This window comes from Sphingobacterium arenae (assembly GCF_014692505.1).
GTDB lineage: Bacteria > Bacteroidota > Bacteroidia > Sphingobacteriales > Sphingobacteriaceae > Sphingobacterium > Sphingobacterium arenae.
In genome coordinates, this window is record NZ_JACNYK010000001.1 from 1140307 (window position 1) to 1255649 (window position 115343).

The window sequence follows — 115343 nt, forward strand, 5'->3', positions numbered from 1 at the left end:
CACATTAGTGGCCGCGGGACAAATCGGTAATTCTCTGTTTGGAGCACAAGTGGAAAATATTTTAGCGGGAGAAAAAGATGGCTTTTTTAATTTTAGAGGTGTAGCAGAAGTGTTGGATGAAGATATGACATTAAGCGCTTTCCGTGCAGCAGTAGGACAAGCTGTGGGTGCAGCGGCAGCATATTTGGCCTTTTTCAAGACTGCTGCCGACGAGCTGGATGTCCGGAAATTGCAAACAGAGTTAATGACTTATAAAGCCCGTATTTTGCCCTATCAAGATATCTCGATCAACGATGTACACTTTTATGCTTTACAGCGATTTGGGTTGACGGGCTTACTGTCAAGTCTACATAAAGATGATAATTTCCATTTCCAAAAGGATGAACGCGTAAGCTTCGAAGAAGTGGAGCCCATTTTTGATAGGCTATACTCCCGGAGCCAACTGTGGTTTTTGGATAATAAAGGTGATTATTTCCGGTGGAAAGATTTTCTGTCCTTAATAAAATTTGTCGGGCTTCGTGGAAACGAAATAGACAGACAGATAGCAGATGCATGGTCGACGAAGTTAAAATTTGAAGGTAACTTTGATAAAGAAGCGTTTGTTAGCCGCTATCAATTTGCTGTTATTTTGGATATATATGCCAATCCATATGTCAAAGCGATCAACCAACAAGGAGATTTTATCAATTAACCTGTTCTTTTTCTCCGCGAAAAAGAACCAAAAAGCTCGTCGCTTCAATCTTTGAGGAAAGGGATAGTACTAAGGATGGGTTTCTGCAACCTCAAAAATTTGGATGCGACCTTTTGAGGTTAATGCGGGACATTACACTACCTGTATACTGTGTCAAAACCTATATAGCAGCTTCTAAGTAAAATTTCAGATTAGCGAAGACCATGCGTAAATGAAAGCGATCAATAATAGGCAGCTTTTATGCGGACTAAATCGGCCTCGCCTTGTTCCGCGACTAGCTTTACGCAGGATATTCCGTTAAAAACAGAATGCTGTTCGACCGAAGGGAGTTTCATTCTGTTTAGGAATAGACCAGTAAAGATAGCGGAACCTTGCAAGCCTTGACTTTTTGTTTCTTTTTCGTCAAGGAAAAAGAAATTAAAGAAAGATTTAGGAATAGACAAGTAAAGTTAGCGGAACCTTGCAAGTCTTGATTTATGGACTCGTGTTTATTATGGCATCCATGAGCTCGCAAGCTCGGTTTTGTTTCTTTTTTTGTTAAGAAAAAAAGAAAAACTAAACCTCTTCTTTTTTCGGAAACATCAGTGAAGCTACGATACTAATCGCCAGAATAGATATAATGATAATTAACGAATGAACCGTTTGAAACCCTAATCCTTCTAACCAACTGTGTAATAGCATTTTTGCACCAATGAAAATTAATAGAAATGCCAAGCCGACTTTCAGGTAATGGAATTTGTCTATGATGTTCACTAAAAGAAAAAACATAGACCGTAACCCCAGAACAGCAAAGATATTGGAGAAAAATACAATGTAAGGGTCTTTTGTTACAGAAAAGATAGCGGGGATAGAGTCTACGGCGAAAATCAAATCGGTAAATTCGATCACCAATAATACTAGAAATAAAGGAGTCATGTACCTTACTCCGTTTTCTATGTGGAAAAAGCGACCACCGTCCATACGTGGCGTTACTTTAAAGTATTTGGACATGAATTTTACCACAGGGTGGTTCTGTGGATCAACTTCCTCCTCTTTGTTGCGATTGATGTACATCATAATCCCCGTATATACCAAAAACGCACCAAAAACGTAGAGTATCCAGCCAAACTTAGCAATAAGGGCCGCCCCAATGAAAATGAAGATACAGCGTAGTATAATCGCACCAATAATTCCCCAAACTAATACCTTATGGTAGTATTTCTCGGGTATACCAAAGGAGCTAAATAGAAGCACCATGACGAATATGTTATCTACAGATAAGGCATATTCCACGACGTAGCCTGTAAGGTATTCTAGACTTAACGTCTTGTTGTATAATTGAATACTGGCAGCCAAATCACTTTCATTGACACGAATATTATGGTAGTGTTTGGCAATAATTTCTTCTAGCCTTGCAAAATCATGTACGTTATGAAGTTCATGTCCCCAGATATATAACACTAAGCCGAATGCGAGTGCGAAGAAAACCCAGACCGCACTCATAATGGCTGCAGCTTTAAATGATACGGGTTTGTCGCTCTTGGAGAATAAACCTAAATCAATAGCAAGCATGAGGATAATGAATATAATAAAACCTCCAAAAAATAACAGTTCGTGACTCATGTGATATAATGTGTTTTTTATTTATTTCTTTCTGTTGTAAACCTGACTAATTGTTCCAGTGCAGCTCGATAAGGATTATCCGGAAACGTGGTTAATATATCAAACGCTTCCTGTTGGTATTGCAGCATTTTTTCCCGTGCATAGTCCATACCTCCACTGCTGCGTACAAAAGTAATAACCTCGGTAACCTTATCTTTGTTTTCACTATGGTTTTTTACCAAGTTGATAATACGTCTCTTTTCCGCAGAAGTCGTATTTTTAAGCGCATAGATGAGTGGAAGGGTCATCTTTTTTTCTTTGATATCATTTCCGACAGGTTTTCCAACGTCGTCCAAGCCAAAATCAAAAAGATCATCTTTTATTTGGAAGGCTATACCCACCTTCTCGCCAAACAGACCTAGACGGTCGACGGTTTCTTTTGGGGCTTGTGTGGATGATGCACCACAAGCGCAACACGCTGCAATGAGCGAGGCCGTTTTCTTACGGATAATTTCAAAATATACTTCTTCCTGAATATCCAGTTTGCGCGCTTTTTCTATTTGCAGCAATTCTCCCTCACTCATTTCTTCTACAGCGTCAGACATAACCTTTAACAGGTTTAGTTCGTTATGTTTGACGGAAAGAGACATCCCCTTCGATAGTAGGAAATCACCTAATAATACCGCTATTTTGTTTTTCCACAAAGCGTTGACCGAGAAAAACCCCCGACGTTCATTTGCGTTATCCACGACGTCGTCGTGGATTAAGGAAGCCGTATGTAATAGCTCAACCAACGAAGCGGCCCGATAGGTAGAATCATTGATGTTTCCACACAATCCGGCGGAAAGAAAAACAAACATCGGACGCATCTGTTTTCCCTTTTGTTTCAAGACGTATTGTGTAATGCGGTTTAATAAAGGTACAGCACTGTGCATCGATTCTTTAAATCGATTTTCAAATTCTTTTAGCTCTTGTGCTATCGGGGTTTGTATATCTTTTAATTTCAGCATGAAAAATGGCTAAATCACCATGGCTTTAAAGCAGTCAAAATCGCCATAAATATAAGAAATATCCACGTAGCATGAACACAGATACGAACGAAATAATAAAGAGCTCTTATAGCGCTAAAAGAAACTGGAAGTGAAGTATTCATAAAGGTAATTGGAAACTAGCGAATAAATAATAGAATGCATATATACTAGCTTATAAGGCTTCGATAGCTAATTCTAATTCTTTGTACCACTCCTCTCCATATTCACGGATAAGAGGTTCTTTGACAAATTTGTATACTGGAATACCCAGTTCTTTGCCAAATGTGCAAGCGTCGCTACAAATATGCCAACGATCGTAATGTAAAACGTCAAACGCGGGATAACGAGTCGTCCGGATAGGATAGAGGTGACAGGAAATAGGCTTTTTCCAATCAACTTCGCCGAGTTCATACGCTTTTTCAATGGCACATTTGGTAATTCCGTTATCCCATGTTACATAAGCACATTCTTTATTGCCATCCACACAAGTGGTTGTAAGATCTCCATCCATATCGATGACGTGTGTGCCTTGTTCTTCGATAGCCCGAATACCCTTCTCGGTCATATAAGGTTTTACTTTAGGATAAATCTCACGGAGAATCTCCGTTTCTTTTTCATTTAGAGGGGCTCCTGAATCGCCTTCCACACAGCAAATGCCCTTACATTTGTTTAAATTACAAACGAAGTCATTCTTAATAATGTCCTCATGCACTAATACGTTGCCTACTTCGATCATGTTGTTTATTTTGAATAACTGACGCGCTTTCCAAGCGTGTGCTTTAAACCATTTGCATTGATTAATTCCATGGTTACCGTACCCACCAAAATCTCTACTTGCGCTTTTACGGGGATACGATTGCCATCGTTGGTTACCCATAGAAAAAGCTGGCTGTCTTTTCTGAATATCCTACCTGGTGTAATCTCCGGACTGAATTTAATACATTCCAACTCCCCCAACGACGTTTTGATCTTTTCAATGCCAATATATTTAATGCCTAATTGGGCGACTTCATCGTTTAAGAAATACGTGAGTTTAAACGAATCTCCCTTTTTGAGAGACGAAAGGTCCAGATTACGCGAAAAATAATAAGCAGATAGTAAATCGAAAAATTGTGATGTAGGACTGGTAAATGTACCTTTCTTGCCTGAAACTTTTTTATTTCGATGGTCAAAAGTAGCATACTCCTCGCGCGTATAACTTCCTTCGTGTATATCTTCTATATAAAGATAAGGCAGATACGTATCACCATCGATATAGGAGTCATATTTGTTTCTTACTTTATAGACGGCAAATATTCCCGACGTCTGACCGAACGCGGATAGGTGAAAAGCATTTGGATTGCTAAAGCGTAATTTCGATTTTTCAACTTTTAATGTGCCTGTTGCAACAGATAAAATTCCATATTTTAGCTTATAGGTCAAGTTTTCGCCGGGCTGATATGTAGGTTGTGGTAGATAGGGTAAAGTTTGTCCCATGGTCAGACCGATACTACAAATGAAAAAAGCGATAAACGTGTATATTTTTCTCATATGATAATGGACAAAGATGGCCGCCGATAGTTTAACTTTTACGCTTATACACAGGTACTGTAGAGCAGGGTTCGCCGTACATTATGCTCTTGACAACTTTACTTAAACCGAGCGTGAATTTAATAAAGGCGGATTCAGGTACATAAATTTCCCCGCACCCCTTCACGACTACACGTTCGTCCTGATAAGTACTAAAATCCATCCCATCTAAGGCTTGATTGAACAAATTGCTCCAGACGGAGTCCTTATCTCCGAAATGAACGGAAAGTACATAAGGCTCGAGCTTGTTTGCGAGGAGCATATAGGCCCAAGTAGGCACAATCGCATCGGTAGAGCATATTATACCTATATGCTTGTTTTGGTATTGGCTCCACTCGTGTTCCTTAATAAACGTCCTAAAGTCTTTTTCTTTCAAGATTAGTCCGTGAAATAAGTTGTCTTTGATGTCATAGATGACAATCTCTTCCTTTGGGGCATAATCTGCTAAATCGACAGTTACTAAGCCACTTTGCGCAACTTTATTAATGATATTTTCTTGAATGTCCATACGATACAAAACAAAAAGCCGGACAACAATTGTCCGGCTATAAAGTTAATTATTATATTCTAATAGAATCTAATGCGATTGTCATGAATATCCGCTTTATATTGAAGTGCTTGGTAAATTGCATTCCAGGAACGCTGGGCTTTTGCCGTTTGCATTTGTTGTCTTTGATTGTTCATATCACTGGAGACCAGTTCGGCCGGATTAACAAAACCAGCTACCTGTACCGCATAGACACCCTGCTCACCTTTAATCGCTTTCGATAATTTATTGGGTTGCAAGCCAAATGCTGTTCCTACGACGGCGGGTTCCATTGCAATACCCGGAAGCACCGGATTGGCCATGACGATATTTTCAATGTCTACCGCTGATTTTTCTAACTTTTGGGCGACCTGATCTATGGACGAGGAACCATTTAAAGCATTGTTTAACTTTTCGATCAGCATTTTTGCTTTTACTTCATTACGTACACGTGCTTCTATTTGTGGTTTCGCGGACTCCAAAGAGAGCGGGCCCTTTGGTTGTATATCGGTTAACCGCGCGACAATAAAATTGTCTTCGGTGTCAAATACCCGTTCGGAAACATCCCCTTTTTTGGCTTCAAAAGCCCAGCGTATGATATCTCTTGGAACCTCCACGCCATTAAAAGTATTGTCCATTGGTAAGACGCGTTCTGCTTTATGTAACGTCGTACTTTGTTTATTGGCAACCTCTTCAAAATTTTTGCTGTTTGCGTCACCAAAGAAATTATTAGCTTTTGCATACGCGGCGTCCGTGGTCGCTTTACCGCTGTTGATCACTTTGTCGACAATTGCTGCTTTAACAATTTTTGAATTTCCAATTTGTTTTTCGATCCGGATAATGTGCGTGCCGAAACGGCTGTTGACAATAACGACTTCGCCCGTTTTTCCGGAAAACACAGCTTCATCGAATTCCGGAACCATTTGTCCGCGTGGGAAAGTACCGAGATCACCCCCATTTATTTTACTACCCTCATCTAAGCTAAATTGTATAGCAAGAGCCGAGAAGCTTTCTCCTTGTTGAATTAATCTTTTGATAGAATCCGCTTTCGCTTGTGCCTTGTCTACCCCGCCTTCTGCGGTTGTATTCAATAAGATATGTGAGGCTTTGACAGAATCTGGACTGAATTTCGCATCCACAACCTTTGCTACCTCAAATCTATCTTGAGACAAGAACGGTCCTACTGTCGTACCAACAGCTGCATTGAAAATGACCGAATCCAACGCTGGACTTACCTGTCCTTTGCGGAGATAAGTATAAGGATATTTTGTATCGGAATTTACCGCGGCAAATAATGAATCCGTCGTAGAATTTACCAATTCTGATTTCAATTGTTCAATAACCGACTTTGTCGCTGCGGTATCGTTAGCAGTAGGTCTCGCATCAAACAGTACATATTCTATCGTTCTTGTTTCCTCTTGATTTTCCAATGTATTTTTGTGCGCATCATAGTACGTCTGGTAATCCGCATCGGTCAATTTAATCTCAGCGTCTTTCACCGAGGAATAATCGAGCATCACATACTTGAAGTTTGCCAATTTATTGCGCTGGTTATATTCTTCTTGGGCTTCCAATGAAGTAACATATACACTATTGGTGAGTAGGTTCGAATACTTTTCGTTTAAACGTTCGTTGCGGATATTTTCTAAAAGCATTTCCCATTGTTGGCGCATTTCTGGTGTTCCTTGGCTATTGATTTGTGAAAGGAACGTGTTCAGTTGGTTCTTATCGAATACGCCTGTTTCGGGATTCGTAAATGCTTGAACAATTTGTGGTGACGGATTAACACCCGATACCAAACTGTTCAGTTCATCTCTGCCGACAGAAAGACCTATTTTCTCAATTTCCTGTTTTAGAAGCTCTTGTGAGATAAATTGATTCCAGACTTGTTGTACCGCATAGTTTCGCATTTGCGGAGACGTCGTGCCTCCCATTTGCTGTTGGTACATCGCAGTCGTTTGGTCAACTTGGGCGTTAAACACTTGATAATCGATGGATTCTCCATTAACACTACCGACTTGATTTTGATTCTTCATCCAAAAAGGAGTCCCATAGCTGATGATATCTCCTAATAAAAACGCAATAATTGCTAAACCAATAACGGTTACTACAAGCCCCGCTCGGTTCCGCAAATAGCTCATTAATCCCATAGTCTATATACTCTGTTTATTCAGTTACTTAATTGACCTCTATTAAAAACAAGGCGCAAGATACAACTTTTATGAAAAAAAACTTGCAAAAATTTATTTTTATATGGAAACTAAATGTGGCCTACATAAAATAAATTTATGCCGGAAGATAAAAAAATCACGAGACATTTTAATTGCCGAAAGTGGGAAATTGCTGATCGCCTGAGGGAATATAGAAACCCGTCATATTTTGCCCATCAATTTTTTTGAAATCTGCATCGGAAATGAATGAGGTGGCTTGAAAACTACCTCGGCTATCCTTCATATCAAAGGTGATAGGAACGGAGTTATAATATATCTGTTTTTTTTCATCAAATAGTAGTTCCTCTGTTCTGATGACAGAGCCGTTTGCCATCGTAAGCACTACATTTTTTCGAAACTCTGTTAATCCTTCCTCTATTTTTTGTACGGCATAATCTGAACGGATGCGTTGTGATTCTTGGTTATTCTCGTCAAAGAAACGGACCAGTACCCCCTTTTGAAACTCGTACATCGCGATGCTGTCCGGGTATTCACGCAGTTCGGGAGCTGTTAACTCCGCTTTTACGGTAGCTGAATCGCTATAGATTACGGTAACATCTTTAGAAATGTTCACATTCTCTTCCTGCTGTATATTGGCGATCTTCTCCACATCCCGAAGATCGTTCTCACAGGCCATCAATAACATCGCTCCTAGACATACCAATGGGAGTCTGAATAGCTTCTTATCGATATAGCGCAGAAGAAAGTACATGATTAATCTAAACTTCGACGGATAAACCAGGAATCATTAATGGTGAAACCAAAATTAATATTGATATATCGTTCTCGTACAAGATTGTGATTGAGTGATCCCTGTTGTCCGAACTCGGCGGAAATATTAATTTGGGAAAATGTACGCCCGAAGTTTGTTTCAGGTAGCGGTAAGCCTATTCCCACGCTGACAGCCATGTCATTAATTCGTTGGTTTCTATATACGATAGGCGTTTGATTATAACGGAATCCTAGACGGTAATCTACTTGGTTCCAGTATCGTACAGAAGTGGGGTCAGGTTTAATTTGTCCGCCAATGGCAAACCCGTAGCTTTTTTCCAGTTTGTTTTGACCTTCCTGCACTTCAAATTTGGACCAGTCTGCGTAATTAAAATCTGCACCGATTAACCAGTTATATCCTTTTGATAATGTGAAACCTACATTATGCTTCAGCGGAAGCTGAATTTTTCTGGTAGCGAAGGTTCCGGTACTCACGGTATCCAACGGCGGAGCAATATAGTCATCGTCAAAATTGTTTTCTGAAATGGTAATAATCCGACTTGGTTTCGCGTTGATATGATTATTTAGCGTTCCAGTATACCCCACTGTTAAATTATATTTTCTATTAATAGATTTGCTGTATTGAAGGCCGTAGTCTACAGTTACGCCTCTTATGTTCCGAGTTTCCTTTAGCTCTGCAGGGTATGAAGTAAGATCATCTACAAACTTGACCTGCGTAATATCGTATAGATTTCCGAAAAGAAAACCGGCATTTGCTCCGATGCTTAAACCCTTAATAGGCGATACACCATAACCTAAATAGGCTTTGTTGATTCCACCTTCTCCAAATATTTGCTTTTCATAAACCAGATCGTCTATGGACTCCACATTTTTTGATGAATATCCTACATCGGAAAAAGGAATTAATCCAAAGGAAAAGCCACCGTATTTTTGCAACGGAATACCAATGGCGACGTGGCCAAAGGCAAAATCGGCTGTATGGTCGCTGGCATTATCTCTTGATAGCTGGGTGAAATTACCATACATACCGGCTTCCAAAACCGTACGATTTAATCCCGAGTACGAGGCCGGATTAGCAATGTTTAAGGTTGGAAGACCCGTAAGATATCTTACACCGGTAGAAATCCCGCCCATAGCACGAGTTTGTGGTAATAAATCGTTCCGCATTTGCCCCAGACCAAATTGCGAATAAGGAGAATGGGAGGTGGATCGCTGTGCGTATCCTTGCTGGATGCCAAATAAACCTAATCCTAACAACAATTGCAGCGCTATTTTGGTGAAACTTCCTATCGAGTATCTGTACATGGTCAAAATTTGCTACAAAACTATCTAATTTTTAACTATTCCGTTAGTTCTATTTGTTAAAAAAGGTTAATCGGTTGATATTTAGTTGATTGCGTAGAGATATTCGCTCGCTAAACAAATTGGAAATAAATAATTGACGCTATGATAATGAGATACAGCGTTTCGTATATCCATTTTGATTTCGAGTTCGTAAAATAAAATCCCAGATAGATGGCAATGGGGGGGGCGCAAAGTAGGAAATGATTTATAGTTATATGATTATTAAGATAAAAGGATCCCAACGTCAACAATATCATGAAAAACAAAAGTTGAAATGATTTGCGCAGATGCACGACACTCTTGAAGAAATGTTCTTTCAATACGAAAAGAAAAAATAGTAGGGCGATAACCACTGGAATGATAACAAGGTAATCATACATGTTCAGGGACAGCTCGGTAGGAAAAGCGTAGCCCAAAGGTTTGAAAATAGCAAAAAATTCTTTCAGACGCCCTATCCAATAATAGATGACACCTAAAAGGAAGTATATGGTCAAAAAGCCTAATAAAGGCGTTATCCATTCTCTCCAATTAAAGGGACGAAAGATCAATAAACTTATCCACAAAAGCAGCATCATGATCATAAAGGGAAAGTAAATCAAACTCCCGACGGCGACAATCATCCCCAAATCAAGCATTAATCCTTTTATATCATGTTGCTTGTAAATATTAAATAGTTTGCCCAACATCCATATGGTTATGAAATTACAGATAAGGGGCGGGGAAAGTACGAGGAACGGCGTAAATAAACTGACTAAAGTCATATACATTAATGCCGGGGTGAAATTGGGTTTGCCCAGAAGATTATAATTGTTAACGATCCGGTTCAGGAAAAATCCTTGTAGGAGGGTAAGGGTCAACGTAATCATGACATTCGCTCCAGGGGACAAGCGGGAGCCAATGCGTATCCCAATAAGATTATTAATCGCAGGCTCAAAGAGGATAGGTGTGATGTGCTCCGGAAGGCTAAGAAAGATCCCTAGACACAGAACCAAACCGATAGCCGAGACGAAAATAAAATTGACTGGCGAAAATTTTCGATGTTGGTTTATGATCATCGTCCGGCTACTTCTCTAATTTTTTGATACGTCTATCTAGCATAAATAAGAATACGCCCAAAACGATAAAGATAGTTAACAAGACGAGTACCACGACGTATATCTTACCAGAGCTACGAAGGTCTGTGGCCATTTCTATCTGATTTTGAGCGAACGTATAACTAGTTGTTAGAAAAAGCAGTAAAATTGTAATGATTTTCTTCATGATGATATCTGATTAATCGATGAGGTTTCTTTTTCTTTCCAGAAGGCGTACACGATAACGTAAAGTGCATATCCAAACACCTATGAGCATCCACCCGATAATCGCAGTGTAAAACACAGGCCGCATTTGGTTGTCCATATCGAGGTCGCCAAACGTTCCATTTCCGCCGCTTCCAGGATGCAACGAGTCGGTCATTTTGGGCATGATGTACATCAATACGATCATAACGGGAAACGCAAAGATATTGTAGATGGCCGCTATTTTGCCTCTTTTCTGCTCTTCTTCTAAAGCATTCCGCAAAACGAGATAGGCGAGATACATGAGTGTAGCGATTGCTGAACCATTTGTTTTAGCATCGTTAGGCCACGCCATTCCCCACGTGATATTAGCCCATTGCATACCGGTTAGCAGACCTATGATGCAAAAAACAATACCGGTATTGACAGCCTCGACGGCGATTAAATCATCGTTGATTCGTCCGTTGCTCAGGTAACGTATGCTATAGATAACGGAAATAAGGTAAAGAGCAAACATAGCGAACCACATGGGTACATGGAAATACACATTGCGGATGGTTTCGTGTAACAGGAATAAAGCGGGAACCGGACCAAGGAGACCCACCACAATACTAGCAGCAACCATCACCAGTCCTAAAATTTTCCACCAAGATTGTCTCATGATTCGAAAGAATTAATCTCGCCAAAGATAAGGAAATAACAATAAAGAAATGGTAATCGTAATTACATTAATTGCCAGCAAGACGAGTATGTCATTGGTGCTGTCGACTCTTGGAGCCCCTGCTAATGCATTTTGGGACAAGGAGATTAAAACGATGAGTAGGGGAATGATGACAGGAAAACTTAATATCGCCATTAGGGTACTGTTATTGCCCGCTTTTGCGCTAATGCCAGACACCATCGTAAAGACCGAGGAAAAACTCATACTTCCTAAAACAACTGCCGTCGTATACAAGATCGGATCACCCACGGGATTGCTAAAGGTAATGCTATACGCTGTATAGGCTATCAGTGATAAGAGGATCATGATCAGCGTATTATATATTATTTTGGATAATATAATCGCCTGGGGACTAATCAGTGTGTAATAATAAAGTTGTCTGCTTTGGCTCTCTTGAACAAAGCTTCGGCTAATGGCATTCACACTGGCAAACAGCATAATAATCCAGAACAAAGCGTTCCAAACAAATGTATCTACAGATTGGAATGCTTGGTAACAAACAAATACTGTAGATACAACGTATAATAAGATACCGTTTATAGCATATTTTGAACGCCATTCAAGAACGATATCTTTATAAACTAAAGTCTTTACCTGCTGGAGTGTATTCATGGGCGTTGCAAAGATACGAATACTTGCGTTTGAAATGACGCACCCACTCCAAAAATAAGGGTTAGGCTTTGTCCAGTTCTGATTTTGCTTTGGAAACTATCTTTTCGGCTTTGTCTTCCGCGTGGTGTACAGCTTGGGAAGCTTTATCCGCCAATTTATGCGCTTTTTCTGCAGCCGCATCTACCGCACGTACACCGGCGTCTTTTGCTTTTGCTTTTAAGTTGTCCAATTCAGCTTTCGTAGACTTTGCAATTTTAGCCGCACGCTTTGCCTCTTTTTTAGAAAGTTCTTTGATTGATTTCGTCAGGTCTTTCACACCCTCATTTGCACGCTCTAATTGACGTTTCCCATCATCTGTACCAAGTAGATAATAAGCAGCAGCTCCAGCAGCTAAACCAAGAAGTGCGAATGCGATAAATCCATTTTTATTTTCCATAATACCTTGTTTTTGTCTTTTCTAAAAATTAATCACCCTTTTCTTAAATCTAACAAAAAAAGTCGAAAAAAGTTTTTTGCGTATACGTTTTTTGTGGGTAAAGGAAGTTGTCGTTAATCTCGCTGTATGACATGCTGTATCGACTGTAAGGAATAAAGGTGATGATAAAGACCACTGCCTTTTGACATCAACTCCACATGGTTACCTATATCACATACCTCACCGTTTTCAATAACCACAATTTGATCCGCGTCTTTAATTGTGCTTAACCGATGGGCGATGATGACAGACGTACGATTACGCATAAGTTCTTCCAAAGCCAACTGTACCAGTCTTTCTGATTCCGAATCTAATGAAGAGGTTGCTTCATCCAGGATGAGAATGGCAGGATCTTTCAGCAACGCGCGCGCAATGGCAACACGCTGGCGCTGCCCGCCCGACAATTTCACACCACGCTCTCCGACAAGGGTATCGTATCCCTGCGGGAAAGCCATAATAAACTCGTGTGCATTTGCCCGTTTTGCTGCTTCGATAATATCTTCTGCATTGGCATCTAAACGTCCGTATCCAATGTTTTCACGTATAGTGCCTCCGAATAATAATACATCCTGCGGAACAATAGCCACTTGGTTACGAATGTCTGTTAGGGAATATGCTGTACTATCCTTGCCGTCGTATGCAATGGTTCCTGACGTAGGCGTATAAAATTGTAAAATAAGGGAAGCAATAGTTGATTTCCCTGTGCCACTTGGCCCTACTAACGCCAATTTTTTTCCAGCATCCACATGAAACGAAATATCTTTTAGGATCGGTATATCTGGACGGGAAGGATAAGTGAATCCAATATGATTAAAGGTGAGTGCCCCTTGCATAGTCTGTTGGATATCATTGTTCTCTGGAGAAATCGAAATCGCTTCCGGTTCTTCATCCAATATGTCCAAAACCCGTTCACTGGCGCCAATGGAACGTTGTATATTAGCATACAGCTCGGGGAAGCTACCCATCGATCCAGCGACAAACATGGAATACAGAATGTAGGTTGTGAGATCCCCCACGGAAATCTCTCCTTGCGAAACAAGTGAGGCTCCATACCAAATGACGACAAGAACAGCTCCGAAAATACAGAAAATGATAAAAGAAGCGAAGATGCCTCGATACGTTGCCCCTTTGACGGCGAGGCTTACTACAGCATTCAATTTATGGGCGTAGCGGTTGGATTCGTAGTATTCGTTTACAAAGGCCTTGACATTGCTAATACCGGACAGGGTTTCCTGTACGATCGTATTGGAATCTGCTAGCTGATCTTGCGCCTGACGAGACAAGTTACGGATAAAGCGTCCGAAAATAATGGCGATGATGATAATGATCGGTAGAATGGAGAGATTCATCAATGCTAGTTTCGGAGAAACAAATACTAGAAGACATACCCCTAAAGCCAGGCTAATAGTCTGACGTAATATTTCCGCTAACGTTGTTGTTAATGTGTCCTGAATCTGAGCCAAATCGGTAGAAAGACGACTGTTTAATTCTCCTACGCGCCGATTGGCAAAAAACTCGATCGGAAGTGTGATGAGTTTATGATACGTGTCTTTGCGGATACTCGCTAACGCCTTTTCTGCTATCTCTACAAAGAAGCGTATCCTACAGAATGATACCAACGATAGGAATAAAAGCAAGACCATCGAAACCGCACCGATACCAAATACACCTGCCGGTAGCCAAGAATATTTCTGTCCTCCTTGGGCTGCGTCAATCATGGCCCCAAGTAAGGCCGGGAAAGTCAGCATCGTCAAGCTGGATAAAATAAGGAAAAACATGCCCAATATAAACTTCCCCCTATAAGGTTTTAAATAGGTGAAAATTTTTAACGCCTTCTTAAGTAATTCCTTACTAAGCTTAGGTTTGGGTAAGTCTTCCGACTGTGTGTTGCTACTATTCAAACGCGATCTCGCCATTCTCTAACTCGAATTATTAGAAAGCAAAAATACAGTATTATTTGTGTGACCTTATCACTCTTACGTCAAATTTTAAGCCGTAGACCGCTTAAAATAGCGGTATAAGCCGAAACCTAGTGCTAAACTGACGATGATAAGCAAAAGAATGGCCAGGTGCCCGCCTCGTTGTTTGCTTTCCAAATCGTTGATTTCTAGTCGCAATTTTTCGTTTTCTGTCTGAAGCTTGGTAATCGTGTGCATATAGCCCGTGACCTGTCTATCATACACTGTCGCCAAATTTTCATTTCGATCACTTTCGTGTCCCTTGATGTCGAGCAGCTTTTTTGTTTCCAAAAAAATATGGTTATCTGTCAATACAATTTCGCGGAGGATATCGATTGATTTCTGCATATCTTTTTTTCTTTTGAAGATACCGAATACCCCCGTCTTTTGCCGTAGACTGTTGTCAAATTCGCCGAAACGCCTGCTACGCTCCTCCAACAAATTGTTTATACGTTCTCGTTGCTGTTCGAAACTGATGGAATCTGAATCAATATTGGTTTGAGACTTGCCTGCAAACAGCATACCCATAAGAAAGACAAGAAATAGGGACAATCTTTTCATATTAGCTGTCTAAAAATTCTACCATAACCACCTCATCTTGCTGTAATCCCAATAAGCGACTGGCATGTCCCTTATTGATGGCTATTTCCAGAAAGTTGCTAATCCCGAACAAACAGAGTTTTTCTCCTTCCGGCACCTCATTATAGTGCCAGCTTAGCTTATTTATTGTTTCATTCCTTTTGAAATGTAATTTGAAACTCCGTCCCTTTTGTATTTCGTTGAAAAGTTCTTTGCTGATATTGCTAATGACGTTTCCAAACGCATCAATATAGGAAACATGCCCCTTTATACTATTGGCACTAACCAATGGCTGTACTAATACTTTTTTAAGTGGTTTTTCCATAGGTTGCCCGATGGCGGATAAAGGTTCTCCTTTGGCAATATGACAAGCTGCCTTCGATAGTATGTCGGCGAGTGGAAAGTGCAAGTAGCGTAAATCTTGCATGATATCGATTTCATAGAGTTCCTGCGGATCATTATCTCCAAGGATAATGCTAAAAATACCATTGTCAGCGCCCACGAAAAAGTGGTCATCAAATTTCATCATCGCATAATGGGAATCCTCTTGAAAAACGGTGTCGATACCAATGAGATGAACTGTTCCGTCAGGAAAGTAACGGAAAGCGTTGCGAAGCACCACGGCTGCGCGCTGTATATCAAAAGAAGGAATTTCATGCGTAATATCCACCAAACGGACATCCGGTAATTGCGATATAATACTGCCTTTTAATGCCGCCTGATAAAAATCACGATGTCCCAAATCTGTTGTAAGCGTTATTACTCCCATACACTTGTGTACCCCTTTTAAAGATACTAAAAAACATTAAAATGCGATGATGCCCTCTTGTGAGAACTACAAAAGTAATAAAAGAAAGTGCAATAATGGTTGCTATAAAGCTAAATTTCCATTTTTTATCGTGTGGATGCAAATAGATGATTATAGTTCGTATTTTTGATTTATCTTTATTACGTAAAAATTAAAACGAACAATTTGAACGAAGTACTTATACCATTAGACGACGTTAATTTAGTAACGTTATGGGGTGCCCAAAACGAGCATTTTGAGTTCATAAAAAAAGGCTATCCAAAGCTCCGCCTAGTTGCTCGGGGCAATGAATTGAAGGTGTTGGGAGAAGAGTCGGAACAACGGAGATTTAAACAGGCTTTTGAAAAAATATTGCAACATATCGAACGGTTTCAAGTTTTGGATTCCAACGCTTTGGAGAATTTGGTTGGTGTAAATGGTACGTTCGAAAAGGCGGTAGAAAAGAAAGTGGACGAGCCTGTTGCTTTAAGGGGAGAGCCAATTGTATATGGGCCTAATGGCTTGATTGTTCGAGCTCGCACAGCGAATCAACTTAAAATGGTAGAGAGTATTGCCAAAAATGATATTCTGTTTGCCATTGGGCCGGCGGGTACGGGCAAAACCTATACGGCCGTCGCTTTAGCCGTTCGAGCATTGCGAAATAAAGAAATAAAACGTATTATATTAACCCGGCCGGCCGTGGAAGCTGGAGAGAATCTAGGTTTCCTGCCAGGCGATCTTAAAGAGAAAGTGGATCCGTACTTACGCCCACTTTACGATGCGTTGGACGATATGATTCCTGCAGATAAACTGAAAGATTATTTGGAGCGGCGAGTTATAGAAGTAGCCCCATTAGCCTTTATGCGCGGACGGACATTGGATAATTGTTTTGTTATTCTGGATGAAGCGCAGAACGCGACGGATATGCAATTAAAAATGTTCCTTACGCGAATGGGGCCAACGGCGAAATTTATCGTTACGGGTGATTTGACGCAAATCGACTTGCCGAAGAAGACACAGTCCGGATTAGCAACAGCCGTAAAACTCTTAGAGAAGATCCATGGAATTGATATTATTCACTTAAGTGGATCGGATGTGGTTCGACATAAACTAGTGCGACGTATATTGGAAGCATACGGTGATATATAAACGTGTTTTTTATCAACGATTACGGACTACACAAACGAAAACATATGGACGCGATAAAAGAGACAACATTTAATTTTAACAAGCAGATCGGCTTTTATAAAGGGAAGGTGCGTGATGTATATACTTTGACAGATGATTATCTGGTGATGGTGGCTTCGGATAGAATTTCCGCTTTCGATGTGATCTTGCCACGGCCAATTCCTTATAAAGGGCAAGTACTCAATCAGATTGCAGCGAAATTCCTTTCATCCACAAAAGATATTATTCCAAACTGGGTTATTGCCGTGCCGGATCCCAATGCGACGATAGGGTATAGGTGTGAACCATTTAAGGTGGAGATGGTGATCAGAGGATACTTGGCAGGACATTTGTGGCGTACTTATCGCGATGGGAAGAGAGTCCTTTGTGGCGTGTCATTACCAAACGGGCTGAAAGAAAACGATAAACTTCCCGAACCTATTATAACGCCCACGACGAAAGCCGACGTTGGACATGACGAAGATATTTCGCGAGAAGATATTATAGCGAAGGGTATTGTGCCGGAAGAAGACTATATACAGTTGGAGAAATTTGCTCGTGCATTATATAGACGCGGTGTAGAAATGGCGCAGGAAAGAGGATTGATATTGGTGGATACGAAATACGAATTTGGCAAAAGGGACGGGAGAATATATTTGATGGATGAGATCCATACGCCCGACTCGTCGCGCTATTTTTATGCGGAAGGTTATGAGCAACGACAGGTAAGTGGGGAACCACAGCGACAACTGTCTAAAGAATTTGTGCGCGAGTGGCTCATGAATAATGGCTTTCAAGGAAAAGACGGACAGACGGTCCCGGAGATGACAGACGATATTGTTCAAACAATATCGGAGCGTTATATCGAGCTATATGAGCATATTACGGGAGAGAAATTCCAATATCCAGCAAATGAAGACATGGTGTCCCGGGTAGAAAGAAATGTAACAGAAGCTTTAAATAAATTGCTATGATATCCTATTGACTTTTAAAAGACAAGTCGAGTATGACGGGTTCATTTACAATTGAAATCTAATGCTGATAAATAATTAAATAGATATGAAATTTACGGTTGACAAGCATGAACGCTATGTGGTTATTGAGCCATTGACAGATTTTCTGAATGGAAAAGCGGCAGCGAAATTGAAAGGTGAGTTTATGTTGCGTCATACAGGCGGCCAACGTAATATTGTATTGAATCTCTGTCATGTCGCTGATGCGGATGAGGATGGTCTGCGAATGGGGTTGTTGGCACGCAGGTTATGTAAAGCCTCTGGTGGACTCTTTATTCTTACTGGACTAAATGATAGACTCTTAAACCTGCTGAAAGTGGCTAATATGGAAAGGTATTTCAAAACGGCCTCTACGGTTTCTGCTGCAGAAGACATGATTTTTGGTAATGAGATTCGATTGGACCTAAGAACAGGCCAACATGACAAGGTTTGAGGTTTTGATATTGGGAAATAGTTCGGCGACACCCATGTACGGTCGTCATCCAACATCCCAAGTTCTTAACTTTAATGAACAGTTCTTTCTGATCGATTGTGGTGAAGGTACGCAGATGCAATTATTCCGCCACGGAATTAAGGGAAGTCGAATAAGCCATATTTTCATCAGCCACTTACACGGGGATCATTATTTGGGACTGGTTGGTTTGCTTTCGTCGCAACATCTGGTCGGACGTAAGAGCGAATTGCATCTGTATGGTCCCGCCGCCCTGAAAGAGATATTAGATTTGCAATTTAAACACTCCGATACGCGGCTGCGCTACCCATTGATTTTTCATCCTACAAATGCATGCCACCAAGAAGTGCTATTTGAAAACACACGGCTTAGCGTGCGCAGTTTCCCTTTGCAGCATCGTATTGCTTGTACCGGATTTCGGTTTGACGAAAAGGTACAATCCGCATCGTTGAAAAAAGAAGAGGTAGAACGACTAAACATCCCTATTCCCTACTTGCGTTTATTGAAAAAAGGCATAGACTATGTAGCGGATGATGGTACGGTGCATCGAGCAAAAGATTTAACTTATCCGCTACCGCGCCCACGAAGTTATGGTTATTGCTCTGACACGGTGATGAATGAAGACTATTTTGAAGCCATTAAAGACGTGGATCTATTATACCACGAGGCGACATTTCTTCATGATCGTGTAGAACGTGCCAAGGAAACCTTTCACACAACCAGCTTGGAGGCGGCAGAAGTAGCACAGACAGTCAACGCCAAAAAACTTTTACTTGGACATTTTTCCGCCCGTTATAAAGATTTACAACCACTTTTGGAAGAATCTCGGACAATTTTTGCGCAAACAGAGCTGTCTGAAGAAGGGAAGTGGTTTTTAGTATAGGGTTTTTGTAGATTTTTCCCCATCTTTACACGCTTAATTAAAGAAATATGAAAATGTCTTTTAGCCTAGACCTGTTGCTGAGGGATAACATAAAAAGATTAGTGCCCTATTCGTCGGCAAGAGATGAATTTAAAGGTGAGGCTTCTGTTTTATTGGACGCCAATGAAAACGCCTTTGGCTCCCCTTATTCGAAGAATTATAACCGATATCCAGACCCTTTGCAACGTAGGATAAAGGAAAAATTATATCGTATTAAAGGTGTTCCAAGCGAGAATATATTTTTGGGAAATGGAAGCGACGAGGCTATTGATATCCTTTTTCGTGCCTTTTGTGAACCTGGAAGGGATAACGTTATTTTGGTGCCTCCGACATATGGTATGTATGAAGTTTCGGCAAATATTAATAACGTTCTCTATAAGAAGGTGAACTTAACGCATGATTATCAGCTGGATTTAGATGGTATCGCAGAAGCAATCGATACTTATACAAAGCTGATATTTATCTGTTCACCCAATAACCCTACGGGAAACAGTATCCGTCGTCAAGATATAGAGACAATCTTGGTTAATTTTGATGGGATTGTGGTGATAGACGAAGCGTATATCAATTTTTCGAAACAACCATCCTTTACCAAAGATTTGGAAGAGTTTCCGAATTTAGTAATATTACAAACACTTTCCAAAGCGTGGGGATTAGCTGCTTTGCGGTTGGGTATGGCTTTTGCCGGAAAGGAAATTATAACGGTGTTCAACAAGATTAAACCACCCTACAATATTAATCAAGCCACCCAGGATGTTGTCCTGGAAGCGCTGGAAGGTGTGGATATAGTCAACGAATGGATTAAGGAGGTCGTCGAAGAACGGGAGAAGTTATCCGTATCTTTACAGATGTTGTCTCAGGTTGCTCATGTGACGCCATCGGATGCCAATTTTATATTGGTTAAGTTGGAGGAGCCTCGGGAGCTTTACAATTTTTTAGTAAGCAACGGGATCATCGTACGCGATCGCTCCAAAGTGGAGTTATGTGAAGGGTGTTTACGTTTGACTGTTGGTACACCTAAAGAAAATAGAATGCTATTAGAAAATATTCGGGCGTTTTATGCTGTTGTTTAATGATTTTAGATTGTATGAAAAGAGTATTGTTTATAGACCGTGACGGTACATTGATATTAGAGCCGGAAGACGAACAGATTGATTCGTTTGCCAAGCTTAAATTTTATCCTGGAGCGTTGCAGTATTTACCACGTATCGCAAACGAACTGGATTTTGAGTTGATTTTGGTCTCTAACCAAGATGGACTGGGTACCGCCTCTCATCCTGAAGAGAACTTTTGGCCGGTACATCATTTTATTGTCGATACATTTGTTGGGGAAGGTGTCCGTTTTGTAAAAGAGCATATTGATCGCACATTTCCACACGAAAATGCACCGACACGTAAGCCTGGTATTGGTATGTTAAACGAATACTTTGATGGGACGCAATATAATTTAGCGGAATCCTTTGTGATTGGCGATCGTATTAACGACGTTAAACTGGCTGAAAATTTAGGAGCTAAAGCAATTTGGTTAAGGAATAACGATGAATTGGGGCAGGCAGAAAATCTAAATATACAAAGTGGGTCTGTCGCATTGGAAACGACTGATTGGAAGTCGATATACGAATTTTTGAAACTGGGGACGCGCACAGGTGAACATCACCGTAAGACGAATGAGACCGATATCTTTATCCAATTGAATCTTGATGGTTCAGGAAAATCAGATATTGACACGGGCTTACCGTTCTTTGACCACATGCTCGACCAAATCGCCAGACACGGAGCAATCGACCTTACGGTGAAGACCAAAGGAGATCTGCATATTGACGAACATCACACGATTGAGGATACGGGGATTGCATTAGGCGAGATTTTTCTAAAGGTGTTGGGCGATAAGCGTGGCATTGAACGTTACGCGTATACGTTGCCTATGGACGATTGCTTAGCCCAGGTAGCTATTGATTTTGGTGGGCGAAATTGGATCGTATGGGATGCGATTTTCAAGCGAGAGAAAATAGGCGATATGCCTACGGAGATGTTTTTCCATTTCTTTAAATCGTTCTCTGATGCGTCGAAGTCCAACTTGAATATCAAAGCGGAAGGTGAAAATGAACATCATAAAATAGAGGCTATCTTTAAAGCTTTTGCGAAGTCAATAAAAAAGGCGGTACGACGGGATGCGGAGAATATGCAATTACCGAGTACGAAGGGTGTATTATAGATTGTAAAAATGATCGGAATCGTTAACTACGGCGCAGGGAATATTTTTTCATTAACAGCTGCATTGCAGCGTGTGGGTATCCCTTATGGCATGATCGATAAACTGGATGACTTCGAGCATTACGACCGTGTTATCATTCCGGGGGTAGGACACGCTGGCGCTGCGATGCAAAAGCTCGAAGAAACAGGTTTTGTACAGCGTATTGTATCCTTAAAGAAACCGGTATTAGGAATTTGTGTGGGGATGCAGTTATTGACTTCTTTTTCGGAAGAAGGGAATGCCGAACTTTTGAATATTGTACCGTTGAAAACGTTACATTTTGATAAACACATGGGTAAAAAAATTCCGCATATGGGTTGGAATAGTATATCGCCAAAAAGGGATTGTCCTCTTTTTGAGCATATTGCGGATAATAGCTATTTTTATTTTGTTCACTCCTATTTTATTGAGGCTGATGAGGAATATACCAGTGCGTCTTGCACCTACGATGTTGTCTTTTCTGCCGCAATACAAAAGGAAAACTTTTACGGTGTACAATTTCACCCGGAAAAATCCGGAAAAGTCGGTGAGCAGATATTACTTAATTTTTCCCGATTATAGGGGATATTGCTTATAATTGTTGGTTATTATTGACAAATTTATAGTTTTTGACATTAAATTATTACTTTAAAATATGTATATCATTCCTGCTATTGATGTTTTGGATAAAAAGGTTGTCCGTCTGAGAGAGGGCAATTACGATGACGTCACGACGTATGACATATCCTTGGAAGAACAGATAAAAATGTATCATGCGAACGGTACCGAACTCGTGCATATCATTGATTTAAATGGTGCAAAAGGCGATTTCAGTAACCAGGACTATCTGTTTGACATTATCCGTAAAACGGACATGAAAGTACAGTATGGAGGGGGCGTAAGAAGTATTGAAAAAGTAAAGGAATTGGTTGACGCGGGAATCTATCGGGTGATCGTGGGAACACAGGCAATCACCAATCCAACTTTTTTGGAAGAATTAGCTAAATTAAACGAAGGACGAGTGAAATATGCAAAACATATCGTTATTGCGATCGATGTGTTGGACGAAGTCATTAAATATTCCGGCTGGCTCGAGAGTTCGCCCATTAAGTTGATTTCATACATAGATAAATGCCTCTCGTTAGGTTTCTTTCGTTTTCTCTGCACCGATATTAGCAAAGATGGTAAACTAGGAGGAGCCGGTGTTGAGCTATATCAGAAGCTTTTAGATCATTCGCCTATCATTAAGTTGATTGGTTCAGGAGGGATTAGCTCTATGGACGATATCCGTGCCTTGAGTGCGTTAGACAGAATGGAGTCCTGCGTGGTGGGTAAAGCCATTTACGAAAACAAAATTTCCATCGATGAGATTAAGGATTGGAACTTAAAAACGCTTATCAGTCTTTGATATGTTGGCGAAGCGTATCATTCCTTGTTTAGATGTAAAGGACGGCCGTACGGTTAAAGGCGTTAATTTTGTCGACCTCCGGGACGCGGGCGATCCGGTCGAACTCGCTTGGCAATATTCGCAACAGGGAGCCGATGAGCTGGTGTTTTTAGATATTACGGCGACCCATGAAAAGCGAAAAACGACAATCGAGCTGGTCAAAGCGGTCGCACGTCAGGTCAATATTCCTTTTACCATAGGTGGAGGAATTAATGAGCTGAAGGACGCGGAAGTGTTGCTCCATGCAGGTGCAGACAAGATTTCGATTAATTCTGCGGCGGTACGCAATCCGAAATTGATTGACGAGCTTGCCCGTTCATTTGGGCGGCAGTTTGTCGTCGTAGCGGTAGATACCCGTGCCGTTGACGGAAAGAACTTTGTTTACCTACGTGGCGGACGGGATAAGACGGAAATACAAACGGAAGATTGGGTCAAAGAAGCGGAGCAACGTGGCGCGGGAGAGATTTTGTTGACGTCGATGGACCATGACGGAACAAAGAACGGTTTCGATAACATGTTTTTGAAGAAGATTAACGAAAGTATACATATTCCCTTGATCGCTTCCGGTGGAGCAGGCCAGCAACAGCATTTTGTGGACGTGTTTCAACAGACGAATGTAGATGCAGCTTTAGCCGCTTCGGTATTTCATTATGGAGAGATTTTGATTCCGGAGCTAAAAGAAACATTGCGCACGAACGGGATTGTGGTAAGGTAAATACTAAATAGATTAAGATGTTAGATTTCGCAAAAGGAGACGGTTTAATTCCCGTTGTTATACAGGATAACCAGACACTGGAAGTACTGATGTTGGGTTACATGAATGAGGAAGCATGGACCAAAACCCAACAGGAGAAGCGTGTAACCTTTTACTCGCGAAGTAAAAATAGATTGTGGACAAAAGGAGAGGAAAGTGGTCATTTTTTGGAGATGATTTCATTCCATATAGATTGTGATCAAGATACCTTGTTAATAAAAGTCCAGCCGGCAGGACCAACTTGTCATACAGGTGCCCGTAGCTGCTTCCAGACAGAATATAATCAGAATTTTCTGTTGCAGTTGGAGCGTATCGTTCAACAACGTTACGAGGTACCAACGGAAGAATCCTATGTCAATAAATTACGGCAGCGCGGATTGAATAAAATTGCACAAAAAGTAGGGGAGGAGGCTGTAGAGACCGTTATCGCCGCATTGGCCGAGTCAGAGCACGATTTCATTAACGAATCCTCCGATTTGCTTTTTCATCTTTTGGTGTTGCTTCGCGAAAAAGAATTAAATTTACAAACGATTGCCAAAAACTTGGAGAGTAGGCATCAATAAAAGGGGAGACGACATTATGCTTACGATTGATGTTTCTTTATCTACTACACTTGCAGGCCATCAAAATCCTATTTTTGCGATATCCCGCGGGATGGATTCGACAACTATTTTTACAGGAGGAAATGATAAAGGTGTCGTCGAATGGGATTTGACGGATGGAAAATTCAAACGTATTTTGTGCGCTGTTCCAGCATCTGTGTATGTACTCTATCCATTGGAAGAGGAGGGGATTCTCATTGTTGGTTTGCGTAACGGTGAAGTATGGTTTGTAGACGTAGAAAAGCAGGCGCTCATCCGTAAAACACAGACGGATAAAGGCGCTGTTTTTGCAATCAATGTGTTTCCAGAAAAAAGAGAAGTCATTGCTACCGGAGAAGAGGGTTTTGCCTACGTATGGTCGTTGGACACTTATGCCTTGTTGTATAGGTTTCCGATAGCGGATACGACGGTGCGCGTTATTGAACCGTATTCGAATATGAAGCAGGTAGCTTTTGGTGATAAAAATGGGTTTGTACATTTATATGATATAACGGATTTTCGGGAGATAGCCAAACAACAGATACATAGTTTGCCGGTTACGGCATTGGCCGCTACGGATACAAGTCTACTTACTGGGGGAAGAGATGCAAAGCTGGTTCGCGTGGCTCAAAGTGATTTATCGATCCTTCAATCTATAACGCCACATATGTTTACCGTATACGCTATACTTCCACACCCTAATTTACCCATTATAGCCACTATCAGTCGGGACAAGTCTATTAAAATATGGGATGCCCTATCGTTATCTTTACTTAAAAATATAAGTATAGAGCGTGGTTATGATGCTCATCGCTTGTCTATCAATACCGCCACCTGGGTAGGTAACCAGTTGATTACCGCAGGTGACGATAAACTGATCAAAATATGGGATGTCTCCGCTGAAGAGAATTAATCTTCTTACAAACGCTTTAATGCCGCTTTAATAAGTTGCTCCACCGTTTGCTCCGGATCGCTCGTCACCAAACTGTTTAATACTTTTTCCGCCTGTGGTTTACCAAAACCGAGCATGAGTAAAGCGCTAAGTGCCTCTTCGGGTACCGACTGTTTGGTAATCGGAAGTGGGATGAGGGCATCCGGACCTTGTTTTTTTAGCTTATCTTGTAGTTCCAAAATGACGCGTTGTGCCGATTTGGGACCTATTCCCTTTATTTTCTGCATTACTTGTACTTGCCCATTAATAATAGCATGCTGGATTTCCTCCGGTGTAATCGAAGAAAGCATCATACGTCCCGTGTTCGGGCCAATTCCGGATACCGAAATCAAGTGGTTGAATAGTTGGCGTTCTCCCTCTGTTGCAAAACCGTATAACGTCTGCGAATCCTCGCGAACCTGGAATGAAATGTAAAGTTTACTTTGCTCCTGATCTTTAATCTGGCTATAAGTAGTCAGCGAAATATGAATGTAATAGCCAATCCCGCCCACATCAAGGATGACGTGGGTAGGGGCTTTGAATACCAATTTTCCGTTAAAATAATCGTACATAATTATCCTCTTTTTTCATGTTCCTGCACATCGACTACGGCAATAGTGACCATATTGACAATCTCCCGGACGGAACTATCTAACTGCAATACATGCACGGGTTTGTTCATCCCCAGTAAAATTGGCCCTAAAGCTTCTGCATCTCCGGCTTCCTGTAAAAGTTTGTAGGCAATATTACCCGACTCTAAATTAGGGAATACCAACGTATTTGCGGCTCCGCCGTTTAAGGTGCTAAAAGGAAAATTTGACTGTAATAGATTACTATTTAAGGCGAAGTTAGCTTGAATATCACCATCGGCGATAATATGTGGTGCTTTCTCTCTCAATATTTTTGCAGCTTCCCGGACTTTCACGGCAGTTCGACCGTCGTTGGAGCCAAAGTTGGAATAGGACAGCAAAGCGGTACGGGGAGTGATATTAAATCGTCTGACTGCCTCATCCAATAAGATCGTAATATCTGCTAGTTCATCTGCTGTTGGGTCTGCATTTACCGTGGTGTCTCCAAAGAAAAGTGGCCCCTTAGAGGTCAACATAATGTACATTCCGGCAACACGGCTATTGGGTTTCGCGCCGATAACTTGCAACGCCGGACGTATCGTGGTTGCGTAATTTCGGGTTAATCCCGAAATAAGCGTATCTGCTTCACCAAACTGCACCATACTCGCGGCAAAGTAATTGCGATTGGTGGATATTAATTTGATAGCCTCGTTCTCGGTCATACCGCGGCGTTGCCTTTTGCTGTAGAGATGTTGGGTAAACTTGTTAAAGCGTTCGGAGTCTTTTTCTTCGACGGGATTAATGATTTCTACATCCCCCAGTTCAAAGTCATATTCCTGTATCAAGCGTTGAATTTTCTCTTTATCACCCAGTAGGATCGGAAATGCAATCCCTTCTTCTTTAACAATTTGTGCTGCACGAAGCGTTTTGTAATTATCTGCTTCAGCAAAGACGACACGTTTTGGATTTTTCTTAGCCCTACTGGTTAAATTACGGATAATCCGGTCGTCTTTGCCCAAACGCTTACGCAAATCATCTTTATACTGTTCCCAATCTGAGATTTCTATTCTGGATACCCCCGAGGCAATTGCCGCTTTTGCCACCGCTACCGACACCTCTGTAATTAGACGCGGATCCGTTGGCTTGGGAATAATGTACTCTGGACCAAACCTTAAATTGTTCGTGTCGTAAGCTTGATTAACCTCTTCCGGCACAGGTTGCTTTGCCAATGCAGCTATGGCTTGAACTGCAGCGATTTTCATTTCTTCGTTAATGCTTGTCGCGCGGACATCCAGTGCACCTCTAAAGATGTACGGAAATCCCAACACATTGTTGACTTGATTCGGGTAATCCGAACGACCAGTACCCATAATGACATCGTCGCGTGTTTCTACCGCTAGATCATAGGCGATTTCTGGATTAGGATTTGCCATGGCCAATACGATTGGTCGTGGGGCCATAGAAAGCAGCATTTCTGGCGTTAATACGTCTGCCGCAGAAAGTCCAATGAAAACATCGGCACCCTTGACAGCGTCCGCTAACGTGTGAATATCCTGATTGGTCGCCCATTCGGCTTTCGTCGTACTTAGGTTTTCTCTGTCTTTACGTATCACGCCTTGACTATCCAACATGACAATATTTTCCTTGGATGCTCCGACTGCAACATACATCGCTGTACAGGAAATAGCGGCTGCTCCGGCCCCGTTTACAACGATTTTGACTCGACTGATATCTTTATCTATTAGTTCACAAGCGTTGATTAACGCTGCGCCCGAAATAATAGCTGTCCCGTGTTGATCATCATGCATAACCGGGATGTTCATTTCCTTTTTTAGACGCTGCTCAATTTCAAAACATTCGGGCGCTTTGATATCTTCGAGGTTTACACCTCCGAAAGTTGGTTCGAGTGCTTTCACGATCTGGACAAATTCATCGACATTCTTGGTGTCCAGCTCAATGTCAAATACGTCGATATCTGCGAATATTTTGAATAACAATCCTTTTCCTTCCATAACGGGTTTGCCTGCCTGTGCACCAATATCCCCTAATCCCAATACGGCGGTACCGTTACTGATAACGGCCACTAAATTTCCTTTAGATGTATATTTATACGCATCTTCACTGTTTTCAGCAATTGCCAAGCAGGGTTCTGCTACGCCCGGCGAATATGCTAATGATAAATCGCGTTGGGAATTATGCGGTTTTGTTGGAACGACTTCGATTTTTCCGGGTCTTCCCTTGGAATGGTAGTCTAAAGCGTCTTTTTTTCTGTTGATACTCATTTGTGTTAAGTAAATTATCGACATTTCTGTAGTTACAAATCTAAAACTTCAAAAGAAGATTAGCTAATTTTTGATCTTATTTAAGACTGTTCAAGAGCTTAAACATTTCTTGCCGCATAGCCGAAGTACTTCCTGTATAGTTATTTACCAAGAGCGAAAAAGTAACCGGCGTACCTGTTTTATGACGATGGAAACCTGTGTATCCTAGGACGCCGCCGATAGTACCACTTTTCATGGTCATGCCATTGATCTCGGGCAGGCTTTTTTGAAAATCGGTAAACCAAGGCCGACTTTGTGCATAATGCATGATTTTCGCCATGGCCAACGTGGTGACCCGGTTTTGAGGTGAAAGGCCGGAACCATCTTGAATGTTCAGCTCGCTATTCGGTATACGCAGTTTTTGTTCCCAATACTTGCCTAGCAACGAGACTGCCTTCTGGGTCGTAGATTCGTTATGGCTTATGATACCAAAACTTTTGAGCATGGCTTCTCCATAGAGATTGACACTTTTTTGATTGAACCAATATATGATATCCTTCAATAAAGGCGACCGGTGGACGTCCAGTTCCTGTCTTTGACTTTGCAGTCTCTTCCCTTTATTCAATAGTCGTTTCCCTGTAGTTGGTATGCTATCTACGAGAATACCCGCTTCGGATAATGAGGTTGTTAATTGTTGCGCTAATTCCAACGCTGGATCCGGCACCGCTATTTCGATAACCTTCTTAAGATCCCTCCCGTAAGTGCCACGTAAATATATTATATCGGAGTACGGTGCGGAATAGGCATAGACATTGTCTCCAGAGCCGTTTCCTCCTGTGATAACCTCGTTGATTAACGTGATTCCGGTCAGTGGCGTCGTTGTGGAGGAAAGTGTGACAGGTTGTCCTATGACGCTGGGAGAGAACGTGATGCCCGTTTTGTTCTCGCGCCAATTCAATCCCGAAATACCGGCACCGTAATAGTTTCCTATATCGACCCAGTTCCACGTGGGTGGAACATCGTTGCCATTCAGATACAGATCGTCGCCTATCACACTTCCATTGATATGGTTGATGCCGGCATTTTGAATCGTATATACCCACTTGTTTAGTATAGTTTCCGCTTTGGTGTCGGTATAGCGATCACTTCCTAGTGTAGGATCGCCAGAACCGATGACGAGGATGTCACCATGAAGCACACCCAAACTGTCGATTTCACCTACATAGGCTAACTTGGTTTGATAGGTATAATTGGGGCCTAATATATCCAAAGCCGTGATGGATGTGATAACCTTCATCGTTGATGCAGTAGGCAGGCCGATAGACGCATTGTTTGTAAAAATGGGCTGGCCGGTTTTACCGTCCAGCACCGTTAGGGATGCAATACCATTGACAAGTTTTCCGCTATTTAAGAATTGTTGATAAGCATGATCAATATTATTCTTCAATGACTGCGCATAGCTTGCACGCATGGATAGCAACAATACTGTCACTAGACAAGTTATGGAGTAAATTGTTTTTTTTGCCATATTCTTTATATGTAGTTGTACAAACTTTTTTTATGTTTTTTTTCCGAAAAAAGAACCAAAAACCTAGCCACTTTAAAATTTGATGCGTCCCACTACCCCGCACTTTTCCTGCATAGAGAATAGTTTACATGTGGCATTTACGGGTTAAAGAGGGTTCATACAATTGCACCATCCTTCCTTAACCGCTAAGGTCGCCTCAAATATTTAAAGAAAACCTTCCTTTTCTATTATCTTTTTGCAAAGAAAAAAGAATAAATTAACTTGCGCGAATACTAGAATTGATTTAATATGACGCATATAGAACGTTTAGACGCTATTAGGAGAGAGATGAAATCACAGGGGATTGATGCCTATATCATTCCGTCGTCAGACCCCCATATCAGTGAATATCTGCCAGAGCGTTACAAGTGTATTGCATGGGCTTCGGGTTTTACCGGGTCGGCTGGCACATTAGCCATTACTGCCGATTTTGCGGGCTTATGGACAGATGCAAGATATTTTGTGCAAGCGAAAGAACAGTTGGAGGGAACGGGCTTCGAACTCGTGAAGTTGAAAACGCAAGGTGCGGCGGAATATGCAGCTTGGCTGGCAGAACAACTTCCCACCGGCAGCAAAGTGGCATTCGACGGTAATTTAGCATCCTTAGCCGTGGCGCAGACAGTTAAAGATATCCTCTTGCCGTTAGATATAGTAGTGGACGGGCATGTGGATATTTTGGATACGATCTGGAGCAATAGGCCGACGCTACCTACATCTCCCGCATTTCTGTTGGACGAGTCTACTACAGGAGAAGATACAGTTAGCAAATTAAACCGCGTTCGTGAAAAAATGAAAGCAAAACGTGTTTCTGCACATTTGATTTCATCGTTAGATGATTTAGCGTGGTTATTAAATATTCGGGGGAACGATGTACCGTGCAATCCGGTGGTTTTGGGATTCGTGCTGCTGGCAGGAAATGAAATCACCCTGTTTATCGATCCTAATAAATTAGCTGATGCGGATAAAGCGAGCTTGGAGCAGGCGGCTGTACAGATAAGGCCCTATGCGGAAGCTTATTCTGTGGTTTCATCGTTGGAAGCTGATACGATCTTGCTAGACCCCAAACGAACCTGCTTTGCGATGTATGACGCCGTTCCTACATCAACTAAAATAATAGAGGATCTTAATCCGTCTACAATGATGAAAGCGGTAAAGAATCAGGTCGAAGCAGCACATACACGAAATGTGATGATTAAAGATGGTGTGGCGATGACCCGTTTTTTTAGGTGGTTAGAGCAACAGGTGCAACACGGGACGCTGACTGAAATTTCGATTGCAGATAAGTTGCAACATATACGTGCCGAGGGAGAAAATTTCGTTGATATTTCGTTTGATACGATTGCCGGTTATAGGGCGCATGGCGCATTACCACATTATAAGGCCACCGAAACAAGTAACGCGACTTTGAAATTAGAAGGCTTATTGTTGGTGGATTCGGGCGGACAATATAAAGATGGTACAACGGACATTACCCGTGTGGTATCATTGGGCCATATCACCAAGGAGGAGAAAATGGACTATACCTTTGTATTGAAAGCTTTAATCGAAGGGTCTATTGCTGTATTTCCGAAAGGTACCCGCGGCTACCAAATCGATGCCATTACACGGCGACCGCTATGGGAACAATTGCGTAATTATGGGCATGGTACAGGGCATGGCGTTGGTTTCTTCCTTAACGTACATGAAGGCCCACATGTATTTAATCCGTCGAATGTTGATATTCCGATAGAAAAAGGGATGATTTCTTCTATCGAACCTGGACTGTATCGAGAGGGAGAATATGGTATTCGTATCGAGAATCTAGTATTGAGCCAAGATCTTGCTTCGAATCAATTTGGCGATTTTATGGATTTTGAGACATTAACGATCTGTTATATCGCGACGGATCTGGTTGATAAATCGTTGTTGGACGATAGGCATGTGCAATGGTTGAATGGATATAACGCTTGGGTGTTTGAAAAGCTATCTCCCCATTTAAGCGGTGAGGAGGCAGCGTGGCTGAAGGATAAGACGGAAGCGATATAATTCGTGTTGTACATTAAATAAGTAAAGGGCAATCATTGCGATTGCCCTATTTTGTAGTTTCAATTTTATTTGGAATGGTTGTTCAGCGTAAAAGCTGCAATTATTCCCGCCGGATTTAATGTTTCGCTGTTGCGTAAATAGGTATACATTCCATCTTTGACCTGCATGTGGCCCCTCGCGGTTTTCCCGTTGCCCCGTAATACCCACATTTCCAATCTGGCCTCTCAAATAGCCATTATCAATTACTGCCATATTCCAAATCTATTATTTTATGTTGTTGAAAAACAGGTTTTTGTGAATTTTTGTGAAAATGCAAATAGTGAAGGACAGCGCATTTTGAATTTCATAATCGTCGGTCCTTCACGATTATGAAAATGATAATAGATTGGTGCGACGCGTCGCTAATGCTGTACCTATGATATACCCATGCTTTGCTAATACCAGTAGCTGTATGCAGGGTACAACCACCGTAAAAGGAACTTGTCAACGATATAGACTCGGACTCAACATGGAGAGAACATGGACTCACGCCGGACACACCTACTGCGAGGGGTAGATGATTATTAGGTCATCTGTGAGGGGTTGTCGGTATACCGGGGCGTGAGCTATTACATAGATTTATTTACTGATCGCTTTGCTAAAAATTCTCCTAACGCTGGCCGATTTTCTACTCAATGGTTTAGATAAATATAATTAACGTATAGAAAAAATGTATAAAAAATTTCATTATTCAAACTTTATGTGTATTTTTTGTATAGAAAAACTATACAATTAATTATTTTAATAAATCAGATTATGTTCATAAATAAAGAGACTTTAGTCGAGCGATTGGTTCAACGCATAGACTTGGATCGCATTTTCTTGTTCTCCTATTCTTTTTTGGGCAAGGAGCAGCAACACTTGATTTTGGTGTTGAATCCGGCAGATGGGATTTCGCCGAAGGTGATGATACCTGTTATTGAGCTTTGTCTTATCGATATGCCTGACCTTTCCTTTGAACTGATCCCGTTTGGTGAATGGCGTAACAAAGTACGTCATGGGGGATTGTACTATGCTTACGCTTCATTGCCGCAGCATGAAATATACAGATCGCCCCGTAAAGCTACAAAATCGCTTTCTGTCAATGAGATCGGTGGTATTATTGAATTGGCTGATCAATGGCAAATAAAGATGAGAAAAGAAGGGGAGGAGTTTCGAGAAGGAGCATTGAAGTTTGCGGAGCATAACGATTACTTGAAAGCCACCTTTATGGTTCACCAGAGTTTAGAATCTTTTCTGCGCTTGCCACAGGCCATGATACAAGGTAAGGCAAATAATCAGCACAACTTGGAAAATAGAATGCGGGCGCTGAGCGCACATATGCCGGCGTTCAAAACGGTGCTGCTGAGCGATGCATTTATGGAGATCGAGACTTTTCGGTTACTCGATAAGAGCTATCAGGCGGTGAAGCAGAATAGGGATTTGGAGATAACGGCTTTCGATGCTTCTTATCTGTATGATAAATGTTTTGAAATATCCAAAACGATAGAAATGTTGTTCGAGCATTTTTTAAATGGGTTGAAAGGGGAGTGGGAGCAGCGTATGGAACAGGCAGCGCAACAAGCGGAAGCAAATAAAGTGGAAAAGGCTATCACACCCACCCGAGAAAAGCAACAGTCTATAAACCAGTTACAATTTGAGGATTTTTCCGATTTTCCTTGGCCACAACAATACAAAGATGATGTGAACATGTTGTTGGATAAGGTACGGTCTAACCATAATCCAGAGCAGGTGGTGATGTTAAATTATCACACGGATGGCTTTTCAGGTAACAATCTGTTTCAGCAGCGTACCGATGCAACGAATGAAAATGGAGTTAAAGTTGAGCTGTATTTAGTGGTATTGATGAAAAATACCGGGCCATTTCGGTTTAAATGCATGGAGGTGGGGATGGCCAGTGCGATGATATTGTTTTTGGATTTGGGATATGTCGAACGGAAGTTGTCGGAAGGTGACCGTTTTGTAAATACGGTATGGACCAAAGGGCATGTGTTGCGGAGGAAATCGACTTTTGAACCGAACTTTGTTGTCGGGGAAGTGGATTGGGAGAAAGAGTATGGCGAGATAGGAGGGGTTATTGACATGGCGAAACATGTTATCGGAGAGATTCGTGATCCATTTGAAGTGGGTAATGCCGATGTCGAAGTAAATTACTGCGTCTTAAAAAGCACACTAGAAGCTGCTGTGATATCCTATCTGCGATGTGCTGTTGGCTATGTTCCGAAAGATGTTCCTTTACGTCATCTGATCGATTGGACGGGGGTTGTAGATCGACAACTTATTGAATTTCTCTATCCAAAATGTGAGTTAGAATATTTACAGCTTGGGATTTTTCTTCGACCTGAAAAATTATGGACACAACCTAAATTTGATACATTATATGCAGGTTCATTTCTAGATGTCAAAAAAGTGAGGCGACATTTAATTTTCTTCGAAAAATTGTTAGATGGTGTGCTGCAACAATTGAAAAGACTTGCAGAACCAGAAACCGTCGGAAATATGTCAACTGGTACTACTCAATGACATCTCCTTTAGACGGGGAGAAATCTAATCAAATTATTATTGAAAAGTCCGCAGGATACTGAAATTAGGAATCTGGCGCGGTACTCCAGTTGGACTTTCTTAAAAAAACACATCAGCAAAATAGAAAGCTAAATAAAATATTGGATCTCGTAAAAGCCACTTTTGAAAACGGATGGCATTATTGTGTTAGCGAAGCTGGGGGGAATTAGGTATGTAAGTTTAAGATTAGAATAAGATTATGAACAAAAATATAACTAACAAAGATACCTATGCAGGCATAATGTATTCCATGGATTTTATGTATTGGTATACGTATTTAAAACGGAGAATAGCAAAGGGTTGGTCTGCCGAAGAAGTTTCCTTCTTGTTGGGAAGGGCTCCGTTTTACTATAGTGATTTTGAACGTATGCATAATGTTGGGGGAGCTTTAGAAGAAGAACGTATGCTACTGGATAGGATCTATCAAGATTCGACGACAGAATCGATGACTTTCCACCGGGAAAGATATGAAGCTAATGAGGAGCGATTGGTGCGGGTCAATATAGAAGATGAACGATTTTATAAGGACTATGAAATTATTATCCCTTGGGCCCTGGCGAGTAAAGAATCGTATACGGAGAATGGAAAGACAAAAATAAGAAGCTGTGCGGTTCCTGATCTTACATTTAGGGAATGGAAGGAGGAAGAAAGTTTAGAGACAGTTTCCGATGCGACTATAGATATTCGAGAAAAACTAAATCGTCTTTTGAAAAGTAAATATTTTAAAGAAGGCAGAGCGCCTGATGAAATATTTCAAGTGGTGGAGTTTACGGGGCAGTACCATCTCCAAATTTTTCCCAGGCATCTAAAGGATGGGTTGTACAATCTGATTAAAGCTGGACTATTGTATATACGAAATGTGGATGGAAGATACGTGATTTTTGAGATTTAACAAGATAAGGGTATGGAAGAACAATTAGCGCAACCGAAAATGGAGGCCTATGTAATGGAATGTAAACCGCAGTATATAAATTTCCTGTACGGTATACTTATTAACCGGATTAGTAGAGGATGGTCTGCTGAAGAACTGTCCTTTTTATTAGGACAAGATGAAAACTTTATGGCAGATCTGGAACGGTTTATTGCATTTGATTATGGGGTAGAATTAATGAGGCAGCTATTACTGGTAATGCCCCAAGCGGATTTATTGATGACTTCGGTGAGGAGCAATACCGAAAGTAAGTATAACCACACAATCAGTAGAGAAGGGGATTTAATTCGCTATACGATGGAGCAGTTGGTTAATGAATGGGAAAGCATAACGGTATTTGAACTGATCGAGGAAGATGGGACGTATCGGGATAAAGTTGCATCCAACTCGGTAGCTATGGAGCTTGAACATGCAGAAGAGTTGCTCCGGATTTTAATATCTAAGGAGTATTTTAAAAAACATAGAACCACATTAGACATTTTTAATTTATTGAGGACGAATGTTTGTAGCCATTTTCAACCTAAGCAATTAAAGACCGAGTTGGATAAACTTTGGGGTAGAAAGGGGCAGGCTCCGTTAAGACGTACTAAAAGGCGGAGTTACGGATATCGATTTATTATACATAAGCAATAAAAGAATGAAACGAGAATTGGAAAAAGAACATCTGGTTGTACCCAATAAATTTAAAGTAGCGTGTAAGGTTGCTGGATTTAAGGTACATGAATTTTTACAAATTTTTGTTGATCATTATTCATTGATAGATAATCATTTCGATGATAAGTCGGCTTTTAGTTTGGCAACTAAATCATTCTATTTTATTCGTGAGGAGTTTGCTTTAGAAAGGAAGAGTATGCCTAATGTTATGAGTAAACAGGATAAAAATAGAGGAGTTGGTATGGTCAGGCGAATGGTAAAGCTTGCTACTAATCGGAATTATAGTTTCTCACAACGTAGAAATAAGGGTAAAGTTTTGACGGGACAGCTTTTTGAGCTGTTTTCGAAAGGAGTCGAATTGAAAGATACAGTCTATTTAGACGAGTTTAACTTTATTAAACTAAATAAGGATATACGGTTTCAGTGCATTCTTACCGGGGTTTCTCCTGTGGAATTGCTTAACGCTATAATGCAGTACGTTGATATGCCTAATCACTTGGCAAGATTGCATTTGGACAACTTCGTTTTTAATCCTGTTTTAGGTTTCTTTATTAGAGTTATGGATGGATATGGGAATATCCGAAATGGGGACTATCTGGATTCTGAAGAATATGCTGAATTCATTTGGTCATTACAAGAATTGCCCAAACAGTTTTATTTCTATAGAAATCTAGAAGATAGAGTAGAAATTTATCAGGAGTGGTTAGAGGAATTCTTGGAAGAAAATCGTTTTTAAATTAAAATATATTAATAATTATTCTCATGAACAATATAGATCAAATTAAGTTAACAGCAGCGTTTAAGCAAGCGTGTGAAATATTTAATATGAAGCCAGAGTTTGTTATCCAACAGTTTGTTGATCATGTTGATATAGCGCGCTATATGTGCTTTCCTTTTGAGGAAAAACGTTGGGCAAATGTGCTGGTAATGGAACAGATTATTGCGGAAATTGAATCAGCAGATGAGTTGAATGGGTATTACGAGTTCAGTGAGAAGTGGGCTGCTATGATGAAGAAGGATAGAAAAAATGCTTTTGAAAACACTAAAAAGCTATTAGACGAATGGCATAAGGTGATTTTAGAAAATCGCATTTACGAAATTATGAAAGATGACGATGAGCGCAATGATAACTTATCAAACAAAGATTAATTATGCCCTTTGCAAACCCTACCCCTTATGATTATTTCCCGCGGAGGTTGCACCCGCAGGAAATCGGGAATCCTTATAATGCAATCAATCTATTTTTCGGTTGGGAGAATAAATGGAAAGTGAAGCACCTCATCTATATCTAGAACATGGATAAATGGCCAGCGCTGTATCCTTAATGGAGGTTGCAAAAACGTTTTTATTGAAATAGAATAAACCAATCCCGCGGCAAGGAGTCTATCTTTGCAAAGATCTTGTTGATATGAAAAAGTTTATCGTTTGTGTTGCGTTGATGTTGTCGTTTTCTGTTCTGTTTGCACAGCGAGGTGCTATAGACACTGATATTTTTGGGGCGCTCCAGTATAGATCTGCTGACGGGAGATATAAGGCCAGTCTCGAAAAAAATATCTTTGATGACTTGATATTTACAGATAGCCGCAATAATAAGCTACAGTACGAAAAGAAATATCTAGATAAGGCAGAGCCTGATTTGAGGGGGAATAAGGATGCGCAAATGAGACTGCTAAGACGGTTGGTAAGGGAAAATAGCAGACACGCCGACTATAGGGCTACTTTTAAGGTGGATATTTTTGATAAAACAATAATCGAGGATAATAAAGGTTATAAACTGGAGGAAGGGAAGGATATCTTCGGGCACGTTAATGTGAAAGAACGGGTGAATGGCTCTAAAACCCAGCTCAAAAGAAATCTGCGCGGAGGTTTAGAATATACGCGGGATAACAATAAAGCTTCTTTTGATAAAGATATATTCGACAAGTGGATTTATAAAGATAGTTTTGGAAATGAGATTCAGTTTGGTAAGGAAACCTGGAAACGCATCTTGGAGCACTATGGCACGGACGAAGAGTTTTTCTGGGAGCTTCTGGATCGGTACTTTTATTGAGGCATAACTACTTATCGGAATAGTGTCGCGTCTAGAATTTTTTGACAAATTCTGGGTCGTATGAGCTAGCTGGCTGCGTTATTTCAAACTCCATTTCCAGCGCCTTAGCAAAAGCTTTAATTACTGCCAATTGCTCTTTGGTTTTAGGATGAATTACTACAGTGTCCATATCGTCAAATTTACGAATTACCATTGATGTGGTGAAACAGTTATCGTTCTGTCGCCATTTTTTTATATAAAACCCGTATCTTTATATGTTTAATAAGTCGGTAGGTATATCATGCATGTCAAGAAAGAACATAATCCACAACATTTTAGCGATGCGGAAATTGCGTTATTGAAAGAGGGGTTGAAGCGTTCGTATAAAGAGCGGTTTGAGATGGCCACGCGACTCTATAAAATACAAGAAACGCTTAAGAAAGCGAAGATCGTTCATAAACCTTTTGTCCAAAAGTAAAAGATGGATATCTTTGATGAAGAAATATTAAATTTTTGGCGAAACCTCGCGAATGCCAAGGTGTCCTATATTATGATAGGGGGCTATGCTACAAATTTACACGGCTTCCAGCGATTTACTGGTGATTTGGATATATGGATAAAAGATTCTCTTGATAATAGAAAGAATCTGAGAAAAGCATTCCAATTATCAAATCTTGGCGATATTCCACAGTTAGAAACTATTCCTTTTATAGCTGGGTGGACGGACTTTCATCTTAACAATGGGTTACGTTTAGATATCTTGACCGATATGAAAGGGTTAGAGGGATACTCTTTTGATGAATGCTTAGCAATGGCTTCTGTGGCAGATATTGAAGAGGTACATGTTCCTTTCCTGCATATCAACCAGCTGATAGCGAATAAAAAAGCTGTTAATAGACCTAAAGATCAAATTGATGTTCAGGCACTCGAAGAAATTATAAAACTTAGAGAAGAGTAGAGATTTCTCCCTCTACATACATGTGTTCCACCTTATAAGATATTAGCTATGGCCTAAAAGACATTACTTGTGGCTCATTAGTATGGCGCTTTGCGTCAAAAGTAATATTTTAGCGTTTCCCTTCCAAAAGCTTAAAAGTATTCTCAATATGCTGTTCAGAAGCTTTCCAATCGTCGTGACCAGGAATCACCAAATTAATCTCGGGATAGTGGGCGAGTAATCTTGCTATCGAGGGTTTCCATTCTTTGACATCGCCGTCGCTGGTATTACCGAGGTTTTTGGCATCCGAACTCTTGATAAAACAGCCACCATCCAAGATCTTGTATTCGGGAAACCAGACGACTACATTATCCATGGAGTGTCCCGGGCCGAAGAAATCGAACACAAAAGATTCGCCGCCTACGGAATATGTCTTTCCTTCTTCGATCTTACGGATGGCCAGCGGCTTACCATTTGCACGCAATAATTCATTGGTACGTGCTGTGGCATATGTTGGGATGCCTATGTTGTTGTAATAGCCGAAACCTCCGGCACGGTCTTCATGCCAGTGGGTGGCATACACACCGATGACGGGCATATCGTGTTTTTCTTGTATACTATCCAAAAGTGGCTGGTACTGTGTGGGATCCCAAGGGGTATCAAAAAGGAGCGCACCTTCTTTGGTAAGGAGGTATAGTGCATTGGCTGAAACCTTGGTGCCCTCATATTCGTGATAAGTGGTGAAGAGATAGAGTTTAGGGTTGATCTGCTCAATGACCAGTGGTTTATCTTGCGTAGACACGCTGGCTTGCTCGGCATCCTTCCTTTTCTCTATCCAGATCCGGTTCAGCCACAATTCCTGATTTCCTTTTGCTTGAAATTCGACATTGTATTGGCCTGCTTGCTCGACGGTAATCTCGCCGATGTGGCTATCCACAAACTCATCCGTGTAATTGTCTTCGTTCGGCTCGGCTACCACTTTCCCCGAAGGGACTATCGTTCCTTCGATGGTCTTGTCAGCAAATCGTATAGAGACAAGAATACGCTCTTTTGTTGGATTGTGCGCAGATAGATCAATATGGTAATGGCCAGCTTCTGGAAGATACAGCTCCCAGGTTATTTTCTTACCCGCTGTCTGCACATAGGCCGGACGGGTATCATCTTCTTCCACAAGCTTAAGGCGCTCTCTATTTGCCGCGTTCGACCCTTTCAGCGCAAATCCGCCGAAAGTAGACTCCGCAACAATAGATGGAACAGTTTCTAGGCTATCGTACGTCAGACGTACAACGGATACAAAGGGATCGCTCTGCTGCTGCGGTAGTTGTATATGTGTCAGGGGACCATATTGTTCGAACGATAAGGAATGGCTTCCTACAGCGGATAACAATGCTGCTTTTTGAGGCTTGCTGCTTATTCCTGATACACGAAGTTTCCCATCTAAAGGCCAGTTGGATATATGGAGATAAACGGTATTACTTTTTCTACTTTTTGTGATTTTGCCCCAATCGTGTTGACCAACCGGAAGATCCAGACCCGTATTGTCGTACAATGCTTCGCCGTATTGACCAAGCCATTTACCGATATCGTGAAGACGGTTAACGCTCTCATAAGGCACGGTACCGTCAGCTCTAGGGCCAATGTTTAATGTAAAACCTCCGTTCAGGGCCACATTGCTGATCAATGACTCAAAAAGCTGTCCGGTCGATTTCCAGTTTTTTTCCTGTCCGTTGTAACCCCACGAATGGGCAATTGTACCCGGTGTTTCCCATGGATGATCCACGAAGCTTGTGCCAAACTGATTGTCACCTAACGTCTCAAAATCTACATATTTAGCATCTGTCGGTAACCCTAATCGGGAATTGATCAGACAATTGGGCTGCAGTTCGCGGATTAGAGCTACGGCTTGTTCCAATTGTTCCCGTTTAAATATTGTCTTCTCGTAGGGAATCCACATATCGAACCACATGATGGCGATGTCACCGTAGTTGGTCAGTAGCTCACGCATTTGTGGTATAGCTTTTTCCTGCCAATATTGGTTGAACTGCTCGTCCGTGACATGCCCGGTTAGTTCCTGATTATGATCCCAGGCATAGGGGTGTTCCCAATCGAGCCAATGCGAATAATAGAAGCCAAGTTTCATGTCGTGCTTGCGGCAGGCGTCCGCAATTTCTTTAATGACATCTCTTCCTGTACCTGAAAGTTTAGGAAGCGAGTAGTCGCCTATTTGGGTGTCCCACAGCGCTACGCCGTCATGGTGTTTGGAGGTGATGATAATATATTTCATGCCTGATTTTTTGGCGAGTAAGACCCAATCTTCCGGATCGATCTTGTCCCATACAAAGCGCTTCGCCAATTCGCCATACTCTTCTTTGGATATACGGTTACGGTATCGAATCCATTCGGCGTAGTTGTTGGCGTAACGGAGTGGCTCACCCTTCCATAGTCCTTCGGCAGCACTGTATAGACCCCAGTGGATGAACATGCCGTAGCGCGCTTCCTCGAACCAGTCGGTGCGGGGCGATTGGGCGAAGAGCGCAGAGAAACTCAAGAAATAGGATAGGGTGATAAGGAGGCAATTTTTAAGGTTGTTTTGTTGAAACATGTTTAACGATTCTAAATTCCTAAAATAGGGTTTCTAATACTAAAATGAAAGGCTATGCTCATATTTTCGTTTAATCTAATATTACTTAATTGATCGTAACAATTCAATCGTCGCTGCGTCGAAATCCGATTCGCCAAACAACGATATACCAGCGGCTCCATTGTCTATTGCAAGTGTGATACCTTGCTTCAATTCTTCCAAATTTTTAAAGTCCGGCAAGTACAAGCCCGCGTACAATGGAAATTTGCCGTGTATTCCCGCTACGCCTTCCGCAGTTGCCGTACCGATCCAATGTATCGGTTCCTTGTAAAAGCCATGATAAATCATGGGAAAGACACCAGATAGATTCCAGCTTGTCCAATCCTGCCTCACAATCCGACGAGCCAGATCTGGAGTAGGGAATACGGCTGCCGTAACAGGTTTTTTATACTCCTTAGCCACGTCACAGATACGGTTGACTACGCTTGTAATCTGCCGATAGCGAAAAGATCGCCATGATAGGCTTTGTTCCGGACGTTCCACTTGATCGATATCGATACCCGTTTCCTTCAAAAAAGTATCTTTACTAAATTTACTGTAACAGAAGTCATATTCGGGTAATTCGGTTGATTGGTCCAAATCGTAGTTCGTCCATAAATTAACGGGTAAAACAACATCCGGATAACGGATATAATCCAGATGTAGTCCGTCTACATCCTCTTTTTCCATCTGCTCCCTTGCCTTTTCCTCCAGGTATTTCGGAACATCTGGGTGGGAGGGGCATAGGAATCGATAATAGTTTACATAAGGAGGTTGATCTGCGCAAGATTGCCCTAATCGGTTGACGGCATAATATTCCGGGTGCTTTTCCAAAAGCTCCTTTTCTCCGCGGTTCATCGTCCACATCCAGCGGTGTGCTTCCAGCCCATACTCTTTCGCCAACTGAAAGTGACGCTTGCTGTAGTCTTCAAAAAAGATCCCCCTGATGCCGGCATCTTTATAATTTTGGTAGCGATTTTTTAACTGCTCGTCGGTTTCGGTGTCCTGCGGCCGCATCCAAAGCCAAAAATCAAATAATAACGGATTGTTATCGGCCGCCCATAGTTCGGTGGGTTTTAACTGTAGGGCGGCCATCCCCAAACCTGCAGTCTTGATAAAATTTCTTCTACTATTCATAGTTAACGGTATAATGTCCAAAATTATCTAATGTCACCGTAAGATGATGTTTCACGTCTTTTACTTCTATAACGTATCCTTCTTTATTACGGTTTATAAAAATTGCGTAAACCAATTCCTTCCGATCTTCTTCGAGCACATGTTTCCCATTCTTTAGCTCCGCTAGATCATCTGCAAATTTTTTATGCTGTTTTTTGTACAGCTGCTGTAAATAAAAAATATTCCACGCGGCTTTTTCTGCAAAATAAGATTTGGGCAAAGCAACATGCTGAACTGTATCCATAAACTGAATATATCCCCATCTTTCGGGATGATGCATATTGATAATCCCTATGGGGGACCACACCCAATTATTTTCCGGTAAATATTTTCCATTTTTCATCTTTCTAGAATACGCTCCGCTATGGAGTTCATGTTGCCATTGTACGCGTGAAAAATTAACCCGCCAATAGTCATTTATGTTTGGAGTTACCTTTCTACTGAAAGTGGTTAGCGATTTAAAAGGAATTGCCATCTCAACGGACCAATATTGATCGGTGTCATCTGGGTTATTTAACGTTCCTTCCACATGAATCGCAGATTTCAAATTTCTAACATCCCAATGCATCAATGCATCGCCGCCAAAGCGATACGGTTTGGGCATCATCAGGTCCAAAATCGTATTTAAGGGATTAACTTCTATCTCGTAATAAAAAGCCTGTTGCTCAAAAGGCTTTATAAAAACTTCAAAATCATTATCATGATAAATAATTGCATCACGTTTCTTTAAATTTCCCCACACATGCGGTTCCTCCATCTTGGCATAGATGTAGAGGCATTCGTGGTCCCATAACATTTTGACTTTTGTGGTGTAAGGCGGTTTGGATTTTGCATCACCTTCGATGTCGACAAACTCTTCCGTCCAAGAAGCCAAATCCCAGGCTTGTTCATCATCCCGACCGTCGATCTGAATAGGGACATCGATTTTCATCACACCATAACATGCAGGTGGAGTTTGCATATTTTCTAACTGAATCAACGTTTGTGCGGAAACCAGGTACCCGAACAACGGGATGAGCGCTAGAACGGATAGTAATCGTAATTTCATTACAGTGTATAATTCTTTTCCAGCACCAATATTCCTTCTAAACGAATGTCATCGGAAGAAGAACCTACTAATAATTTAAATCTTCCCTTCTCGGTTTCCCATTTCCGATCCGCACTCCACAGCTTCAAATCCTCTTTTGTCAGTTCGAAAACAACTGGCTGCGTTTCTCCTTTTTTTATTAACTGACGAGCAAAGCCTTTCAATTGTTTAACGGGTGTAACCACGCTGCTTACCTCATCCACCACATAGAGTTGCGTTACCTCTTCGCCGTCCCTATCGCCAACATTCTTCACATCAAATTGGATAGAACACCTAAAGTCATCATTCGTTTTTTCTACTGCTACCTGCAAGTTATCATAAGCAAAGGTCGTGTAGCTTAATCCGAATCCAAAAACATATAAAGGTTTTGCTTCGAATTCGATGTAATCATGATGTTTCGGCTTTGCGTGGTTATAATAGATCGGTAGCTGACCGACAGATTGAGCAACCGATATGGGCAATCTACCTGCCGGATTATAATCACCAAACAAAACATCCGCAATAGCCTGTCCTCCTTCCTGGCCAGGATACCATGCGTTAACAATAGCCGGAACATGCTCCGCTGCCCAGTTCAAATTCAACGGACGCCCCATAATGGTTACCAATACAACCGGTTTGCCCGTTGCCACGATGGCTTTTAGCAAGGGTAACTGATCCCCTAGTAAATCTAGCGTTGCCCGATCAAACCCTTCTCCACTTTCCATATCGCTGACGGACTCTTTTCCACTTTCTACATTTGCCGCACCCGTGGCCTGATACGAAGTTTTAAAATCCCGTGCACTGGAACCACCCAATACCACTATAGCTACATCTGCCGATTCCGTAGCCTTTACAGCAGATGCAATATCCGTCGCACTTGTATCACGGATAGCGCAACCTTTCACATAATCCACATGCGTATTTGCAGATACGGTGGCACGTACGCCCTGCAATACCGTCTTGACCTTGTCTTCACGTTGCGGCGCTGTATAATCGCCGAGCTGATTATACATATTATCCGCATTGGGACCAATTACCGCGATCCTCTTTACAGATTTGCTCAATGGTAAAAGATCCTTCTCATTCTTTAGCAAGACGATAGCCTCTCGGGCGACCTGCTTTGCTATCGCCCTATGTTCTGCCGTTGCTACTTTCTGTTCTACCAGATTTTCATCTACGTATGGGTGCTCGAAAAGCCCCAACGAAAACTTTTGGTGCAACAAGCGCGCCACAGCGATGTCGACTTGTTGTATAGCTACCCGCCCTGATTTTACGCCTTTCAATAAGTTGTTTCCGAAACCGGAACCGCTGAGATCTACATCCAACCCGGCTTCTATACTCTGTTTCGCAGCATCGATGGCATCCGCAGCAGTAGCATGGCTTCCGTTTAGACCAGAGATACTCAACAGGTCTGAAACCACGAAGCCTTTAAAGCCCCACTGCTTCCGCAACACCTCATTTAAAAGCCAAGGATTGGAGGAGCAAGGAATGCCATCAATCGAATTATAAGCCGTCATGACCGAGCCTGCACCAGCCCTTACCGCTTGCTCAAATGGGGGTAGAAAACTTTGGCGTAACGCCCGTTCGCCAATACTTACGCTGCCACCATTATGCCCACCTTCGGGTACACCATAGGCTACGAAATGTTTCAACGTAGCGATTATCCTATCCTCTTTTCTCGTCCTGTCACCTTGAAACCCTTTTACCATGGCTTCTCCCATCTTCCCAACGAGATAAGGATCTTCTCCGTAAGATTCTTCCGTTCGAGACCATCGAGGATCCCGTGCCAGATCCAGTACGGGTCCATAACCGTTCTTCCCACCCACGGCAAACGTTTCTCGCGCGATCGTCTGGGCCATTTGTTTAATTAGCTTCGGGTTCCACGTGCTTGCCTGACCAATAGCTGTCGGAAAAACCGTAGCGCCAATAGCCATGTGTCCGTGTGGAGCCTCTTCAGAGAGCAACAGCGGAATTCCGAGTCGTGTGCTATCTACCATATAACGTTGAATCGCGTTGGTCACTTTTGCTGCTTCCTGTGGACTAAGCCCATTTTTCAACGTTTTTTGTGTCCACGGATCCGCCCGTAAAGTGGCCCACAGCAGTCCGATATGTTGACTTTTAACAGCATCTTTCAATTTTTCGCTAACACGTATGCCCGCTGCATCTTTCTCATACATTTCCCAGCCGAGCAATTTCGAGAGCTGTCCTACTTTCTCCTCCACTGTCATGCGTCCCACTAAATCCCGAACACGGTCTTCAATAGGCAACTGGCTATTCTTATAAGGTAAAACTTGTGCACGAAGTCCCGTACCCAAGCTAATTAATCCACTGAACAATATATATTTTAACTTCATACGTATAATTTTATCATTCCTTTTAACGCATAGATTTCGGTCTGTTTGCTAGCTCTACACCGAACGTAACCGAAGGCGTACTGCCCATCTCGAACTCCAACTGGCCGCCCTTCATGAGGTCTTCATAGGCTATGTAGGATTTCATATAAGGCGCATTATTGAAACGAATCTTCTGAATATATTTATTTTCCTTACTATTGCCATGTGCTATCAATTCCAGCTTTTTGCCGTCCCCCAAAGCTATCGTGACTTTATCAAATAAAGGGCTTCCGAAGATAAAGGGGCCACCGGCAGGCGAAACCTGATAAAACCCCAATGCTGATAGTATATACCAAGCCGACATCTGGCCTACGTCCTCGTTGCCCGAAAGACCATCTACTTGATCCGTGTACATCGTAGCGAGGGTCTGTCTTATTCGTTCCGCCGCCTTCCATGGCTGTCCCGCATAAGGATACATATAGATAACGTGGTGGCTTGGTTCGTTTCCATGTGCATATTGACCGATCAATCCGCTAATATCCGGTGAAGCTTCCTTGCCCAGATTACCCTCCACCACGAATAACGAATCCAACTTCGTAATAAATTTATCCTCACCACCAAAAAGATCAATAAAACCATTGACGTTATGCGGGACCAACCATGTATATTGCCATGCATTGCCTTCCGTATAGTCGTTGGCAAGATGCGCAGAATGAAAAGGATCAAATTCTTCCGGTCTGAAATTCCCCATGGTGTCTACACCACGCAAAAACTGCAGATCCTTATCAAAGTAATATTGAAAAGCATCGCTGCGTTTGATAAAATAATTATAATCTTCCTGCTCTCCGCGGAGCTTCGCTACCTGCGCCAAGCTCCAATCCGCAATAGCAAATTCCAGTCCTTTAGCAACGGATTCCACCTCTTCTTTATCAAAAGGCACATATCCGTATTGCTTATGCCAGTTCAAACCCCGATCATCTTTCATGGCCGAAACCTTCATCGCCTCATACGCCAAATCTTTATCAAAACCTTCTATACCTTTTAGATAAGCGTCTGCCACCACAATAATTCCGGGGTTACCTACCATACAATCTGTTTCATTTCCGGCAAGATGCCAAACAGGTAACTTTCCCTGCTCCTGATAAATACGTAACATACTGTTGATCATGTCTGGGACACGCTCGCGATGGATGATGCTCATCAAAGGATGAGCCGCACGATAGGTGTCCCATAAGGAGAACGTCGTATAATTTTCTCCGGTCACAAGTTTATGCGGTTTAAAGTCACTTCCCATATATTCGCCGTTCACGTCATTAAATATCGACGGCGCAACCATGGTATGATAAAGTGCTGTATAAAATATTTTACGGGCCGTTGTATCGTTTGTTTCGATCTCTACTTTCTGCAGTTGCTCATTCCAGGCCGCGTCTGCCGCTTCTCTTGTAGCCGCGAAATCCCAGCTAGGAAGTTCTTCCTGCATATTCAGTTTGGCGTTGTCTATGCTTACCGGAGACAACGCTACCTTCACCATGATCTCCTGCGGTTCTTCCACATCTCTAAATACAAGTTCCGCATATGCACGAGCAGCCGTTAGGCTATTCCCCTTTTGTGCAGCCATACTGTCTGCTAGTTGAAAATCCGTAATCGGTTGCGAAAAAGTCGCAGTAAAATAAATCTTTTGGTTTTTGGCCCATCCCATAGAATACCGATAACCCGAAACAATGGTGTCGTTCTCTATGGTGATCTGACCTTCTTTTTCGCCTTCCCAGCCAATACCGGCATCCAGATTAATCAATATCTTCGGTGCTTCCCCTTGTTTATAGCTGTATTTGTGAAAGCCGATACGCGAGGTTGCCGTCAATTCCACATCTATCTGAAACCGATCCAGATGTACGGCGTAATAACCCGGTCTCGCCCGCTCCGTATTGCGGTTAAACAACGAATAAGCGCCGCTTTGTTCGTTACCATGCACTCCCCGATCAAACCTTATATTACCCGTGAAGGGCAACAACACGATGTCACCTAAATCGCCAATCCCCGTTCCGCTCAAATGCTGATGGGCAAATCCAATAATTGTTGAATCAGAAATATGATAGCCCGAAACCCAATCCCAGCCCGTCGAAAGGTTGGATGGTCCAAGTTGAACAGCTCCATACGGAACATTTGCTCCCAGAAATACATGTCCATGTCCACCTGTGCCAATATAGGGATCAACATACGCCGTTGGTGCATCCGACTTTTGAAGTCCCAAACCTAGACTGCAAGCTCCTAAAATCCCAAGTGTCCCGCCAATGAAAGCCAATCTTCTTATAATATTATTAAAACTCATCTTATTTATTTTTTCTACAATGCGAAATTGTCTTGCTGCATATACCTTTTGTTAACCTCTAATTCCACATCAAAACAGAGCCTTTGGCGAACTCAACGAAGTTAAATTTTGAAATATGTAGCTATATCTGTTTTTGTAATATTCCGCTCATCAAATCAAGATAACCTCCTATTTCGATGTCAACTGGATAACACTAGAATACTTCGTGTCCATTTTGGGTGTGTTAATCGTTAACGTATTATTGTTTTTTTTCCATTTTACTTTTCCTTCAAAACCTAATATTTTTACCTCTTTAATAGGGAAGTTTTCAGGTATGGTGAACTGGAATGTTTCCGGTTGCTGATAATCGTTGTCTTCAGAAAGGTGAAATACATTTACTGTTTTATAATCTTTACTACGCGTGTAATAATAGTCGCCGTCATGATACGGTGCAATAGCACGTGTAGCAAAAATCGCAGATTCATTAATGGCTATCCAAGAAGATAGCTCTTGTAAACGATCGTAAGCCGCTTGATCGAAATCTCCATGAGGTCCCGGTGCTATATTCAGCAGATAGTTGCCCCCACGGGATATAATTTTAACCAATGTTTCTACAATTTTTTTGGTGGGTTTGTAATGATCGTTGGGAACATACGAGAAGGAATTGCCCATGGTAATGCAGCTTTCCCATGGGATATCGAGGGGATGCTCAGGGATGGCCTGCTCGGGGGTGACGTAGTTTTCCCAGTCGCCCGGTACTGTTCGGTCTACGACAATGATGCCTGGTTGGTTTCTGCGTGCCATTCGACCTATTTTGTCCATATCGATGTCTTGCTCGACTTGGATAGTACGTTGCCATTCGACGTTTTGATCGATCGTTTTAAATGGTCTCACCCACCCGCCGTCTAACCAAAGAATGTCCACTTTCCCGTAGTTGGATGTCAGCTCATTGATCTGATTATAGGTGAATGCTTTGTATTTCTCCCAACGATCGGGGTATTTTAAGGGATCGTAATTGACATTACGGTCTTTTGGGGGAAAATAGGGCCACCAGTAATACTCGGTATGCCAGTCAGGTTTCGAAAAATAAGCGCCGATTTTAAAACCTTCGTCTCGGAATGTCGAGAAAATCTCTTTGGTGACGTCTGCTTTTGGATTTTTAGAAAAGGGGGTGTTAGGCGATGTGATTTTATAGTCAGACTCTTTGGTATCAAACATAGCAAAGCCGTCGTGGTGTTTCGTGGTGAAAACCACGTATTTCATTCCGGCGGCTTTTGCAGCATCAGCCCATTTTTTTGGATTGAAGTCAACTGGATTGAAGGTTTTTTGGAGATGTTCGTAATTTTTTACATAGTCATAATAAGTTTCTCCATGTTCGGGATTACGTTGTGTCCAACCCTCGTCTTCGGGACAGAGACTCCAGCTTTCTACGATTCCCCATTGACTGTAGGTCCCCCAATGCATAAAAAGGCCAAATTTAAGATCTTGCCAGGTTTCGAGGCTTTGAAGAACCTGTGGATCTGTCGGTTTTTGGTAGCCGGCGGATACGTTGTGTTCTTGGGCTTTAGAAATAAAGGTTGTTGCAGAAATTAGGATTATATTGAAAAATGTATTTTTTATCATTGTTGTGTATATGAGTATAAAAGAAAAGCCACACGGTGGTGGCTTTCCTAAAGGTTTGTACTAAGCTATTTTACATCCCAAAATATTTTTGTGTCGCGCGTATCTTTCGCGCGCACCTCCGAATAGTGTGGGTTGTACGCTGTTTCTACACTTGGATATACCAAACGATTGGCTGGCGTAGAAAACCCCTGCAATTTACCCGTAGTAGGGAAAGTTAATTGCGGATATTTTGTCCGACGATACTCCGACCATGCTTGTGGCGATTGGAGAAAACCAAAATGCGCCCACTTCTGTATCCATATCTTCGCTAATTTATCCGTAGCCGATCCCTCTAAACGAACGTTTGGATTTTCAATAAAAGCGTTCACTTCTTCTGCCGACGGATTATCTTCTTTCGGATACTCGCGTGAGGTATTGGTATTGTGCAAATAATAATAAAAAGTGACCGATTGTCTTAATCCTGTCTCGTAGGCTGTTTTTGCCTTATCTGCACTTCCCCAACGTTGTTCGGCTTCGGCTTTCAGATAGTTAACCTCAGAGGCAGTCATTAGGATGCCGGGCAATTGTGCATTTATTAAGAACGTAGTTGTGTCCCAGGTAGAATAAAGTCGCCAATCCCGATCCTGTACCGCTTGTGTAGTCGTTACCGGCATCGCTTTATATTCTTTGTTGGGGATAAACTTATTATCCACTAAGTCGCCAAATTTATCAAACAAAATAGGAATCCGTGGATCCTCTGCGGGCAGCATCAGCGTATTCAAAAGATAGTCAGGAGCTGAATATTCCCTTCCTTCTGTCAATGCATTGTTCAGCGTAAGCACGTTGTCCGTCAATTGATGAATCAAGACATCGGTAGTTGCAGGGCTATAGGTCGATGAATTATCGCCGTCGATAAGTGGATAATCTGTTGGATTATTCAACATCTCCATCACCTTTTGTTGTGCTGTTGGCTCATCGTAGAAGGATATACGCATCAAAAGACGCATCTTCAACGAGTTCGCGAATCGTCGCCAACGATCAGTATCGCCTGTCAACATAATATCATAACGGGTAAATGCTTGGGTAGCTTCAGCAGTGGAAAAATAAGTAGCTGCATCCGTCAAATCAGCAATAAAACTTTCGTATAGTTCAACCTGATTATCAAACTTCGCGTTGTTTATAACGTCATTTGTTTGCAAACTTCCCGCCTCTGAATAAGGGATATCGCCCCACATGTCCACCATTTGTGCCGCATGCCATATCAACACAATTTTTCCAGCCTGCATAAAACTATCATATTGCTCCATAGACGAGGCATCGTTTTCCCGGTATGCTTTCTCCATGAGACGATAAAGGGCCATCGCGCCGTTAAGCGTAATATCTCGATCGTTGTCTCGGTTTGTATGATAAAACTCTTTCCAGAAGGACCCCAGATATCCATCGTTATGTTGGTAGGAGGTATTAGAATTACTGAACGTATTTGTTTGACTGAAAATCCCCGGTTGTTGTATTAAAAATGTCCGGACATTATAGTATTGTGGTTTCACTTTTTCGTTATTAAGCATTGATGCGAAAAATGCAGGAATGCTCGCCTGGTCTGTACGTTCCGGATCATTAAATTTTTCTTCGAGTTGTTTCTGGCAAGAAGAAAAAACGATGCCTGTTATTAAGGCGATTATTATATAATACTTCTTCATAATCTTCAATATTAAAAACTTGCGTGTAATGATAATCCAAAGCTTCTGGTAGCGGCTACGGAACCTTCATCGATTCCTTGTCTATACCACATTCCTCCCACAGGAGCTTCCGGATCTAGGTTTTCCAACGTTCTCCAAAAGTAAAATAAGTTTCTTCCCACTACATTAATACGAAGGTTACTTATTTTCATTCTTTCCGTAACGTGGTTTGGTACTCGATATCCCAGAGACAATTCCCTTAATTTGATATAGCTGTTGTCAAAGATTGCTGCGTCTTTACCATTCAAGGCGTTTGCGCCCCATTGATAGCTGTTGTTATAATATGCACCGGCAGAGATAATCTTGTCATTCGGCTGGCCGGTATTCTGATTAACACCTTCCAACAAAACCCCGTCATCATACATTTTTCCATTTTCTTCATAAGTCAATCCGCCATTCGCGGCGTCGCGGTATTTCATCGTACTTTCATACTGCCCTGTCCCTATCCCGTATTTTAATGGTGTAGAAATCATCTGCCCACCAAAGCGAAAGTCAGTCATGACATCCAAGGAAAAGTTTTTGTAGCTAAAACTATTCGAGAAACCTCCTACTACCTTCGGAAGTATATTCCCTGCCTTAACATATTGAGAGTTATCAATAACATAATACCCATCGTCATTAATTACAAAGTTACCATTAGCGTCTTTCATTCGTTCCTGTACGTACACATTCCCTAATGTCTCCCCCGCTTGTGCCACGAGCTTGATACCGTTTGCCTCGGCATTATAGAAGTTCAATTCATCTAATCCTTCTGTCAACGATTCCAATCGCGATCTATTAAACGCAAAGTTGACACGCGTATTCCATCGGAAGTTGCCATCGATTGGTGTTCCATCCAAAGCTAATTCAAAACCATAATTACGCAATTCTCCAACATTCATAATTTGACGTGCTGCCCCATTGGAAGACGCAACATCTAATTGCAGAATAACGTCTTTAATCAAGTTATTATAATAACTCGCATCCACACCCAGTCTTCCATTGAAAAAACGTGATTCCAACCCAAACTCTGCTTCATGTTTCATTTCGGGTCTCAATTCCAAGTTTCCATAGCTTTCGCTGATTGAAAGGGCGGGTAGGGAACCGTTAATTGATTGTAATGATTTTTGCGTATATAAAACATTCGCCTCATAAAATGGAGAAGCGTTACCGACCACACCATAAGATGCACGGAGTTTACCAAAATCCCAAAAAGCTGGTTTATTATCCCATAACTCTGTAAATATAAAACTGGTATTTACCGAAGGATAAAAGTAGCTATTATTCTTTGGTGGTAAGGAAGATGCATATTCCTGACGTGCGGTCCCTTCCAGATACAAGAGGTTTTTATAACTTAGATTCAGGATTCCCAAAAAGCCATATTTCAACAATTCTTTTCGCGAAGCATTGGTGGTCAATGGGCTAAACGAGTTATTTAACGAAAACCAGTTTTCGCTCACTAATCCTTGGTAAGTACTTGACCATTGATCACGGAACATTTCCTGGCGTCCTGTAAAACCCGCACTCACACTAAAATCGAAATCGCTGCCTAGCTTGTCGTCATAACTCACAAGTGCATCTCCATATAGAATGTTGTACACCCCTTTATCAACACGAAATCCACCGGTGCTCACATTCTCATTAAATTCAACGGGATATTCGCTGTGTTCTCTATTCTCTATATTGATCACAGATAAATCATTCCCTAATCGGCCTTTAAATTTCAGATTACCTACAATGTCCCAGTTTAACGCTGCACTGGTAATGAATCGATTCTCTATTTCCACATTTTGATTTTTCAGTGTACTCCAGAAAAAGTTCAACAAATCTGGACGCATATTGTATGCGAATGCTTCATCTGGATTTCTCTCCGTCCTATCATAAGGCACCCATTTGAAGCCTTCACTTGTCTGATATTTATTCAACATGGCTGATACATCTTCCGCACGACTAAAGAAACCATCATAACCGCCAAGCACCCGATTCATCAAGTACGGTCTATTGGTCGTTTTCGTATTGATATAGTTTACAATAATGTCTGCATTTAGTTTTTCGTGCATTTTCACATTACTGTTCAAGTTGAAGGTGTTTTTTTGCAAATTAGAGCCTCGCTGAATACCATTGTAATCGAGTCTTGTATAGGACAAACGATAATTGATGTTATCTGTCTGATTAGAAATAGAAAGATTGGCATTCGAGCTATGACCTCCTCGAAAAATATCCTTATAGTTGTCGGGATAGGCTACAAACGGGCGTATAGAACCGTCCCACCAAATTACATCCTGTCCTTCCATTTTTGGTCCAAAGTTAGAATAGGCCCTAAAGTTTGGACGGTAACCCGAAGGCGACTGGCTATCCGGTATCCAGCCTTCTTCCGTTGCGCCAACGGAAATGTTAGTCTCCCTGTCGTATCCGGGGCCATATACGTTCTGAAATTTCGGTGTAAATGCAACATTTTCAATAGTCCCTGTATAATTAAAATCTATACCGAGACCTCTATCACGATTTCCCTTTTTTGTTGTAATCACAATAGCGCCATTCGCGGCATCGGAACCATATAATGCTGTTGCACTAGCTCCTTTTAGTACAGTTAGATTCTCAATATCAGCCGGGTTAATATCTAAAATACCATTTCCTCGGATACGTTGATCACCCCAGTAACCGTCATTATTTGAACCTTGGGTGCCGTTTTGGTTATCATTCCTAATAATGACACCGTCGACAACATATAAGGGTTGGGAGCCATAGCTAATGGAGTTAATACCTCGTATTTGTACATTTACCGCGCTGGATGCACCGCCAGGAGCGGTGGTAATTTTAACCCCCGCAGCCTTGCCATACATTGCTGAAGCGAAATTAGTAGCCCCTGCTTGGGTAATTTCTTCAGCAGAGATCGTGCTTGCCGCATATCCTAACGCACGTTGTTCCCTTTTAATCCCGAAAGAAGTGACAACGACTTCGTCTATAGCTGTAGCATCTTCCTGTAGCGCAACATTGTGTTGAGGTCCAGAAACCGTTACTTCTTTGGTGAGGTAGCCGACTGCGGAGAATCTTAGCTTGGCTCCATTAGCCGCCTGGACGGTATAAGTACCTTTCGCATCGGTTTGTGCTCCTTCCGTAGTCCCGACTACGGATACGGTAACGCCAGCAACCGCGCCATTTGCATCCGTTACGATCCCCGTAACGGTCTGCTGTGCAAATAACGCCGTTACACTAAAAAGCATAATCAGCGTCAAACTGCAACATTGTTTGTAAAGTTTGCTCATAGTTTTACTTTAGTTAATTGTTTGTGTTGTGTGTTTATGTCCCAATCCATCTGCTGCACTGCTATGCAGGTCGATGCGAGTAGTTGAACGTCTTTAGTTTCTGAAATTTGTATGGAAGTGCATTTTGCTAAGCGTGGTATACAATATTCCTGTATGGAAGATTGGATCTGTGGTAACAATACATCGCCGAACATAGCACCCTTTCCACTAATAATAACGGTTTCAGGGTTGAGGATGTGAATGAGTGTTGCAATTCCTTTCCCTAACATATAGGCGATTTTTCGGATGGCTATAATCGTTACTTGGTCACCTTTTAAATAGGCTTCAAGCACATCTTCTAATGTAAGTTTCTTGTGCTTATGGTAAATTTTTTCTAGTGAGGATCGCTGTCCGTCTTCTATAGCATCAACGATATATTCAATGGCGCATAGTAACGATGCTGCTACCTCCAAACAGCCTTTTTTTCCGCAAGAGCAGAGTTTGTCTTCATTCGCCAAGGGGATGTGGCTAAACTCTCCCGCGAATCCGCTATGACCCTTAAAGAGTTTGCCGTCTACAATCATACCTAAACCGACACCCCAATTCAAATTGACTACCAATGCATCCGGGGCATCTTGAATCAAGCCGAAATGCTTTTCCGCAATGGCAATGGCTGCTGAATCATTTTCTAAGTACGTGGGGATTTCAAAATGTGATTGGATGTTTTCTCGAAGGTTGTACAGGGGAGATTCTGGTGGAAATGAATTGTTAATGCCTGTTTTCGAATCTACAAAACCGGGCATAGTCATGCCGATGCTTAAGATGCTGTCTTTTGAAAATTCAGAAATAACACGCGTTATAGTATCGATTATTTTGTTATAAATTTTTGGATCTTCTAATAAAGGAGATGCTATGTTCTTGGTGGGTAGGCGTTGCTTATTGGCGAGGTCAACGATGGAAATACTTGTAGAATATTGATCCATAGCCACAGCCAGGATATACCCCTGTTTGTCGCTGTTTAGCATAAAGTGTATCGCGCGCCGTCCGCCGGTAGAAGCTCGTAAACCGCAGCTCACAACCAATTCGCTGACTAAAAGCTCATTAATTGATTTCGTAACAAGGGGGATGCTTTTCCCTATCCACTCGCTTAATTCTGCGATAGACTGATTAGGAGAAAAATATAAAGCGCGTAAAATCGCAAGTTTTAGGCTATCCATGGGCTCATAACTATTATGTCGGCTTCTTAACTTAATTATTTAATAACTGTAAATATATTGTTGTTTAATATTAACTTCCAAATACTTTTTAATTTTTTTTAAAAGTATGTGTTTTAATGCTTGTTTTAACATAAACATTCGCTCTATTGTAACAAAGTTATGGTTAAACGAGGAGGTGTTTGGCTAATTTCATAGCTTCGCTTGTGTATAAAATCTAAATGTTGATGACAAAGCAACGTTATTATTCCTTGGATGTATTCAGAGGAGCGACAGTGGCCCTGATGATTTTGGTTAATAACCCAGGTACTTGGGCTCATATGTTTGCACCCTTAAAGCACGCTGCTTGGCATGGTTGTACGCCTACAGACCTTGTGTTTCCTTTCTTTCTGTTTGCTGTTGGGAACGCCATGGCGTTTGTTATGCCTAAACTGCAAGATGCGGGGCAGGCCGTGTTTTGGAGAAAAATAATAAAAAGAGCGCTGTTGATTTTTTTTATTGGCATTTTTCTGAATTGGTGGCCGTTTGTACAGTGGGTAGGGAATGAGCTGCAGTTTCGGCAGTGGATAGCTTCGGATAATATCGAGCGAGGCGTACGTGTTTTCGGTGTTTTGCAACGCATCGCCGTATCTTATTTTTTTGCTTCTATTTTGGTTTATTTCTTTAAACCCAAGAGCTTAATTTACATAACAGCTTTAATACTATTAGGGTATTGGGGGCTTTGTGCGTTCTTAGGAGAGGGGGATCCCTATTCGTTAGAAGGGTGGTTTGGGACGGCTATCGACAAACAGGTATTGGGTGTTGCTCATATGTATAAAGGAGAGGGGGTACCTTTCGATCCCGAAGGTCTAATGAGTACCATTCCTGCTATTGTGCAAGTCGTGTTTGGCTACCTGGCTGGGACGTTTATTCAGAAGCAGGGACAGGTCGATTGGCTGTGGACAAAAGTACCCAAGACAACTGAAGCACATTTTAAATTGTTGTCGGCATTCATGATCACGGGGTTTATGCTCTTGGTATTAGGTTGGGGGTGGTCCTTGGGGTTTCCAATAAATAAGAAAATCTGGACAAGCTCATATGTGCTTTATACGACAGGATTGGGTATACTTTCTTTAGGCACAATGATCTGGTTTATTGAGTTACAGGCGATAAAAAATGCGCTAACAAGATTTTTTGATGTATTTGGTAAAAATCCGTTGTTTATTTTCGTGCTTAGTGGCTTATTGCCTCGGTTTTTAGGGTTATTTCGAATTTCCGATGGCGTCTCTTCAGACGGTGTGCCACAATATTTGACAGCTTTGTCTTGGTTTTATAAATATGTGTGTGCAAAAATTCCGGGTCCAGCAGAAGTCGGTTCATTTGTCTATTCCCTTTGTTTTTTGGCGTTGATGTGGGGAATCTGTTATTTCTTGGATAAGAAAAAGATCTATATTAAGGTGTAGGATTAAAGTTTTTAATTTTCACTTTTTAATTTTTATCTTTGCGCTCAATTAATAAGTTTTTTAACGCTTTAATATTATTCAAGAATGTATTTAAGTAAAGAGTACAAAGCTGACATTTTTGCAGAATTTGCAGGTTCAGCAACAAACACGGGTTCTACAGAAGGACAAGTGGCTTTATTCACTAAAAGGATTGCTCATTTAACCGAGCATTTGAAAAAAAACAGAAAAGATTTTAACACACAACGTTCGCTACAGTTATTGGTTGGTAAACGTCGTTCATTATTAGCTTATCTACACAAAAAAGATATCGAGCGTTACCGTGCGATTATCAAAGGACTAGGCTTACGTGATATTATCAAAAAATAGCTTTTAGGAAATTAAAGAAGAAGCCGTTTACGATTGTGAACGGCTTTTTTTACGTGTGAATTTTTTGTTTTTTATTATTTACCTTTGTGGGGATTTTAAAAGTCTATAAATAAGATGGTATACGAAAGAGTAGTAAAAAGATGAACCCGTATACCGAAATGAATTACAAATGAGTTATAACGAAAAAAAAGTGACGATCGACTTGGGCAATGGATTAGCTCCGATCGAATTGTCTACCGGTAAATTGGCGAAACAAGCGGATGGGTCGGTAGTATTGAAACAGGGAGACACGATGCTATTAGCAACAGTGGTTTCTGCAAAAGAACCAAAAGAGGGTGTGGATTTTCTTCCGCTTTCTGTCGATTATCAAGAAAAATATGCAGCGGCAGGTCGTATACCGGGTGGTTTCCTTCGTCGAGAGGCAAGATTATCGGATTATGAGGTCTTGATTTCTCGTTTGGTCGATAGGGCATTGCGCCCCCTATTCCCGGAGACATACCATGCAGACACACAAGTAATGATTTCACTGATTTCTGCTGATAAAGATATTATGCCGGATGCATTGGCCGGTTTAGCTGCGTCGGCTGCTATTGCGGTTTCGGATATTCCTTTCAACGGGCCGATTTCAGAAGTCCGTGTTGCTAAAATCGATGGGCAGTTGGTTGTTAATCCAGGTTTGTCTGCATTGGAAAGTGCGACATTAGAATATATTGTAGCAGGCTCCGCGCAAGATATCGTTATGGTCGAGGGCGAGTCTAAGGAAATTTCTGAAGCTGAAATGGTAGAAGCTATTGCTTTTGCTCATGAAGCGATCAAGAAACAAGTTGCTGCACAAACAGAATTGGCGAATTTGGTAGGTGTTGCTGAAAAACGCGACGGTAACCATGAGCCTTCGAATCTTGATTTACGTGATGCGGTTTTTGCAGCTACGTACGATAAAGTATACGCTGTTGCAAAATCAGGTTCTACGAAACACGAACGCACGGAACAATTTGCCGCAATAGGCGATGCTTTTTTTGCGACATTGGGCGAAGAAATTGACGACGAAACAGCATTTTTGGCAAAGAAATATTACCATGACGTCCAGTATGACGCTGTCCGTAATTTAGTGTTAGACGAAGGTATTCGTTTGGATGGACGTGATGCACGTACTGTTCGCCCGATATGGTCTGAAGTAGATTATTTACCAGCGGCACATGGATCGGCAGTTTTTACTCGTGGAGAGACGCAATCTTTGACATCGGTTACATTGGGTGCTAAGGATGATGAGCAAATGATTGATGGCGCATTCATTCACGGATATAATAAATTTATTTTACACTATAATTTTCCTGCGTTTTCTACAGGTGAGGTGCGTCCAAACCGGGGGCCTGGCCGTCGAGAGGTAGGGCATGGTAACTTGGCTATGCGTTCGTTGAAACAGGTGCTTCCTGCAGCCAACGAAAATCCTTATACTATTCGTGTAGTTTCAGATATCTTAGAGTCTAATGGTTCGTCTTCAATGGCTACAGTCTGCGCGGGTACTTTGGCGCTAATGGATGCTGGTGTGAAATTGAAAGCACCAGTTTCGGGGATTGCGATGGGGCTTATTACCGATGAAAAAACAGGTAAATATGCTATTCTTTCAGACATACTAGGAGACGAAGATCATTTAGGTGACATGGACTTTAAAGTGACAGGTACCGAGAATGGTATTGTGGCTTGTCAAATGGACTTGAAGATCAATGGACTGAAATGGGAAGTGTTGACACAAGCTTTGGATCAGGCAAAAGAAGCGCGCTTACATATTCTTGGCGAGATGAAGAAAACCCTTTCTGCGCCTCGTGAGGATTATAAACCGCATGCACCTCGTATTGTTTCGTTTAGTATCGATAAAGAATTTATTGGTGCGATCATCGGGCCTGGCGGGAAAATTATTCAGGAGATGCAGCGTGAAACCGAATCAACGATCTCTATTGAAGAAGTTGATGGAAAAGGGATTGTGCAGGTGTTTGCAGATAATAAAGCATCTATCGATGCAGCTGTTTCGCGTATCAAAGCCATTGTCGCAAAACCAGAAGTCGGCGAAATTTACGAAGGTAAAGTGAAATCAATTATGCCCTTTGGTGCATTTGTAGAAATTATGCCGGGTAAGGATGGTTTGTTACATATATCTGAAATAGAATGGAAACGTCTGGAAACTATGGATGGTGTGTTGAAGGAAGGTGATATAGTGAAAGTTAAATTGTTGGATATTGACAAACAAGGCAAATTGAAGCTATCCCGTAAAGTATTACTACCACGTCCGCCAAAAGAGGATAAACCGAAATCGGAAACCGCTGCGAAAGATGCCCCGCAAGGGTAGCTTAAGTTATATAAAAAAGATGGGGCTGTCAATTTGGCAGCCCCATCTTTTTTATAGCTTCCTTTAAAGCATAATGACCGATTCTATTTTTGAAACTTTCTTATAATAATCAATGACATTTTCCGCATCGTTTACAAAGGTTTCGACCGTGATGGAAGTGTATTTCCCCCCAGACGACGTTTTCTCGGAAAATTTGGTGCTTTCATGCGTAAATATCTGTTTTACTTCTTCCTGTGCATTGCTATCAGCCTTCACAATAAATTTAAAGGTATATATCGTCGGGAATTGTTCCACAGAATTCAGCTTCGCACGAAAGTTGTCGTAAAAATCAGTTGAATTGTTGTTCCCACCGTCCGAAAGGTCTTGGATGCGGATGTCATTATTAAATTCACTCATTACTTTTCTCCTTTGTAGAGAATATTATCAATAAGTATACCATTACGTGTGATTTTTTTTAGTAGATTGGAATCTGTTATGGCAATGAAAAAACGAATTACGATTACGGATATAGCGAAAGCAGTAGGAACTTCTGTTACCACCGTATCCTTTATCTTAAATGGGAAGGCGAAGGAAAGAAGAATCAGTGACACGGTGAACAAACGGGTGTTGGAATATGTGAAAAGAGTAGGATATAAACCTAGTCAATTGGTGCGGAATGCGCCCGGCGGACAAACGAAAGTATTAGCCTTATTAGCCGACGACATAAATAATACGTTCGTTTCCGAGGTAGGGAGACATATCGAACGCATCGCTTCCGGATTGGGATATCATATGGTGTATTGTAATACTGGTAATGATACCCGGCAGATCAATCAGTTCGTTAGGCTTTGTATAGATAAGGAGATTGATGGTGTGTTCCTAATGCCGTCGGACGATTTGGAAGAAACGATTCTGAAAATAAAAAAGCAACGTATTCCTGTCGTCTTTTTTGACCGTTTTATCTCCACTTTGGATGTCCCTTATGTTATTTCTGATAATAGAAAGGGGGCTTATGAGGCAACCAAATATTTGTCGGAGATAGGGGGCAGACGTGTTGGGTTAGTTTCCTTATATTCCAATCAGACGCAAATGCGGGCGAGACTCGATGGCTATATGGATGCCATGGATGAACTTCAGCAGCAATCTTTCATTAGGAAATTAAATGTCGATGGCCCAGGGGATGAGGTGGGAGAGCAAATTGTTTCGTTTATTGTCGATAATAAATTGGATGCCATACTGTTTGCTAGCCATTATTTGGCGATTGATGGATTGAAGGCAATGAAGGGAAAAACGAACGTATTTCCGCAAATCGCAACATTTGACGATCATGTGCTATTTGAACTCCATACGCCTGCTATTTCCGTGGTTATACAAGACGGGAAGGCCGTGGCCACGGAACTGATGCAGATAATGATAACAGAAATTGATGGTAACCTGCGCGGAGAATATAAGGTTGTTGTTCCTTGTACATTGCTTGTACGCGAAGCCCCTACTTCTTAGCCGGTATGAACTTCATCGATAATGAATTTACACAATGCCGCGTATTTTTTGACGTAAATCTTTCCCCCTCGAATACATGCCCAAGGTGGGCATCGCATTTGGCACAAAGGATTTCTACGCGTCTTCCGTCTGCATCAGGCACACGTTTTACTGCTCCTGGAATTTCATCGTCAAAACTCGGCCAGCCACAATGTGATTCGAATTTGTCGTGTGAATGATATAAAGGCGCGTCGCACCTCTTACAGATATATGTACCCTCGTCCTTATTGTTAAGTAGTTGTCCCGTAAAAGGCCTTTCGGTGCCTTTGTGTACGATAATATATTCTTCCTCCGGTGTAAGTTCGTTGTGTTTTATGCTGTCGTTCATCGTGGTGTGAATTGATGTCTGTTCGTTGTCTGTTTTTTGCCTGGATAACGGGCCACAAATAAATAGTGTGGTAAATAAAAGCGATAAAAATATCCGGTAATCCATCATGTGGTCTAAGTTCGTGAAATTTATTGTTAATATTGTTTAATATATGTCAAGATGTATTTGTTTTATAAAGTTCCTGATCAGATCACGAATATGTCATTTTAAATGTCAATAAAAGCCTTTTTTACGCCGTGTAGAGCAATTATTTAGAATGGTTTTAAATTGATAATTTGCGTCATTAAATTGTCAGCGATTGCTTAAATAGTTATACTTTTGTGCATTGTTTGGAGGGGTTAAACCACTTAGACGAGTATTTTAAAAAGTTTTATATCACAAATAAATAGTATAAAGTGCTAAATATGAGAAATATCTCATCCGTTTTGGGAAGACTTGCAAAGTCGGTATCGGTTGGTCTGGTACTGTTTTTTGCCGTTACAATGGCGCATGCGCAGGATGTCAAAGAAGGGGAGACCCTTTTCAAATCGAAATGTACGACTTGTCATAGTGTGACAAGGAACATGGTAGGTCCTGCATTGGCGGGGATGTCGGAAAGACATTCGGAAGAATGGTTGATTTCCTGGATTCATAATTCGCAGGCAATGATCGCTTCTGGTGATGAAGCTGCGGTGCAGCTTTTTGCAGACTGGAATAATTTAGTGATGACTTCTTTCACGGATTTGTCTGACGATCAAATTAAGAGTATCATAGCTTATGTTGATGCGGAGGAAGCTAAAGCTGCTGCCGGTCCGGCTGAGGGCGAAGGTGGTGGAGCTGGTGCTGCAAAATCAAGCGATGCTAACACGCTGATGATTTTTGGTTTATTGGCTATTGTCGTTTTGGCAATTGTTGTTATTGTTGTCTTAAATCGTGTAATCCACACTTTAGAGAAAGTAATTGCTACTAATCAGGCAGCGATCGAGGCGGCACAAGCGAAGCATGAGAAGTATCAGGAAAGTCGTTTTGGTAAATTTGCCAAAGCTTTCGTGCGGAACAAGAAATTGGTTGGTTTTGTGGTGTTGATGTTAGTGGCGTTGCTCGGTGTTTGGGGATGGAATGTGATGTGGAATGTTGGTGTTCATACAGGATATCAGCCGGTGCAGCCTATTAAGTTTTCGCATCAGATTCACGCAGGTGTTAATCAAATTGAGTGTCAATATTGTCATGGAGGAGCGTATAAGTCGAAGAACGCGTCCATTCCTTCAGCTAATGTCTGTATGAATTGCCATAACACAGTAACAGCTGCGGATCATTACGATGGTGAGACTTCTCCTGAAATTGCGAAGATTTATAAAGCCTTGGATTATGATCCGGCTACACGTGAATATGGTGATAATCCAAAACCTATTGAATGGGTGAGGATTCATAATCTTCCTGACTTCGCTTATTTTAATCACTCGCAACACGTATCAGTAGCTGGTGTAGAGTGTCAAACATGTCACGGACCAATAGAAACAATGGAAGAGGTTTATCAGTATTCGCCATTAACCATGAAGTGGTGTGTTGATTGTCACAAAACCACGGAGGTAAATGCGGATAACGCATACTATGATCAGTTGATCGAGGCACACGAGAAATTGAAAAAAGGAGAGAAGATGACTGCTGCTATGATCGGTGGTTTGGAGTGTGGTAAGTGTCACTATTAATAATAATTTAGAAATACGCAATCTTATATACAGCTTAAATGGATAGCAATAAAAAATATTGGAAGGGTTTGGAAGAATTGCAACAAACACCTGCTTTCATAGAAAGTAATAAGGGTGAGTTTGCTGAACCTATTCCTGTTGAAGATGTATTAAATGAAGCAGGTCTAAGCACGAGGACACCCCGTCGTGACTTTTTGAAGGCTTTGGGATTCGGTTTAGGGGCTGTAACCTTGGCAGCGTGTAATCGTACACCTGTTCATAAGGCAGTGCCATATGTAATCAAACCAGAGGAAGTTACACCGGGTATTCCGAATTATTACGCTTCTTCTTTTAATGGTCAGAGTGTATTGGTAAGAACCCGCGAAGGACGTCCGATCTCTCTTGCTGCAAATCCAAATTCTATCGGATTAAATCAAGGTACGGATGCTACTACTGCCGCTGTCGTTTTGGATTTATACGATATGTCCAAATTGCAAAATCCGCAATTGGATGGTCAGGATGTAGATTGGTCTACATTGGATAAAACGGTTATCGATGCATTGAATAAAGCAGCGGGAACTGGAAAACAGATCGCGATTGTATCGAATACAGTGAATAGCCCGTCATCGTTGGCAGCTATTGCAGCGTTTAAGACAAAATATCCTACTGCGACGCATATACAGGTTGATGCCGTATCGTACAGTGGTATTCTTGAAGCTAACAGAGCAAGTTTTGGAAAAGCTGTTATACCTTCCTACCATTTAGCGAATGCAAATGTAGTGGTTTCCGTCGCTGCTGACTTTTTAGGTTCATGGTTAGCCGGCGAAGAACATACACAAGATTATATTCAAAATCGTGATTATAAATCGTTGAAAAACGGTAAAATGTCTCGTCACATTCAATTTGAATCTGGATTAAGCATGACCGGTTCGAATGCGGACGTACGTATCGCGATTAAACCTTCTGAAGAAGGTGCTGTCTTGATCTCTTTATACAATGCCATTACCGGGCAGTCTTTAGCTGGAGGTGTTGCTAATAAAAAGGCACAGACAGCAATTGTGTTGGCTGCAAAAGAATTGACCAATAACAGAGGAAATGCTGTTGTGGTTGCAGGTGCCAATGATGTGAATATTCAATTGCTGGCAAATGCTATCAACAGCGCGTTGGGAGCTTATGGTGCTATTATTGATTTAGATAATTACTCCAAACAATATGAAGGTTCTGATGCTGCATTTCAGCAGTTCTTGTCTGCGGCTACAGCGGGACAAGTCGGCGCGGCTCTTTTCTTGAATAGCAATCCTGTTTACGATTACTTTAAGGCGGAGGACGTAAGCAATGCGCTTGCAAAAATAGATTTTACGTTATCTTTTGCTGATCGTGCTGATGAAACAGCATCTATATTGAAAGCAGTTGCTCCAACTTCTTCTTTTTTAGAATCATGGGGAGATGCTTCAGCAAAAGAAGGGTACTATACCATAGTTCAGCCGACTATCAATCCGGTGTTCAATACACGTCAAGCAGAACAGAGCTTGTTGGTTTGGGCAGGCGATAATACCAATATCTACGATTTCGTAAGAAAAATTTGGGAAGAAAATATCCTTGCAGGTACGGGTAAATCATGGAATGATGTTCTACAGACAGGCTTTATTTATAAAGGTTCGTCGGTAGGATCTTCCTATACAGCTAATGTCGATGTGAATGCTATAGCAAATGCTATCGGCGCAACTTCTAAAGCGATTGTCGGCGATTTCGAATTGAAATTATACGAATCCACCGTGCTGCGTGATGGTCGTTATGCCAACAATGCTTTCTTACAAGAGTTACCGGACCCGGTTTCCAAAGTAACTTGGGATAACTATGCTGCGTTAAATCCACGCGATGCAGAAAACTTAGGTTTAGGCGAGCATGGTAAGGTTAGTGTGGAGGCGAATGGTTATACCGTGGAACTTCCCGTGGTGTTGCAACCGGGCCAAGCGCAAGGGACTGTCTCGATTGCCGTAGGGTACGGGCGGACGAAAGTAGGTAAGGCGGGTAATAATGTAGGACAGAATGCGTTTCCATTCGCGCGTTTGGTGAATGGTACTGTTCAGTTTGAAGCGAAAGCTACGGTTACTAAGGCAAGCGGTACTTATGAGTTAGCACAAACGCAAACACACCATACCATTGAGGGACGTAACATTATTCGCGAAACAACGTTTGCCAAATATTTGAAGGATCCAAACTCAGAGTCGGGTCGTTTTGCAGATTCACATAAAACATATGATCTGTGGAACAAATTTGAATCGCCGGGTCATAAGTGGGTTATGGCAATCGACTTGAATGCTTGTACAGGGTGCGGTTCTTGTATTGTGGCATGTAGCGTGGAAAATAACGTTCCTGTTGTCGGTAGGGATGAGGTACGTCGTCGTCGCGAAATGCATTGGTTGCGCATTGATCGCTACTATACCTTGGAGCAGGAAGATGGTACGAAATTAACGGAAGAAAAAGAAATAGCGAAAGCGACAGATTACGATTACGAGAACGTTACGGTTGTTCACCAGCCCATGTTATGTCAGCATTGTGACCATGCTCCTTGTGAAACAGTGTGTCCCGTTTTGGCGACAGTACACTCTTCGGAAGGACTAAACCACATGGCATATAACCGTTGTTTCGGTACACGTTATTGTGCAAACAACTGTCCGTACAAAGTACGTCGTTTCAACTGGTTTAACTATTGGAATGACGCTCGTTTCGATAATTACTTGAATAACGAATTTACACAATTGGTGTTAAACCCAGACGTAACAGCGCGTTCACGTGGTGTTATGGAAAAATGTTCGATGTGTATCCAACGTATTCAGGGGGGTAAATTACAGGCGAAGATGGAGAACCGTAAGCTGAAAGACGGCGATGTAAAAATGGCTTGTCAAGAAGCGTGTTCGGCAAATGCAATCATCTTTGGTGATGTTAATGACCCGGAATCAGAGGTTTCAAAAGCATTGCGTAACGAACGTGTATATTATGTGTTAGAGGAAATCAACGTTCAACCTAACATTGGTTATATGACGAAAGTTAGAAATACCTTTGAAGCTTAATTTTGTTCTAATCTGAAATAAAACAACTATGTCATCGCATAACGAATCAATATTAAGAGAACCATTAATAACCGGCAAGGATATCACTTATGCTAAAGTGACAGATGATATCTTGCTCCCGGTTGAAAATAAGCCAAACAAAGCTTGGTGGATCGGCTTTATCATAGCCGCTCTAGGAGCTATGTTGTGGGTAGTGAGTGTCGGATATACCTTTTGGACGGGAATCGGCGCTTGGGGTCTGAATAAAACGGTAGGTTGGGCATGGGATATCACCGACTTTGTATGGTGGGTAGGTATCGGTCACGCCGGAACGTTGATTTCAGCCGTATTGTTACTTTTCCGTCAGAATTGGCGTAACTCCATTAACCGTTCAGCAGAAGCGATGACAATCTTCGCCGTTATCTGTGCGGCTACGTATGTTGTTGCGCACATGGGGCGTCCCTGGTTAGCCTATTGGATTTTCCCATTGCCGAATCAATTTGGATCGTTGTGGGTAAACTTCAACTCTCCGCTGGTATGGGATGCGTTTGCCATCTCTACTTATTTCACGGTGTCATTGGTGTTTTGGTATTGTGGTCTTTTGCCGGATATTGCAACTGTTCGTGACCGTGCAACGGGACTTAAACGGAAGATTTATAAAGTTTTATCCTTTGGATGGAATGGTTCGGTTAAAACGTGGCAACGTTTTGAAATCGTTTCTTTGATTCTTGCTGGTATTTCTACGCCACTCGTACTTTCCGTACACACCATTGTATCTATGGACTTTGCTACTTCCGTGATTCCGGGATGGCATACAACGATCTTCCCTCCGTATTTCGTTGCGGGGGCAATCTTCTCGGGGTTTGCAATGGTACAGACGCTATTGTTAATCCTGCGCAAGGTAATGAATTTCGAAAATTACATTACCATGTTCCACATCGAATCGATGAACAAGATTATCATGGTGACGGGTTCTATCGTCGGAATCGCTTACTTAACCGAGTTGTTTATCGCATGGTATTCAGGTTCAGAATATGAGATGTATGCTTTTGCAAACCGTATTGCTGGTCCTTATGCTTGGGCTTATTGGGCAATGATGACCTGCAACGTTATTTCACCTCAGTTGTTTTGGTTTAAGAAAATTCGTACAAGTATTCCTATCTCTTGGGTATTGTCTATCGTGGTCAATATCGGGATGTGGTTTGAACGTTTTGTGATTATCGTAACCTCTTTGCACCGGGATTACCTACCATCTTCATGGGCAATGTTCTATCCTACATGGGTGGACGTGGGTATATTCATAGGTTCCATCGGTTTGTTCTTCACGCTGTTCTTGTTGTTCCTGCGTTTCTTACCAAGCATTGCGATTGCAGAAGTTAAGCTGTTGTTAAAATCTGCAAGTTTGCAACAGAAGACGAAATTGGCGCAAGAGGGTGCATTCCCAGATGAACAGGTGAAATACTTCGAGAATTCACTAGAGAAATACGATTCTGTTTCGGAAGAAGATATTAAGGCATTAGACGTTAGAAAATAATAAGCAATGAGCAATACAAAATATATATTAGGTAGTTTTGCCGATCCCGATGAAATGATGCACGGTATCGACAAGTTGCAGGCAAACAATATCGGCATATATGATTGTTTTACGCCGATGCCTATTCATGGAATTGAGGATAAATTAGGTGTTAAGCCATCTCGTTTACCCATAGCAGCGTTTTGTTTTGGCGCGTTGGGTACTTGTTTGGGTTTTAGCTTATTGTATTACACCATGGCTTATGATTGGCCGATGAATATCGGTGGTAAACCCTCTCTACCTTTACCTAACTTTGTACCGGTTACATTCGAAGTTACCATTTTGCTTTGTGCTTTAGGCATGGTGGCAACATTCTTTTTCCGTAATCATTTATTCCCTGGACGTGCACCTCGCGTAATGGACTTGAGAGCCTCCGATGATCGTTTCGTTATTGCTATAGATGCCCGTGAAAATACAGACCATACGCTAATTGAATCTTTGTTAAAAGATGCCGGCGCGGTTGAAGTTAAATACAATGAAAGAAAATATGTTAGCTATGAATAAGAAGAATTTTCTTGGAACTGTATGCGCCGCATTTGTTTTGACGGCGGTAGTTTCCAGCTGTGGTGATGGAAAGACACGCAGCACAGGATGGGAATTCTCCAGAAATATGTATGATCCGATCGCTTATAACCCGGATCAACCCAATAACAATTTTGAAAATAAAATAACAGCGCAACTTCCACCGGAAAATACAACGCCGATTGGTTTTGAGCGGTTTGAGTTTGATAATTCGATAGAAGAGTACGAACGTGCAGGTCTGGAATTGACCAACCCGTTGGCAGTTACAAACGAAAATTTGGCAAAAGGGGGTGCTTTATATCATACGTATTGTGCAGTATGTCATGGTAAAGATGGTAAAGGTGATGGACCTATTACAAAGGATCGTTCCGTATCAGATTCGCGTGGCACACGAGCGTTAGAAAATTTTCCACCACCGCCGTCTTATCAGAAATCGGATGGTGCAAATTCGTCACGTGGTGGCGCTATGAGTGCGCTTTCGGAAGGTAAAATATATCATACGATATACTACGGTCATAACTCAATGGGATCACATGCATCTCAATTATCACCAGAAGAGCGTTGGCAGGTTGTCATGTATGTACAGGAATTACAAAAAAAATAATCTAACATCAATATAGTAAATGGGAACTCACAATCATCATCACGATTATAATTTCGGCGAAAAATTTCAGTTCGCAGGTATCGCTAAGATACTCAGCTTGATTGGAATTGCTGTAGGGGTGGTAGCTATTGCTTTCGGCCTTCTATCAAGTGACCATATTATGGTTGAACGTACATACGCTAACCTATTATTGATGGGTTATTATTTCACTTGTGTATGTGCTGCGGGCGCATTTTTCTTAGCATTGCAATTTGTTACACAGTCGGGTTGGTCTGCTGGTTTAATACGTATTCCGCAGGCTATGGCAAGTGTATTACCAATAGCGGCAGTCATATTGTTTGCTATTGTTGGTCTGGGATTGTTTACACATAATTTATACCATCATTGGCATGCTGACGGGTTGACGGATCCCGATAGCCCGCATTACGATGCGTTGGTGGCAGGTAAATCTGCTTTTTTAAATGTCCCTGGATTCTTGATTCGCCAGATTCTATTCATGGGATCATATAGTATATTTGCTTTTATTTTAGCGAAACTGTCTTATCAGGAAGATTTAGACGGAGGATTGAACTCTTATAAGAAGAGTTTTAAATTATCGGCTATTTTCTTAGTAATTTTTGGCTTTACAACACCGATATGGTCGTTTGACACGGTTATGTCACTCGAAGCACATTGGTTTTCTACGATGTTTGGATGGTATAATTTTGCTGCTATGTGGGTTAGTGGATTGGCTGCTATTATTATCATTCTGATATTGGTGAAGAAAGCTGGATATTTATCGTGGGTAAACGAGAATCATTTACATGATCTGGGTAAATTGCTGTTCGGTTTCTCTATCTTTTGGACTTATGTGTGGTTTGCACAATTTATATTGATTTGGTACTCTAATATCCCGGAAGAAACGGTATACTTCTATAAAAGATGGGAACCAGAATATAAGCCTTGGTTTTGGGTGAATATTATAATCAACTTTGTTGCGCCGCTATTGCTTTTGGTAGATAGAAGTCGGATACGGAGTTCAAATGCTCTTCTGTTCACCTCTATTTTATTATTGTGTGGACACTGGTTAGATTATTATATTATGATTATGCCGGGTACTGTAGAAAACCATCGTGGATTTGGATTTATCGAGATTGGAACAGCGTTAGGTTTTGTAGGGTTATTCACATTCCTCGTGATGAGTAAGTTGAGCAAACATGCATTGGCTCCCAAAAACCATCCGTTTTTGGAAGAGAGTTTACATCATCAAATATAGTTTTCTAATCATTGCATAATAATACGTTTAAACGTTTTAATAAGAAATGAAATTCAAAATTAATAACAGATTCAGAGCCGTGTTGGGATGCTTACTAGCCGTAGGGTTACTATTCTCTACACCGAGTTTAGCTTTTCAACAGGATTCATTAGCTCAGGAAACCGAGGTCTCAGCCGTTGCAGATACGGTTGAGGAGGGAGATGTTGATACTGCTGCAACAGAATTGGCAGCAACGGATACGGCGTCCGCAGCAGCGGGAGAAGCCGTTGCCGCAACGACAACGACAACATCGTCAGCATCATCCGCAGCTACTGCTGCAGACGAGGAGTCGCAAATAGATCCACAAGTTTATAAAAACTTAACGTACTACATATTATTATTTTTAATTCTATGTACGATTGTGGCGATCGTTTGTAAGGTGTTATCGATTTACGATTTGACCCGTAAAATGAATGGAAGATACAATCCATTCGCCAACAACACTTTTCAATCTGTCTTATTTCTTATCTTTTTGGTAGGATTTTTAGCGATGCTTTACTATGGCTACGCTGTTTGGGGTAGCTGGGCGTGGAGGGAAGCTGCAACCGAACATGGGCAGCGCATTGATACGATGTTTATCGTAACGACGGTTATCATTACCATAGTATTGGTGGTAATCCACTTGTTGTTACTTTCCTTTCCGTTTATTTATAGAATGCGTTCTGCCGAATCACGTGCTTATTATTATCCGCATAATGATACGATAGAGAAAATATGGACAATTGTTCCAGCGGTGGTATTGACAATATTGGTTCTTTTTGGGTTCTTTACGTGGAGATCAATCACGAATGTGCCGGAAGAACTGCAGAAGTCTGCCATTCAGATTGAAGTTCTGGGCGAGCAGTTCCAATGGCAAGTTCGTTACCCAGGTAACGACGGTACTTTCGGAAAACGGAACTATAAATTGACGACTCCGATGAATTCTTATGGTATTGATTTCGCCGATAAGCACGCTTGGGATGATATTCAGGGGTCGGATATTGTTATTCCTGTCAATAAATCAGTGCGTTTCCATATTATATCAAAAGATATTATTCATTCGTTCTATATCCCTGATTTCCGAGTACAAATCAACGCAGTACCGGGGATGACCAACTATTTCCAGTTTACACCAACGATTACAACAGAGGAGATGCGGGAGAAAATGGATGATCCGAAATATAATTTCGTTATGTTATGTAACAAAATATGTGGTTCGGGACATTACAATATGCAAAAGAATGTGGTTGTGGTGACAGAAGAAGAGTACAAAACATGGTTGAGTACACAGGGGAAATATTTTACTGAAGATTTGCAGAAAGAGTTTGCTTCAGCAGATTCCGGTGATGCGAAAGAACTCACCACAGCTTCATTAAATTAATTGAAATAAGATAACTATTAAACGAATATGTCAAGTACAGTTATATCGCACGGCGCAGCGCATCATGACGCACATGATCATCATCAAGAAACTTTTCTGACGAAGTATGTCTTCAGTCAGGATCACAAGATGATTGCGAAGCAATTTTTGATCACAGGTATTGTGATGGCGGTCTTCGCTATGGTGCTTTCTATCTTGTTCCGTATCCAATTAGCTTGGCCGGATACAGATTTTCCAATTTTAGAGGTCTTCTTAGGCAAATGGGCAGAAGGTGGACGTATTAAACCTGATTTTTTCTTAGCTCTCGTCACTATTCACGGTACGATGATGGTTTTCTTCGTATTGACAGCAGGTTTGTCAGGTACTTTTAGTAACCTATTGATTCCGTATCAATTGGGTGCACGCGATATGGCGTCGCCTTTTATGAATATGTTGTCGTATTGGTTCTTCTTAACAGCTTGTGTTATCATGGTAAGCTCTTTCTTTGTAGAGAGTGGGCCAGCATCTGCTGGGTGGACAATTTACCCTCCGCTTTCGTCGGTGCCGACATCTATTGCGGGATCCGGACTGGGGATGACGTTGTGGCTGATAAGTATGGGATTGTTCATTATTTCGCAGGTACTGGGCGGGGTGAATTATATCAGTACAATCTTGAACATGCGTACCAAAGGAATGGATTTGTGGAAGATGCCGTTAACTATCTGGTCTTTTTTCTTGACAGCAATTGTAGGTCTATTATCTTTCCCTGTATTGGTTTCGGCCGTTGTTCTATTGTTCTTTGACCGTTCGGTAGGAACGTCGTTTTACTTGTCTGATTTAGTTGTCCAAGGTCAAATTTTGCCTAACGAAGGTGGTTCACCTATCTTGTTTCAGCACTTGTTTTGGTTCTTAGGACATCCCGAAGTATATATTGTGGTGATGCCTGCGATGGGTCTCACTTCGGAAATAATCTCCACGAATTCTCGGAAGCCAATTTTCGGCTACCATGCGATGGTTTATTCATTGGTAGGTATTACCGTATTGTCTTTTATCGTTTGGGGACACCATATGTTTGTAACAGGGATGAACCCGTTCTTAGGTGGGGTGTTCATGATAACGACACTGATTATTGCGGTGCCATCTGCGGTAAAGGCCTTTAACTATACAGCTACACTTTGGAGAGGTAATATCCGTTTTACACCGGCGATGATGTTTGCGATCGGAATGGTGTCGTTTTTTGTCTCGGGAGGTGTTACCGGTTTATATGTAGGTAACGCGGCACTGGATATTAACTTGCACGATACTTATTTTGTGGTTGCGCATTTCCATTTGGTGATGGGATCAGCTTCGATTTTTGGGATGTTGGCCGGGGTTTATCATTGGTACCCGAAGATGTTCGGACGTATGATGGACACTAAACTAGGGTATTTGCACTTTTGGATTACGTTCGTTTGTGCATACTTAGTATTCTTCCCAATGCACTTTATGGGAATTGATGGTGTGCCACGTCGTTATTATACTTTTACTGCATTCCCTTTCATGGATAAGTGGTTCTCGGTAAACTTATTAATTACGTGGGCGGCGATTATTGCGGCATTAGCACAGGTTGCATTTTTATGGAACTTTTTCGCCTCCATTTGGAGAGGTAGAAAAGCAACTCAAAATCCTTGGGCAGCCAATACATTGGAGTGGACGACACCGGTAGAACATATTCACGGAAACTGGCCGGGTGAAATCCCTACTGTTTATCGTTGGCCGTATGATTACAGCAAACCTGGACACCATACAGACTTTATTCCACAACATGTTCCGTTTTCGGAGACGATGAGCTCGAATTTACCACATGATTTTGAAGGTAACGAAGAAGCTATACGTATACAAAATGAATGGAACAAAGAAAATAAAAGAGAGGTAATAGAAGGTTAAGTCTAATAAATAAAGAAGCAGCGGAGAGCAGATTAGCATTATGTACCCTGATACGGAAAAGCGGTTCATTAAAGCAAATAGGATTACGATATTTGTTTTATTCCTAGTCATTCTGGCTGGAGGAGTCGTGCGAAGTACAGGGTCTGGGATGGGTTGTCCGGATTGGCCGAAATGTTTTAATCGTATAATTCCGCCTACAAATGTGTCGCAATTGCCTGCGGGCTATGAGCAACATTATATTGACGGACGGGTTAAAAAAAACCAACGGTTTGCTAAGATGGTAGCTTTTTTTGGATACCCCGAAATGGCTGATAAAATACGTCATGACGAGTCGATCTTAAAGCATGAGGAATTTAACGCAGCAAAGACGTGGACAGAATATATAAATCGTTTAGTTGGTGTTACAGTCGGTTTCTGTCTTTTGTTTTCCGCGATATTTTCTTTTACCTATAGGAAAAGTAAGCCATCGATTTTATGGTGGAGTGTTCTGAATCTTATTGTTGTCGTTATTCAGGCATGGTTAGGATCTATTGTGGTCTCTACGAATCTAATGCCTTGGATTATTACAGTACACATGTTGTTGGCTTTGATTATTGTTGCCATTAGCATCTATACGTTCTATTTGGCGACTACCATGCGGAATAAGAGCATTCTTATTAATAATCGTTTTGATCTCCTGAAAGGAATAGCGGTGTTTCTGTTGTTGCTGACTGTTGTACAGGTGGTCTACGGAACGGAGGTCAGGGAAGCGATTGATCATTTAAATTACGAAGGTGTTTCTCGTCAAGACTGGATATCCAGTATAGGAGCATCTTATGACATACACCGAATGTTGGCTTATATATCATTAGGAGCAACTGTTCTGTTGTTTTTTTTGGTCAAAAATAAGTTTAGTTCATTGACATTACAAAGTAGATACGCTTGGATTATACTGATCTTGGTTGGTGTTCAGATGGTGTCCGGAATTATTCTAGCTCGTTTTAATGTGCCAGCGGTTGCCCAGACTACACATCTGGTTTTCGCTAGCTTGTTTTTTGGTGCGCAGTATTATCTAATGCTATTAATGACAAAATTAAAACGATAGTATGAACAAAGTTATAGACATTTGTGGTTCTAATGCAGTTGTTCATTTTTAGAAGAGGGTATAGTTTTCATGAAGCAGTTTATCTCTGATTTTGGTAAATTAGTTAAGCTTAGGCTGAATTTGACCGTTGTTTTTTCCGCGTCTATTTCATTTTTGATTGGAGCGCAACAACAGGGGGATGTTATTTGGATAAACTGGTTGATTCTGACTATCGGTGGGTTTATGATAACCGGATCGGCAAATGGTTTTAATGAAATCATCGAGCGTAATTTGGATAAATTAATGGTGCGAACCCAAGACAGACCATTGCCTGCAGGTCGGATGACTACGGGGCAGGCGTTGGTATTGAGCTTGTTTATGGGATTGTTTGGCACACTATTGCTCCTGCAGTTGAATTTTCTTGCTGGATTGCTATCGGTGTTTGCGATTTTTCTATATGCATTTGTATATACGCCATTGAAACAAAAATCACCTATAGCGGTTTTTGTTGGTGCATTTCCAGGGGCGCTGCCTCCATTGATTGGTTATTATGCTGCTTTTGAGTCGGCTGGATTTGGTTTTGAATATGCAGCGGTTAGTGAGGCCGCGATTGTCATAACACCCTGGGTTTTGTTCTTAGTTCAATTCTTTTGGCAGTTTCCCCATTTTTGGGCTATTGCTTGGGTGGCTGATGAGGATTATAAGCATGCCGGATTTAGGTTATTGCCAACTACGCGGAAAGACGCTGTTTCTGCTTGGATGATTTTTATCTCGGCTGCGTTGATGATTCCGGTAGGCTTACTGCCGATGTATTACGGTTTCGGTGGTTGGGTATTTACTATAGTGTCCGTGTTGGGCGGTCTGTTGTTTGCTTATTATGGAATGAAACACGTACAGGAGAGAACAGATGCCACGGCAAAAAAAGTGATGTTTACTTCTTTTTTTTATTTGCCTTTGACACAATTAGTTTTGTTATTTGATTTTATTCCTTTGAAATAGATGGAACGTACGGAAGATTATACAATGGAGGAAGTGCTTCAATCGAGGAAGGCCAAAAAATTCAATCTTTGGCTGGGTATGATTGGTATGTTTATGATGTTTGCTGCATTATCGAGTGGCTTCATTGTATACACGGCTAGTGGAGTCGATAAGGGAATTAAAACGATATTGCCGAATACATTTATTTACAGTACGATTGTGATCGTTGTAAGTAGTTTGATTTTACATTTAGGTTATCGCGCAACAAAGTTAGAACAACTGGGCAAGCAGAAGCTGTTTTTATTGTTGACGATTGTTTTGGGAGTGGTATTCTTCGTATTGCAGCTAGACGCATGGTCTGTGTTAACGGAGCGCGGTGTCTATTTTGTAAATAATAACGCTTCGCAATCCTTTATATATGTATTTACGGGAATGCATTTAGCACATATTATCGCGGGTTTGATCGTATTGGTAAGATGTTTATGGGGGGCTTTAAAGCCGATACCCTTTCCGGACAACCTATTCCGCATGAATTTAGCCGCTATTTTTTGGCATTTTCTCGATCTTTTATGGATTTATATTTATGTTTTCTTACTTTTGAATCAATAATAGTAAAAAATGAGTACAACAACTGTATCGCAATTGGATAAGGTGAAAGATGGCCCATGGAATGGAGGAAGGTCACCTTGGAACTTAGAGTATGGAAAGATCATGATGTGGTTTTTCTTGGTGTCGGATACCTTTACATTTTCTGCATTTCTGATTATGTACGGTGCGCAGAAATTCGCGCAACCTACGTGGATTGATGCGGATAAAGTGTTCCAGTCTATTCCGGGGATTGCCGAATCCGGCCAGCCATTGGTATTTGTCGGAATTATGACCTTTATCTTGATCATGTCCTCTGTTACGATGGTATTGGCAGTGGATGCAGGACATCGGAATAAGAAAAATGAGGTGGTGAAATGGATGCTTTGGACTATCTTGGGTGGTTTGTGTTTCTTGGGTTGCCAGGCTATTGAGTGGACGCATTTGCATCACCAAGGATTTTGGTTCGGAAGAAATCCAGCCACAGGTTTGGAGGGAGAGGCCGTAGCAGAAGCCCTTGCACCGTATTTTACCAAAGACATTGCTTATACGGCGGCATTACAATTTGCTAATATGTTCTTTACCATTACAGGATTTCACGGATTTCACGTTTCCATTGGCGTCTTGTTAAATATTATTGTTTTGTGTAAAACATTAAATAATACTTTTCAAAAAAGCGGTTCTTATTTGATGGTAGAAAAAGTCGGTTTATATTGGCACTTTGTAGACTTAGTTTGGGTGTTTGTATTTACGTTCTTCTATTTGATTTAATTAATTGGGTTATAATAAAATAACAAATATAGAAATGTCACATCATAACGAAAATATTGCAGCGGTTCACGGACATGAGGAACACGGCGGCATGGACAAAAAGGGGATTTGGAGAGTTTTCTTTGTCTTGTTAGCATTGACTGCGCTCGAGTTTTTAATAGCTTTGGGTTTTGTCCATCATTGGGGAATCATCGAAAAGGGAATGTTTTTGAATGTAGTATATATTGTCCTAACGTTGGCAAAAGCCTACTATATTGTAGCCTATTTTATGCACTTGAAGTTTGAAAAATCAAGCTTTATTGTATGCTGTAGTGTAGGTTTACTCTTTATTGTATATTTTATAATTTTGTTACTGATTGAAGGAGACTTTTTACTGGACGCATTTCAGTCGCATCCCGTGTTCCCAAATAATTAGTATTAGTGGAAGGTAGTGAATGGGTAAGCGTACTCAAATAAATAAAGGAAAGATAATAATCCTGGCATTGATCTTACTCTTGCCAGGATTTTTATATATAGCTGTTAATCGGTTCGGCTCGAACGAATATGTACGACTGCCGGTATTCGGAGAGAAAAGTCTTAGTGGAGAGACCAAAAGGAATTGGGGTAGGGAATATCCAGATACGATTTTTCATACCGTTGAAGAGATGGTTTTCAAAGATGCGTCCGGCAAGGACGTCCTTTTTCCCGCACCTGATACCTGCGTTAGTGTTGTACATCTTTTTTATACACGTGACGAGGCGTTTTCCCGGTTGATGTTGGATCATGTAGATGCGTTGGCAACACGGTTTAAGGGTAATCCAATAATCAGCTTTTATTCTATTTCGGTAGATAGCATGGAGACAGGGGCTTCGCTATCATCGTTTGTTCGTGGTTATAAGAATATGGCAGAGAAGCAATGGCAAACTGTGTTTAGCCCTTCGACTGATATTTTCAGATACAGCCGGGAACAGTTACTGATTGACGCGATGGTAGACCCTGCGGATTCTAGCCGGTTTCTGATCAGCAATCGCTTGGTGCTACTGGATTCGAAGCGTCGTATCCGTGGCTTTTATGATATTAGTCAGAAAGGCGAGGTGGACCGCTTAGAAGATGAATTAAAATTATTGTCTGTGGAAGAAATTCGTAACAGATCATTAAAAGTGGAGAAGAAATAAGATATGGGTATGATGACGGCAGAGGAGAAGAAATACAAAAAGTGGATTATCACGCTTTCGATAATTATTCCTTTAGTTGTGGCGATGCTTTTCGGTGTAAATTTGAGGAAGTTAGGTTACGATGTGGAACCCTTAACCTTCTTACCGCCCATTTATGCAACTATCAACGGGATTACCGCGGTTTTATTGATGGTAGCCGTGTCTGCCGTGAAAAGAGGAAATAGAAAATTGCACGAGAATTTAATTAAGGTGTGTATGGGGTGTTCTGTGGCCTTCTTATTGATGTATGTGGCCTATCACATGACATCTGAATCTACGCCGTATGGCGGAGAAGGCACGTTACGATATCTGTATTTCATTGTATTGATTAGTCATATCCTTTTATCGATTATCGTCATACCTTTTGTGTTGTTTACATTCGTGCGCGGTATTGCAGGCGCTTACGAGCGACATAAAAAACTAGCACGTATCACCTATCCGATGTGGTTGTATGTGGCCGTAACAGGTGTGGTTGTCTATTTGATGATTTCTCCTTATTACAATTAGAGGTACGAATAGGATTCCCTTAACTTTATAGAAATGAAAAGAGTTTGGATTTATCAGAGTAACCGGTTTTTGAAAGAGGACGAAATTCAAAGAGTAGAGCAAATTCTTCAAGAATTTGTTGCTCAATGGACAGCGCATGGCGATCAGCTGGCCGGTTCGTTTGAAATTCGTTATGGGCTATTTATTCTTCTGTTCGTCGATGAACAAAAAGCTATGGTCACGGGATGTTCTATTGATAAGTCGGTACACCTCTTGAAGAAAATCGAACAAGTACTCGGAATCTCCCTATTTGATCGATTACAGATCGCTTATCGTTCTGCAGCAGAGGAGCCCATCAAAGTGGCTAAACAAGATGATTTTCGAAAATTGTTGGCTACAGGTGTTATTCATTCAGATGCTACTATCGTTTTTAATAATATGATATCTTCCGTAGAGGAATTGGAGACAAAATGGGAAGTGCCAATGCAAGCGAGCTGGCACTCCAAAGTATTTTTGTAAGAAAGAACACTTAAACCTCTTGCACCAATTGAGGTGAAGCATTTTGTATTTCTTGACTGGCTTTCGTGCGGTATGGAGCGAAATTCTGAATGAAAAGATCCGCCAATATTTTTGCCTGTTTATCGTACGCATCCTTATTTTTCCAAGTATTTCGAGTGTCTAATATTTCTGCCGGAACACCGGGACATGTTTCGGGTATGAGGACTCCAAAATAGGGGTGGGGTGTAAACATTTGATTTGTAAGATCTCCTTGAATGGCGGCTTGCACCATGGCACGGGTATAATGTAAACTGATTCTGTTTCCAACACCATAAGCTCCCCCTGTCCAACCTGTGTTCACCAGCCAGACATTAACTTCGGGATGGGCATCTAGCTTTTTGCCTAATAATTCGGCGTATGCTGTAGGATGGAGAGGAAGGAAAACTCTTCCGAAGCATGCAGAGAAGGTGCTCTGCGGTTCACGGATGCCAACCTCGGTTCCGGCTACTTTAGCGGTATATCCCGATAAGAAGTGATACATCGCCTGCGCTGTCGTCAATTTGGCGATGGGGGGCAAAACACCAAAAGCATCGCATGTCAGAAAAAAGATATTTTTTGGTATTCCACCTGTAGAATGTTTCTTTGCATTCTTGATATGATCAATAGGATACGCTGCCCGTGTATTTTCGGTAATGCCAGCATCGCCATAATCCACTCTATTCGTGTCTGAAAAGAAACCGACATTTTCGAGGAGCGCAGGGTGCTTTATGGCAGCATATATTTGAGGCTCTTTGTCTGCACGAAGGTCAATACATTTAGCGTAACAGCCCCCTTCGAAATTAAACACGGTGTCAGCGGCCCAACCGTGTTCATCGTCTCCGATTAATTTGCGATTAACGTCAGCAGACAGCGTTGTCTTTCCTGTACCGCTTAGCCCAAAGAATAGGGCTACATCACCCTGTATTCCTTCGTTTGCAGAACAGTGCATGGGCAGTACGTTGTGTTGGTGGGGCAATAGAAAATTCAAGACCGAGAAGATCCCCTTTTTCATTTCACCCGTGTAGGCGGACCCGCCTATCAAAATCATTTTCTTACTGAAATTGATCATCGTGAAATTCTCTTGTCTGGTTCCATCGATTGCGGGGTCGGCTAAAAACTCCGGCACTTGTAATATCACCCATTCTTGTTGATAAGTTTCAAGCTCACTCGTTGATGGTCGCAGGAAAAGATGATGACAGAACAGGTTCGCCCAAGGCGTTGTATTCATGACGGTAACGTTGAGTCGATAATCGAAATCTGCGCCAGCGTAACACTGACGTACCCATACTTCCCGGTCTTGAATAAAGACGTTCATTTTTCGTAAAAGATTGTCAAAGATCTCAGAAGAAACCGGAATATTGACTTCTCCCCAATCAACAGTGTTTTCCGACATTTCGTCCCGAACGATAAAGCGGTCTTTAGGAGAACGCCCCGTAAATTTTCCTGTTTGAATACACAGCGCTCCGGTGTCATTGAGTTTACCCTGGCCGCGTTCCAGTGTCTGACGGACGAGGGTATTTGCATCTTGATTAAGATAAACCTGTGCAGGGCGTGTAGCTAACCTTTCCATAGCCATAAGAATCATTATTTGGTTTATGGAGCGAAGGTATGGAGAATAAGAATAGAAAATGGGTGAGGGATAGTTTCCGTAAATAATTGGATAAAATATATTAATATTTTAATTTTTAATATTTTTTCGGAATAATTGTTTGTGTTGGTCCTGGATTTCGATATTATTAAAGGTTGAGATTGTGCTTAAGAAGCTACTAACGCTAGTGGTATGTGAGCGAAACCTCTTTCTGATTAACGTTGAGCGTCACTTCTTTCCCAAAAATAAGACTATAATTATTGTCGATGTGTCCGGCAGGGAAATCAAAGCAGACGGGGAAATCATATCCGCGTACTTTATCCATGATAATCTCTTCAACCCGCTGTCCAAACGGCGGATCACTATCTTTTAGGGAGGTAAAGCCGCCTACAATTAATCCTTTGAGATTGGTCAACTTATTTGCTCTTTTCAAGGTCCACAGCATACGATCAATATTATAGTGCTGTTCGCCAACATCTTCAATGAAGAGAATTTTACCGTCATATTTACCATCGGATGGAGAAGCCAAGATGCTATGAAGAATGGCTAAATTTCCCCCAAACAGATGGCCATACCCTTTGCCGGATCGGTTTGGAAAGGTGTGTTGGTGATAGTTGATGTCGATATTATTGCCGAATAAAGCATGCTCCAGGGAGGTGAGTGCAGTTTTTGTACTTTCGGCGAAAGATTTTGGCATTTGTCCGTGTATACTGCAGATCCCCACTTTATGATGCAGATGGCTGTGCAGTACCGTGATGTCGCTGAAGCCTATGATCCACTTCGGATGTTTTTTGAGCTTTCGAAAGTCTAATTGGTCGATAATCCTAACTGTACCATAGCCACCCCGCGCGGCGAAAATAGCTTTAATGTCCGGATCGTCAAGTGCAGCCTGTAAATCCTGTCTGCGTACCTCGTCTGTCCCGGCAAATTGGTGGAATCGGGAAGTGACGCTTTTGCCTACTCCTACGCGGAGCCCCCAACTGCTCAATATCTGGAGAGCAACTTCTATATCGCCTTTGATATAGCTTGCCGGACAAACAATAGCAACTTTATCGCCTTTCTTAAGAAATTCTGGTGATTTCATATCGCTCCCTTATTATTATACGCGCAATTTGAGTTATCTTTGCCAAAGAAACAAGTTTTCATCTGTTTATTTTCTTTTTAAAGGCTGATGAGGGCTAGGTTTTGTTTTAATCATTGTTTGCAATTTAAATCGTTATACGTTGAGTATCTTATCTAAAAATCGTTTTACTATTACATCGGCTTTGCCTTACGCGAATGGTCCTTTACACATCGGGCACCTTGCCGGAGCTTATGTTCCAGCTGATATTTTTGCACGCTTTCTTCGTTTGAACCATAAAGACGTGGTGTTCGTTTGCGGTTCGGATGAGCACGGGGCGGCTATTACCATTAAGGCAAAGAAAGAAGGCGTAACACCGCGGGAGATTATAGATAAATACAATCAACAGATTAAAAAAAGCTTTGAAGAGTTTGGTATTGGTTTCGATATTTATCATCGTACATCGGAACAAGTGCATCATGAGTTGTCTCAGGAGTTTTTTATAAACCTCTATGAGAAGGGAGAATTTATAGAAAAATTTTCTGAACAGTATTATGATGAAGAATATCATCAGTTTTTGGCTGACCGCTATATCGTAGGTACATGCCCGCACTGCCATAATGAAGGTGCTTATGGCGATCAGTGTGAGAAATGTGGTACATCTTTGAGCCCCACGGATTTGATTAACCCTAAATCGACGTTAAGCGGAAAAACCCCCGTGTTAAGAGAAACGAAGCACTGGTATCTCCCGCTCGATAAATATCAACCATGGTTGGAAAAATGGCTTATCGAAGGTAAAAAGAGTGTGCTTAAACCAAATGTTTTCGGACAATGTCAGTCTTGGCTGAAATCTGGTCTACAGCCTCGTTCCATGACACGTGATCTGGACTGGGGGGTAGACGTTCCTCTTGAAGAAGCAAAAGGTAAAAAGTTATATGTTTGGTTGGATGCGCCAATCGGGTATATTTCGGCCACGAAGCAATGGGCGCTTGACCATGGCCAAGATTGGGAAAAGTATTGGAAAAAACAAGTCAATACGGAAGACGATTCCACCTTGATTCATTTTATCGGAAAAGATAATATTGTATTTCATTGCATTACATTCCCCGCTATATTACATGCCCATGGTGAATATATTCTGCCGGAGAATGTGCCAGCAAATGAGTTTTTGAACTTAGAAGGAGATAAACTATCTACCTCCCGTAATCACGCGGTATGGTTGCATGAGTATCTTTTAGAATTTCCTGAAAAGCAAGACGAACTACGTTATGTGCTGACGTCTATTTTACCAGAAACATCGGATAGTGAGTTTACATGGAAGGATTTTCAGGCGCGTGTAAATAACGAACTGGTGGCTATTTTAGGTAATTTTGTAAACCGGGTAATGGTTCTTTCTCAGAAATATTTCGCAGGACAGGTTGTGGTAGGAGAGGCTTTGACAGATGGCGACCAGGGTATACTGGACGAGCTTATAACCTACCCGCAGCTCATTAGCCAAGCGATTGCACAATATCGTTTTCGAGAGGCATTAGGTCATTTCATGAATGTAGCTCGTCTAGGTAATAAATACTTGGCAGATGAAGAACCTTGGAAGATATACAAGGAAAATCCGGAGCGTGTTAAAACCGTGCTGTATGTAGCCTCGCAGATCGTTGCTAACCTCGCTGTAATGGCACAGCCGTTTTTACCGAAATCGGCCAGTAAGTTGTTTACGATGTTGAATTTGGAACAACAAGATTGGATGCATGCCGGACAGCAAAATCTTATTCCATCGGGACATGTACTCGGAGATGCACAATTATTGTTTGAGAAGATTACGGATGAACAAGTAGACTTTCAGTTGCAGAAGCTACAGGAAGCTAAAGCTAGCAATGCAGCTATAGCGACAAAAGCGGAGCCAGCGAAGGCGAATATCAGTTACGACGATTTCCTGAAAATGGATATTCGCGTCGGAACGATATTGGAAGCGGAGAAGGTCGCCAAGACGAAGAAATTATTAAAACTTAAAATTGACACGGGCATTGATCAACGCACGGTCGTTTCGGGCATTGCGGAGTTTTTTAGCTCGGAAGATATTGTAGGTAAACAGGTCTCTATTCTTGTGAATTTGGAACCTCGAGTTATTAAAGGAATAACATCCCAAGGGATGATTTTGATGGCGGAAGATGCGGATGGCCGATTAGACTTTGTGAATCCAACTTCGACGATTAAACCGGGTAGTTCGGTAAGGTAGGTTTTAGGATTTCTAAAAAAGTATGGTGAATATGATAACTCTTAGATAGGAATAAAACATCCTTACTTTAACGTTAGTTTGACCGGAACCATGAGAAGCAAGTGAGCGTTGGCGGGTCTGGTTTTAAAATAAATAGTTATTTTGTAATCTCCAAAAGTCGGTCGCGAAGTAGTAAACTAGCTCCTATGGCGGCGAATTTTTCTCCATGCGTCGACAAAACGATCTTGGTGTCCTTATTAACCATAGATAAGGAATATTTGTTTATTGAGTTTTTGAGTGGGAGGCTTAAATATTCCTCTGATTTTGCAAGAATACCTCCTATGATAATTAATTCGGGGTTGAATATGTTGATAAGCGCAGCCATGCCGCGGCCAAGTTTTTCGCCAATTTCGTTAATAGCCTCAATAGCGAGCGTATCGTCTTTTTTAGCGGCAAGAATAATATCGTTAAGGCGGACATCTTCAATAGAACTGAATTTTTTTGTAAGAATGCTGGTAGCGCCATTTTGGATGGCCTCTATAATCTTCTTGCGTAACGCGTGACCAGAAGCCTCCGTCTCCAAGCAACCTTTTTTTCCACACCGACAGATAATGTCGTTGTCAAAGATGGGGATATGCCCAAACTCACCTGAAAAACCAGATTTCCCGTAATAAAGTTGCTTATTAATCATGATCCCCAAACCTATCCCGTTATCAACGTTAATGAATAACGCGTCCTTTTCATCACTCAGACCTCCATTGGTAAACTCGCCGTACGATAATGCCTTCGTGTCGTTTTCGAGGAAAGTATGTATACCCAATTGTTGTTCGAAAAAATTAGATAACGGATCCTCGTAAAAATTAAAATAACTATAGGAATAGCCTGTTCGGTAATTTATCCTTCCAGACAAATTAATGCCAATACCTAGTATCTTTTCTTGTTTAGCAGCAATCTTGGTAACAAAGTCTTTTATTTCTTTACATAGATGTTGAAGGGAGCGTTCATTGTTTTCCAGTAGAAATGGAATCTCATCTTTGTGAGCGACTAATTCCTTTTTCATGTTAATCATGGCAATAGAAATATAGTCTTCGCTCACCTGCACGCCGATAAAAAAAGCGGAATTTGCTTCTAGTCCATAATTGTTGGGTTTCCTTCCTACGTTGGATGTTTGTTTGCCGTAATCTTTGACCAGTTTTTCCTCTATTAACTCGTTAATTGATTCATTAATTTTTGGAATACTAACGTTAAATGCTTTGCTCAATTCAGCTATTGTACCTAATTCATGCGCGGCAAAATAAGCTAATATCTTTTTCTTTAGCTGGACATTCTTGTACGCCACGCCACTAATATTGGCATTATGTAGATCTTTAAGAAAACTTGAGCTCATGTTGTTAATAAACTTTATTTAATTAACCGATAAAGATAAAAAAACTATTTATATAATATGATGTATGCCCAAACTAATGGTGTGTGACAAGATTATTATTAAAATAATTTAAAAATAGATTTGAGTTATCTATTTTTTTTAATAATATTGAACATTCCAAAATATACTAATCAAATTTTTAATGAGAAACTTATCCACTAATAAATCGTGAAACAAGTCGAAAGTAAACATATCCATCCTATATATTGGATACCTACCACGTGGTTCGCTATGGGGCTGCCGTTTGTTGCTCTATCAGGAGCAAGTTCCATTATGTATAAGAATCTCGGCGTATCTGACACGCAGATTGCATTCTGGACGTCAATTATTATGCTCCCCTGGACACTAAAGCCGCTGTGGGGACCTTTTTTGGAGATGTATAAGACAAAGAAGTTTTTTGTTTACATCACCCAGATATTTACCGGCGTACTCTTCGGTTTGGTTGGACTTACCTTACAGCTTGATTATTTTTTTAGCTTTTCGATAGCTGTACTTACTATTATTGCCATTAGTGGCGCTACCCATGATACGGCCGCCGACGGTGTATACCTCAATGAGCTCAATGCGAAACTACAGGCAAAGTATGTAGGGTGGCAAGGTGCATTTTATAATATAGCCAAAGTCTTTTCTGGAGGAGCACTGGTATATCTAGCAGGACAACTAGAAGAAGAAATAGGCATTCGGAATGCGTGGATGATCGTTATGTTTGTCTATGGTATAATTATGGTAATATTAGGCATTTATAATATGCGGGTATTGCCCTCTACGCATGGAATAGCAAGGACGAGTTCATTAAAAGAAGGGTTTGCTACATTAAAAGACGTTATCATAACTTTCTTTCAAAAGAAAAATATTGGATATAGCTTGTGTTTTATTGTGCTCTATCGCTTTGCTGAGGGGCAGGCAATTAAGATTATCCCACTATTTTTTAGAGCTTCTCGAGCCGAAGGAGGATTAGAGCTTAGTACTTCCCAAATTGGGCTACTTTATGGTGTGTTTGGATCAATAGCGTTCGTACTAGGGTCTATCGTAGCGGGACATTATGTGTCCAATAAAGGGCTGAACCGGAAAACCTTGCTGATCCTCTGCTCTGCTTTTAATCTGCCTTTTGCAGCTTATGCGTTTCTAGCCATAGCTATGCCGACAAGCCTTTATACAGTAGGAATTGCCGTTGTGACAGAGTACTTTGGATATGGATTTGGTTTCGTGGGACTTATTCTGTTTATGATGCAAAATATAGCCCCTGGTCCCTATAAGATGGCACATTATGCCTTTGGAAGTGGCCTGATGAACTTGGGCTTTATGATCCCCTCCATGATCAGTGGATTGTTGAGTGACTACCTGGGCTATAAGGAATTTTTTACTTGGGTATTGATTGCAACTATTCCAGCGTTCATAGTGACTTGGTTAGTACCGCTGAGAAAAATAGATGATGAAAAGGAGATAATAGAAGAGTAGAAATATTTTTAATTAATGTTTTGTTTTTTAATAAAAAACATATTTGATCTTGTATTTTTAAAAAAAATTAAAAATATCTTGTCTGTTTAAAATATTATTTCTTATTTAGCGTTTCGAAACACCTAATAAACTTGATGATGAAGATATCTTACATAACATTTTTATCGATTTTCTTATGGTCATGGACGATGCAATTATCCGCTCAAACCAAGACAGATGTTGTTATTATCGGTGGCGGGGCGAGTGGTACAATGGCAGCAATTCAGGCGGCTCGTTCGGGTGTTCACGTGATCGTCATTGAAGAGACAAGTTGGCTGGGAGGGATGTTGACGTCAGCAGGGGTGTCTGCTATAGACGGAAACCACAGACTGCCATCCGGTCTGTGGGGAGAGTTCCGCCAACACTTATATGATTATTATGGCGGGCCGGAAGCCGTTGAAACGGGTTGGGTGAGTAATACGCTTTTCGAGCCATCTGTAGGCAATCGTATTCTCCAAAAAATGGTTAAAGCACAAAAAAATATTCAGGTATTGTTTGAAGCTTCTTGGGACAATGCGCGAAAAATAAATGGAGAATGGTTTGTAGACGTTAAAGCTAAAGCTGGAAAAAAATCCACTATACAAGGAAAGGTGCTTATCGATGCAACGGAACTAGGCGATGTCATGGCTTCTTTGAACGTACCTTACTATTTAGGCATGGATAGCAAATCGTTGACAAATGAATCGTTTGCTTTGGAAGAAGCAAATGACATTGTGCAGGATCTAACCTACGTGATCACATTGAAAGATTTTGGTAAAGGAGCAGACAAAACGATAAAGAAGCCAAAAAATTACAGCAAAGAGGAGTTTGCTGGTTGTTGCGATGTTTCCGATCCTGCTACTTTTAATAAAGACAATAACGATTGTTTCAAGATGTTAACCTATGGCCGGTTACCCAACAATAAATTTATGATCAACTGGCCTAAGAAAGGAAATGATATCTACTTGAATATTGTGGAAAGAACACCAACTGAACGCAGCAAATTATTGGAAGAAGCCAAACAGATGACCTTGCGGTTTGTGTACTATATCCAAGCTGAACTGGGATTTAAAAATTTAGGGATAGCCTATGATGAATATCCTACCGACGACGGTTTTCCGATGATACCTTATCATCGTGAATCAAGGCGTTTGCAGGCGAAATCGTTATTCTCATTACCACATGTAATGACCCCTTTTGATACACCGGAGGCTTATTACCGTACAGGCGTAGTTGTTGGTGACTACACCATTGACCATCATCATTACAAATATGGTAATGCACCGGAGATTGACTTTGTTAAAATCCGCGTACCCTCTTATAATGTTCCGATGGGATCATTGATACCAAAAGATTATGAGGGATTGATTGTAGCCGAAAAAAGTATCGGTGTGAGCAACATCGTAAATGGCGCTACCCGTCTGCAGCCCGTTGTTTTAGGTATTGGGCAGGCGTCGGGTGTGATTGCGGCATTAGCGGTAAAAAATGGGATACCACCGTCGCAGGTGTCCATCCGCGAGGCGCAATCGACCTTATTAGACCATACAGCGTATATCATGCCTTATATAGACGTACCTCCAGCAGATCCCCATTTTAAAATTCTGCAAAAAATAGGTGCTACCGGAGTTGTGAAAGGATTCGGTGTTCCGTACAAATGGGCAAACCAAACCTGGTTTTATCCGGAGAGGGAAATCAGTGCGTTTGAACTTTTGGTAGGTTTGCGAAGCTATTTTCCACTGTTGGATGACAATTGGTCGGCTTCGGGGGAAACCTTGACTGTGAAAGGCTATCAGGAGATCGTGAAATCCATAGAGAGGGAGATCACCACGGCTGATTTGAAGACGATATTGTCCAATGGGGGGTATAACGAAGAAATACATACGGATACCAAGTTGAACCGCCGATGGGTTTCGGTTTTATTGGATGCTCATTTACAGCTGTTTGAAAAAGACGTCGATTTTAAAGGAAATATCATTTAATACTATAATAATAATTTTAAACCCCAAATTATGAAACATTTAAACTTCATAAAATCCTATTTATTTAGGGTAAGTTGTATGCTTTTCATGCTTGCACAGGCGATAGCTGTCCAAGGACAATCGTCCGTAAATGGAACGGTGCTCGACAATCAAAAAGCGCCTCTCATGGGTGTCACGGTGAAGGTGAAAGGAGGAGCACAGGTTGCCTCAACAGATGAGAAAGGGGCATTCCGACTCAACGCTGAGAAGTATCCTGTTGTGCTGGAATTTAGTTACATCGGATATGAAACAACCTCGATATCTGTGTCATCCAATCAGCCGATTATCGTAACGATGAACCCCGGTGGATCAGAATTGGATGAAGTCGTGGTTGTGGCATATGGAACGCAGAAAAGAAGGAATATCGTAGGTTCTGTGGCGCAGATAGGAGGTGAGGAACTCACTAAGGCACCTACAATGAATGTAACGAATTCCTTGGCAGGACGTGTACCGGGATTAACCACATTGCAGCAATCCGGACGCCCCGGAGCAGATGATGCTACACTACGTATCAGAGGTATTTCAACGTATGGAAATGCCGCACCTCTGATTATTATTGATGGTGTAGAGCGAGCATCGTTCAGTTATTTGGATCCGACGGAAATAGAGAGCTTGAGCTTCTTGAAAGACGCAATATCGACAGCTCCTTATGGTGTGCGGGGATCCAATGGAATCATTATGATCACGACAAAAAAAGGACAACAGGGCAAACCTAGATTCTCTTATAGTGCCGGGGTGAATATTGGTCAGAACACACGTTTCCCTAAATTCATGAATGGACCGGATTATATGGAATGGTATAATAAAGGAATCGAGGTAGATAATGATTACCTGACCCATACTGGCGCGAGTGCACAGCCTATGTTATATGATCCGGCGTTAATTGAAGCAGTCCGCAACGGTACCAATACGAATCCTCTATTTGGTGATACAGACTGGATTGGGATGTTGGTGGGCAGAAATAGTGTGTCTCAAAACCATAGTTTGACTATGAACGGAGGGACGGAGCGCTTGAACTACTTTGGTGCGGTATCCCACATGCATCAAGATGGGGTTGTAGAAAATACGAACTTTAAACGCTATAACGTGCGTTCTAATGTCGAAGCGAAAATCAATGAATATATTACCGCAGGGATCAATATTGGACTTCGTCAAGAACAGACGAATACACCGGGTATCGCACCGGATAATACGGCTTATATGAATCCGTTTTACCAGGCGGTTCGTATGTTGCCCAATATGCCAATGTATGCTGAGAACGGGTTGCCTGTTAGCTATAATTCTAACGCCGGATGGGTAAACCCTGTAGCGGCTGTACAAAACTCGGGTTACCAAAAATGGACTAGAAATGTACTGGAAGGAACAGCAAATATCAATGTTAAGGTACCTGGTATACCTGGCCTGGAAGCACGTGTTATAACTTCATTCGATTGGACGGGCCGGTCTACAAAGGGATGGTTGACACCCTATGAAACGATGGGTCGGGCACGCGAGCAGGTAACCGGAGATTTTACTCATCTAACCACGTTGCCCGGAATCACTAAGAATTCCGTCAGACAAAGTTACCAGAATACCCAGCGCAAAACATTCCAACCAGCGATACAATATAACAAGGTGTTCGGAGAGGATCATGCTGTGGGACTTTTGGCTGTATACGACTATTCTCGGCTAGAAGGATTTATCTTTTCGGCAGGGGCAAGCAATCTACCCATAGACATTATCCAGGACATTGATTTTGGAAGTGCGGAAGATGACGACCGTATCGCACCGACCGGTAGTACAAATACACCGGAATCTAAAGCAGGCTATGTTTTCCGTGGTACATATGGTTACAAAGACCGTTATTTATTGGAAGTTGCTTCCCGCTGGGACGCGTCGGTTTGGTTTGCACCGCATAACCGCTGGGATATTTTCCCAAGTGTCGGACTGGGGTGGATTGCCAGTGATGAACAGTTTTTTAAAGATAACATCTCGTTTATTGACTTCTTAAAGATCAAGGGATCGTATGGTAAAACAGGTAATGATCAGGTTGGCAGTGCCCGGTTCGCCTATCTATCTACTTTTTCGTTAAATGATAAACCCGTCGTTGTAATCGATGGTCAGCCAGTCAAATCGCTTTATACCAATGCGATAGCAAATCCGGATGTAAAATGGGAAACGACGTATACCCGTAGTGTTGGATTTGAATCCATATTCCTGAACGGAAAATTCGGATTGGATTTTGAATGGTATTACAAGCATACAAAAGACATCTTGGGTTCGGTAGGTAATTTATATCCTCCGTCTTTGGGCGGGTATTTTCCAGCCATAGCAAATATTGGAGAAGCCGATAACCGTGGATTCGATGCACAACTGCGCTATAATGAGCGTTTTGGTGACTTTCAACTACGGTTGACGGGAAACATCAACTGGGCACGCAACCGTTATCTAAAATTGAATGAGGGCGATAATATTCCCTCTTGGCAAAGCCTGATAGGAAAGCCGATTGGTACAAAAATCGGTTTCGTAGTAGACGGTATGGTACAGAACTGGGAAGAAGCTGCCGATACACCATCGCCATCGGGCGGGATTGTAGCCCCCGGTTTTTTCAAATACCGTGATCTAAACGGTGACGGCCGTATCACGAGAAATGACGACATGACCTATATCGGCCGGCCAAATATGCCAGAATTAATGTATGGATTAAATATCGATCTGGCGTATAAAGGATTTGATTTCTCTGCCCTGTTACAGGGAGCTGGATTGTCCAGTGTTAACTTAGCAGGTACATACGAAGGTTCGAGCGGAACCGAAGGAGTAGACGATAATACACCATTTACCCGTACATTCTATGGTTATGGAAACTCCCCATACTTCTTAGTTGAAAATGCGTGGAGACCAGATAATCCGGATGCGGAATTCCCAAGATTAACGGCCTATAAAGCACAGCTGTCGGCTCATAATGCGCATAAAAACTCGGGATGGGAGCGTAAAGGTGACTATTTAAGGTTGAAATCGGTGCAGATTGGATATACCCTGCCGCAAAGATGGATTTCGGGCGCTAAATTACAGCAGGTTCGTCTTTACGCAACTGGATCGAACTTGATGACGTTTGATTATCTGAAATATTTGGATCCTGAAATGCCAAACGTAAACAACGGATTCTATCCCCAGCAGCGAATTTATGCTTTTGGTGTGAATGTTACCTTTTAAGGATCTTTTAAAATTATGAGAACAATGAAAAAGATAAAAGAAATAAAAAGATGGATCGCTGGAGCTGTGATGGTGTCGACCATCGTCGCATTCCAGGGATGTAAAATCGATATACCTTTACAAGATCGATATACAGAAGAAGCCGTGTGGAATGATCCTAAGTCAGCAGAACTGTATGTCAGCGGACTATATGCGGAATTTAAAAAATTTCAATTTGGTTTGTTTCCTAATCTAGGTTACGATAATGCAACAGACGCATTGTCGGATATTATGAAATATACGTCTACAACAGCAGGGAATGGTACGGTGAACATCCTGGTATCAAATGCCAACCAATTCAGTGCAGGAAGTGTAGGGCTTAATTATTGGGGACCAGGATACGAGCGAATCCGTCGGGTGAATGAATTTTTACATGGGTTGGCAACGAAGTCAACACTGGACGATGAGCAAAAACTGAAATATGAAGCTGAGGCTCGCTTCATAAGAGGATACGTTTATTTTTGGTTATTGCGGATCCATGGAAGTGTTATCCTCTATGAAGATTTAGAACAATACGCTACGAAGGACCATCCGCGCTCGAGTGAAGATGATTGCTGGAATTATATTGCGCAAGATTTTACCTTCGCCGCCGAACACTTGGATAAGACGAACTTAGACGGGAGAGCGACAAAGGGAGCTGCGTACGGTATGCTTGCCCGTACGTGGATTTACGCGGCATCTATAGCCGAAAACGATCGGAAGCAATTTAATGCTGATCCATTGACAGGGATTCCGCGAGAAAAAGCAACTGCGTATTACGCCAATGCGATGAGTGCTGCTAATGAAGTTGTGACGCTAGCGAATGAAGGATTGTATGATCTGGATGCGAATTTTGCTTCTATTTTTACAAATAAAAATACAAAAGAGGCAATTTTTAGAGTGGACTTTTCAGCACCGTTGATGCGACATCAATATGATTTAGGGTTTGCGCCTCCGGGAGATTCGCCAGGTAACACATTGGTATATGGCGTTCCTACTGCGGAGCTGGTCGATGAATTTGAAATGGCAGATGGAACAAGATTCTCTTGGTCTAATTCGGTACACAGTGCCGAACCGTATGAAAACAGAGAACCTAGATTTTACGCGACGGTGCTGTATCATGGAGCTAACTGGAAAGGAAGAACTTTAAACCTTGCTGAATCAAACTCCGAGGGGTTCATACCATACGGCTCTATGGGTGATCCGAAACGGACAGTTACCGGATATTACGCTAAAAAGATGCTCGATCCACAAAATACTGACTTCGTTGTCAATGGAAGTACGCAGAGTTGGATTGAATTACGGTATGCGGAAGTGTTGTTGATTTTAGCAGAAGCACAGGCGGGAGCTAATCAGTTAACATACGCCGTTTCGACCATCAATAAACTGCGTGGTGTGCGGGGGTTGCCTAACGCTTATGCGAATACGAAATCCGCTGTAATGGCATTGATAGAACATGAGCGTATGGTTGAACTAGCTTTCGAAGGGCACCGTTTCTGGGATCTAAGAAGGTGGCGGAAAGCACATACCGTACTAAACGGTGTTCAATTTACAGGGCATAAATACACGGGATTTAATTACGAAGTGGTACCTGCCGACAATACGGACCGTAGCTTTACCGGCGCATTGTATTATCTGCCTATTCCCGAAATGGAGGTGCAACGAAATAATGCATTGGATCAAATAAAGGGATGGTAATATCTTAATCGAATAAAATGAAAAGGTTTTATAAAACTTACATAGTGTTTTTGCTTTTTTTGGGAACGCTATGCACAATCTCTTGTCAGAAAGTTGAATATAGAGATCGATATGAATTGAATGAAATCAGTGATATATATGCAACATATGAAGGAGAGGGTAGGACTCGGCTGTTTGAAGCTAGGGTCGTAGAGGATAAAATTTATCTGGACATAGACTATTATCACCCGATAGATTCGGATAATGAGGTAGACCTGTCTAAGATTTTAATCCGCGCGACAGTACCATCGGACGCACTTGTTTCGCCGTCGCTAAGTGATTTTTGGGATTTGACTTCTCCGAAGGAACTGACAGTGACATCAGGAACCGGCGAAAAAAAGACGTATACTGTTATCGCAAACAAACAAGGAAATACAGACGTCTCGAATGCTATCCTACGCTTTAATGATGAAGGAGGCAATCCACAGGAAGTCCAAGCGATTATAATTGGTGATAAAATTAATTTCTCTTTGGTCCCGGGGACGATTTTGAATAATGCTACACTGTCTTATGTAATCAATAGACATGCTTCTGCTTCTCTTCCTAACGAAGCCAATATTAATTTGGCAAGCCCACAGCCGTTTGTTGTAAAAGCTCCGGGAAATGCACAACGTGATTATACCATCCAAGTCATTGAGGCTGTCAAATTGGCCAAAGGCATCCGTCCGGGCAGTGCTAAAGTTATGTTTGCTAAAAGGTTAAAAAATGATTTGGGAATAACTGTTGATGATGTCACGGGAGGTATTGCTGCTACGGGGCAATATATTGTATTGAATACGAGAAATCAAAATAGTATATATATCGATGCGTTTACCGGTGCGAAAGTGGGGGAAATTGATTTGGGATCTATTCGAGGAGGCCTTCGAAATTTCTATACGACCGCCGATGATGCAGGAAATATCTTCGTGTGTAATCTCGTTCCGAATGATGGGAATACATTCAATATATGGAAAATATCTTCAGTGACAGGAACGCCTCAACCATTTATCCAGTGGAACTCTGGAAGTACATCGTTTGGTCGGAAATTCTCCATTATCGGGGATGTCAATACCAATGCTATCATTACAGTTCCTGTCGTCGGTGTTTTGTCAAGCAGTTTTGCGCGATGGCAGGTGGTGAATGGAAACCTCGTATCCCAAACCCCAGAAATGGTGACGATTTCAGGATATTCCTGGAGTAATAATAATATCGACGTCATTTATACTTCGCCGACGGACGCAAGTAGCGATTACTATGCGATCGGATATTCTAACAATCGACTTGCCCGGGTCAATGGTTCTACGAATAGCATCATGGCGCAGCTGGACCAATTAGACGCTAACTTTATCGCTAATTCAGTAGATTATATTGAATTTAACAATGCCAAATTGGTTGCCTACAACCATGTGAACGGTTTTGAGTGGGGGTCGGCTGACCAGGTGTTCTTAATTGATACGGAAGGAGGTTTCTCCGGGAACCCGTCGGCCAATACCACCCCGGGACTTATTTGGTCACCGGATAAAGGGAAATACGGAGCGAATGCGGCGCTCAGCGCAAAAAATGGAAATGGTACGGGAGACGTCGCTATGACTGTATCGGAGAATGGCTACTACCTATATCTATATTTTATGTTTACTAACGGGTACGTGGTCGGAGTACAGTTTGATTGTGTGGATGTAGAGTAATAAAAACGAACATTAATTTTGGATCAGGCAATACGGGATTTCTCGTATTGCCTTCATAAAAATAGCGTATGAATTATAAAATAATTGTCTTGGCAATCGTATTCTTTGCGTTGTACGCATGCAAGAAAGACACTGGGTCTACCCCGGATCCAAAAGATCCTGATATCGAAAATCCAGACGAAGAAGAAAATAAGGAAGTATTGGTTTGGGTGGATGCAAACTCAAATGTGTTTGGAACTTATGGGAAATTTAGTCAAAAAGAGGGGATCGTCGAAATTCTGGATATATTGGAAGATGTTGGTGTGACAGGTCTCGTTGTAGATGTTAAGGGAAGTTCGGGCTATACGATGTATCCGAGTGATTATACGGGGGAAATGACAGAAAGAGATGGCAAGACGCGATTGAGCGACTATGTCCCATTCCTGATTTCCGAGGCGAAGAAAAGAAAATTCAAGGTGTATTTGTCTATGGTGACTTTTGTGGACGGTGACCGTAGAGGTTTTGGTTACGTGTTTGACAATCCTGCCTATAGAGATAAATATGAATCTATTGTCGTCAAGAATACTGCTGGAACGCTAGGGCCAATTTCAGAAACTGGAAAAAATATCTTTGTAAATCCAGGAGCATCCGTAGTACAGGAAAAAGCACTTAATATTATCAAAGAGATTGTAGGTAAGTTTGATTTAGATGGGATGATTTTAGACTATGGACGGTATACGGATATAACGGCTGACTTTTCTGATTTAAGTAAGCAGCAGTTTATTTCTTTTTTGGAATCTAAATATAATGATACACAGGCAAAAAATATGAATTTTCCAGCTGATATTGTTACTTCATGGCGGGAAAGTTCGGGACAGCTTTTGCCTGCAACGACAGGCAAATATTATAAGCAGTGGTTGATTTATCGTGCACAGGTCATTAAAGATTTTATGGCGAAAGCCCGGGCTGCTGTAAAATCAGTAAAGCCTAATGTGGAATTTGGGGTTTATGTTGGTGCTTGGTATACGACTTATTATCAAGTCGGGGTTAACTGGGCAAGCAAAGACTATGATCCTTTTCAAGATTTTGAAGTTCGTTTTGACTGGGCATCACCTGGTTATGGTGCAACAGGTTATGCAGAAGAGTTAGATATACTCATGACAGGCAATTATTTTACCCAGATCATGTTGGCTGATAATCCAGCAACTGCCGGCATGAAATATCATTGGTGGAGTATAGAAGGCTCTTTAAACGGAGCTAGTTATATTACAAAAGACAAAGTACCCCTATATGGGAGTATTGATGTTGGGAATATTGCTTACGCCAATAAAGGAGAGATAACAAAGGCTATCCGCTATATCCTATCTAAAACGAAAGGAAAGATGATGTTATTCGATGTCGTACATATGTATGCACCTCAATATAACCAACTGAAAGAGCCTCTTTTTGATGCAATAAAAGCAGGTATTGGAGATTAATTTATTTTTTATAAAACATGAAGCGTTTATTTAATTTTTTTCTTGCTGTTACATTGTTCTTTTTTTCCTGTAATAGTGCTGATAATGCGTCAAAAGAGAATATAGACTATTTTGTTCATCGCAATATTCTCTGGTTCGATGCCACGGCAAATTTTGATCGTTTTTGCGAGAAGGACTCCATTTTATTTTATCTTCAAAAATCTAAAGAAGTAGGCGTAACAGATATTGTAGTTGATGTAAAACCTATTACAGGGGAGGTCCTTTACCCAAGTAAGATAGCTCCGGTGATGACTTCTTGGGGTGAAAGCAAAACGGTTAAAGATACCACTTGGGATATGCTGAGCTATTTTATAGAGGAAGGGCATAAACTTGATTTGAAGGTACACGCTTCGACGAATGTATTTGTTGCAGGACACAATTATTTTGACAGAGGTGTGGTATATGATGATACATCAAAAGCCAAGTGGCAAACGTTATCTTACCTGCCGGAAGGTATGAAGTTGATCTCCGAGCAAAAAAACAAATATTCGACGATGTTGAATCCGGCGTTGCCCCAAGTACAGGAATACGAACTATCTATTTTAAAAGAACTTGTCGCTATGTACCCCCAATTGGATGGTATAATTCTGGATCGCGTGCGCTTTGATAATTTGAATGCCGATTTTTCCGAACAAAGTAAGCGGCTATTCGAGCAGCATAGAGGAGAAGCCGTTAAAAATTTCCCCGCTGATATTTATACGTTTGCGGGAACGGAAAGAAAAAATGGACCGCTCTTTAAAGAATGGTTAGCGTGGAGAGCTAAGGTGATTCACGATTTTATCTATAAAGCCAGAGAAGAATTAAAAGCTATCCATCCGGATATTGTTTTCGGAGATTATACGGGGTCTTGGTATCCACTTTATTTTGATGTTGGTGTAAATTTCGCAAGCAAAGAATATGATCCTAGCGAAGAATTTGATTGGGCTACTACTGCGTATAAAGAATACGGCTATGCCGAAGCTTTGGATTTGTTCACCACGGGCAATTATTATTTTGAGGTAGAGAAATCCGAATTGCTTGCACAGACCGATACGACGAAAAAGACGCTAGAGTCGGGATTAATTGTGAAGAAAGAAGATTGGTATACGGTAGAGGGATCAGCAGAGCTGGTCAATAAAGTCACCATGGGGAAAACCCCTGTATATGCAGGCCTATACGTGGAACAATACAAAGGGCATCCAGATCAATTTGTAAAAGCATTGAAAATGTGCCGTCAGAAATCACATGGATCCATGATATTTGATATTGTTCACATTATTAATTATGGTTGGTGGGATCAGGTAAAAGAAGGTTTGAGCAATTAAATTATTATAAATGAAAGCGAATATATCATTATTATTGTTGTTATGTATGTGTACATGGGTTTGCCATGCACAAAGTAAAATGGAGTCTATTTCTGCAACCTTAATCGGTGCTAAGCTGGGGGATGTGGTGATTTTAGATGACTTTTTAACGATGGACTTTCCAAAGATTGCTTATGATAAAGCGATTATACCAGGACCACAGTTTATGATATCCGACGATCCGGAGTACATTCGTATTCCCGAAGCAATTGTTATGCAAGAGCAGGCTGATGCTGGTGCGGTGCGATTATATGTATATAATGTTAATGGAGTAAAAGAACCTCAAAAAATGCCGAGAAAGATATCGGCGGTAATAAAAAATCTGGGAAACGAAGATATGCATTTGAGAATGCTTCGGTATTCTTCACAAAAACCTAGCATGAATTATTTCCAAATTGGAAAACAAGGATTATACGACTATTTTTCGTCACGTGAAACGAATAATGTACGGGCCATCAAACCAGGGGAAGTGATCGCGATAGATGAGCGGCTGGAAAAACAGGTGGTGCTGTACGATGAGTTGGTGCATGGTTTCTATGAGTTTGTCATAGATCAGCCCGCATTGATCAGTGTACTCCAGACATCCCCTGATAAAGAAGGACCCAAAGCTTTCCATGAAATTGACACCATTATACCTTTTAGTCATGTTAATGCCGGTAGAGGGATATTTCCGGTATCTAATTACAAAATTAAAGGGCGAGATACCATTGATACCAATAATGGTGTGTCGCAGCTCATTCTGGCCGACGGAAATGATGATGCATGGATTACAGGAACTATCGGAGAGAAAAAGGAATTTGCGAGAAACGTCGGGAATTACGGCGTGTTATACCATACGAACATCAAGTGGAAAAGTACGGGGGGGAAAGGTCTGGCATTAATTACTTGGAACTGTAGGTCGGAAGACAACCAATGGTGTGGCGGAATGGGACTGACGATGGAAATGTTTGATGAAAATATGAAGAAAAGTGTGATCCAATATCCATCCGATCAATTGGTGACAAAAGCAGCTCCAGAAGCGATCTTAATAGGGGTTTATAAACCAGATCCGTCGAAAGATATTCAAGAAATTAATTTTACATATTCGCCTCCAGGGGCGTCTTGCTTGCCAACACCTTTGATATTGGTTCCGATAGACTTATAGGACCAAATAGAAACTTCGATGATCAAAAGAAACTATAGCATAGACTTATTGCGTGGATTAGCAATCATTGGGATGGTCTTGGCCGCTGTGATTCCCTGGACTTCGGAATTTCCAGCGTGGATGTACCATGCACAGGTAGGCCCTCCGAATTTCCAGTTTAATCCCAACCAACCCGGTATTACTTGGGTCGATCTGGTCTTTCCATTTTTTCTATTTGCTATGGGGGCTGCATTCCCATTAGCATTGCGAAATAAACTGGTCAATAAGCAATATGATGAGATTCTTTTGGGGCTGTTAAGACGAGGTTTTTTGCTGGTGTTTTTTGCAATAACGTTGGCCTACCTTACTCCGGAAAATCTAACAGGACCAATTTGGTTGAATTACGCAACTTCTTTGCTCACATTTTTCTCTTTCTTTCTTGTATTCTTACGTTTTGAAGGAGGAAAACTTAGAAGATACGGCTTACAACTGTCGGGTTTTCTCGTGATAGGACTGTTGATCTGGTATCATAGCGAAATACTCGCCAACACATTTGACAAATCAAAGAGTAATATCATCATTCTGGTATTAGGCAATATGGCGGTATTTGGCGCCTTTTTTTGGTTGCTGACGTCCGAAAATTTTCTGTTACGGGTAGCTGTGCTTATTGCTTTTATGGGCATTTGGTTTACAAAAGATATACAAGGAGGTTGGACACAAATTCTTTGGAATTTTCACCCGGATATTAGTTGGTTTTACAATTTTTCATTTTTAAAATACCTCTGTATCGTATTACCCGGTTCGATATTAGGGGATTTATTGGTTAGGAATAAAGAAATTGCCAATAGTCTGTATACCGATATCGAACGAAAACAAGCAAGGCGCTTAGCAGTGCTCGGCTTAAGTTTTGTAATTTTTCATGTAGCGACGTTATACATGCGTTTGCTGCACGTCAATCTATTGGGACATGCTGTCTTTGGCGGGCTATTTTTCCTGTTTTTTAAGAAAAATAATGATGGACAGTTCACTTTTTACAAAACGTTGGTTAGCTGGGGTTTTGTTTTAGCTTCTTTGGCATTGTTCTTTGAACCGTTGGATGGAGGGATTAAGAAAGATCCGTCTTCTTTTAGTTATTGGTTTCTTACGAGCGGATTAGCTTTCGTTTTTTATATTGTCTGTGATTATTTGACCAAGCGTTTTCCAAAAAATCTTGTGGTATCCTCTATCGTAAAAAATGGACAAAATCCCATGATCGCCTACTGTGTTTCTACTTTTTGTATTACTCCTGTTTTGGGGCTTGCCTATATATTGCCGGTTTTTGATCAGTTATCAACAATGAGTCCGTATTTGGGCTTGATAAGGACGGTAGTTTATCTGCTGCTAATGGTAATGATAACAAATTATGCTACGACGAAGAAATGGTTCTGGCGTTCATAAATTTAATTTAAGTAACATGGAAAAGAGATTATTGGGTTTACTCATTATTACACTGTTTATTCACGAGGTTAAAGCCCAAATCGTATCGCGGATCGACAGTAATTATATTTTCTCGGGATATACCGAACAGCTGGCGCAGTTCCGAAAGATGCCCGTTCTTCCCAACGCCATAATATTCATAGGCAATAGCTTGACAGACGCAGGTCGTTGGAATGATATTTTGCCTGAACTCCCGGTTCTAAATAGAGGGATCAGCGGAGATATTTCTTACGGTGTATTGGCTCGGTTGGATGAAATAACGAGACATCAGCCCAAGAAAGTATTTCTGATGATTGGGGTAAATGATCTCAAACGTGGTGTGCCAACAGCGAATATTATAGAAAATTACACCAGAATTGTGCGTAAGATTAAGCAAGATTGTCCCAAAACACAGATTTATCTTAATAGCATATTGCCGATTAATCCGGACAAGTTATTGGAAGCATTTCAGGCTGTTAAGAACAATGATATCCGGATATTGAATGAAGGTTTGCAGCAGATTAGTAAAACGGAGAAAGATGTCCGCTTTATCAATTTACACGAGATACTGGCGGACAATTCTGGCAACCTACGCTCCGACGTTACGCCAGACGGTATCCATCTGGAGGTGTCCGTATATGTTGATATGATTAATTATTTGAAAACAGTAAAAGCATTGTAACGATGAAAAAAACAGGATGGATATTGTTAGCGATGTTAGCAACTGTACAGCTTTATGCGCAAGATAAATCTCAAGATAGTACGTATAGCAACTGGTATTATGAAGGTCGGGAAAAGTTGTATCAGGCATTGAAGGGTAAGAAGTATGATGTTATATTTTTTGGCAATAGTATTACAGAGAGAGGGCCTTGGCAGGAGTTGGTTGGTCGTCGGTATAAGGTTGGTAACCGGGGAATAGGAGGTGATAATACATTTGGGATGAAAGCCCGTATTGCCGATGTCATGAAATCTAAACCTAAGAAAGTGTTTCTCATGATGGGGATTAATGATATTGGTCGAGGACTGCCTACCGCCTGGAGTCTGCAGAATTACGAGGAAATCATTCGGATTATCCAAAGAAAGAGTCCGAAAACAAAGATTTACTTACAGAGTATCTTACCGCTAAATGAAGATATATTAAAATACGATTATTTGAAGGGAAAGGAAGAGATGGTGAAAGCATTGGATAATGGAATAGAAGCCTTGATCCATGAGTATAATCTGACGTATGTTGATGTAAAAGAAGTACTGGCGGATGGTTATGTGCTAAAAAAGGAATATACAACGGATGGCATTCACATTAATACAGACGCTTACATCCGTTGGGTGGAATATTTGAAAGAGAAAAAATATTTATAGATGAAGATTACGGGTACTTTTTTAGATGAGATCAGCCATGACATACCTCATCAAAACTGGGGCAGGGCAGAATGGGATCTCGATTTTGGACACATGAAGGCTATAGGGATCGATACGGTTATCATGATCCGTAGCGGATATCGAAGATTCATTACTTATCCATCCACTTGGCTACAGCAAAATATGGGATGCTATGCACCGCCAGTTGACATGGTAGAGATGTTTCTGCAATTGGCTGAGAAACACAGTATGAAATTCTATTTCGGTCTTTACGATAGCGGAAAATATTGGGATACTGGGAAAATGCAGCATGAAATAGATGCCAATCGCTTTGTGATTGATGAGGTGTGGAAAAAGTATGGTCATTATCCGAGTTTTGGTGGCTGGTATTTGAGTATGGAAATTAGCCGCCAGACCAAAGGAGCTTCCACGGCCTTTCGTATTCTGGGGGAACAATGCAAAGCCGTAAGCAATAATCTACCCACTTTTATTTCACCTTGGATTGACGGTAAGAAAGCCGTAATGGCTGCATCTTCGGGGCTGACGAAAGCAGATTTTGTATCTGTACAGGAACATGAGAGCGAATGGAATGAGATATTTCATGAAATACATGAGGTTGTCGATGCGGTTGCTTTTCAGGATGGGCATATTGATTACCATGAGCTGGATGATTTTTTTGCGGTCAACAAGAAGCTCGCCAGCAAATACAACATGCAATGCTGGACCAATGCCGAATCTTTTGACCGGGATATGCCAATTAAGTTTTTGCCGATTAAATTCGAGAAGCTTCGCCTTAAATTGGAAGCTGCCCGAAAGGCTGGATATGATAAAGCGATCACTTTTGAATTTTCGCATTTTATGAGTCCTCAGTCCGCCTATTTGCAGGCAGGACATTTATATAACAGGTATAAGGAATATTTAGAAACATTGAATAAATAGAGTAGAAATGAAAGGATTTGTTGAACGGTATGAGAAGGAACTTTTAGAGCATGTTATGCCGTTTTGGGTAAAGTATTCCAATGACAAGGATTATGGTGGTTTTTTGACTTGTTTGGATCGAGACGGGACGCTATTTGATACAGATAAGTTCATGTGGTTGCAAGGTCGGCAGATTTGGACACTGTCTATGCTCTATCATCAAGTGGAACCAAAGGAAATCTGGCGAGAAATGGCAGAGCAAGGTTCTGCTTTTATCTTAAAAAATGGACGGAATAAACACGGTGATTGGTATTTTTCATTAGATAGAGCAGGTCGTCCGCTGGTGCAGCCATACAATATATTTTCAGATTGCTTTGCCAGCATGGGATTGGGTGCGATATACAAGATTACAGGAAAAGATGAGCATGCGCAAGTGGCTCACGACACTTTTAAAAGAATATTGAATCGCCGGGACAATCCCAAAGATCAATATAATAAAAGTTATCCCGGTACTCGCTCCCTCAAAGGATTTGCCCTACCGATGATTTTAAGTAACCTTTCTTTAGAGCTTGAGCATATTGTAGAGGTTAATACCGTCGAGTCATTGATAGATGAAGTCATCCATGAAGTCATGGAGGTTTTTTATCAGCCAGATACCGGTTTGATTATGGAGAATGTGAATATAGATGGCTCGTTTTCTGATTCGTTCGACGGACGGTTAGTAAACCCTGGGCATATTATAGAGGCGATGTGGTTTATGATGGATCTAGCAGACAGACGTGGAGATGATTCCCTCATGGCAAAGTGTGTTGATATAGCGCTCCGGGCTTTAGAATTTGGTTGGGATGATAAATATGGGGGGATATTGTATTTTAAAGATATACTGAATAAACCTATGCAGCAGCTAGAATGGGATCAAAAACTTTGGTGGGTACATCTGGAAGCATTAGTCTGTATGGCGAAGGGCTATGCTTATACAGGTGACACACGTTGTAAAGAATGGTTTGAAAAATTGGATGCGTACGCTTTCGGCCATTTTTCAGATCCGGAGTATGGTGAATGGTATGGTTATTTAAATAGACAAGGCGAACCATTGCTAACGTTGAAAGGTGGTAAATGGAAAGGCTGTTTTCATGTGCCGCGGGCATTGTTCAAGATTTATACGACATTAAAAAACAATGGAAAGAGTGTAAATGATAAGCGGGCTTCAATTCTTTAAAAAGCATTCAATAGAAATGTGTAAAAGGTGCACGCATTTGTTTGACCGTGTTTAATTTTCGTGGATAAACCTATAAATGGAGTGGAAGAAGTAGGTGTCTAGAAAAGGTTGTTTTCTTTTATCTGACTGACTGAATGTTTTTTCTATAATTATTCACGCACAGACCAATAACAAAAAACACAAACGAAGGAACCACCCATCCTAGCTCGTAAGCAAAGAAGGGAATGTGGTTGAACCAAATCAAAATATCAGCATGCAAGATGCCCACTATCTTCATTACATTTAATGCGGCTATGATCGTAGAGGCCATTAATGCCATGATATACGGAAGTTTGGTTTTGACAAACCGGCCAAATATAACAATATATAAAACCAACGTGATGACAATAGGATAGACAAAAGCTAATGGAGGATAAGCGAACTGAATGATGTTGTCTACACCTGTGACAGAAAGAACACCCGAGAGCAGACAGGAAACGGTTACAAGTAGCTTGTAGCCAAGTCTGCCGTTGGTCAGTTTGCTAAAGAAAGTACCTACGGCCGTCGTCAAAGCGATGGCGGTGGTGAGACAAGCCAGCGCAATGCTGATTGCGATGGCCAACGTTCCGTACTTGCCCAAGATATTGTTTGAAATGTGAATAAGAAGTGCCGATCGGCTCATATCTGTTCCTTCGACACCAGCAGTGGCTCCGAGATAGATTAAACCGCCGTAAATAAAGAATAAACAAGCGGCCGCTAATGCGCCGGAAGCGATGACGACTTTGTTTTTTTCGGCAATCCGTTCATATCCTTTGGCTTTCGTAGCGGAGATAATAATGCCCGCAAATATCACCGATGCTAATACATCGAGGGTTTGGTAGCCTTCGATAAAACCCAATGTAAATGACTCTGATGTTAATAGGAGGCCTTCTTGCGGTGCAGCAACAGGGGAAGTAATTCCTACAACAATTAACATGACCAACACGATCAACAAAAATGGCGTTAATATGTTTCCAACCAGGTCGACAACCTTCGAAGGTACGATAGAAAATAGCCAGGTGATAGCAAAAAAGAGAATGGATGTCCAGATCGGGTTGCTGTTTGGAAAGGAGGGAAGCACGCCGACCTCAAAAGTGGTCGCTGCTGTTCGAGGAAGCGCAATTAACGGGCCGATACAGATCATGATGACCGCGCCGAGTATAGCAGCTAGGTTCTTATTGATGCGGTGCCCCAAGTCATTAAAATCATATCCCGAATTAGTAACCGATAGTATTCCCAAAAAGGGGAGTAGGATACCCGTTAATCCAAAAGCTAAGATCGTTATCCATATATGGTTACCCACTTGTATGCCGATAAACGGAGGAAGAAGTAGATTTCCTGCTCCGAAGAACATGGCAAACAAAGCGAAACCGATCGTGATAATATCTCGTAGCTTTCTCAAAATAGTCTATTAAAATAATAGTTTAACCAATTGCTTCGCTTCTTTCACGTCATGCACGCGGAGCAGTTGTACCCCTTTTGTGAGCAATACGGTGTTTAGTGCTATTGTACCTGTTAATGCTTCTTCTGGCGTAACGCCAAGCTTTTTGTAAATCATTGATTTACGGGATATTCCGCCTAATATCGGCAGGCCGAAATAATGCAGCTCATCGACACGATAGAGGAGCTCATAGTTTTGTTCAATTGTCTTTGCAAATCCGAAACCCGGGTCAAGGATGATATCTTTCACCCCTAAGGCGCGCAATACGGAAATCTTTTCTCCTAATGCGGTGGCTACATCTACAGCTATATCATCGTAATCCGTGAACGTTTGCATCGTTTCCGGTGTGCCACGCATGTGCATCAAGATGTACGGCACTTGTAATCGAGCTACTGTAGCAAACATATGCTCGTCAAGTGTACCACCCGAGATATCATTGATAATGTGTGCACCCGCTTCTACACAGGCTTCCGCAACGTCGGCACGGAAGGTATCGATAGACAGGACAAGGTTGGGCTTTTTTGTTAATTCCCGGATAACCGGTATAGCTCTATTTATCTCCTCTGCTGACGAGACAGGAGAGGCGCCTGGACGAGAAGAATAAGCACCAATGTCGATGATATCCACCCCGTCCCGAATAAGTTCTTCCGCTTTTAGCAGCGCATTATCGAGGTTATTATGCTTTCCTCCATCAAAAAAGGAATCAGGCGTTACGTTGAGAATCCCCATAATCAAGGGTCTCTCGAAAGTAATCAACCGCCCCGCTGCGTTGACGGATTGTGCTGGTCGTGTCGATATCATTTTCGTAAAAACTCAAATTTACCACTGGGGTCTAGCTTCATCACGGTAGAAGATTTGCCATCTCCCTTTTCATCCTGACCGTACGACACAATGTAATCAACACCCGCTTTAATCTGTTCGGAAATTTCTGCGAAGCAAGAAGGAGAAAACTCCCCACTGCTATTTGCTGATGTAGATACGATAGGTTTGCGAAACCGTTGTAGCAACAGTTCACAGAAAGGATGGTGAACTATACGGATACCGACGCTGTTATCCGCCGCAATAACATTCGGTGCTAGGTTTTTGGCGTTCGAATACACTATAGTTAAAGGTTTTTCACTGTATTCAATCAATTCGTATGCAACCTCCGGTATGTCATTGACATAACTTGCCAGTTGATTATCGTTATGTAAAAGCACAATTAAACTTTTATGGAACGCTCGTCCTTTCAAAGCAAAAACTTTTTCCACAGCCTCCGCATTGGTAGCGTCACAGCCTATACCCCAAATCGTATCCGTAGGATAAAGAATAAGCCCTCCGTTTTTCAACGTTTCAAGGGCTTTATTCACATCTTCTTTATGTACCGCGGTATACGTCATTAAACCGCCACATTGTGCTCGCGTAATGCGTCGTTTAAGGAAGTTTTCTTGTCGGTAGATTCTTTACGCTGACCAATAATCAAAGCACAAGGTACCTGGTATTCACCTGCAGGAAATTCTTTTGTATAGGAGCCCGGTATAACCACAGATCGTGCGGGAACGTAGCCTTTGTATTCTACGGGCTCGGCCCCCGATACGTCAATGATCTTTGTTGATGCGGTTAATACCACATTGGCGCCTAAAACCGCTTCTGTTTCCACGCGAATACCCTCCACGACAATGGCACGTGAGCCTACAAATACATTATCTTCAATAATAACCGGTGCGGCTTGGACGGGTTCCAGGACCCCACCGATACCCACACCCCCGCTTAAGTGGACGTTTTTACCGATTTGTGCACAGGAACCTACGGTAGCCCAAGTGTCCACCATTGTACCTTCATCGACGTAAGCACCGATGTTTACATAAGAAGGCATCATGATAACGCCTTTCGATAGATAGGCACCGTAACGCGCGCTCGCGCCCGGAACCACACGTACGCCAAGAGACTTGTAATTCGTCTTTAACTCCATTTTATCATGATAGACGAATGGGTTATTATGAACTTCTTTCATTTCCTGAATAGGGAAATAAAGAATAACGGCTTTTTTAATCCAGTCGTTCACATGCCAACGGGTGCCAATCGGCTCGGCGACACGTAATTTACCTTTGTCCAGCTTATCGATGACCACTTTAACAGCCTCATAATGTTCCTTATATTCTAATAATTGCCTGTTTTCCCAAGCATCGTCAATTAATTTTTGCAATTTGTGTAAGTCCATTTTTAATTATTATGTTGTAAAATGAAGAGTTGGAATACTAACGTATATAAAACACTTGGACTCCGGCACTGCGTATCGTGCGCTCATTCATGTCATTGAAGGACAAATATAATTGAATAATATCTAAATGTAAAAACCTAGCAAAGGTAATTTAAATGAAAAGAAAACCCCTATTTTTGCAATATGGGAGCAGAAACGGAAAAACTACGCATAGATAAATACTTGTGGGCAATTCGTATATTTAAGACAAGAAGCTTGGCCACGGAAGCGTGTAAAGCGGGACGAGTGAAGCTGAACGGGCAAAATATAAAGCCCTCCTATATGGTGAAAATAGGAGAAATATATTCGATTCAAAAGGGTATCGAACGCAAGGTGATCCACGTGACGGGATTATTGGAACGACGGGTAGATGCCAAAACAGCAGTCCAGTTTTATGAAGACCAAACACCGGTGGAAGAAACATATGCTTATAAGTCTACATTTCATGCACCTGTGCTAAAGCGAGATCGTGGTACGGGACGGCCAACGAAAAAAGATCGTCGGGAGATAGACGATTTAAAGTCGGATTTGTGGGAAGATGACGACGCTTGATGTTGATGATTATTTAGGATGTAAATATAGCAGATACAGTTTTGTCTTTTTGGGGTATGAAGCATGACCACTTATTGCGGGTATTGGCTACTATCTGTTTCTTCATATTGCTTTTTTTGCAGTATAAACTTTTGTCCAGTTCATACGAAATTGAGCATAAGGAGTTTTCAAAAACGGAAAAAAAATATATAAAAGAGGCGTATGAATTAGCCATCATAAACGATAAGCTATATCCGAGCGGTCAGGAAGTGATCGATGAATATTTGAGTAAAGATGAGCTGTTTTCGTTGCAGAAAAAGCTGGACAACAATCCGATTGCATTAAAAGATTCCCTGATAGCCTTACGAGACCATGTTATACTGGAATTGCGGGCTAAGTCGAATATGGATTCCTTATTGTCGGCTATTTTAGAATTACAACAGTTGGATTTAGAAGAATATGGCTATGCGTTAACACTGGATCACGTAGCGGTATCTTTTGACGGTAAAAAGTATATACATCTTAGCCAGCAGGACAGCCTTAAACCAGTTCTTATCGATGGTGATGGTCATTATATATCTCCGAATAATGTAATTACTTCGGTTTCCGTGAGCGCATACGAACCCTATAGCTACCTGATGAAATTTACACTTTATGGATTGGATTTGACACAACGCCGCAAGGTCTTTAAGAAGATATTTCCTCTTTTAGCGCTTACGGCCGTGAGTGTCCTAATGATCGCAGTCACTTATCTAAGGACATTCCGCAGTTGGCAGAAACAAAAGAAACTGAATGAGATTTCACAAGACTTTCTGAATAGCATCACCCATGAATTTAAAACCCCGATATCTTCTATCGCTGTTTCTGTAAAGAACTTATTACGGGAAACACAAGGACTGCAAAACGAGCGTATAGCACAAAGTATTGAGGTTATTGATCGGCAATCGAAACGAATTGACCAGATGGTCGATCAAGCCCTTTGGATTTCGATGTTTAATCCCGATCAGTTGTGCTTTGAACGACGAAATTTGACAGAAGATCTTGAAAAAATAGTTTATGATTTACGGCTAAAATACGTGCAGAACCCAAATGTTTATATTGATATTGAAACGGGAACCGAAGAGATTTTTGCGGAATATGATTTGTTTTTACTCACCACTGCTGTTAACAATTTAATTGAAAATGGTATTAAGCATAATCATATTGTAGAAAAAGAAGTCACCCTTCGTTTGCTCTCCAGTGGACGACAGATTATCTTGGAGGTGTTGGACAATGGGGAAGGGATAGATCATCAAGAACGACGTCACGTTTTTAGAAAATTTTATCAAGGAGAAAAAGGAAAGGAGAAGGGAGGCCTGGGATTAGGGCTTTATTATGTACATGAGATGATCCGAATACACGCTTGGCAGCTAGAACTAGCGTATATCGATGGGGAAGGGATGTCCGTTAAAATCATTATTCCGACGCGTAGGTAATTCCGTATCGGAACACCTTTTGCTAGCATTAACATCCGCTTAACATGTTTGTGTTGTTATGCAGTTTAGTTTAGTGTTTCGCTAAGAGGTGATTTAAGATCTATGTATGATGAACGGGAAGCTTTTATTGATAGAGGACGATCAGGATCTTGGGCAAGAAGTTAAAAATTATCTAAATGCGGTCGGGTTTACAACGAAATTAGTGCCGAGTGCTTTCGGTGCGACGGAAAGTTGTAAAGAAGAGGAATTCGATCTGTTGATTGTCGATGTACAGTTGCCTGGGATGGATGGATTTGAATTAATCGAAGTTGTCCGAAAAATAAGACCTACGACTGCTTTCTTGTTTCTGACAGCCAGGAATCAGCGGCAAAGCCGTTTAAGAGGGTTGAAACTTGGAGCGGCGGACTATATAACAAAACCTTTTGATGCCGAGGAGCTCGTATGGCGTATTCATAATATTTTGAAAAGAAACAATGGAGAAATCGTACATCAAAAGTTAGGGTTCGGTGATGTAATGCTAGACTGTAATACGATGCGGTTGACTATTGGTAAACAAAAGGAGTATAAGTTAACGACTAGAGAGTTTGAATTGTGGAAATTTCTCCTCGCTCAGGAAAATAAAGTATTGAAGAGGTCGGATATACTCCTTCATATCTGGGGTAAGGACGACTATTTTTTAGGGCGTAGCTTGGATGTATTTATTAGCCGGATACGTAAGATTCTTCGGTTCTCCGGTAACGTTGAATTAGAAACTGTTTTCAAAGTTGGATTTATAATGAAGGAGAAAAAATAGGAATAATATCTCCTGCACCTATCGTTGATAAATACAGAAGATATTATGTTTTCTTTTAATAACCCGGATTCTGTTTTAGATTAGGGTTAATTGATAACTGAACCTGTGGTATTGGAAACAATGTTTTGTGCTCCGATGAGCTTTTAGGGTCATGATCCCACCACGTGGCGGTATGAAATCTGCCAAACCGGATGAGATCGGTGCGTCGTTTACCCTCAAAGATAAACTCTCGTCCCCGTTCGGCAAGCAGCTCCTCCAGCGTGAGACTGGATTCGGTATATTTTTCATTAGCCCAATCTTGTTCAGCGAATGCCCGTTCACGCGATTTATTGATCAATTGTACTGCGTCTGTAGTAGCAGCTCCTCCGTTCTTACGCATTAACGCCTCTGCCTTGTTGAAATAAATCTCTGTTAAACGATAAATAATATAATCGTTCTCTTGGTAATTGGGGTCGCTCTGTATACCCGATTTATATTTATGGAACCGTGCACCAGAATTTTCCTCCCCTTCGGTCATCGATCCTTCTGATGTTAAATCTCCTTCACTTTCTCTTCGGATCGTATTCACGTATACCAATGGTTTGCCATTCCATTCTTCGGTGCCTAAAACGGGTGTCGTCGTTCCGTATTTATATTGCGGCCCGAATAAAAACCAGTCCTTTTTTCGCATATCATTCTCCGCATAGGCATCGAAAGCCGAGGGGATAACGACAAATGCATTCCATCCACCATACGTTACGTTCAATGCTTCCCTCATGTTGTCATACCCCATATAAAACCCACCCCAGTCAAAGGTAAATCCAGCCTGTCGGCTATATTCAAACTGAAAGAGTGACTCCGGGTTGGCGCTGTTTGTATTCGCAAAAAGTTCGTTGATATCAGCGGAAAGTTGCGGTATACCACCGACTCCTCCTGCTTCTCCAGAAATAATTTTGTCACAAGCAGCCACACAATCATCCCATCTTGCCGTTCCAGACCATTCTTCCGCATTGAGGTACAATTCGGCTAACATTGCGTAAGCTGCTGCGGTAGAAATCTGTCCAACCGTAGAGGCTTCCGTCAGCGGCAGCTTATCCATATTATCTAATAGCTCTTTTTCTACGAATGCAAAAACTTCTGCCCTAGGTTGTGTTTCAGGGTTTTGGGGGGAGAGCGGTACTTCCAGCGCAAGGGGAACATTTCCCCACATGTCCATTATTTTGAGGTAATGGAACGCGCGCAGGACCTTCAACTGTGCAAGGACTTGTTCATGTTCTTCGGTGGTCATATCGATCTGTGCGACATCCAATTGACTGATATCATTCAATGCACCATTTACATGTCCAAGGCCTGTCCACATGAGTTCCCATGCAGTAATCATACGATTTTCGTTGGGTGTCCAAGTGTGATAATGCATCCTGATGTGATCGCCATTATCATAACCATGTTTTCCTTTTTGAGGCCAAGCTATCTGATCCGCGCTCAATTCGGCATGATAATAATGCCCACTTCCACCTGTCGGCGCTAACCACGCCTGCATGTGGGTAAAAGGGCGTAGCGCGGCCTGCATGACTTCTAGCTTATTTTTATAAAAACGGTCTTTTTCCAACGTACTATACAGGCTTTCGTCCAAGTTGGTGCAGCCCGTGAAGTTTAGTGTAAGTGCAGCTGTCAAAGCAAATAAAGTTGCGTATCTTCTAATAGAAATTTTCATAACATTCTTCCTTAAAAACCAATATTTAATCCCAAAAGCCATGATTGTGTTCTCGGGTAAAATCCCCGTGAATCTATTCCGCCATCAAACCCTGTATCTTGTAGTTCGGGGTCTAATCCGGAATACGAAGTAATTGTTGCGATATTTCGTCCCGTTAAATACACATATAGATTCCGTACAAGAGGTGTTTTCGTTTTGATATTATACCCTAATGTAATATTGTCGATCTTAACGAACGATCCGTTCTCCAGGTAGTAATCGGAATATTGTGGATCGTCGTTTAATGCTTGGTGTTTTTCAAATGCCGATTCCAGCACATTATTGGGTAACCACCGTTTATTACCGAAGAACATATCAGCTGTATTTAAAATATCATATTTAAATTTACCTCTCAAGAATACGGTCAAATCAAAATTCTTATACGTGAATCTATTGCCGAGCGACGCTTGGAATTTGGGGATACCATTTCCGATGTATGTCAAATCGTTGTCGTTCATGTCTGCAGCGCTAGCGGTAGAACCATCTTCTTTATAAAACAGCCAGTTGCCATCATCGGTAAGCCCAGCATAACGCTTACCATAGAACGATCCTACCTCGCCTCCTTCTTCCAAACGTATGGCATCACCTAAATTTCCGGGGGAAGGGAGCCCTCCAAAAGTCAGCCAATCGCTCTGGAAGATATCGCTGGATAGTTTCGTTAATTTGTTTTGTTGGTAGTTTCCTGCAAAATCGACGGACCAGGTAAAATTCTCTTTTTCGATCGCGGCGTAAGATAACTGTAACTCCATTCCTTTGTTGGTAACCGCTCCCACGTTATACCATATGCGTGGTTGTAAGTACGAAGGTTGCTGCGCACGGTATTCGTTCAACAGGTTGCTCGTGCGACGATGGTAAACATCTAACGCGCCTGACAGCTTGTTGCCAAAAAGAGAAAAGTCTAATCCAATATTAGTTTCCGCTTTTTCTTCCCATTTTAAGTCTGGGTTCGGGTTGGAGACGATACCATATGTTTCGTAATAGGTGCCGTTCTGTGGATAGACCCCACCGGTGCCCAAACGGATTAAAGATTGGTAGTTTGGAATGCCCTGATTTCCCGTAACCCCATAGCCAATCCGTAATTTAAGGTCATTTACGATTTCTTTATTGGTGAAAAATTCCTCGTTGGTTATGTTCCACCCTGCAGAAATAGCCGGGAAATTACCCCATTTGTGGTTTGCGCCAAAACGAGATGATCCCTCTCGGCGTAAAATAGCCGTCACGAAATACCGATCGTCAAAATTATAATTTGCACGTCCAAAAAAAGCAACCAAGGTATTATCTTCCTTGAACGAACCTGCTAATGGCGGTGGCAAGGTTTTATCACGTAGTGCTAATCCGCTACCCAAATCCCAATCTAAAAAACCGTCTGTTGTCAAACCATTATTTCCTACATGAAAGCGTTCTAATGTGCTATATTGATAGCTATATCCCAATAGTCCGGTTACTTTATGCTTTTCATTGAAAGTTTGTTGGTAATCAATTGTCGATTCAAAAGTTTTTGTCCATTCCAGCTCATTTCTTTTAGCTGCAAAGGCCATTCCACGATAGTCCGTTTGTAGGCGCTGGTCCCAATCTAAGGTAGAACGGTATAACCTATCGTTGAATGTTCTCCTGACGTACGAGCCGAATGCCGACACACTTAATTGATCGAGGATTTGTAACTTCAGTTTGCTGTCGCCCGAAAATGACTGCTGGTCTCTCTCAAAAATACGGTGTGCTAACCGGCTCAAGGGATTGTAATTATTGTACTCTTGTGTTTCGTAAAAAGTACCGTCT

Annotated in this window: 100 protein-coding genes and 1 pseudogene (2 of these 101 only partly in view); 59 read left to right on the top strand and 42 right to left on the bottom strand. The window is 41.5% G+C overall.

What is annotated here, in order from left to right; translation table 11 throughout:
* Positions 1-691, top strand: partial view of a hypothetical protein gene (locus H8B17_RS04160; RefSeq protein ID WP_190307876.1) — the 3' portion only. Its footprint begins 587 nt before the window's first position; the window shows 691 of its 1278 coding nt (coding positions 588-1278); its start codon lies off the left edge, out of view; it ends in the stop codon at positions 689-691.
* 555 nt (positions 692-1246) lie between these two features.
* Here the strand turns inward: H8B17_RS04160 and H8B17_RS04165 are convergent.
* The 17 genes from H8B17_RS04165 to H8B17_RS04245 all read right to left on the bottom strand — a co-directional run bounded on the left by H8B17_RS04165 (position 1247) and on the right by H8B17_RS04245 (position 16075).
* Positions 1247-2293, bottom strand: coding sequence for a TerC/Alx family metal homeostasis membrane protein (locus H8B17_RS04165; RefSeq protein WP_190307877.1), 1047 nt, complete (start codon positions 2291-2293; stop codon positions 1247-1249).
* 17 nt (positions 2294-2310) lie between these two features.
* A complete protein-coding gene (locus H8B17_RS04170; RefSeq protein WP_190307878.1) occupies positions 2311-3282 on the bottom strand; it encodes a polyprenyl synthetase family protein in 972 nt (323 codons plus the stop codon).
* Between the two features lie 14 nt (positions 3283-3296).
* Positions 3297-3425 (bottom strand): KleE stable inheritance protein, encoded by a 129-nt coding sequence (gene kleE / locus H8B17_RS20865; RefSeq protein ID WP_190307879.1) that lies wholly within the window; start codon positions 3423-3425, stop codon positions 3297-3299.
* Positions 3426-3475: 50 nt separating this feature from the next.
* A complete protein-coding gene (locus H8B17_RS04180) occupies positions 3476-4039 on the bottom strand; it encodes a DUF3109 family protein (RefSeq protein ID WP_190307880.1) in 564 nt (187 codons plus the stop codon).
* 5 nt (positions 4040-4044) lie between these two features.
* Entirely contained in the window at positions 4045-4833 is a 789-nt protein-coding gene (locus tag H8B17_RS04185; RefSeq protein ID WP_190307881.1) for a DUF3108 domain-containing protein, read from the bottom strand.
* Positions 4834-4864: 31 nt separating this feature from the next.
* On the bottom strand, positions 4865-5380 hold the full coding sequence (locus H8B17_RS04190; RefSeq protein ID WP_190307882.1) for a DUF2480 family protein: 516 nt from the start codon (positions 5378-5380) through the stop codon (positions 4865-4867).
* Between the two features lie 59 nt (positions 5381-5439).
* Positions 5440-7539: a peptidylprolyl isomerase gene (locus H8B17_RS04195; protein ID WP_223816358.1), complete on the bottom strand. Its 2100-nt coding sequence runs from the start codon at positions 7537-7539 to the stop codon at positions 5440-5442.
* A 178-nt stretch (positions 7540-7717) separates the two neighbouring features.
* Positions 7718-8320: an LPS export ABC transporter periplasmic protein LptC gene (lptC, locus tag H8B17_RS04200; protein ID WP_190307884.1), complete on the bottom strand. Its 603-nt coding sequence runs from the start codon at positions 8318-8320 to the stop codon at positions 7718-7720.
* 2 nt (positions 8321-8322) lie between these two features.
* Positions 8323-9645: a porin family protein gene (locus H8B17_RS04205; RefSeq protein ID WP_190307885.1), complete on the bottom strand. Its 1323-nt coding sequence runs from the start codon at positions 9643-9645 to the stop codon at positions 8323-8325.
* 110 nt (positions 9646-9755) lie between these two features.
* A complete protein-coding gene (locus H8B17_RS04210) occupies positions 9756-10739 on the bottom strand; it encodes a DUF6427 family protein (RefSeq protein WP_190307886.1) in 984 nt (327 codons plus the stop codon).
* A 7-nt stretch (positions 10740-10746) separates the two neighbouring features.
* Complete coding sequence (locus tag H8B17_RS04215) at positions 10747-10944, bottom strand: CcmD family protein (RefSeq protein WP_190307887.1); 198 nt, start codon at positions 10942-10944, stop codon at positions 10747-10749.
* 12 nt (positions 10945-10956) lie between these two features.
* Positions 10957-11622: a cytochrome c biogenesis protein CcsA gene (gene ccsA, locus H8B17_RS04220; protein WP_190307888.1), complete on the bottom strand. Its 666-nt coding sequence runs from the start codon at positions 11620-11622 to the stop codon at positions 10957-10959.
* Between the two features lie 12 nt (positions 11623-11634).
* On the bottom strand, positions 11635-12294 hold the full coding sequence (locus H8B17_RS04225; RefSeq protein ID WP_190307889.1) for a heme exporter protein CcmB: 660 nt from the start codon (positions 12292-12294) through the stop codon (positions 11635-11637).
* A 61-nt stretch (positions 12295-12355) separates the two neighbouring features.
* Complete coding sequence (locus tag H8B17_RS04230) at positions 12356-12730, bottom strand: hypothetical protein (RefSeq protein WP_190307890.1); 375 nt, start codon at positions 12728-12730, stop codon at positions 12356-12358.
* Positions 12731-12843: 113 nt separating this feature from the next.
* Positions 12844-14685: an ABC transporter ATP-binding protein gene (locus tag H8B17_RS04235; protein WP_190307891.1), complete on the bottom strand. Its 1842-nt coding sequence runs from the start codon at positions 14683-14685 to the stop codon at positions 12844-12846.
* A 72-nt stretch (positions 14686-14757) separates the two neighbouring features.
* The gene (locus tag H8B17_RS04240; RefSeq protein WP_190307892.1) at positions 14758-15288 is read right to left on the bottom strand and encodes a hypothetical protein; all 531 of its coding nucleotides are present in this window, start codon (positions 15286-15288) and stop codon (positions 14758-14760) included.
* A gap of 1 nt (position 15289) precedes the next feature.
* Entirely contained in the window at positions 15290-16075 is a 786-nt protein-coding gene (locus H8B17_RS04245) for an SAM hydrolase/SAM-dependent halogenase family protein (RefSeq protein WP_190307893.1), read from the bottom strand.
* Between the two features lie 204 nt (positions 16076-16279).
* Here H8B17_RS04245 and H8B17_RS04250 point away from each other — a divergent pair, with 204 nt between their 5' ends.
* From H8B17_RS04250 to H8B17_RS04300, 11 genes are all read left to right on the top strand, one after another.
* On the top strand, positions 16280-17242 hold the full coding sequence (locus H8B17_RS04250) for a PhoH family protein (RefSeq protein ID WP_190307894.1): 963 nt from the start codon (positions 16280-16282) through the stop codon (positions 17240-17242).
* A 44-nt stretch (positions 17243-17286) separates the two neighbouring features.
* On the top strand, positions 17287-18234 hold the full coding sequence (locus tag H8B17_RS04255) for a phosphoribosylaminoimidazolesuccinocarboxamide synthase (RefSeq protein WP_190307895.1): 948 nt from the start codon (positions 17287-17289) through the stop codon (positions 18232-18234).
* A gap of 85 nt (positions 18235-18319) precedes the next feature.
* Positions 18320-18706 (top strand): STAS domain-containing protein, encoded by a 387-nt coding sequence (locus H8B17_RS04260; RefSeq protein ID WP_190307896.1) that lies wholly within the window; start codon positions 18320-18322, stop codon positions 18704-18706.
* Positions 18693-19607 carry a ribonuclease Z gene (locus H8B17_RS04265; RefSeq protein WP_190307897.1) on the top strand — a complete coding sequence of 305 codons (915 nt, stop codon included), beginning with the start codon at positions 18693-18695 and terminating at the stop codon, positions 19605-19607. Before H8B17_RS04260 ends, H8B17_RS04265 begins: the two co-directional genes overlap by 14 nt.
* 47 nt (positions 19608-19654) lie before the next feature.
* A complete protein-coding gene (hisC, locus tag H8B17_RS04270) occupies positions 19655-20719 on the top strand; it encodes a histidinol-phosphate transaminase (protein WP_190307898.1) in 1065 nt (354 codons plus the stop codon).
* Between the two features lie 14 nt (positions 20720-20733).
* A complete protein-coding gene (gene hisB, locus H8B17_RS04275; RefSeq protein ID WP_190307899.1) occupies positions 20734-21861 on the top strand; it encodes a bifunctional histidinol-phosphatase/imidazoleglycerol-phosphate dehydratase HisB in 1128 nt (375 codons plus the stop codon).
* Positions 21862-21870: 9 nt separating this feature from the next.
* Complete coding sequence (gene hisH, locus H8B17_RS04280; protein WP_190307900.1) at positions 21871-22461, top strand: imidazole glycerol phosphate synthase subunit HisH; 591 nt, start codon at positions 21871-21873, stop codon at positions 22459-22461.
* Between the two features lie 73 nt (positions 22462-22534).
* Entirely contained in the window at positions 22535-23287 is a 753-nt protein-coding gene (locus H8B17_RS04285; protein WP_190307901.1) for a 1-(5-phosphoribosyl)-5-[(5-phosphoribosylamino)methylideneamino]imidazole-4-carboxamide isomerase, read from the top strand.
* Between the two features lies 1 nt (position 23288).
* Positions 23289-24041: an imidazole glycerol phosphate synthase subunit HisF gene (gene hisF, locus H8B17_RS04290; RefSeq protein ID WP_190307902.1), complete on the top strand. Its 753-nt coding sequence runs from the start codon at positions 23289-23291 to the stop codon at positions 24039-24041.
* A 17-nt stretch (positions 24042-24058) separates the two neighbouring features.
* A complete protein-coding gene (gene hisIE / locus H8B17_RS04295; RefSeq protein WP_190307903.1) occupies positions 24059-24643 on the top strand; it encodes a bifunctional phosphoribosyl-AMP cyclohydrolase/phosphoribosyl-ATP diphosphatase HisIE in 585 nt (194 codons plus the stop codon).
* 16 nt (positions 24644-24659) lie between these two features.
* Positions 24660-25574: a WD40 repeat domain-containing protein gene (locus H8B17_RS04300; protein ID WP_190307904.1), complete on the top strand. Its 915-nt coding sequence runs from the start codon at positions 24660-24662 to the stop codon at positions 25572-25574.
* A gap of 5 nt (positions 25575-25579) precedes the next feature.
* On the opposite strand, the gene ruvA is transcribed toward H8B17_RS04300, so the two are convergent.
* From ruvA to dacB, 3 genes are all read right to left on the bottom strand, one after another.
* Complete coding sequence (ruvA, locus tag H8B17_RS04305; protein WP_190307905.1) at positions 25580-26164, bottom strand: Holliday junction branch migration protein RuvA; 585 nt, start codon at positions 26162-26164, stop codon at positions 25580-25582.
* 2 nt (positions 26165-26166) lie between these two features.
* A complete protein-coding gene (locus H8B17_RS04310) occupies positions 26167-28443 on the bottom strand; it encodes an NADP-dependent malic enzyme (RefSeq protein ID WP_190307906.1) in 2277 nt (758 codons plus the stop codon).
* A 76-nt stretch (positions 28444-28519) separates the two neighbouring features.
* On the bottom strand, positions 28520-29950 hold the full coding sequence (dacB, locus tag H8B17_RS04315) for a D-alanyl-D-alanine carboxypeptidase/D-alanyl-D-alanine endopeptidase (RefSeq protein ID WP_223816359.1): 1431 nt from the start codon (positions 29948-29950) through the stop codon (positions 28520-28522).
* A 288-nt stretch (positions 29951-30238) separates the two neighbouring features.
* On the opposite strand from dacB, the gene H8B17_RS04320 reads away from it, so the two are divergent.
* The 8 genes from H8B17_RS04320 to H8B17_RS04360 all read left to right on the top strand — a co-directional run bounded on the left by H8B17_RS04320 (position 30239) and on the right by H8B17_RS04360 (position 38250).
* The gene (locus H8B17_RS04320) at positions 30239-32014 is read left to right on the top strand and encodes an aminopeptidase P family protein (protein ID WP_190307907.1); all 1776 of its coding nucleotides are present in this window, start codon (positions 30239-30241) and stop codon (positions 32012-32014) included.
* A gap of 795 nt (positions 32015-32809) precedes the next feature.
* Positions 32810-34576 carry a hypothetical protein gene (locus H8B17_RS04330; protein WP_190307909.1) on the top strand — a complete coding sequence of 589 codons (1767 nt, stop codon included), beginning with the start codon at positions 32810-32812 and terminating at the stop codon, positions 34574-34576.
* Between the two features lie 238 nt (positions 34577-34814).
* Positions 34815-35507, top strand: coding sequence for a hypothetical protein (locus H8B17_RS04335; protein ID WP_190307910.1), 693 nt, complete (start codon positions 34815-34817; stop codon positions 35505-35507).
* Positions 35508-35519: 12 nt separating this feature from the next.
* A complete protein-coding gene (locus H8B17_RS04340) occupies positions 35520-36179 on the top strand; it encodes a hypothetical protein (RefSeq protein ID WP_190307911.1) in 660 nt (219 codons plus the stop codon).
* A gap of 4 nt (positions 36180-36183) precedes the next feature.
* Entirely contained in the window at positions 36184-36936 is a 753-nt protein-coding gene (locus H8B17_RS04345) for a hypothetical protein (protein WP_190307912.1), read from the top strand.
* Positions 36937-36962: 26 nt separating this feature from the next.
* Complete coding sequence (locus tag H8B17_RS04350; protein ID WP_190307913.1) at positions 36963-37349, top strand: hypothetical protein; 387 nt, start codon at positions 36963-36965, stop codon at positions 37347-37349.
* A gap of 2 nt (positions 37350-37351) precedes the next feature.
* Positions 37352-37492, top strand: a complete 141-nt coding sequence (locus H8B17_RS04355; RefSeq protein WP_190307914.1) for a hypothetical protein — start codon at positions 37352-37354, stop codon at positions 37490-37492.
* Positions 37493-37608: 116 nt separating this feature from the next.
* Positions 37609-38250: a hypothetical protein gene (locus tag H8B17_RS04360; protein ID WP_105726531.1), complete on the top strand. Its 642-nt coding sequence runs from the start codon at positions 37609-37611 to the stop codon at positions 38248-38250.
* A gap of 31 nt (positions 38251-38281) precedes the next feature.
* On the opposite strand, the gene H8B17_RS04365 is transcribed toward H8B17_RS04360, so the two are convergent.
* Positions 38282-38419 (bottom strand): DUF2683 family protein, encoded by a 138-nt coding sequence (locus tag H8B17_RS04365; RefSeq protein WP_223816360.1) that lies wholly within the window; start codon positions 38417-38419, stop codon positions 38282-38284.
* 111 nt (positions 38420-38530) lie between these two features.
* Between H8B17_RS04365 and H8B17_RS04370 the strand changes: the two genes are divergently transcribed.
* Positions 38531-38707, top strand: coding sequence for a hypothetical protein (locus H8B17_RS04370; RefSeq protein ID WP_190307916.1), 177 nt, complete (start codon positions 38531-38533; stop codon positions 38705-38707).
* A gap of 3 nt (positions 38708-38710) precedes the next feature.
* A complete protein-coding gene (locus H8B17_RS04375) occupies positions 38711-39187 on the top strand; it encodes a hypothetical protein (RefSeq protein WP_190307917.1) in 477 nt (158 codons plus the stop codon).
* Positions 39188-39296: 109 nt separating this feature from the next.
* On the opposite strand, the gene bla is transcribed toward H8B17_RS04375, so the two are convergent.
* The 10 genes and pseudogenes from bla to H8B17_RS04425 all read right to left on the bottom strand — a co-directional run bounded on the left by bla (position 39297) and on the right by H8B17_RS04425 (position 56448).
* Positions 39297-40016, bottom strand: a complete 720-nt coding sequence (bla, locus tag H8B17_RS20870) for a BlaB/IND/MUS family subclass B1 metallo-beta-lactamase (protein WP_380934486.1) — start codon at positions 40014-40016, stop codon at positions 39297-39299.
* Positions 40017-40730: 714 nt separating this feature from the next.
* Positions 40731-41768: pseudogene (locus H8B17_RS20875) on the bottom strand (alpha-L-fucosidase); the annotation flags it as partial.
* An 81-nt stretch (positions 41769-41849) separates the two neighbouring features.
* The gene (locus H8B17_RS04390; RefSeq protein ID WP_190307918.1) at positions 41850-42923 is read right to left on the bottom strand and encodes a family 10 glycosylhydrolase; all 1074 of its coding nucleotides are present in this window, start codon (positions 42921-42923) and stop codon (positions 41850-41852) included.
* The gene (locus H8B17_RS04395) at positions 42916-44010 is read right to left on the bottom strand and encodes a carbohydrate-binding family 9-like protein (protein WP_190307919.1); all 1095 of its coding nucleotides are present in this window, start codon (positions 44008-44010) and stop codon (positions 42916-42918) included. The genes H8B17_RS04390 and H8B17_RS04395 overlap by 8 nt, the downstream gene beginning before the upstream one ends.
* Entirely contained in the window at positions 44010-46382 is a 2373-nt protein-coding gene (locus tag H8B17_RS04400; protein ID WP_190307920.1) for a glycoside hydrolase family 3 N-terminal domain-containing protein, read from the bottom strand. Before H8B17_RS04400 ends, H8B17_RS04395 begins: the two co-directional genes overlap by 1 nt.
* 22 nt (positions 46383-46404) lie before the next feature.
* On the bottom strand, positions 46405-48690 hold the full coding sequence (locus H8B17_RS04405; RefSeq protein WP_190307921.1) for a GH92 family glycosyl hydrolase: 2286 nt from the start codon (positions 48688-48690) through the stop codon (positions 46405-46407).
* A gap of 168 nt (positions 48691-48858) precedes the next feature.
* Entirely contained in the window at positions 48859-50292 is a 1434-nt protein-coding gene (locus H8B17_RS04410) for an alpha-L-fucosidase (protein ID WP_190307922.1), read from the bottom strand.
* Between the two features lie 65 nt (positions 50293-50357).
* The gene (locus tag H8B17_RS04415; RefSeq protein WP_190307923.1) at positions 50358-51968 is read right to left on the bottom strand and encodes a SusD/RagB family nutrient-binding outer membrane lipoprotein; all 1611 of its coding nucleotides are present in this window, start codon (positions 51966-51968) and stop codon (positions 50358-50360) included.
* Positions 51969-51979: 11 nt separating this feature from the next.
* A complete protein-coding gene (locus H8B17_RS04420) occupies positions 51980-55252 on the bottom strand; it encodes a SusC/RagA family TonB-linked outer membrane protein (RefSeq protein ID WP_190307924.1) in 3273 nt (1090 codons plus the stop codon).
* On the bottom strand, positions 55249-56448 hold the full coding sequence (locus H8B17_RS04425) for an ROK family protein (RefSeq protein ID WP_190307925.1): 1200 nt from the start codon (positions 56446-56448) through the stop codon (positions 55249-55251). The genes H8B17_RS04420 and H8B17_RS04425 overlap by 4 nt, the downstream gene beginning before the upstream one ends.
* A 224-nt stretch (positions 56449-56672) precedes the next feature.
* On the opposite strand from H8B17_RS04425, the gene H8B17_RS04430 reads away from it, so the two are divergent.
* The 3 genes from H8B17_RS04430 to pnp all read left to right on the top strand — a co-directional run bounded on the left by H8B17_RS04430 (position 56673) and on the right by pnp (position 60597).
* Positions 56673-57887 (top strand): acyltransferase family protein, encoded by a 1215-nt coding sequence (locus tag H8B17_RS04430; RefSeq protein ID WP_190307926.1) that lies wholly within the window; start codon positions 56673-56675, stop codon positions 57885-57887.
* 84 nt (positions 57888-57971) lie between these two features.
* Positions 57972-58253 (top strand): 30S ribosomal protein S15, encoded by a 282-nt coding sequence (gene rpsO, locus H8B17_RS04435; RefSeq protein WP_190307927.1) that lies wholly within the window; start codon positions 57972-57974, stop codon positions 58251-58253.
* Between the two features lie 169 nt (positions 58254-58422).
* On the top strand, positions 58423-60597 hold the full coding sequence (gene pnp / locus H8B17_RS04440; RefSeq protein ID WP_190307928.1) for a polyribonucleotide nucleotidyltransferase: 2175 nt from the start codon (positions 58423-58425) through the stop codon (positions 60595-60597).
* A gap of 63 nt (positions 60598-60660) precedes the next feature.
* On the opposite strand, the gene H8B17_RS04445 is transcribed toward pnp, so the two are convergent.
* Positions 60661-60993 carry an HP0495 family protein gene (locus tag H8B17_RS04445; RefSeq protein ID WP_190307929.1) on the bottom strand — a complete coding sequence of 111 codons (333 nt, stop codon included), beginning with the start codon at positions 60991-60993 and terminating at the stop codon, positions 60661-60663.
* 84 nt (positions 60994-61077) lie between these two features.
* Between H8B17_RS04445 and H8B17_RS04450 the strand changes: the two genes are divergently transcribed.
* Positions 61078-62076, top strand: coding sequence for a LacI family DNA-binding transcriptional regulator (locus tag H8B17_RS04450; protein ID WP_190307930.1), 999 nt, complete (start codon positions 61078-61080; stop codon positions 62074-62076).
* Here the strand turns inward: H8B17_RS04450 and H8B17_RS04455 are convergent.
* Positions 62066-62443 carry a methionine-R-sulfoxide reductase gene (locus H8B17_RS04455; protein ID WP_317170985.1) on the bottom strand — a complete coding sequence of 126 codons (378 nt, stop codon included), beginning with the start codon at positions 62441-62443 and terminating at the stop codon, positions 62066-62068. The genes H8B17_RS04450 and H8B17_RS04455 overlap by 11 nt on opposite strands.
* 404 nt (positions 62444-62847) lie before the next feature.
* On the opposite strand from H8B17_RS04455, the gene H8B17_RS04460 reads away from it, so the two are divergent.
* From H8B17_RS04460 to H8B17_RS04535, 16 genes are all read left to right on the top strand, one after another.
* The gene (locus H8B17_RS04460) at positions 62848-64131 is read left to right on the top strand and encodes a cytochrome c3 family protein (RefSeq protein WP_190307931.1); all 1284 of its coding nucleotides are present in this window, start codon (positions 62848-62850) and stop codon (positions 64129-64131) included.
* Between the two features lie 38 nt (positions 64132-64169).
* Complete coding sequence (locus H8B17_RS04465; protein WP_190307932.1) at positions 64170-67184, top strand: TAT-variant-translocated molybdopterin oxidoreductase; 3015 nt, start codon at positions 64170-64172, stop codon at positions 67182-67184.
* A 28-nt stretch (positions 67185-67212) separates the two neighbouring features.
* Positions 67213-68697, top strand: coding sequence for an NrfD/PsrC family molybdoenzyme membrane anchor subunit (nrfD, locus tag H8B17_RS04470; protein WP_190307933.1), 1485 nt, complete (start codon positions 67213-67215; stop codon positions 68695-68697).
* A gap of 6 nt (positions 68698-68703) precedes the next feature.
* Positions 68704-69240 carry a DUF3341 domain-containing protein gene (locus H8B17_RS04475; protein WP_190307934.1) on the top strand — a complete coding sequence of 179 codons (537 nt, stop codon included), beginning with the start codon at positions 68704-68706 and terminating at the stop codon, positions 69238-69240.
* Positions 69233-69862, top strand: coding sequence for a c-type cytochrome (locus H8B17_RS04480; RefSeq protein WP_317170986.1), 630 nt, complete (start codon positions 69233-69235; stop codon positions 69860-69862). The genes H8B17_RS04475 and H8B17_RS04480 overlap by 8 nt, the downstream gene beginning before the upstream one ends.
* A 19-nt stretch (positions 69863-69881) precedes the next feature.
* A complete protein-coding gene (locus H8B17_RS04485) occupies positions 69882-71117 on the top strand; it encodes a quinol:cytochrome C oxidoreductase (RefSeq protein WP_190307936.1) in 1236 nt (411 codons plus the stop codon).
* A 46-nt stretch (positions 71118-71163) separates the two neighbouring features.
* Positions 71164-72516 (top strand): cytochrome c oxidase subunit II, encoded by a 1353-nt coding sequence (locus H8B17_RS04490; protein WP_223816362.1) that lies wholly within the window; start codon positions 71164-71166, stop codon positions 72514-72516.
* 27 nt (positions 72517-72543) lie between these two features.
* Complete coding sequence (locus tag H8B17_RS04495) at positions 72544-74421, top strand: cytochrome c oxidase subunit I (RefSeq protein WP_190307937.1); 1878 nt, start codon at positions 72544-72546, stop codon at positions 74419-74421.
* 40 nt (positions 74422-74461) lie between these two features.
* Positions 74462-75505, top strand: a complete 1044-nt coding sequence (locus tag H8B17_RS04500) for a COX15/CtaA family protein (RefSeq protein ID WP_190307938.1) — start codon at positions 74462-74464, stop codon at positions 75503-75505.
* A 69-nt stretch (positions 75506-75574) separates the two neighbouring features.
* Positions 75575-76483 carry a heme o synthase gene (gene cyoE / locus H8B17_RS04505; RefSeq protein ID WP_190307939.1) on the top strand — a complete coding sequence of 303 codons (909 nt, stop codon included), beginning with the start codon at positions 75575-75577 and terminating at the stop codon, positions 76481-76483.
* The gene (locus H8B17_RS04510) at positions 76484-77071 is read left to right on the top strand and encodes a cytochrome c oxidase subunit 3 (protein WP_190307940.1); all 588 of its coding nucleotides are present in this window, start codon (positions 76484-76486) and stop codon (positions 77069-77071) included.
* Between the two features lie 9 nt (positions 77072-77080).
* Positions 77081-77818 carry a cytochrome c oxidase subunit 3 gene (locus H8B17_RS04515; protein ID WP_190307941.1) on the top strand — a complete coding sequence of 246 codons (738 nt, stop codon included), beginning with the start codon at positions 77081-77083 and terminating at the stop codon, positions 77816-77818.
* 34 nt (positions 77819-77852) lie between these two features.
* Positions 77853-78233 carry a cytochrome C oxidase subunit IV family protein gene (locus H8B17_RS04520; RefSeq protein WP_190307942.1) on the top strand — a complete coding sequence of 127 codons (381 nt, stop codon included), beginning with the start codon at positions 77853-77855 and terminating at the stop codon, positions 78231-78233.
* A gap of 19 nt (positions 78234-78252) precedes the next feature.
* On the top strand, positions 78253-78972 hold the full coding sequence (locus H8B17_RS04525; RefSeq protein WP_190307943.1) for a photosynthetic protein synthase I: 720 nt from the start codon (positions 78253-78255) through the stop codon (positions 78970-78972).
* Between the two features lie 9 nt (positions 78973-78981).
* Positions 78982-79518 carry a DUF420 domain-containing protein gene (locus H8B17_RS04530; RefSeq protein ID WP_223816363.1) on the top strand — a complete coding sequence of 179 codons (537 nt, stop codon included), beginning with the start codon at positions 78982-78984 and terminating at the stop codon, positions 79516-79518.
* Between the two features lie 33 nt (positions 79519-79551).
* The gene (locus tag H8B17_RS04535; RefSeq protein ID WP_190307945.1) at positions 79552-80016 is read left to right on the top strand and encodes an ABC transporter ATPase; all 465 of its coding nucleotides are present in this window, start codon (positions 79552-79554) and stop codon (positions 80014-80016) included.
* Between the two features lie 10 nt (positions 80017-80026).
* On the opposite strand, the gene pckA is transcribed toward H8B17_RS04535, so the two are convergent.
* Entirely contained in the window at positions 80027-81604 is a 1578-nt protein-coding gene (gene pckA, locus H8B17_RS04540; RefSeq protein WP_223816364.1) for a phosphoenolpyruvate carboxykinase (ATP), read from the bottom strand.
* 202 nt (positions 81605-81806) lie between these two features.
* A complete protein-coding gene (locus tag H8B17_RS04545; protein WP_190307947.1) occupies positions 81807-82706 on the bottom strand; it encodes a S66 peptidase family protein in 900 nt (299 codons plus the stop codon).
* Positions 82707-82845: 139 nt separating this feature from the next.
* Here H8B17_RS04545 and metG point away from each other — a divergent pair, with 139 nt between their 5' ends.
* Positions 82846-84915, top strand: coding sequence for a methionine--tRNA ligase (gene metG / locus H8B17_RS04550; RefSeq protein ID WP_190307948.1), 2070 nt, complete (start codon positions 82846-82848; stop codon positions 84913-84915).
* Between the two features lie 136 nt (positions 84916-85051).
* Here the strand turns inward: metG and H8B17_RS04555 are convergent, their stop codons facing one another.
* Positions 85052-86281 (bottom strand): ROK family transcriptional regulator, encoded by a 1230-nt coding sequence (locus H8B17_RS04555; RefSeq protein WP_190307949.1) that lies wholly within the window; start codon positions 86279-86281, stop codon positions 85052-85054.
* Positions 86282-86488: 207 nt separating this feature from the next.
* On the opposite strand from H8B17_RS04555, the gene H8B17_RS04560 reads away from it, so the two are divergent.
* The 13 genes from H8B17_RS04560 to H8B17_RS04620 all read left to right on the top strand — a co-directional run bounded on the left by H8B17_RS04560 (position 86489) and on the right by H8B17_RS04620 (position 105338).
* Complete coding sequence (locus tag H8B17_RS04560) at positions 86489-87778, top strand: MFS transporter (RefSeq protein ID WP_317170987.1); 1290 nt, start codon at positions 86489-86491, stop codon at positions 87776-87778.
* A gap of 134 nt (positions 87779-87912) precedes the next feature.
* Positions 87913-89775, top strand: coding sequence for an FAD-dependent oxidoreductase (locus H8B17_RS04565; protein WP_223816365.1), 1863 nt, complete (start codon positions 87913-87915; stop codon positions 89773-89775).
* Positions 89776-89805: 30 nt separating this feature from the next.
* Positions 89806-93006 carry a SusC/RagA family TonB-linked outer membrane protein gene (locus tag H8B17_RS04570; RefSeq protein WP_190307950.1) on the top strand — a complete coding sequence of 1067 codons (3201 nt, stop codon included), beginning with the start codon at positions 89806-89808 and terminating at the stop codon, positions 93004-93006.
* Between the two features lie 24 nt (positions 93007-93030).
* On the top strand, positions 93031-94722 hold the full coding sequence (locus H8B17_RS04575) for a RagB/SusD family nutrient uptake outer membrane protein (protein ID WP_190307951.1): 1692 nt from the start codon (positions 93031-93033) through the stop codon (positions 94720-94722).
* A gap of 44 nt (positions 94723-94766) precedes the next feature.
* Complete coding sequence (locus H8B17_RS04580; RefSeq protein WP_317170988.1) at positions 94767-96425, top strand: DUF5018 domain-containing protein; 1659 nt, start codon at positions 94767-94769, stop codon at positions 96423-96425.
* Between the two features lie 68 nt (positions 96426-96493).
* Positions 96494-97882 carry an alpha amylase family protein gene (locus H8B17_RS04585; protein WP_190307953.1) on the top strand — a complete coding sequence of 463 codons (1389 nt, stop codon included), beginning with the start codon at positions 96494-96496 and terminating at the stop codon, positions 97880-97882.
* A 17-nt stretch (positions 97883-97899) separates the two neighbouring features.
* A complete protein-coding gene (locus H8B17_RS04590; protein WP_190307954.1) occupies positions 97900-99225 on the top strand; it encodes an alpha amylase family protein in 1326 nt (441 codons plus the stop codon).
* Between the two features lie 10 nt (positions 99226-99235).
* Positions 99236-100408 (top strand): copper amine oxidase, encoded by a 1173-nt coding sequence (locus H8B17_RS04595; RefSeq protein WP_190307955.1) that lies wholly within the window; start codon positions 99236-99238, stop codon positions 100406-100408.
* An 18-nt stretch (positions 100409-100426) separates the two neighbouring features.
* Complete coding sequence (locus H8B17_RS04600) at positions 100427-101824, top strand: DUF5009 domain-containing protein (protein ID WP_190307956.1); 1398 nt, start codon at positions 100427-100429, stop codon at positions 101822-101824.
* Between the two features lie 16 nt (positions 101825-101840).
* The gene (locus H8B17_RS04605; RefSeq protein ID WP_190307957.1) at positions 101841-102524 is read left to right on the top strand and encodes a GDSL-type esterase/lipase family protein; all 684 of its coding nucleotides are present in this window, start codon (positions 101841-101843) and stop codon (positions 102522-102524) included.
* 2 nt (positions 102525-102526) lie between these two features.
* Entirely contained in the window at positions 102527-103201 is a 675-nt protein-coding gene (locus tag H8B17_RS04610; RefSeq protein ID WP_190307958.1) for a GDSL-type esterase/lipase family protein, read from the top strand.
* On the top strand, positions 103202-104140 hold the full coding sequence (locus tag H8B17_RS04615) for a DUF4434 domain-containing protein (protein WP_190307959.1): 939 nt from the start codon (positions 103202-103204) through the stop codon (positions 104138-104140).
* Between the two features lie 7 nt (positions 104141-104147).
* Complete coding sequence (locus H8B17_RS04620; RefSeq protein WP_190307960.1) at positions 104148-105338, top strand: AGE family epimerase/isomerase; 1191 nt, start codon at positions 104148-104150, stop codon at positions 105336-105338.
* A gap of 118 nt (positions 105339-105456) precedes the next feature.
* Here the strand turns inward: H8B17_RS04620 and brnQ are convergent, their stop codons facing one another.
* The 4 genes from brnQ to H8B17_RS04640 are packed head-to-tail and all read right to left on the bottom strand — an operon-like array spanning position 105457 to position 108997.
* Complete coding sequence (gene brnQ, locus H8B17_RS04625) at positions 105457-106758, bottom strand: branched-chain amino acid transport system II carrier protein (protein WP_190307961.1); 1302 nt, start codon at positions 106756-106758, stop codon at positions 105457-105459.
* 9 nt (positions 106759-106767) lie between these two features.
* Entirely contained in the window at positions 106768-107598 is an 831-nt protein-coding gene (gene folP, locus H8B17_RS04630) for a dihydropteroate synthase (RefSeq protein ID WP_190307962.1), read from the bottom strand.
* Complete coding sequence (locus tag H8B17_RS04635; protein WP_190307963.1) at positions 107595-108176, bottom strand: L-threonylcarbamoyladenylate synthase; 582 nt, start codon at positions 108174-108176, stop codon at positions 107595-107597. Before H8B17_RS04635 ends, folP begins: the two co-directional genes overlap by 4 nt.
* Positions 108176-108997 carry a 2,3,4,5-tetrahydropyridine-2,6-dicarboxylate N-succinyltransferase gene (locus H8B17_RS04640; RefSeq protein ID WP_190307964.1) on the bottom strand — a complete coding sequence of 274 codons (822 nt, stop codon included), beginning with the start codon at positions 108995-108997 and terminating at the stop codon, positions 108176-108178. The genes H8B17_RS04635 and H8B17_RS04640 overlap by 1 nt, the downstream gene beginning before the upstream one ends.
* 183 nt (positions 108998-109180) lie before the next feature.
* On the opposite strand from H8B17_RS04640, the gene H8B17_RS04645 reads away from it, so the two are divergent.
* The 3 genes from H8B17_RS04645 to H8B17_RS04655 all read left to right on the top strand — a co-directional run bounded on the left by H8B17_RS04645 (position 109181) and on the right by H8B17_RS04655 (position 111835).
* Positions 109181-109588, top strand: coding sequence for an RNA-binding S4 domain-containing protein (locus tag H8B17_RS04645; protein WP_190307965.1), 408 nt, complete (start codon positions 109181-109183; stop codon positions 109586-109588).
* A 116-nt stretch (positions 109589-109704) separates the two neighbouring features.
* Positions 109705-111042, top strand: coding sequence for a sensor histidine kinase (locus H8B17_RS04650; RefSeq protein WP_223816366.1), 1338 nt, complete (start codon positions 109705-109707; stop codon positions 111040-111042).
* A gap of 106 nt (positions 111043-111148) precedes the next feature.
* Positions 111149-111835, top strand: coding sequence for a response regulator transcription factor (locus H8B17_RS04655; RefSeq protein WP_223816367.1), 687 nt, complete (start codon positions 111149-111151; stop codon positions 111833-111835).
* A 55-nt stretch (positions 111836-111890) separates the two neighbouring features.
* Here the strand turns inward: H8B17_RS04655 and H8B17_RS04660 are convergent, their stop codons facing one another.
* Both H8B17_RS04660 and H8B17_RS04665 read right to left on the bottom strand, forming a co-directional pair.
* Complete coding sequence (locus H8B17_RS04660; protein ID WP_190307967.1) at positions 111891-113528, bottom strand: RagB/SusD family nutrient uptake outer membrane protein; 1638 nt, start codon at positions 113526-113528, stop codon at positions 111891-111893.
* An 11-nt stretch (positions 113529-113539) separates the two neighbouring features.
* Positions 113540-115343 carry the 3' portion of a SusC/RagA family TonB-linked outer membrane protein gene (locus tag H8B17_RS04665; protein WP_190307968.1) on the bottom strand. 1223 nt of this gene lie beyond the right edge of the window, so only the last 1804 of its 3027 coding nucleotides appear in the window; its start codon lies beyond the right edge, outside the window; the stop codon is at positions 113540-113542.

Bases quoted from the DNA above. Each gene is read 5' to 3' on its own strand.
- hisH (WP_190307900.1), top strand. From the start codon at position 21,871: ATGATCGGAATCGTTAACTACGGCGCAGGGAATATTTTTTCATTAACA.
- H8B17_RS04415 (WP_190307923.1), bottom strand. From the start codon at position 51,968: ATGAAGAAGTATTATATAATAATCGCCTTAATAACAGGCATCGTTTTT.
- ruvA (WP_190307905.1), bottom strand. From the start codon at position 26,164: ATGTACGATTATTTTAACGGAAAATTGGTATTCAAAGCCCCTACCCAC.
- H8B17_RS04395 (WP_190307919.1), bottom strand. From the start codon at position 44,010: ATGAAATTACGATTACTATCCGTTCTAGCGCTCATCCCGTTGTTCGGG.
- H8B17_RS04575 (WP_190307951.1), top strand. From the start codon at position 93,031: ATGAAAAAGATAAAAGAAATAAAAAGATGGATCGCTGGAGCTGTGATG.
- H8B17_RS04345 (WP_190307912.1), top strand. From the start codon at position 36,184: ATGAAACGAGAATTGGAAAAAGAACATCTGGTTGTACCCAATAAATTT.
- H8B17_RS04365 (WP_223816360.1), bottom strand. From the start codon at position 38,419: ATGGACACTGTAGTAATTCATCCTAAAACCAAAGAGCAATTGGCAGTA.
- H8B17_RS04375 (WP_190307917.1), top strand. From the start codon at position 38,711: ATGGATATCTTTGATGAAGAAATATTAAATTTTTGGCGAAACCTCGCG.
- H8B17_RS04170 (WP_190307878.1), bottom strand. From the start codon at position 3,282: ATGCTGAAATTAAAAGATATACAAACCCCGATAGCACAAGAGCTAAAA.
- H8B17_RS04565 (WP_223816365.1), top strand. From the start codon at position 87,913: ATGATGAAGATATCTTACATAACATTTTTATCGATTTTCTTATGGTCA.
- H8B17_RS04370 (WP_190307916.1), top strand. From the start codon at position 38,531: ATGCATGTCAAGAAAGAACATAATCCACAACATTTTAGCGATGCGGAA.
- H8B17_RS04215 (WP_190307887.1), bottom strand. From the start codon at position 10,944: ATGAAGAAAATCATTACAATTTTACTGCTTTTTCTAACAACTAGTTAT.
- hisC (WP_190307898.1), top strand. From the start codon at position 19,655: ATGAAAATGTCTTTTAGCCTAGACCTGTTGCTGAGGGATAACATAAAA.
- H8B17_RS04235 (WP_190307891.1), bottom strand. From the start codon at position 14,685: ATGGCGAGATCGCGTTTGAATAGTAGCAACACACAGTCGGAAGACTTA.
- H8B17_RS04330 (WP_190307909.1), top strand. From the start codon at position 32,810: ATGTTCATAAATAAAGAGACTTTAGTCGAGCGATTGGTTCAACGCATA.
- hisF (WP_190307902.1), top strand. From the start codon at position 23,289: ATGTTGGCGAAGCGTATCATTCCTTGTTTAGATGTAAAGGACGGCCGT.
- H8B17_RS04205 (WP_190307885.1), bottom strand. From the start codon at position 9,645: ATGTACAGATACTCGATAGGAAGTTTCACCAAAATAGCGCTGCAATTG.
- H8B17_RS04195 (WP_223816358.1), bottom strand. From the start codon at position 7,539: ATGAGCTATTTGCGGAACCGAGCGGGGCTTGTAGTAACCGTTATTGGT.
- H8B17_RS04555 (WP_190307949.1), bottom strand. From the start codon at position 86,281: ATGAGCTCAAGTTTTCTTAAAGATCTACATAATGCCAATATTAGTGGC.
- H8B17_RS04190 (WP_190307882.1), bottom strand. From the start codon at position 5,380: ATGGACATTCAAGAAAATATCATTAATAAAGTTGCGCAAAGTGGCTTA.
- H8B17_RS04495 (WP_190307937.1), top strand. From the start codon at position 72,544: ATGTCAAGTACAGTTATATCGCACGGCGCAGCGCATCATGACGCACAT.
- H8B17_RS04405 (WP_190307921.1), bottom strand. From the start codon at position 48,690: ATGAGTTTTAATAATATTATAAGAAGATTGGCTTTCATTGGCGGGACA.
- H8B17_RS04640 (WP_190307964.1), bottom strand. From the start codon at position 108,997: ATGGACTTACACAAATTGCAAAAATTAATTGACGATGCTTGGGAAAAC.
- kleE (WP_190307879.1), bottom strand. From the start codon at position 3,425: ATGAATACTTCACTTCCAGTTTCTTTTAGCGCTATAAGAGCTCTTTAT.
- H8B17_RS04480 (WP_317170986.1), top strand. From the start codon at position 69,233: ATGAATAAGAAGAATTTTCTTGGAACTGTATGCGCCGCATTTGTTTTG.
- H8B17_RS04615 (WP_190307959.1), top strand. From the start codon at position 103,202: ATGAAGATTACGGGTACTTTTTTAGATGAGATCAGCCATGACATACCT.
- H8B17_RS04595 (WP_190307955.1), top strand. From the start codon at position 99,236: ATGAAAGCGAATATATCATTATTATTGTTGTTATGTATGTGTACATGG.
- H8B17_RS04475 (WP_190307934.1), top strand. From the start codon at position 68,704: ATGAGCAATACAAAATATATATTAGGTAGTTTTGCCGATCCCGATGAA.
- nrfD (WP_190307933.1), top strand. From the start codon at position 67,213: ATGTCATCGCATAACGAATCAATATTAAGAGAACCATTAATAACCGGC.
- H8B17_RS04240 (WP_190307892.1), bottom strand. From the start codon at position 15,288: ATGAAAAGATTGTCCCTATTTCTTGTCTTTCTTATGGGTATGCTGTTT.
- H8B17_RS04390 (WP_190307918.1), bottom strand. From the start codon at position 42,923: ATGAATAGTAGAAGAAATTTTATCAAGACTGCAGGTTTGGGGATGGCC.
- H8B17_RS04635 (WP_190307963.1), bottom strand. From the start codon at position 108,176: ATGACGTATACCGCGGTACATAAAGAAGATGTGAATAAAGCCCTTGAA.
- H8B17_RS04255 (WP_190307895.1), top strand. From the start codon at position 17,287: ATGGACGCGATAAAAGAGACAACATTTAATTTTAACAAGCAGATCGGC.
- H8B17_RS04510 (WP_190307940.1), top strand. From the start codon at position 76,484: ATGGAACGTACGGAAGATTATACAATGGAGGAAGTGCTTCAATCGAGG.
- ccsA (WP_190307888.1), bottom strand. From the start codon at position 11,622: ATGAGACAATCTTGGTGGAAAATTTTAGGACTGGTGATGGTTGCTGCT.
- H8B17_RS04605 (WP_190307957.1), top strand. From the start codon at position 101,841: ATGGAAAAGAGATTATTGGGTTTACTCATTATTACACTGTTTATTCAC.
- H8B17_RS04585 (WP_190307953.1), top strand. From the start codon at position 96,494: ATGAATTATAAAATAATTGTCTTGGCAATCGTATTCTTTGCGTTGTAC.
- H8B17_RS04180 (WP_190307880.1), bottom strand. From the start codon at position 4,039: ATGATCGAAGTAGGCAACGTATTAGTGCATGAGGACATTATTAAGAAT.
- H8B17_RS04350 (WP_190307913.1), top strand. From the start codon at position 36,963: ATGAACAATATAGATCAAATTAAGTTAACAGCAGCGTTTAAGCAAGCG.
- H8B17_RS04285 (WP_190307901.1), top strand. From the start codon at position 22,535: ATGTATATCATTCCTGCTATTGATGTTTTGGATAAAAAGGTTGTCCGT.
- H8B17_RS04620 (WP_190307960.1), top strand. From the start codon at position 104,148: ATGAAAGGATTTGTTGAACGGTATGAGAAGGAACTTTTAGAGCATGTT.
- hisIE (WP_190307903.1), top strand. From the start codon at position 24,059: ATGTTAGATTTCGCAAAAGGAGACGGTTTAATTCCCGTTGTTATACAG.
- H8B17_RS04520 (WP_190307942.1), top strand. From the start codon at position 77,853: ATGTCACATCATAACGAAAATATTGCAGCGGTTCACGGACATGAGGAA.
- H8B17_RS04310 (WP_190307906.1), bottom strand. From the start codon at position 28,443: ATGAGTATCAACAGAAAAAAAGACGCTTTAGACTACCATTCCAAGGGA.
- H8B17_RS04460 (WP_190307931.1), top strand. From the start codon at position 62,848: ATGAGAAATATCTCATCCGTTTTGGGAAGACTTGCAAAGTCGGTATCG.
- H8B17_RS04335 (WP_190307910.1), top strand. From the start codon at position 34,815: ATGAACAAAAATATAACTAACAAAGATACCTATGCAGGCATAATGTAT.
- H8B17_RS04165 (WP_190307877.1), bottom strand. From the start codon at position 2,293: ATGAGTCACGAACTGTTATTTTTTGGAGGTTTTATTATATTCATTATC.
- H8B17_RS04570 (WP_190307950.1), top strand. From the start codon at position 89,806: ATGAAACATTTAAACTTCATAAAATCCTATTTATTTAGGGTAAGTTGT.
- H8B17_RS04455 (WP_317170985.1), bottom strand. From the start codon at position 62,443: ATGAACGACAGCATAAAACACAACGAACTTACACCGGAGGAAGAATAT.
- H8B17_RS04300 (WP_190307904.1), top strand. From the start codon at position 24,660: ATGCTTACGATTGATGTTTCTTTATCTACTACACTTGCAGGCCATCAA.
- H8B17_RS04490 (WP_223816362.1), top strand. From the start codon at position 71,164: ATGAAATTCAAAATTAATAACAGATTCAGAGCCGTGTTGGGATGCTTA.
- H8B17_RS04430 (WP_190307926.1), top strand. From the start codon at position 56,673: ATGACAAAGCAACGTTATTATTCCTTGGATGTATTCAGAGGAGCGACA.
- H8B17_RS04530 (WP_223816363.1), top strand. From the start codon at position 78,982: ATGATGACGGCAGAGGAGAAGAAATACAAAAAGTGGATTATCACGCTT.
- H8B17_RS04245 (WP_190307893.1), bottom strand. From the start codon at position 16,075: ATGGGAGTAATAACGCTTACAACAGATTTGGGACATCGTGATTTTTAT.
- H8B17_RS04340 (WP_190307911.1), top strand. From the start codon at position 35,520: ATGGAAGAACAATTAGCGCAACCGAAAATGGAGGCCTATGTAATGGAA.
- H8B17_RS04320 (WP_190307907.1), top strand. From the start codon at position 30,239: ATGACGCATATAGAACGTTTAGACGCTATTAGGAGAGAGATGAAATCA.
- H8B17_RS04610 (WP_190307958.1), top strand. From the start codon at position 102,527: ATGAAAAAAACAGGATGGATATTGTTAGCGATGTTAGCAACTGTACAG.
- H8B17_RS04265 (WP_190307897.1), top strand. From the start codon at position 18,693: ATGACAAGGTTTGAGGTTTTGATATTGGGAAATAGTTCGGCGACACCC.
- folP (WP_190307962.1), bottom strand. From the start codon at position 107,598: ATGATATCGACACGACCAGCACAATCCGTCAACGCAGCGGGGCGGTTG.
- H8B17_RS04260 (WP_190307896.1), top strand. From the start codon at position 18,320: ATGAAATTTACGGTTGACAAGCATGAACGCTATGTGGTTATTGAGCCA.
- hisB (WP_190307899.1), top strand. From the start codon at position 20,734: ATGAAAAGAGTATTGTTTATAGACCGTGACGGTACATTGATATTAGAG.
- H8B17_RS04360 (WP_105726531.1), top strand. From the start codon at position 37,609: ATGAAAAAGTTTATCGTTTGTGTTGCGTTGATGTTGTCGTTTTCTGTT.
- H8B17_RS04465 (WP_190307932.1), top strand. From the start codon at position 64,170: ATGGATAGCAATAAAAAATATTGGAAGGGTTTGGAAGAATTGCAACAA.
- H8B17_RS04185 (WP_190307881.1), bottom strand. From the start codon at position 4,833: ATGAGAAAAATATACACGTTTATCGCTTTTTTCATTTGTAGTATCGGT.
- H8B17_RS04525 (WP_190307943.1), top strand. From the start codon at position 78,253: ATGGGTAAGCGTACTCAAATAAATAAAGGAAAGATAATAATCCTGGCA.
- H8B17_RS04225 (WP_190307889.1), bottom strand. From the start codon at position 12,294: ATGAATACACTCCAGCAGGTAAAGACTTTAGTTTATAAAGATATCGTT.
- lptC (WP_190307884.1), bottom strand. From the start codon at position 8,320: ATGTACTTTCTTCTGCGCTATATCGATAAGAAGCTATTCAGACTCCCA.
- H8B17_RS04590 (WP_190307954.1), top strand. From the start codon at position 97,900: ATGAAGCGTTTATTTAATTTTTTTCTTGCTGTTACATTGTTCTTTTTT.
- H8B17_RS04400 (WP_190307920.1), bottom strand. From the start codon at position 46,382: ATGAAGTTAAAATATATATTGTTCAGTGGATTAATTAGCTTGGGTACG.
- H8B17_RS04450 (WP_190307930.1), top strand. From the start codon at position 61,078: ATGAAAAAACGAATTACGATTACGGATATAGCGAAAGCAGTAGGAACT.
- H8B17_RS04355 (WP_190307914.1), top strand. From the start codon at position 37,352: ATGCCCTTTGCAAACCCTACCCCTTATGATTATTTCCCGCGGAGGTTG.
- pnp (WP_190307928.1), top strand. From the start codon at position 58,423: ATGAGTTATAACGAAAAAAAAGTGACGATCGACTTGGGCAATGGATTA.
- H8B17_RS04535 (WP_190307945.1), top strand. From the start codon at position 79,552: ATGAAAAGAGTTTGGATTTATCAGAGTAACCGGTTTTTGAAAGAGGAC.
- H8B17_RS04500 (WP_190307938.1), top strand. From the start codon at position 74,462: ATGTACCCTGATACGGAAAAGCGGTTCATTAAAGCAAATAGGATTACG.
- H8B17_RS04515 (WP_190307941.1), top strand. From the start codon at position 77,081: ATGAGTACAACAACTGTATCGCAATTGGATAAGGTGAAAGATGGCCCA.
- H8B17_RS04210 (WP_190307886.1), bottom strand. From the start codon at position 10,739: ATGATCATAAACCAACATCGAAAATTTTCGCCAGTCAATTTTATTTTC.
- rpsO (WP_190307927.1), top strand. From the start codon at position 57,972: ATGTATTTAAGTAAAGAGTACAAAGCTGACATTTTTGCAGAATTTGCA.
- H8B17_RS04600 (WP_190307956.1), top strand. From the start codon at position 100,427: ATGATCAAAAGAAACTATAGCATAGACTTATTGCGTGGATTAGCAATC.
- H8B17_RS04445 (WP_190307929.1), bottom strand. From the start codon at position 60,993: ATGAGTGAATTTAATAATGACATCCGCATCCAAGACCTTTCGGACGGT.
- H8B17_RS04660 (WP_190307967.1), bottom strand. From the start codon at position 113,528: ATGAAAATTTCTATTAGAAGATACGCAACTTTATTTGCTTTGACAGCT.
- H8B17_RS04425 (WP_190307925.1), bottom strand. From the start codon at position 56,448: ATGGATAGCCTAAAACTTGCGATTTTACGCGCTTTATATTTTTCTCCT.
- H8B17_RS04230 (WP_190307890.1), bottom strand. From the start codon at position 12,730: ATGGAAAATAAAAATGGATTTATCGCATTCGCACTTCTTGGTTTAGCT.
- H8B17_RS04645 (WP_190307965.1), top strand. From the start codon at position 109,181: ATGGGAGCAGAAACGGAAAAACTACGCATAGATAAATACTTGTGGGCA.
- H8B17_RS04485 (WP_190307936.1), top strand. From the start codon at position 69,882: ATGGGAACTCACAATCATCATCACGATTATAATTTCGGCGAAAAATTT.
- pckA (WP_223816364.1), bottom strand. From the start codon at position 81,604: ATGGAAAGGTTAGCTACACGCCCTGCACAGGTTTATCTTAATCAAGAT.
- H8B17_RS04545 (WP_190307947.1), bottom strand. From the start codon at position 82,706: ATGAAATCACCAGAATTTCTTAAGAAAGGCGATAAAGTTGCTATTGTT.
- cyoE (WP_190307939.1), top strand. From the start codon at position 75,575: ATGAAGCAGTTTATCTCTGATTTTGGTAAATTAGTTAAGCTTAGGCTG.
- H8B17_RS04655 (WP_223816367.1), top strand. From the start codon at position 111,149: ATGATGAACGGGAAGCTTTTATTGATAGAGGACGATCAGGATCTTGGG.
- H8B17_RS04420 (WP_190307924.1), bottom strand. From the start codon at position 55,252: ATGAGCAAACTTTACAAACAATGTTGCAGTTTGACGCTGATTATGCTT.
- dacB (WP_223816359.1), bottom strand. From the start codon at position 29,950: ATGGCAAAAAAAACAATTTACTCCATAACTTGTCTAGTGACAGTATTG.
- H8B17_RS04410 (WP_190307922.1), bottom strand. From the start codon at position 50,292: ATGATAAAAAATACATTTTTCAATATAATCCTAATTTCTGCAACAACC.